The sequence below is a fragment of the Bacillus sp. FSL M8-0025 genome, assembly GCF_037975475.1.
In the GTDB taxonomy this organism is placed as follows: Bacteria; Bacillota; Bacilli; order Bacillales; family Bacillaceae; genus Bacillus; species Bacillus subtilis.
On sequence record NZ_CP150258.1, the window covers coordinates 2,286,680 to 2,398,904 of the forward strand.

The following is a 112,225-nucleotide window of genomic DNA, read 5'->3' on the forward strand; positions in this document are numbered from 1 at the left end:
ATGCACTGTCACGCGAAACCCGAGTGCCGCGCCGATGATGCCGATGCTTAAACCCAGATTTCCTGTCGAACCGACAGCAATCGAATAGCGGGAGAAAAACCCGGTAAACCGCTCTTCCTGTAAGATGCGGTAATCATCGGTTTCCCGAAGCATTCCTTCTTGAAGCGCGAGATTTTCAGCATGCTTTAACACTTCATAAATCCCGCCCCTCGCTTTAATCGATCCTGAAATCGGAAGCTCATGGTCGCACTTTAAAAGCCATCTTCCCGGAAATGGCTGCTGATATGCCGCTTCCAGCTTTTCCTTCATATGCTGAACCTCAAAAAGCGGAGACTCGATGATTCCTTTAGCGCCTTTCGTCTCAGGAAACACCTCGGCAATGTAAGGTGCAAACCGCCGCATTCTTTTTTCCGCTTCCGCTATCTCGGTTGTCCACTCATCTGCACGGGGTAATGGCCCCTCTTTCTTGCCTGAATTTGCCCAGAATACAGGCTCTGCATCAATCAGTTTCTGAATAAACGGATCTTTAAGCAGAGCATGAAGGACTTCTGAATGAACTGACATTCAACAATCTCTCCCTTCCACTATCAAAAACTGCCCCGTGAGAAACAAGCCACTCCACTACAGGCAGTTCCATCATTATTTTTTCATGAGCGCGCGTCCTGCCAGCTTTTCTACAAGAGCTGGAAACAGCTGATACAGCTTAGTGCCGGCATTCATTAAACGCGGAAGATTGATCTCCCGCTTGTTCGTAAAAATTGCAGCTGTAATTTGAGCTGCTACGTCATCAGGATCAAGCATCCAGCGGCCGACATTTTTGGCGTAGTCCCCGCCTTTATCAGCAATGGAAAAAAAGTCCGTCTGAATCGGTCCCGGGTTGACTGTTGTCACATAAATGCCGGTTCCCGAAAGCTCCATCCGCAAAGCGTTTGAGTAACCTAACACGGCATGCTTGGTCGCGGAATACAGGCTCGACTTCGGTGTTGCGATTTTCCCCGCTTGAGAGGCGATATTGATGATATGGCCCTTTTTTTGCTCAAGCATTTGCGGAAGCACCGCTTTTGTACAGGCGATCAGGCCGAAGACATTCACATCAAACATCGCTTTCATGTCATCCAATGTAGAGTCTAAAACCGTTTCAAATATACCGAAGCCTGCATTGTTAATCAGTACATCAATCGAGCCGATCTGATCGCGGACCCGGGCGATATCCTCTAGGCGGCCGACATCCAGAGGAAAAATCTCACACTGTCCGCTCCATTCCTCGGTTATTTTCCTTTTGATTTCTATCAAACGATCCTCGCGTCTAGCAGACAGCAGGACATGGGCTCCTTCAGCCGCGCATAAGTATGCGATTCTTTCTCCAAGCCCTCCTGAAGCGCCGGTTATCCAAATCCTTTTTCCCGCTATATGTTTCACCCATTTCACCTCTTCATTGTTTTAAAGTATGCGGTATTTCCTTCCCAATATGACGTGATGGCTTCTTCAGCCTCCAACACATCAAGGTGACCTGCCGTTTCTGACATCGTTAAAAACAATTCCTTTTCATATACAGCAGGAAAAAGCTGCTGACAGACCTGAAAAGCGGTCATCGGCTTTTCATCCAGCATGCGACGCACATCCTCCGTCCTGTTCCTCTGCTTGTCAAAACGCTTCTCAATCAGCGCTTGTACACTGGTGATAGGCTCGCCGTGACCAGGAAATACGATTGTTGGATCAAGTTGAGACAGCCTTCGCAATGACCGCTGATAATCCACTAAAGGCTTTGACCTGACGTCACCCGCTTTCGGTGCTTCCAAAATCGGATTAGACGAGCTGTTTGCCAGCAGTAGATCGCCGCCAAGCATCCTTCCGCTTTTTTCATGGAACAGAACGATATGCGATTCAGCATGTCCAGGCATCTCCAACACAGACCAGCCCTCAAGCCCATCTATGCCCATACCTTCTCTGATTGATTTTGTCAGAGATCTCGTACAGGAAAATGCGTACGCTGATCGAATCAGCTTTTCTACCTTCCCCTTATCAAATGGAACGCCTAATTCAGGCAGCAGCTTTTGAAAAAAACGTTTTTGCCAATCCATAAAGGCTTGATTTCGGCTGATATAAGGTTCGTTGAATGTATGCCCAATCACTTCGATTTCATCTGAAAAGACATCAAGCAAGCCTGCATGATCAGCATGATGGTGAGTCAGTACAACCTGCTCGATATCTGACATTTTCACATTTACAGCGGCAAGCTGCTCTTGTAGGGCTCTGGCAGCCTCTTTTGTATTCGGCCCGGCATCGATAAGTGTCAGTGCATCACCTTTTACGAGGTAAACGATAACATCGCCGACAGCAAACGGCGTCGGGACGCGGATCGCAATTACATCTTCAGTTGTCATCCTTTCGCTCCTTGTCTTCATTCATTATTCATATTTTAGCTTTTTCTCGGTCTTGTGTCATTATTGCAGAATGAGAACAAACCTTTTTGAAAAAGCTATTGACATTAGCTTATCCGCCATTGCATAATGAACAACAAACTAAAACGAGAACCATTGGAACGCTATGACGAGGAATAGTATACAAGGCAATGGCCTAAGAGAGCGATACCCCCGGCTGAAAGGTGTTGCGGCCCGCTTGTTTGTAGAACCTGCCCTCAAGTCGCGGTTAGGAAAACCTAAACGTTTCCCGCGTTACGGGGATTTGAGCTGAGCACAATTTGTGCTAATGAGGGTGGTACCGCGAACCTTTTCGTCCTTTACGTGATGAAAAGGTTTTTTGTTGTTCTGATAGAAGGAGGATATCAATGAAAAAGATAGGATTTGTCGGCGCCGGGTCAATGGCAGAAGCAATGATCAACGGCATTTTGCAAAGCGGCATCACAAAACCAGAACATATCTATATTACAAATCGCTCAAATGACGAGCGTCTGATTGAATTAAAGGAAACGTACGGCGTGCGTCCATGCAGAGATAAAAATGAGTTTTTCACTCACACCGATATCATTATCCTCGCTTTCAAACCGAAAGACGCGGCGGAAAGCATCGACAGCATCCGGCCGTATATCAAGGACCAGCTTGTCATTTCAGTACTTGCAGGCCTTACCATCGAAACCATTCAGCATTATTTTGGCAGAAAGCTCGCGGTCATTCGCGTCATGCCTAATACATCAGCGGCAATCAGAAAATCAGCAACCGGATTTTCCGTAAGCACGGAAGCAAGCAAGAATGATATTATTGCCGCAAAAGCTCTATTGGAAACAATCGGTGATGCAACACTGGTTGAGGAGCGGCATCTTGACGCTGTCACTGCAATCGCAGGCAGCGGCCCGGCCTATGTGTATCGTTATATTGAGGCGATGGAAAAAGCAGCACAAAAAGTAGGATTAGATAAAGAAACGGCAAAAGCACTCATTTTGCAGACAATGGCAGGGGCAACAGATATGCTCCTCCAAAGCGGCAAACAGCCGGAAAAGCTGCGTAAAGAAATCACCAGTCCTGGGGGCACTACAGAGGCGGGTCTTCGCGCTTTACAGGACTCCCGCTTTGAAGAAGCAATTATTCACTGTATTGAAGAAACAGCTAAACGGAGCGCAGAAATCAAAGAACAGTTTGCCGGTGCCGCCTTAGAGAGACATTCTTAGATGTAAGGACAAAAACAGAAGGCACAGTGCCTTCTGTTTTTTATTTTTCCCGCAGCAGCTGGCCGGCAGATTCTGATTGCTTTAATAGCGCGGAGATCGTAAATGAAAGCAAATCGGGAAGCACTTCAAAGGAATAAGGCATATACAATCTTTCCGTCCATTTATGCGGGTCTTTACCAGTCGGACCGACATTTAAAACCGGGACATATAAAGCCTGATTTTTACCGCTTGGCAATGAATATCCTCTGTTAAAGAGCGGCATATTGCTTGTGTATGCATCAACCTCCTGCTTTTCCAGCTGAAGATAACTCAAGTCCGAAAGTCCAGGGAAGTACTGAACCTCCCGTAATGCAATGCCGTATCGCTCAGCCGCATAATGCTTTAACTGATCTGCTGTATTTCTGATCAATTGATCATCCTTTGAAGAAACAGCTGGATAAAGCGGCGGACTATAAAACAGAACGATGAGCGGCGCATCCTCCTTACAAAGCGAAGCAAGCTCAGAAACAATTTTCGTCGAAAAATCCCTGTCTCCAAGCTCCCCCCTGTTAGCAAAGGCATAATTTAGAGCCCGCTCTGTTTCTGAGATCCCCGCACGCTTTTTTGCACGCGAGACCAGCTCATCAAATGTCAAAACAGTGACGTCCCGCTCAATCGGCTGAAATGGCTCAAATTGTTGAAAATCCTGTGTTTTCTTCCGAACGTTCGACATGATTTCCTCCGCCGCCTGTTCTGCTGTTTTAAGCAGCATCTGATGCAGCTCACTAGCTGAGCGTTTCATTGACAGCACATTAAATAATGTGACGGCTGTATGCGGTGTCTGGACTGAATATGCCTCTTTCAAGTCCTTTTGCATTAAGTTTACCGGTGGCGGAGTGACCTCGCCATCAACCTTTTCACAATAATCAGCATTCAGTTCAAGCAAACGGTTAATCTCAGATACCATTAAATTTGCGTTTAGGCCTGAAAACGGCTCTCCAACATGTGTCTCAATCCCCTTGCAGAAAAAACCCGCAAGCACCTTGCCAATGCTTCCTGTATAAAAATATTGCTGCTGATCGCCGGGAAATTTTTCAAACATCGGTTCGGCATTCAGGCAAGCGGTTAATGTGATATCATGCTTTTTCTCCACCTCCTTCAATGCAGGAACCGCTTCAATCATGCCTCTTGAATTCACTTCCTCGTCCGGAACCGTTATCAACAGCAGATTGCCCTCAAAATGCCCGTTCATTGCCCTCTCCAGCATCGACAGTTGAATACAAAGCCCCGCTTTCATATCCATCGTCCCTCTTCCGAACAGCCAGTCTCCGCTTTCGGCATCTCTTCTCACACGTTCCGGGAGCAGCTCTTTTTTCTCTAAAAAGGAGCTCAAAAGCTCAGCAGGCTTGCAAGCCATATGTTTAAATTCGCCGTAATCTTCTATGTCAACGACATCAAAATGACTCAGCAGAAGCACTGTCTTTTTGACATTCTTCTTTTTGACTAGAGCCGTAAGAAAAGATCTGCCATCGTCCATCGGATGAAGTGTTACATCATCAGGGTGCTTTTGAAAATAGGGCTTGTCCTTCAAAATAAAATAAAGATACTCTGCAAGCGCTGCCTCGCCCTTTGAACCGGTGATGCTTTCGTATTGCACAAGAGAAGTTAAAAGTGCCAGCAATTCGTCCTTCGTCTGCCAATTCATTGATTCCGCCCCTCCTATGAATAAAAATGCTTCTATACTGAAAAATAAACTGATTTCTCGTCTATTATACAGAAATGTTTGACAAAAGCGGTTCATTTGAGCAGTTTATATGACGGGAAAGAAATGACTTGATATAATCAATCTCTAAAAACCTTACGGGAGGCGAAAGAAATGGCCAGAAAATTATTTACACCTATTACAATTAAAGATATGACGTTAAAAAACCGCATTGTCATGTCGCCAATGTGCATGTATTCTTCTCATGAAAAGGACGGAAAATTAACACCGTTCCACATGGCACATTACATATCGCGCGCAATCGGCCAGGTCGGACTGATTATTGTAGAGGCGTCAGCGGTTAACCCTCAAGGACGAATCACTGACCAAGACTTAGGCATTTGGAGCGACGAGCATATTGAAGGCTTTGCAAAACTGACTGAGCAGGTCAAAGAACAAGGTTCAAAAATCGGCATTCAGCTTGCCCATGCCGGACGTAAAGCTGAGCTTGAAGGAGATATCTTCGCTCCATCGGCGATTGCGTTTGACGAACAATCAGCAACACCTGTAGAAATGTCAGCAGAAAAAGTAAAAGAAACGGTCCAGGAGTTCAAGCAAGCGGCTGCCCGCGCAAAAGAAGCCGGCTTTGATGTGATTGAAATTCATGCGGCGCACGGATATTTAATTCATGAATTTCTGTCTCCGCTTTCCAACCATCGCACAGATGAATATGGCGGCTCACCTGAAAACCGCTATCGTTTCTTGAGAGAGATCATTGATGAAGTCAAACAAGTATGGGACGGTCCTTTATTTGTCCGTGTATCTGCTTCTGACTACACTGATAAAGGCTTAGACATTGCCGATCACATCGGTTTTGCAAAATGGATGAAGGAGCAGGGTGTTGACTTAATTGACTGCAGCTCAGGCGCCCTTGTTCACGCAGACATTAACGTATTCCCTGGCTATCAGGTCAGCTTCGCTGAGAAAATCCGTGAACAGGCGGACATGGCTACTGGTGCCGTCGGCATGATTACAGACGGTTCAATGGCTGAAGAAATTCTGCAAAACGAACGTGCCGACCTCATCTTTATCGGCAGAGAGCTTTTGCGGGATCCATTCTTTGCAAGAACTGCTGCGAAACAGCTCAATACAGAGATTCCGGCCCCTGTTCAATACGAAAGAGGCTGGTAATGCCCATAAGAGATATCCTGTAGAGGATATCTCTTTTTTTATTTTTAGAGAAACGATCGGCTAAGGTTCTCCGTCTCCCTAGTAGAACCAATTAGAGGAGATGACTCCAATGAAATCAGCTTGGATGGAAAAGACATATATAATTGACGGATGTGCGTTTCATACACAGCACCGGAAAGGATCAAGCGGTGTAACGATTGTCTTTGAGGCCGGCTATGGTACTTCTTCTGAGACGTGGAAACCATTAATGGCGGACATTGATGATGAATTTGGCATTTTCACATATGATCGGGCAGGCATAGGAAAAAGCGGGCAAAGCAGAGCTAAACGAACAGCTGATCAACAAGTGAAAGAATTGGAGAGTTTGCTTAAAGCAGCTGATGTAAAACCTCCTTATTTGGCTGTTTCACACTCATACGGAGCTGTCATCACCGGTTTATGGGCCTGCAAAAACAAGCATGATATTATCGGCATGGTCCTTCTTGACCCAGCTTTAGGCGATTGCGCCAGCTTTACCTTTATACCCGAAGAAATGCACAAATCACATACGAGAAAGATGATGCTTGAGGGCACACATGCAGAGTTTTCAAAAAGTCTGCAGGAGCTCAAAAAGCGGCAAGTCCACTTAGGAAACATGCCTCTTCTTGTGTTGTCATCAGGAGAACGGACTGAGAAATTCGCTGCTGAACAGGAGTGGCAAAACTTGCACAGCAGCATATTGTCTCTATCTAACCAAAGCGGCTGGATTCAAGCTAAAAACAGCTCCCACAACATCCATCATGATGAACCTCATATCGTTCACTTGGCTATTTATGACGTATGGTGCGCAGCGTGCCAGCAGGCCGCTCCTCTTTACCAGGCAGTCAATTAACGTAAAAAAAGACCGGGCCGTAAGGGATTCCCGGTCTTTTATATTATTTTGTTTCACGGTGAAGGGTATATTTCTTTAAACGCGGTGAATATTTTTTCAGCTCCAAACGGTCTGGATTGGTGCGTTTATTTTTTGTTGTGATGTAATTTCGGTCTCCCGTTTCAGTGCAGGCTAAAGTAACATTTACTCTCATAATTAACATCTCCTTATAAAGCGTAATGATTACGTTTTATTATACAACGTCATCACAAATTGTCAAATAAGAGCTCCGCCTTCAGCCTCGCGGGACGTTTACCTCTAAGAAATCATATGCCGCCACGCTATTGGGGAAAACGTCAACCGCTTCTTTTTGAAGCTCCAAAGAAGCATCTCCCTGATATCTTGCGCTGATATGGGTTAAAATGAGCTGCTTCGCTCTTGCTTCTTTCGCTGTTACAGCCGCTTGTTCCGTTGTACTGTGATAATAATCATAAGCAAGTTTACGGTCTTCCTTAGCAAAGGTTGCTTCATGAACAAGCACATCACAATCCCTCGCAAGCTCTTTTAGTTTGTCACTTACTCTCGTATCACCGGAGAACACAACAGATCTTCCCTTTTTAGGAGGCTCCAGAAAATCATTCCCATTGATGATTCGTCCGTCTTCAAGCGTTACCGTTTCGCCTTTTTTGATTTTCTGATATACAGGTCCGGGCGGGATGTTCATTTCTTTTAATACGTCAGCCTTCAAGGAACCCGGTACGTCTTTTTCCTGCACACGGTACCCGAAGGCTTCCACTCCATGAATAACAGATACCGCTGTGACAATAAACTGATCGTCCTCAAACACGATTCCTTCTTCAATTTCCTGGATCGCAAGCGGATATGTCAAATGGGTTTTCGTGACGGCAAGGCTTGTTTCAATAAACGCCTTGATCCCTTTAGGTCCGTACACTGTCAGCTCGTCCTCTCCGCCTTGAAAGGAACGGCTCCCCAGAAGCCCCGGAAGTCCGTATACATGATCGCCGTGCATGTGTGTAATAAAGATTTTCTCTATTTTACGAGGTTTAATCGTTGTATGTAAAATTTGATGCTGTGTGGCTTCCCCGCAGTCAAAAAGCCATACCGAACGCCTTTCTTCAAGCAATTTTAATGCCACCGACGTTACATTTCTCGCCTTGGCGGGAATGCCGGCTCCCGTCCCTAAAAAAAGTAATTCCACGTTTCCTTCCTCCTACTAGAACCAGATACCTACAAGAATACAGGATCAAGCTCAAAATGTGAATCTTGCCTCTGAAAAGAACAATCCTTTCGTGCTAGAAACATTTTTTCAGCATTCTGCTTAAAAAAGGGCTTAAATGTTTGCTTTCGTTGAATTTTAGATTTAAAATGAAGGAAATATACGGGGTGTACTAAAATAAAGCTTCGAATAAAGTGAGGTACTTTTAGTGAAAACAAACCAACAACCAAAAGCAGTAATTGTCATATTCGGTGCAACTGGAGATTTAGCAAAACGAAAATTGTATCCGTCTATTCACCGTTTATATCAAAACGGACAAATCGGAGAAGAGTTTGCAGTGGTAGGAGTTGGAAGAAGACCTTGGTCTAATGAGGATCTTCGCCAAACTGTTAAAACATCCATTTCCTCATCTGCAGATAAGCATATAGATGATTTCACGTCTCATTTTTACTATCACCCGTTTGACGTGACAAACCCTGGTTCTTATCAAGAGCTAAACGTATTGCTTAACCAGCTGGAAGATACATATCAAATTCCTAACAACAGAATGTTCTACTTGGCAATGGCTCCTGAATTCTTCGGAACGATTGCAAAAACATTAAAATCAGAGGGTGTAACAGCTACAACCGGCTGGTCCCGCCTTGTCATCGAAAAACCGTTCGGCCATGATCTGCCAAGCGCACAGGCATTGAATAAAGAAATCCGCGAAGCATTTACGGAAGATCAAATTTACAGAATCGACCATTATCTAGGCAAACAAATGGTTCAGAACATTGAAGTGATTCGATTTGCCAATGCGATTTTCGAACCGCTTTGGACAAACCGCTACATTTCAAACATTCAAATCACATCTAGCGAATCACTAGGCGTTGAAGACCGCGCAAGATATTACGAAAAATCAGGCGCCCTTCGCGACATGGTGCAAAACCATATTATGCAGATGGTTGCCCTTCTTGCAATGGAGCCGCCTATCAAATTGAACACAGAAGAAATCCGCAGCGAAAAAGTGAAGGTGCTGAGAGCACTGCGTCCTATTGCAAAAGACGAAGTGGATGAATACTTTGTGCGCGGACAATATCAAGCTGGTGAAATTGACGGTGTACCGGTTCCTGCTTATACAGATGAAGATAATGTCGCTCCTGACTCCAATACAGAAACCTTTGTTGCCGGCAAGCTCCTGATCGACAACTTCAGATGGGCTGGTGTTCCATTCTACATCAGAACCGGAAAACGAATGAAAGAAAAGTCCACAAAAATTGTCGTTCAATTTAAGGACATTCCGATGAACCTGTACTACGGTAATGAAAACAACATGAATCCGAACTTGCTTGTCATTCATATTCAGCCTGACGAAGGCATTACGCTTTACTTAAATGCTAAAAAGCTTGGCGGAGCAGCACACGCACAGCCAATCAAACTCGATTATTGCAGCAATTGCAATGACGAGTTGAACACCCCTGAAGCATATGAAAAACTAATTCACGACTGTCTTCTTGGCGATGCAACAAACTTTGCACACTGGGATGAAGTTGCCCTTTCTTGGAGCTTTGTCGACTCTATTTCTGAAACATGGGCAGCAAACAAAACCTTATCTCCTAACTACGAATCAGGCTCAATGGGACCGAAAGTATCTGATGATCTTTTGGCGAAAGACGGCTTACACTGGTGGAATATATAATAAGAAGAAAAAAGCCGAAAATGTTTACAAACATTTTCGGCTTTTTTGCAGCTGTCACAGAGGTATAGCACTCTCATTAATAACAAAACCCCCGAAGCTCTATAGCTTTGGGGGTTTCTATTGATTACTTCATCCATTCAGTATGGAAGATGCCTTCTTTGTCAGTACGCTCATAAGTATGAGCGCCAAAGTAGTCGCGCTGTGCTTGGATTAAGTTTGCAGGCAGTACGGCTGTGCGGTAGCTGTCATAGTAGGCTAATGCGCTTGAGAATGATGGCACCGGCACACCTTGGGCAACTGCAAGTGAAATCACTTGGCGAAGCGCTCCTTGATAGCTTTCTACAATATTCTTGAAATAGCTGTCAAGAAGCAGGTTGTCAAGCTCAGGCTCGCGATCGTAAGCTTCTTTGATCTTCTGAAGGAATGCCGCGCGAATGATGCAACCACCGCGGAAGATCATAGCGATTTCACCATATTTCAGATCCCAGTTGTATTCTTCAGAAGCAGCTTTCATTTGGGCAAATCCTTGCGCGTATGAACAGATTTTACTCATGAACAACGCTTTTCTGACCGCTTCAATCAGCTCTTCTTTATTTTCTGTAACAGGCTTCACTTCTGGTCCTGAAAGAAGTCCGCTCGCTTTTACACGCTCTTCCTTCATAGCTGAGATAAAGCGTGCGAATACAGATTCAGTAATAATCGGAAGCGGAACGCCTAAGTCAAGTGCGCTTTGGCTTGTCCATTTTCCTGTTCCTTTTTGGCCTGCTTTATCAAGAATCACATCAACAAGCGGTTTGCCTGTCTCTTCGTCTTTTTTTGTGAAGATGTCAGCCGTAATCTCAATCAGGTAGCTATCAAGCTCACCTTTATTCCATTCAGCGAAAACTTCATGAAGCTCATCAGCAGAAAGGCCCAGCACCTGTTTCAGAATGAAATATGATTCAGAGATCAGCTGCATATCTCCGTATTCAATTCCGTTGTGCACCATTTTTACGTAATGGCCGGCGCCGTCCGGACCGATATATGTCGTACAAGGTTCTCCGTCAACTTTTGCAGAAATGGCTTCAAGAATCGGTTTTACAAGCTCATGTGCTTCTTTTTGTCCGCCAGGCATGATAGAAGGTCCTTTAAGCGCCCCTTCTTCTCCGCCGGAAACGCCTGTTCCGATAAAATGAATGCCGCTTTCAGCGAGTTCTTTGTTACGGCGCTGTGTATCTTTATAGTATGTATTACCGCCGTCAATTAAAATATCATCCTTCTCTAGATGAGGAAGAAGAGATTGAATTGTCGCATCTGTTGCAGTTCCCGCTTTAACCATTAATAAGATTTTGCGCGGTGTTTCCAAGGATTGGACAAATTCTTCAATGCTGTATGTGCCAACAACATTTTTTCCTTTTGCCTCCTGTAAAAACTCCTCAGTTTTACTGCTTGATCTGTTGTAAACAGAAACAGAAAATCCCCGGCTTTCGATATTTAAAGCCAGATTTTTACCCATGACCGCAAGTCCGATAACGCCGATTTGTTGTTTTGACATATTCTAACGTCCCTTCTGCAAACGTTTAATCATTTTAAAATTTAAATTAAAATAAAATGATATTTATAATAAAGAAATTACCATACATTCACCCTTTTTTTCAAGCGATTCAGCTTTTCTTTTCATCATGAAAAAAATCTTTATTAAAGCTTGTTCCCTTTGTTTTGCTCTCCTCTTTTTTTAACGTTGCCCCTTTTCTGATCAGTTTGGTACCGTACTTTTTATTCAGCTTTTCCATCATCTGCTGAATAGGCTCATCCTTCGCATCTTCATTAAAGCTGAACAAATCGAGCTGTTTATAGGCCTGCTCTTTTTCTACTAAATCCGTTCCGGTAATGCCAAGCAGCCTGACAGGATTTTTATTCCAATGTTTAAAAAAGAGGTGCTCCGCTTCTTTCAAAATGTCATTTTTTTGATCAATCGGGTTTCTCAGCGTGGTGCTTCTTGTGATGGTTTTCCAATCCGCATATCTAATCATAATAAAAAGCTTCGAAGCCATGACTTCCTTGCGCTGTAAACGGTCACTCACAGAAGCGGCAAGCTTTCTAAAGACGCCTAACAGCTCTTCTTCATCACTGGAATCATGGGAAAGTGTCGATGAGTTGCCGACGCTTTTAAATTCGTAAATGCGCTCCGGGTCAACCGGCGCATGGTGAATGCCATTTGCTTTATTTTTAAGGCGCGTACCGTTGATGCCAAGCAGGCGCTTCAGCGAGTGTTCATCAGCTGCAGCTAGCTCTCCGATTGTATGGATGCCGAGTCCCTTCAGTTTTTCCGCTGTCTTTTTGCCGACTCCGTGCATCTCTCCAACAGGAAGCGGCCACAGGATATCAGGCACTTGCCTCTTTCTTAAGATCGTAATTCCAAGCGGTTTTTTCATATCAGACGCCATCTTAGCGAGAAATTTATTCGGCGCAATCCCTATGCTTGACGGGAGCAGCAGCTCTTTTTGCAGCCTGCTTTGGATTTCTTTTGCCGTCTCTAGAGCGCGGCTGCTGTATGGTGTATCGGTCATGTCCATATAGCCTTCGTCGATAGAGACAGGCTCCACCAGGTCAGTATATTCACGAAGAATGGTAAACATCGCTCGTGAAGAGTTTCTATAGCGGTCAAAGTTCGGCGGAAGAACGATGAGCTCAGGACAATGGCGCTTCGCTTGCCAAACCGGCATCGTTGTTTTGACGCCGCGCGCTCTTGCTTCATAGCTGCATGTTACCACAATGCCCTTTCGCTCTTTTACGTTTCCGGCAACTGCGACCGGCTTTCCCCGGAGAGCCGGATCATATGCCATTTCAACCGACGCATAAAAGCTATTCATATCAATATGGAAAATAATTCGGCTCTTTCCCGGCATAAACAAATCTCCTTTTCGGTCATTAGACAACAGCTTGTACATATAGTAAAATGAAGCTATTGAATGGATGTGATGACAATGTTTGTGGAATCGATAAATGACGTTTTATTCTTAGTCGATTTTTTCACAATTATTCTTCCTGCTCTAACGGCAATCGGGATTGCATTTCTCTTACGGGAGTGCCGTGTGGGCGAGCAATGGAAATCAAAACGAACAGATGAACATCAGACGGTCTTTCACATTAACCGAACAGACTTTCTTATTATTATATATCATCGCATTACAACTTGGATACGTAAAGTCTTCCGCATGAATTCGCCTGTGAACGATGAGGAAGACGCCGGTTCTCTTCTTTTATAAACCGCATTTATAAAAAGGAGGAGAACAAAATTGTTAAAAACATATCAAAAACTTTTGGCTATGGGTATCTTTTTGATCGTATTATGCTCGGGCAATGCTGCATTTGCAGCGACTAATCAGGTGGGAGGCCTCAGCAACGTAGGTTTTTTCCACGATTATTTAATCGAACCGTTTTCCGCTCTGCTTAAGGGTGTTGCCGGGCTGTTTCACGGAGAATACGGACTCTCTATTATCCTCGTAACCATTATTGTGCGTATAGTTGTATTGCCTTTGTTTGTCAATCAGTTCAAAAAACAGCGCATCTTCCAAGAGAAAATGGCCGTTATTAAACCTCAGGTTGACAGTATCCAGGTTAAGTTGAAAAAGACGAAGGACCCGGAAAAGCAAAAAGAGCTGCAAATGGAAATGATGAAGCTGTATCAGGAGCATAATATCAACCCGCTTGCGATGGGCTGTCTTCCAATGCTGATTCAGTCTCCGATTATGATTGGGCTTTATTACGCGATTCGCTCAACACCTGAAATTGCGTCACACTCGTTTCTATGGTTCAGTTTAGGGCAATCTGATATTCTCATGTCCCTTAGTGCAGGGATTATGTATTTTGTCCAAGCCTATATCGCTCAAAAACTGAGCGCGAAATATTCCGCTGTCCCGCAAAACCCTGCGGCACAGCAATCCGCAAAATTGATGGTGTTCATCTTCCCTGTGATGATGACGATTTTCTCGCTTAATGTTCCGGCAGCCCTTCCGCTGTACTGGTTTACAAGCGGACTGTTTTTGACAGTGCAAAACATCGTCCTTCAGATGACGCATCATAAAAGCAAAAAAACAGCCGCTCTTACTGAGTCGGTGAAATAAAAAAGCAACCCCGTGCGAAAAGCCGGGGTTGTTTTTTGTTACTTGCAAAGCATACCGCGCCAAACAGTCTTGTTTATCATGGCTGAAGCAGAAATGGCCATCCTAAAAAATAGCCGTATCGTTTAAAAAGAAGGAAATCGGGAATACCTTTACTCACCTCCAACCGAAAGGAGCATATACGTTGACGGAACGCTTTCAGCAAAAAAATATTTCTGTACCTGATGGAATCTGGATCATGAGACAAACCTGGAATGATGTCTTATTTGCCCACTGGCCTGTTGATGTTTCTATCCTTCGCGCTTTGGTACCGTCCGTTTTAGAATTAGATACATATAACGGGCAAGCTTGGATCAGCATGCTTCCCTTTATGCTCACGAACCTGAGGGCGCGTTATCTTCCTGCCATTCCCGGTGCGCGTGCATTTCCTGAGCTTAACCTCCGCACCTATGTCACGTATAAAGGCAAGCCCGGCATTTATTTTTTTAGCTTAGATGCCGATCATCGTCTGGCGGTCCTTGGCGCTCGCACATTCTTTCATCTGCCTTATTTTTACGCGGATATGAAGTCCGAAAAAAACGGTGATGCCATTGACTATGTCAGCAAGCGGAAAAATGACAAAGAAGCAGCATTCCACGCCGCATACCGGCCCATTTCAGCGCCTTTTACAGCAGAAAAGGATTCGCTCGATTACTGGCTGACAGAACGATACAGGCTCTACACCACTTATCGCAATAAGCTCTATTACGAAGACATCCATCATCATCCGTGGCTGCTGCAAAACGCCGAAGCAGAAATTTCAGTCAATACGGTGACTGATGCTCACGGTATTACATTGCCGGAGTCAGACCCCTTGCTTCATTATGCTAAAAAACAGGATGTGTTATTTTGGCCGCTTAGGAAATGGAGCTAAAAAAACCCGATGCGGGAAATCGCACTCGGGTTTTCTTTTTTTATTTTGCCGCCTCTTCAATAATGGCAACAACCATTTCTGCCGTTTTAACGAGCTCTTCGATCGGCATTTTTTCATTTTTTGTATGGATTTGCTCATAACCGACAGCAAGATTGACCGTCGGGATGCCATGACCAGCGATTACGTTCGCGTCGCTTCCGCCGCCGCTCGTTTGCAGCTCGCTTGGACGTCCGATTTTAGCAGCCGCTTTTTTCGCGATTTCAACAACTTGGTCGCCGTCTTGATATTTAAAGCCCGGATACATAACCTCAATTTCGACTTCTGCGCGTCCGCCCATATCAGCAGCTGCCTCTTCAAAAGCAGCTTTCATTTTTTGAACCTGAGCTTCCATTTTCTCAGGAACTAAAGAGCGCGCTTCAGCAAGAATATGAACTTCGTCGCACACAATGTTTGTTTGTGTGCCGCCTTCAAACCGGCCGATATTAGCTGTTGTTTCTTCATCGATACGGCCCAATGGCATTTTTGAAATGGCTTTGCTAGCGATTGTAATCGCTGAAATGCCTTTTTCAGGTTCAACCCCGGCGTGAGCGGTTTTCCCGAAAATTGCCGCTCTTACCTTCGCCTGTGTCGGCGCGGCCACAATGATATTTCCGACTTTTCCGTCTGAATCAAGGGCATAGCCGTAGGATGCAGTGATCATAGAACGGTCAAGAGCCTTCGCTCCGATCAGACCCGATTCTTCCCCTACTGTGATGATGAATTCAATCGTGCCGTGTTCAATGTTTTCTTCTTTCAGCACCTTAATCGCCTCAAACATTGCAGCCAATCCCGCTTTATCATCAGCGCCTAAAATCGTCGTGCCGTCAGTTTTGACGTAACCGTTCTCTACAACTGGTTTTACGCCGTTTCCAGGTACAACTGTGTCCATATGAGATGTAAAATAGATCGTATCTGTTTGTTTTGTCCCTCTTAGCGTGCAAATCAGGTTACCGGCTCCGTGGCCCGTGATATCCATTGTATCGTCTTCTTTAACGTCCACACCTAAATCAGAAAATTTTCGTTTCAGCACTTTGCAGATTTCAGCTTCGTGCTTTGTTTCTGAGTCAATTTGGACAAGCTCTAAAAATTCTTCCAGCAGGCGTTTTTCATTCACCATTTGTAAGTCCCTCCATATTAAAGCGGTATGTTACCGTGCTTTTTTTTCGGTCTCTCTTCTGTCTTATGTGCAAGCATATGAAAAGCTTGAATCAGTTTTCCCCTTGATTCTTCCGGCAAAATGATGTCATCGACCATTCCACAAGCGGCCGCTTTGTATGGGCCGGCGTTTTGCTTTTTGTATTCAGCTGTTTTTTCGCGTTTCGTCTTTTGCGGGTCAGCTGAAGCTTTGATTTCCTTTTCATACAAAATCGATGCCGCACCTTCTGGACCCATCACTGCGATTTCAGCATTCGGCCATGCAAACACAAGGTCCGCTCCGATCGCTTTGCTGTTCATGGCCACATAGGCGCCGCCGTACGCTTTTCTAATGATGAGTGTGACTTTTGGGACAGTCGCTTCAGCATAAGCAAACAATAATTTTGCTCCATGCCTGATGATTCCGTTGTGCTCTTGCTGAATACCCGGCAGAAACCCCGGGACATCTTCGACAGTCAACAGCGGGATATCAAATGCGTCACAAAAACGGATGAACCTTGCTGCTTTATCAGCAGCGTCAATCGTCAGGCTTCCCGCCAGATGCTTCGGCTGGCTCGCCACGATGCCGATTGCTTTTTCACCCAGCCTTGCAAACCCAATGACAATGTTCTTCGCAAAAAATGGCTGAATCTCAAAAAAAGATTGCGGGTCAGCCAGCTCCCTAATCACCTTCCGAACATCATAAGGCTTTGTCGTATCAGCAGGGACAAGACGGTTTAATAACGGTCTGGACGCCTCTTTCTCTGGCTTCGGCTCTGTTGTCCGGCCATTCAGCGGCAAATAAGACAGCAGTTTTCTCACCCCTGTCAGAACCTCCTTCTCCGTATGCCCGGAAAAGTGGGCGTTTCCGCTGACGGCATTATGTATCCCCGCTCCGCCTAAGCTCTCCGCATCAACCTGTTCCCCTGTCACTTTTTCAATCACCTTCGGGCCGGTAATAAACATCCGGCCGGTCTGTTCAGCCATAAATATAAAATCTGTGAGTGCCGGAGAATATACAGCGCCTCCAGCGCACGGCCCTAAAATAACCGATATTTGCGGAATGACTCCGGAATATAAGACGTTTCGGTAAAATATGTGACCGTATCCATCTAATGATAACACACCCTCTTGAATTCTCGCACCACCTGAGTCATTCAGCCCGATAATCGGCGCCTTATTTTTTGCTGCCAGATCCATCAAAGCGCAGATTTTCCTGGCATGGGTTTCGCCAAGCGCCCCTCCGTACACTGTGAAGTCTTGCGCAAATACATAAACTGAGCGACCGTCAATTGTGCCGTACCCTGTCACGACCCCATCCCCTAACATGCGCTGTTCTCTTGTTAACACTTGACTTTCCATGAAGGGGTGTAATTCGATAAAGCTGTCCTGATCTAGAAGAAATATGATCCTTTCCCGAGCAGTGAGCTTGCCCTTTTGCCGCTGCTGAGCCAGCTTTTCCCGTCCTCCGCCTTCTTCTGCCTGCTTGCGTTTCGTGTATAAATGATCCATGTGCTCATTCATGCTCATTGTGTTGGTCTCCTTTCGGTTCACAAAGCTCTACAAGAACACCGTTTGTTTCCCGAGGGGAAATAAACGCGATCTTTTTCCCGTTCGCTCCCTGTCTTGGAAACCTGTCAATCAATTGAACATGCTGATCAGACAATGCTTGAAGCTGTTCAGATAGGCAGATGCACAAAAACGCAATATGATGCAGTCCCTGCCCTTTCTTCTCCAAAAATAAATGGACGGGGCTGTCAGCTGTCAACGGCTCTATCAGCTCAAGTTTGACGCTACCAGCTTGAAAAAAAGCAACATTCACCTTTTGCTCTTCAACCGTTTCTTGATGAAGAAATGCAAGCCCCAATACATTTTCATAAAAGCTTCTTGCATCTTTTATCGAAAAAACGGCTATCCCGATATGGTCAAGCCTGTTCATTTTCATCCCTGCTTTCGCTAATAGATATCGCTTGTCCGCCCATTCAAAACACGCTAAAATATAGACAGATTGTTTAAGGAGTGAAAATCATGTCTCAAAAACTGATGAAAAGCGTTTTGATCGTGATTTTGGGAGTTTTTATTCTTTCAACTGTACTCTCAGGAATCGTCATGTTTCTATAACGATAAAAAAGCAGGCGCCTTATTCAATGGGAATATCCTGCTTTTTTATCAGAGCTTTATGCTCGATGGCAATCTCCTCAAAAGAGCGGTTGTCGTCCGTGATCAGTACTCTCGTTCCTATTGGTATCGTTTGAAACAAATGAACGACCTCATCGTTATGCATACGTATACAGCCGTTAGACACAAATTTTCCTACTGATTCCTCTCGGTTTGTCCCATGAATTCCATAAATCCGCCCGTCCGTTCCTTTCGCGTCAAATCCGATCCATCTTGCCCCAAGCGGGTTATCAGGAGATCCCCCTTCAATATTTTTCTTTCTGTAGTAAGGATTTTCCGCTTTTACCGTTACCGAAAACTCTCCTTCAGGCGTCAAATCATCTGTTTTTCCAGTCGCCACACTATACACGCCTTCTACTTTGTTGTCGAGGATAACAGCAAGTTCATTTGTTCGCTTGTTGACAATAACATACGGATCACCCGGCAGCGGATTTTCGCCGAGCGGCCAAATCGGTGAAATCATCATGAAAATCGAACATAAGAAAAAACGCATAAGCTCCTCCTTTTTCATTAGGTTGACCAATGAAGGAAGAGCTCATGCGAATCATCCGAGTGATTTTTGCGCTTTTATTCCTTTAAAATAACTTTTAATCACTAAATATTGTTCCATTTCGCCGAGAAGGTGGAAGAGAGCGGCCCTCGCTTCAAATTCCTCTCTAGTCGCCGGAAGCGGCATCTCCTCAAATTCTTTTCTCATGTCAGCAAGTCTTTTCAGAAATTTGTACGCTGTATTCCCAGGGTGTATCGCCTCCCGCAAATCATGAATAAATTCAGCGATCATTTTTCCCTGATCTACCGTGATGGAGATCGATGTCACTTTAGGGAGAAGGCGTTCGATAATTTCAAATTGCTTTTCTCTCATTTTAAAATAATGATAATGCAGATTTTCGTAACGCAAAATGTGGTTTTGCACATCTCGATATGCCAGGTTTTTAGCCTCCGTAATAAGCTGGTGCGTTTCCGGAATTTCTTTTCCTGACCAATCTTGCTCACCAGTTAACAAATACCGTTCGATTTCTGCAAAAATGACAGCAAAGTTATCCTCTATCTTTTTACGGTAAGCAATCAGCTTCCGATCAAGACTCGGCATATACAAGTTCATCAATAGAGCGACGCCGATGCCGACCGTAATTAGCTGAACTTCATTCCAGATGAAAGTAGGCGTAATGCCGCCGGACATGTATAAATGAAGGATAATAACAGAACTGGTGACGATACCCTCGTTAATTTTTAACAGAACCGTTATCGGAATGAATATCAAAAGAAGCGCTCCGATCACAAACGGGTGGTAGCCAATAAGCTCGAAAAAGAGATAAGAAAAAACAATTGCCAGACAGCATGCCGCAAAGCGAGCCCATGAGGCCTGAAGCGACCGTTTTTGTGTGATTTGTATACACAAAATGGTGATGATTCCTGCTGATGCGAAGTTTTGCAAATGCAATAACTGGCTTATATAAATAGCCAAAGCTGTTCCAAGCGCGGTCTTTGTTGTGCGGTAACCAATTTTAAACATGTCGGACTCCATTTCTATTTGTTTCTTCAATAAAAAAGAAGAGGCGGCCAGCCTTCTTCTTTTTTATATTCTATAATATTTTCTTTAAAAAGTCCTGCGCTCTTTTGGATTTTGGCGACATAAAAAATTCCTTCGGATTGCCGTCTTCGACAATCATTCCTTGGTCCATAAACAGCACACGGTCTGCCACTTCTTTTGCGAAGCCCATTTCATGTGTGACAATCACCATGGTCATGCCGGTTTCGACCAGCTCTTTCATCACCTGTAGCACTTCTTTGACCATCTCTGGATCAAGGGCGGAGGTCGGCTCGTCAAACAACATGATGTCCGGATTCATCGCAAGAGCCCTGGCAATCGCGACACGCTGTTTTTGTCCGCCAGACAAACGGTTTGGATAGTCATTTCGCTTTTCAAACAAACCGACTTTGCGGAGCAGGTCCTCAGCTTTCTCCTGTGCAGCCTGTTTTGATTCTTTTTTTACATTGACAGGCGCGTACATGATGTTTTCGAGAACCGTTTTGTGCGGAAAGAGATGAAAATGCTGAAAAACCATCCCGATGTTTTCCCGGACCTTTAATGTGTTGGTTTTCGGCTTCGTAATCTCTGTGTCTTTTATTGTAATGGTTCCGCCGTTAGGCTTTTCCAACAGGTTTAAACAGCGTAAGAACGTTGATTTGCCTGAGCCTGAAGGACCGATCACGGCAACAACCTCACCCTCAGCGATTGTTGTTGAAATGTTTTTTAATACTTCGTGTTTCCCAAATGATTTTGACAGCTTTTCAACCTTAATCATTGGATTTCAGCTTCCTTTCTACAGCCTTGCCGATAAACGTTAAAATCAGGACAAGCACATAATAAATCAATCCCGCGATAATGAGCGGCTCAAGGTAATTGTAAGTGGCGGCGCCAGCTTGATATGCGCGTCTCATGACATCACCAAGCCCGATGACGGTGACGATTGCCGATTCTTTTGTTAACGTAATTAATTCATTCACAATTGCAGGTGATATATTTTTGAAGGCCTGCGGCAGCAGCAGATCCTTCATCATTTTTCCATACGGGACACCGAGTGCAACAGCAGCTTCTTTTTGCCCTTTATCAATGGCATTGATTCCGGCTCTGATAATTTCCGATACATAAGCGGCGGAATTCAAAGACAATGCGACAACCGCAGCCCAAAACTGGTCAATTTGAAATCCGAGCAGCTGAGGAAGGCCAAAATAGACAATCATAAGCTGCAGCACTAAAGGCGTGCCTCGGAACACTGATGTATAAAAATCAGCGATCCAGATAAACGGGCGGAATGTGCTGATCTTGCATAAGCTTAGCACAATACCGAGTATAAGTCCGATAATAGCAGATACAACAACAATTTTTAATGTAATTGCCAAGCCTTCTAATATAAAAGGAATTTGGGGGATCGTTGCTGAAAAATCCAAATTCATAGCCTTTGTCTCCTTTTCTTACAGGAAAAAAGTTTCCTATTCAATAAAAAGGCTCAACGAAAAAGTTGAGCCGCTTTTTTTTACTTCTCGCCAGTGAACCATTTTTTCTTCAATTTCTCAAGCTCTCCGTTATCTTCCATTTCCTTGAGCGCTTTATTGAATTTGTCTGTCAGTTCACTGTCCTTTCTGAAAGCAATTGCTGAACCGGCTTCTTCCGCTTTCGCATCAGGAATCACAAAGCCTTGCAGGTCATCATTTGATTTGAAATACCCTTCTGCAACAATGTCTTCAATAATCGCGGCATCGAAACGGTCAGATTTGATTTCCTGCACCAAATCAGAAATTCTGTTGCGGTCTTCTGTTTTAAAACCATATTCCGGAGAAAGCTCTTTCCCCTTCTCTTCCTGAATAGAGCCAAGCTGAACGCCAACTGTTTTTCCTTTCAGGTCTTTCAAAGATTGAATGCCGCTGTCTTTTTTGCTGACAATCATATGGTTCGCTGTGTAATACACATCGGAAAAATCAACTTGTTTTTTACGCTCAGGCGTTGGTGTCATTCCTGACAGAACGAGATCCACCTGTTTTGATTTAAGCGCTGTAATTAAGCTGTTGAAGTCCATATCCTGCACTTCAATTTCATAGCCTGCCTTCTTTGCCAGAGCTTTTGCCAGCTCTACATCAAAGCCGACAATATTATCTCCTTCTTTATATTCAAACGGTTTGTAATCCGCCGAAGTACCCATAATTAATTTTTTCTTTCCGCTTTCTGAACCTGAATTGCTTGAGCCGCACGCAGTTAATGCAAAGGTGATGCAAGCAGCTACAAGTAATAAGAGCCATTTTTTCATGATCCATTTCCCCCGTATTCATTACTTTTGGTGTATTTGAATATTTATTCGTTAATTTGTATTTTAAACAGTTTCTCATTTTTATGCAATACTATTTTTAAAAATTATCTTTAAGCTTATCTTTCCAGTGATCTCTTCTGATATTACTAGATAAAAATTAAATCGCTATACAATCCGATTGAATAACCCCTTAATATTTATTCATATATCCTTGGAAATTTATGCACAAAAAAACCCGGGCTGCTTTGAGCATCCGGGTTGTTCGTCTTATACTTCTTCACAATATTCTTCAAAGGCTTCCTGCAGCTTTGCCACTACGGCCATCGGCTCATGGCCTTCAATTTCATGGCGCTCTACCATTTTCATGATCTTTCCGTCTTTCAAAATCGCAAAGGACGGAGAAGATGGCGGATAACCTTCAAAATAGTCACGCGCACGCGCTGTCGCTTCTTTATCCTGTCCGGCAAAAACGGTGACGAGCTGATCAGGTCTTTTATCATAGTGAACGGAATGGTAGGCTGCCGGTCTTGCAATTCCTCCGGCGCATCCGCAAACAGAGTTTACCATGACGAGCGTCGTTCCTTTTTTCGTAAGTGCCTCATCCACCTCTTCGGCTGTTTTAAGCTCGGTGTATCCGGCAGCTGTTATTTCTTGTCTCGCTTGGCGAACAATATCATTCATAAATAAATTAAAGTCCATGTTCAATGAAGACCTCTCCTTTTTCATCATCTGTTCTTATGATAGCAAGGAAACGTCCATATCGGCAAATGACTTTGCTTCGCCGTGCACTTTTTTTGCTCTTCGTTTACTGCTTACAGAAAAAGGGGATTATATAACTAGAAGTAAAATAAAGGAGCAGTTGTATATGAGCCACAGGAAAGCGTTACTGATTCATAACGGAAATGCCGGTAACAAAAATATAGAAAAAGCACTTGGTGCTGTGGTGCCGGTTTTATCTCACCATTTAGATGAGGTGATTATTAAGCAGACAAAGAAAAAGGATGATGCGTATCATTTTTGCCAATCCATTGATGATTCTGTCGACACCGTCTTCATTCTCGGCGGCGACGGCACGATCCATCAATGCATAAATGCTATCAGCGCTCTAGAAAGAAAACCCGCTGTCGGAATTTTGCCCGGCGGCACGTGCAATGACTTTTCAAGAGTGCTTGGCATCCCTCAAAATCTTGCAAAGGCCGCGGAAGCACTTATGGCAGGAAAAAAAACCAGCGTAGACGTATGTCAGATGAATGACCGTTATTTTTTGAATTTCTGGGGGATCGGCTTAATTGCAGAAACGTCGAATCAAATCAACGAAACGGAAAAAGCATTATTGGGAAAAATCAGCTATTTTACAAGTGCCTTGCGAACCGTCTCATCCGCTGCATCGTTTCCGATGACATTAAAAATTGATGGAGAAGAAATTAAAGAAGAAGCCGTTATGCTGCTTGTGATGAATGGCCAATACATTGGAACGAATCGAATTCCTCTGCCCGATGCCAGTATTGAAGACGGCTTACTTGATGTTCTCATATGCCGCAACACCAACCTCACCGCGCTGCGGGAGCTGATGAGCATGGAACAGGGCTCAATTGATCGTTTTACCGGAGAGCTGTCCTATGTCCAGGCCTCCCGTATCGAGATTGAAACAGACACTGCCAAAAAGGCGGATATGGATGGAGAAGTTTATACACATACACCCGCAGTCATTCAGGTCCTGCCGCAGCATATCGACATGCTTGTTCCCGCAAATGAATAACTGTCATAAGGCTTTAGAAAGATTTTGCAAATCCGTTGACTCTCCCCTAGGAGGAGGTCTTACAGTATAAGGGATACACACTTGAAAAAGGGGAAGTCATATGGAGAAGAAAAATATTACCTTAACGATATTATTAACCAATTTATTTATTGCTTTTTTGGGGATCGGGCTTGTGATTCCAGTAACGCCGACCATTATGAATGAATTGCATTTATCAGGGACCGCGGTCGGCTATATGGTTGCCTGCTTCGCTATTACACAGCTCATTGTCTCACCAATAGCCGGACGATGGGTTGATCGCTTCGGGCGCAAGATCATGATCGTGATCGGCCTATTGTTCTTTAGTGTGTCGGAGTTTTTATTCGGCATTGGAAAAACAGTTGAGATGTTATTTATCTCCCGTATGCTGGGCGGTATCAGCGCAGCCTTCATTATGCCTGGGGTCACGGCTTTTATCGCAGATATCACGACCATTAAAACACGGCCGAAAGCGCTCGGTTATATGTCAGCCGCTATTTCAACAGGATTTATTATCGGCCCCGGCATCGGGGGATTTTTAGCAGAAGTCCATTCCCGGCTGCCTTTTTTCTTTGCGGCAGCTTTTGCACTGTTAGCAGCCATTTTATCAATCCTCACGCTGCGCGAGCCGGAACGAAACCCTGAAAATCAGGAAATAAAAGGGCAGAAGACAGGCTTTAAACGAATTTTTGCCCCCATGTATTTCATAGCTTTTCTCATTATCTTAATTTCGTCTTTTGGTTTAGCATCATTTGAATCTTTATTTGCATTATTCGTAGATCATAAATTCGGATTTACGGCCAGCGACATTGCCATTATGATTACAGGAGGAGCGATTGTTGGCGCCATTACGCAAGTCGTCTTATTCGACCGCTTCACAAGATGGTTTGGCGAAATCCATTTAATTCGGTACAGCTTAATTATCTCTACGAGTCTGGTATTCTTGCTGACAACAGTACATTCATATGTTGCGATTCTGTTGGTGACAGTCACCGTATTTGTCGGATTTGATCTCATGCGGCCTGCGGTAACGACTTACCTGTCAAAGATTGCGGGAAATGAACAAGGATTTGCCGGCGGTATGAATTCAATGTTTACAAGTATCGGCAATGTATTCGGGCCAATTATCGGCGGAATGCTGTTCGATATTGATGTAAACTATCCTTTCTACTTTGCAACGGTCACCTTAGCCATAGGGATTGCACTGACCATTGCTTGGAAATCGCCTGCACATCTTAAAGCCAGCACGTGATAAGAAGCGCATTCTTTGTGTACTGCAAAGAATGCGCTTCTTCTTTATACTGATGATAGAAGGAGTGATGGCATGAAGGAATCGTATTACTCAATTGGGGAAGTATCAAAACTGGCAAACGTGTCGATAAAAGCGCTCCGTTATTACGATAAAATTGATTTATTTAAACCCGCCTACGTCGACCCGGATACCAGCTACCGCTATTATACAGATTCTCAGCTCATTCATCTGGATTTGATCAAATCATTGAAATATATCGGCACACCTTTAGAAGAGATGAAAAAAGCACAGGACTTAGAGATGGAAGAACTGTTTGCTTTTTATACCGAGCAGGAGAGGCAAATCAGGGAGAAATTAGACTTTTTATCAGCACTGGAGCAAACCATTTCATTGGTGAAAAAGCGGATGAAACGGCAGATGGAATATCCCGCGCTCGGTGAGGTGTTTGTTTTAGATGAAGAAGAAATACGGATCATTCAGACAGAGGCAGAAGGAATCGGGCCTGAAAACGTGCTCAACGCCTCCTACAGCAAATTAAAAAAATTTATCGAGTCAGCAGATGGATTTACGAACAATAGCTACGGCGCTACTTTCTCTTTTCAGCCCTACACCAGCATTGCTGAAATGACTTACCGTCATATTTTCACGCCTGTATTGACGAATAAACAGATTTCATCAATTACGCCGGATATGAAAATCACAACGATCCCTAAAGGGAGGTATGCGTGTATCGCGTATAATTTTTCGCCTGAACATTATTTTCTCAACTTACAGAAGCTTATCAAGTATATCGCAGACCGCCAATTAACAGTTGTCAGTGATGTATACGAGTTAATCATACCGATTCATTACTCCCCGAAAAAACAAGAAGAATATCGTGTCGAAATGAAAATACGAATCGCTGAATAATAGAAAAAGAGCATTTTTTGAAACAAAACTTCAAAAAATGCTCTTTTTTCTTATTTAGTAAACAGATGTCTTCTCGTCAATCGATTCTAAAATTTGTTTCACTCGTCCGAGGAATCGTCCGCACACGAGACCGTCAAGCACTCTGTGATCTAATGACAGGCACAGATTAACCATGTCTCTGACAGCAATCATGCCATTGTCCATGACAACCGGGCGTTTGACGATGGATTCTACTTGAAGAATCGCAGCCTGAGGGTAGTTGATAATGCCCATTGACTGAACAGAGCCGAACGAACCTGTGTTGTTGACGGTAAACGTGCCTCCCTGCATGTCATCTGCAGTGAGTTTTCCGTCTCTTACTTTTTTGGCAAGACCGGTAATTTCTTTCGCAATGCCTTTAATTGTTTTTTCATCAGCGTTTTTAATCACCGGAACAAATAAAGAATCCTCTGTGGCAACTGCAATTGAAATATTGATATCCTTTTTCTGAATAATTTTGTCGCCCGCCCACATGCTATTCATTTGCGGGAATTCTTTTAACGCCTGAGCGACCGCTTTTACAAAAAAGGCGAAGAACGTTAAATTAAAGCCCTCTGTCTTCTTAAAGGAATCTTTTATACTGTTGCGATATGCAACCATATTTGTGACGTCGACTTCCATCATCGTCCAAGCATGCGGAATTTCTGTTTTGCTTCGCTTCATATTGGAAGCAATTGCTTTTCTTACACCTGTGACAGGGATTTCTTTATCACCGGCTGCAGACGCAGGATATGACGTCTCTTCTTTTGGCTCAGGTTTTGATGCAGACTTCGGTGCAGGAGCTGCTGTTTTCAGCTCCTCAGGATTCTGTTCTTGCACGCCGCCTGTTTCAATTAAGCGCTGAATATCTTTTCGTGTGATGCGCCCGCCTGCACCTGTTCCTGTTACTTGTTCAAGATCAATGCTGTGCTCTCCGGCCAAACGGAGTACAGCTGGCGAGTAGCGCTTTTTATTGGGCTGATCAGCTGCTTCGGTACTTTTTGCAGCAGGAGTCTCAGCGGCTTTTGAAGCAGCTGGCTGTTCTTGTTTTTGTTCAGCCGGATTCGCGCCTTCTGTTTCAATTTTGCAAATCACTTCTCCGACTTGCAGGGTTTGGCCTTCTTCTCCCACAAGCTCTGTTATCGTACCAGTAAAAGAAGACGGAACCTCTGCATTTACCTTATCTGTCATGACTTCCGCGATCGGATCGTATTTGTTCACTTTATCACCGGGGGCGACAAGCCATTTGCTGATCGTCCCCTCTGTTACGCTTTCTCCAAGCTGCGGCATCGTCATTTGTTCAATTGCCATGATTGTATCCTCCCTTACGTCTTTAAAACTCCGCTAATTCTCTCATCGCCGCTTCCACTTTATCAGGGTTGACCATAAAGTATTTTTCCATTGTCGGCGCATAAGGCATAGCCGGAATATCAGGACCTGCAAGCCGTTTGATCGGCGCGTCTAAGTCGAACAGACAATGCTCGGATATAATTGCGGCTACTTCGCTCATGATGCTGCCTTCTTTTGTATCTTCTGTGACCAAAAGAACCTTTCCAGTTTTGGACGCAGCTTCGATAATCGCTTCTTTATCAAGCGGATAAACTGTTCTTAAATCCACCACATGCGCTGAAATGCCATCTTTTTCGAGACGTTCTGCAGCTTGTAAGGCAAAGTGGACACACAGACCGTATGTGATCACTGTGATGTCGTCGCCTTCCCGTTTTACGTCAGCCTTGCCGATTGGCAGGACATAATCATCAGCCGGAACCTCTCCCTTTATCAGACGGTACGCCCGCTTGTGCTCAAAAAACAGCACTGGGTCTTCGTCACGAACTGCGGCTTTTAAGAGCCCTTTCGCGTCATATGGTGTTGATGGCATGACAATTTTCAGTCCGGGCTGGTTGGCGAAAATTGCTTCGACTGATTGAGAATGATACAAGGCTCCGTGCACGCCTCCGCCGTATGGCGCTCTGACGACAATCGGACAGCTCCAGTCATTGTTGCTGCGGTAGCGGATTTTAGCCGCTTCAGAAATAATTTGGTTGACTGCCGGCATAATGAAATCAGCAAACTGCATTTCAGCAATCGGTCTCATTCCGTACATTGCCGCTCCGATACCGACTCCTGCGATCGCAGATTCAGCAAGCGGCGTATCCATAACGCGCTCTTCCCCAAATTGTTCATAGAGTCCGGCTGTCGCTTTAAACACACCGCCTTTTCTTCCTACATCTTCCCCAAGGACGAAAACGCGAGAATCTCGTTCCATTTCTTCTTTCATCGCCAAATTGATTGCATCAATATATGACATTACTGACATTTGTTCTTCCTCCCTACTTCGCATACACATAATCAAGCGCTGACTCAGGAGCTGCATATGGGGCGTTCTCCGCTTCATCCGTCGCTTCATTTACGATTGCCATAATTTCATCCAGCATGGTTTGTTCTATCTCATCGGACAGCAGGCCTGTTTCCTTTAAGTAAGCTTGATAAGTAAGCAGGGGATCACTTTTTTTCGCTTCCGCTACTTCTTCACGACCTCTGTAGCTGCTGTCATCGTCATCACTGGAATGTGGTGTAAGGCGGTAAGAAATCGTTTCAATTAATGTTGGGCCTTCTCCTCTGCGTGCCCTTTCGCGTGCTTCTTTGACCGCTTGATAAACTTCAAGCGGATCATTTCCATTCACAGTTACGCCAGGCATCCCATAGCCTACGGCACGGTCGGAAATGTTCTCACATGCGACTTGCTTATCGTAAGGCACTGAGATTGCGTATTTGTTGTTTTCACACATGAAAATAACCGGCAGCTTATGGACAGCGGCAAAGTTCGCCCCTTCATGGAAATCGCCTTGGTTTGAAGACCCTTCCCCAAATGTAACAAAGGCTGCGATATCCTTTTTCTCCATACGTCCCGCAAGCGCAATACCGACTGCGTGCGGCACTTGCGTTGTAACCGGAGATGATCCCGTCACAATGCGGTTTTTCTTTTGTCCGAAATGTCCCGGCATCTGGCGGCCTCCTGAGTTCGGATCTGCTGCTTTTGCAAACCCGGACATCATTAAGTCCTTTGCTGTCATGCCAAACGCGAGAACGACACCCATGTCTCTGTAGTACGGCAATACATAATCCATTTCACGGTCAAGTGCGAAAGCCGCTCCTACCTGTGCTGCTTCCTGTCCTTGACAAGAGATTACAAATGGAATTTTACCAGAACGGTTTAACAGCCACATTCTTTCATCGATTTTTCTTGCTAACAGCATGGTTCTATACATATCAACGGCTTCCTGATCAGTCAGCCCTAGTGCTTGATGTCGGTTTTTACTCATTCAAGCCCCTCCTTTATGCTTTTAAAAATGAATGGCTTTGCCATCTGCGGCAAGCGCTGCTTCTCCAATTGCTTCAGAAAGCGTTGGATGCGGGTGAATCGTTTGCCCGACCTCCCACGGCGTTGCGTCCAGCACTTTGGCAAGACCCGCTTCAGAAATCATGTCGGTGACATGCGGGCCGATCATATGAACGCCGAGAATATCATCTGTATCTCGGTCCGCCACGATTTTGACAAAACCGTCGCTTTCACCGTATACAAGCGCTTTTCCAATCGCCATAAATGGGAACTTGCCGATTTTGACATTATGCCCGTTCGCCTTTGCTTCGTCTTCGGTTAAGCCGACACTGGCAGCTTCAGGGCTTGAGTAAATGCACTTCGGCACAAGCGTCGGATCAAGCGGATGCGGATTGAGACCTGCAAAATGCTCAACAGCAATAATTCCCTCATGTGAAGCAACGTGAGCTAACTGCAGGCCACCGATTACGTCTCCGATTGCATAAATATGAGATTCCTTCGTTTGGCAGCTTTCATTGACTGAAATCATGCCATTTTCAGTAACAATATCGGTGTTCTCTAGGCCGATGCCTTCGATATTTGCCTGTCTGCCGATGGAAACAAGCATTTTCTCAGCAGAATAGGTAACGGTTTCTCCGTCTTTTTCCGCTTGTATGCTGATATCGTCTGATGTTTTTGTCATTGTGTCAGGCAGCACTTTTGCCCCTGTTATGAACTGGATGCCTTTTTTCTTAAGAAGACTTTCCATTTCTTTTGAAATCTCTAGATCTTCAGTCGGCAATATGCGATCCGCGTATTCAATAACCGTTACCTTCACACCAAAATCATGAAGCATAGACGCCCATTCGATACCGATAACCCCTCCGCCGACAATGATGATTGACTGTGGCAGCTCCTCCATTTGGAGCGCCTCATCTGAAGTCAGTACAGACTTACCGTCCGCTTCAAGACCCGGAAGCATTCTCGGTCTTGATCCTGTTGCAATGATCACTTGTTTCGGGATCAGCATGTCATTTTCTTCGCCATTTCCCCGCTCAACAGAAATTGTTCCCGGCAGCGGAGAGAAGATTGACGGTCCAAGAATACGTCCATATCCGGTGTACACGTCAATTTTTCCTTTTTTCATTAAATGATTTACACCCGCTGCAAGCTTATCAACAACGGATTGCTTACGCTGCTGCACTTTTTCAAAGTTGAGGGACACGCCAGCCGTTTCCACCCCGAATTGATCGGCTTCACGAGCTGTCCGGTATACCTCTGCGCTTCTAAGCAGCGCTTTACTCGGGATACAGCCTTTATGCAGACATGTTCCTCCGAGTTTTTCCTTTTCCACAACGGCTGTTTTTAAGCCGAGCTGAGCGGCTCTGATGGCCGCAACATAACCGCCGGTACCGCCGCCCAGAATGACTACGTCATACTCAGTTGCCATGGTGACTCACTCCTGTCTGTCTATTCAATACGATATTGTTTGGATTGCTCTTCGCCCTGCAATACTCTGAGCGCCCCTTGGGCAAGAGACTGCAGTTCATTTTCACCCGGATAGACTAAAACGTCTGAAATCCAATCTATGTATGATCTGATAGCAGAAACAAAGCTTTTGCCGTACGCAAGGCCTCCCGTCAGCACAATCGCTTCAACTTCGCCTTTTAACGCCGCGCTGGCTGCCCCGATTTCCTTTGCTACCTGATATGCCATGGCATCATAAATGAAGCGGGCTTTTTCATCGCCCCCTTGAATCATCTGTTCCACTTTTACTGCATCATTAGTACCGAGATAGCCTAAAAGTCCGCCGGTGCCAACAAGCTTTTTCATGATTTCTTCTTTTGTATATTCCCCTGAAAAACATAGATCAACAAGATCTCCCGCAGGCACTGTTCCTGCTCGTTCAGGACTGAATGGTCCCTCGCCGTGCAGGCCGTTATTGACATCTACCACTCGCCCGCGGTCATGGACGCCAATTGTAATACCTCCGCCCATATGGGTAATAATCATTTTCATGTTCTCATATCGTTTGCCAAGAGAGGCTGCCGCTTTACGAGCGATAGCTTTTTGGTTTAACGCATGGAAAATGCTTTTCCGTTCAATTTCAGGCATGCCTGACACTTTCGCAAGCACTGACATTTCGTCTACGACAACAGGGTCGACGATATACGAAGGGATATTCAGGCCGTCAGCGATTTCCCGCGCGATAATGCCGCCGAGATTAGAAGCATGCTGACCGGCGTAACCGCTTTTCAAGTCCTCAATCATGTCATCATTCACTACGTAGGTCCCGCCTTCAATTGGCCGGAGAAGGCCGCCTCTTGCGCAGACTGCATCAAACTTCGAGATATTGATTCCCTGTTCATGAAGCGTTTCGAGAATATGGTTTTTACGAAATTCATACTGATCAATAATTCGGTCAAATCGCTGCAGCTCTTCTATGTTGTGTCTCAATGTTTTTTCAAAAATGCTTCTTTCATTATGAAAAACACCGATTTTCGTTGAAGTTGAGCCTGGATTAATTGTGAGAATGCGTTTTTCGTCATGTAGCACTTTCATAACCTCCAGATCAATTTCTTAACGTCTGCTTAATACACTGTGGCCGTTTTGCAAAAACTGGCTTCTTGAGCGGCGCATGCGTTCAATCCGTTCCTCTGCTAAGCGGTCAGCCGCTAAATATGCAGGAATGCCGTCACGCTGAGAAATCTCAAGTACACGCTCGATATTGCCGTAAATGCCTTCAACTTTTTTCAATGCACGTTCTGCATTATAGCCGTAAAGCTCATCTGCCACGTTGATAACACCGCCCGCGTTAATCACGTAATCCGGTGCATAAACAATGCCCATTTCGTGAATTTGATCACCATGGCGTGTCTCTTTTAATTGGTTGTTAGCCGCACCTGCAATCACTTTCGCCTTCAGCTGTTTAATGGTGTCGTCGTTAATAGTCGCACCAAGGGCACACGGCGCATAAATATCGCAGTCTTGTGAATAAATGTCATCAGGATCTACAGCACGGGCGCCAAAATCTTCAACTGCACGCTGTACAGATTGTTTGTTGATATCCGTAACGATTAAGTTTGCTCCTTCTTCATGCAGGTGGCGGCAAAGGTTATAGGCTACGTTCCCAACACCCTGTACAGCAATGGTTTTTCCTTCAAGAGAGTCGGTTCCGAAAGCAGCTTTAGCTGCTGCCTTCATTCCTCTGTACACCCCGTACGCTGTGACTGGGGACGGATTTCCAGAAGAGCCGAAAGCAGGAGAAATCCCTGTGACATAGTCTGTCTCATCATGAATGATATCCATATCCTCGACCGTTGTACCCACATCTTCAGCCGTGATGTATCTGCCATTCAGCCCTTGAATATAGCGGCCAAACGCGCGGAACATTTCTTCATTTTTGTCTTTGCGCGGATCGCCGATAATGACTGTTTTTCCGCCGCCAAGGTTTAAGCCTGCCGCCGCGTTCTTATAGGTCATGCCTCTAGCCAATCTGAGCGCATCTTCAATTGCCGCTTCTTCATTTTCATATGTCCACATTCTCGTTCCGCCAAGCGCCGGACCAAGCGTTGTATCATGAATCGCGATAATCGCTTTTAATCCAGATTGTTCATCCTGGCAGAATACCAATTGTTCGTAATCGTATTTCTCCATATATTTAAAAAGTTCCATGTTCGTTCCTCCTAATGTGTGTATTCTTCGGATGCGCATATTGCCAGCGCAATGGAATACAGTTTATTTTCAGCAGAGTCCGCTCTGCTTGTTAAGGCAATCGGTGCTTTGGCTCCTGTTATGACAGCCGCCACGCTGGCTTTGGCAAAATAAATCAGTGATTTATATAAAATATTGCCGGCCTCAATTGTTGGGACGAGAAGGATATCTGCGTTGCCCGCTACGTCTCCCGAAATTTTTTTCTGAGCCGCGGCAATTTGTGAAACTGCGTTATCCAAAGCAAGCGGTCCATCAACAATGCAGCCTTTGATCTGGCCCCTTTTGTACATTTGAGCTAGAGCAGCTGCATTCACGGTTGCTTCCATTTTTGGGTTCACCGTTTCGACCGCTGCAAGGGCAGCTGCTTTTGGCATATTTTTCCCCACTGCATGGGCCACATGAACGGCATTTTGCAAAATCTGCCGGAGCTCTTCCAGCGAAGGAGCAATATTCATTGCCGAATCTGTCACAAACATCAGCCGGTCAAAATCCGGTATATCGAATACAGCCACGTGAGAAAGGACACTTGCTGACCGAAGCCCCTCCTGTCTGTTCAATACCGCTTTAAGCAAAACAGAAGTCGGCACATTGCCTTTCATTAAAACGTCCGCTGTTTTATGATGCACAGCACGAACCGCTAATTTCGCCGATTCCTCAGGAGTATCGGCATGGACGATTTCCACTTGATGCCCTTGCATGGATGATGTCAGCTCGTTCAGTTTTGTGCTGTCGCCCGTTAACAAGAAACGGGCAGATAGGTGCTCGGCTGCCAGCTTTACAGCCCGGATCACTTCCTCATCCTCAGCATGAGCAACCGCAATGGTCTTATTTTTGTGTATCGACGCTTTGCCGATTAAATCTTTCAGCTTCATCTGTTACCACCTTTCTTGTTTCGACTCCGCCTTTTATTATGCAAGTTCCATGCCAGCTCTTAAGGGTGCTGTCATACCAGGTATATTGAAACATTCGTGCAGATGTTTGCGTTTATTCTGCAAATTATTGCATGCCTTCATTTGCAAGGCCATATTTATCCATTTTGTAATATAAGTTCCGAATGCTGACACCGAGAGCTTTTGCTGTTTTTGTCCGGTTAAAATGATGCTTTTCGAGCGTTTGCTGGATCAAATGTGCTTCAAATTTTTCTACTGCGACAGACAGCTTTTCGCCTTCAATATCCGGAAAATCAAAACCTGTTCCCTGATCTGTGTCATTTTCTTTTTGCTCAAGTTCGAATACAGGCAAGTGATCTTTTTCAATCCATTCCATATGCGGATTCAGAAAAATCATGGCTCGTCCAAGGACATTTTCAAGCTCCCGGACATTCCCAGGCCAATGGTAGGCAGATAAGGCGCGCAAGGCTTGTTGTGAGAGCCCTTTTACATTCCTGCCGTAATCCCGGTTGATCTTTTGGATAAGTCTGACGCTCAATGCTTCAATGTCCTCCAACCGCTGCCGCAAAGGCGGGATGGAGATCGGATAGCGATTGATCCGGTAATACAGGTCTTCCCGGAATGTTCCGTCCGCCATCGCCTTTTCAATATTTACATTTGTCGCCGCGATCACTCTGACGTTGACAGGTATCGCTTTCGTGCCGCCCACTCTGACGATTTCCTTTTCTTGAAGGACGCGTAGCAATTTGGCCTGCATATTTTGTGTCAGCTCACCGATTTCATCTAAGAAAATACTGCCGTTATTTGCTTCCTCAAATAAACCCTTTTTACCGCCGCGCTTCGCTCCTGAAAACGCACCATCCTCATAGCCGAACAATTCTGATTCGAGCAGGTTTTCAGAAAGGGCTGCACAATTCACGCGAATAAATTTATTGTATTTCCGGTCACTTTCGTTATGGATGGCATGGGCGAACAGTTCTTTTCCTGTTCCTGATTCCCCGCGCAGCAAGATGGTTGCCGGTGTTTTCGCACCGAGCTTCGCCTGCTCAAGCGCAACCAGCATTTGCTCGCTTTTGCCGATAATGTCGTCAAACGTGTATTTCGCTTCAAGCGTGCGAATAATTTGTCTGGCGCGATTAAGCTCCGCTGTCAGCATTTTAATTTCGGAAACATCGTGAATCACGCCGACGCTGCCTTTCAAAATCCCGTCCACAATCACCGGTGCTACATTAACGATCACTTCTTTTTCATTCGGGCCGACCTTCATTCTGACACCGCGGACAGGACGTCTTGTTTCAAGCACCTTTAAATGCATGCTTTCGCCTTCGGAAATATCAGTGTTTGCAGGCTTGCCGATGACTTCTTTTTCAGAAAGCCCCGTCATTTTCGTATACGCTTTATTGATTAGCAGGCCGATGCCGTTTTCATCAACGACAGAAATCGCCTCATCGGAGGATTGAATAATTGCCTCCAGCATCGTACGGACCTGCTTTAAGTTGGTCACTTCCTCTGCCAGCTCGACCGCATCAGTGATATCTTTAAAAACACAAAGAGCCCCGAGCAGACGTCCGCCTTCATCAATAATCGGCAGCCTTGTGGTCACAATTTGCAAATGATCGCCTAACAGCTGCTTCTGGTTGTATTCAGGCACTCTTGTTTTTAAAATCCGCGGCATCTTCGTGCTCGGAATCACTTCTTTTATTGGGCGCCCAATGACTTCCTCACGTTTTTTCCCGACCATTTTTTCGGCCATATGGTTAAAGAGAATGATTTCTTCATTGATATCAATAAAAATCATTCCATCATGGGTGGAATTAAAAATTCTGTCATATTTATAGGTTTGCTCTTTTAGCATTTGAATCAGGTGCTGCTTTTCTTCCATCAACTGAAAAACGATGTATGCCATTTTTCCCGGCATGACAATGGTATCTTCATGCTTTTTTTGAAGGAGCTCGTCAAACACGGCTTGATCGCCGGTGGTATGAATGACGATATCCGGTTTTTGTTGTATGTAAGATTTCCAATCAGATGATACGGCAATCCCATACTGTTCTGCTTCTTTCAATCCCGGCGCCTCGGGGTCTTTGTCAACTACGGCAATGATATCTATGATGGCTGTTTTAATCAGAATATGTAATAACGCCGTTCCCCTTTTGCCGGCACCTACTATCAGTACCTTTTGCATCCCGATACCCCTTTGTATGAAAAAATTTGCACACCTATTTATTCCGTTGCAATAATTTGCACAACCCTATGTTACCACGTTTTCTTCTCTTGACAAAATATTTTTTCCGCTGGACAATAAAGGAAATGAAAAGATAAAGGGGTTTTCTGAAGATATGAGCCGACTTCTTGCGCTTTTAATATTAGTCATCCCCGGGGCTATTTCTGCTTTAGGCATTAAACTGATGAGAGATACACTTTTCGGCCATACAATCAAGCCATTTTCAGCTCTTTGGCTCCAAGGGTTGTCAGGATTCATCTTTTTTGCGATCGGCCTCTATGTGCTGGCCGGGTTCATTTTATACAGAGACAGAAAACGCAATCAAGTCAGCCCGCGATTCAGAAAACGATAGCTGAAAAAAAGCCGGAGAATGCTCCGGCTTTTTTTGTTGCATTATTCGTCAGGCAAAACGGTCTTGGCAATCGTTTTGTCTAACGCTTCATAGTCATAATAAGAAATCGTATCGTACAGTTCTTTTCGTGTCTGCATATCATGAAGTCCTTCTTTTTGTGAGCCGTGCTTCTTCATCAAACCAAACATCCGCTCACAAGCTTTTGCCGCCGCTCGAAGCGAGGTGACAGGATATATCACCATGTGAAACCCCATATCTTCGAATTCATCGGCACGATAATATGGGGTTTTCCCAAATTCAGTCATATTCGCAAGGAGCGGAACGGGGATACGCTCAGCAAACTGGCGGAATTCATTCTCCGCCTGTAGCGCTTCCGGGAAAATTGCGTCCGCTCCCGCCTCAATGTAAGCCTCTGAACGTTTTATTGCGGCAGCAAGCCCTTCCTGCGCCCTGGCATCAGTACGGGCAACAACAATAAGGGAGGGTGCCGCTTGTTTAATGGCTTTTATTTTTTGCGCCATTTCCTTTATCGGAACTAGCTGTTTGCCATTTAAATGTCCGCATTTTTTTGGAAGCTGCTGGTCTTCTATTTGAACGGCTGCTACCCTTGCTTCAAGCATCTCCCGGGCTGTTCGGGCGGCATTTAAGACACCGCCAAATCCCGTATCGATATCCACAAGCAGAGGCAGATCAGCTGCACGTACAAGATCTTTGGCCCGTTCAGCTATCTCTGCCGATGTGATGATCCCTAAATCAGGCAGCCCCCTGCTGGCTGTATAGGCAGCACCGGACAAATAAATAGCAGAAAAACCGGCTTCTTTCGCAAGCAAAGCGGCCATCCCGTCATGGGCGCCGGGAATTTGAAGAATGTCCGGTGCTGACATCAGCTTGCGGAAACGCCCGGCAAGCTCCTCTTGTGACGATTGCTTATTGACGATCCACGACATGAAACAAATCCCCCTTTTACATGCAGAACATGTCTACGAATTCATTTACGCGCATCGTTTGTAATGTCTCATAGCTGGTACAGCGCTCATAAATGTGTTTGTGCTGTTTATCAGGAAAATGGGTTTTGAGATTGTCAGAAAACTTTTCCAGCAGTTTCGGCACTGCTTCCTCTCTTCGAAAACGATGGCCGAGGGGAAACTCACATTCCACCATTTCCGTGCTCGTTCCGTCTTTAAAATGAACCTGAACGGCATTTGAGATGGAACGTTTATCAGGTTTCAAATAATCCTCGGTATATGTTTTATTTTCAGTCACTTCCATTTTATCACGAAGTTTATCTATTCTCGGATCACTCGCTGTTTCAGCTTCATAATGCTGTGCGGTGATATCACCAAAAAGCAAACCGATTGCTGTAATGTATTGGAGGCAGTGATCACGGTCTGCCGGATTGTGGAGCGGGCCTTTTTTATCAATGATTCGGATAGCGGATTCATGCGTTCTGATGACAACTCGGTCAATCTCATCAATCCGGTTCTTTACCTGCGGGTGAAGAATGACGGCGCACTCCGCCGCTGTCTGGGCGTGAAATTCCGCAGGATAAGACACTTTAAATAACACATTTTCCATGACATAAGCGTCGAGCGGACGGGCAAGCTTGATCTCTTTCTTATTGAATAAAACGTCTTGGAACCCCCAACCCGGTGCACTCAAGGCTGTCGGATAACCCATTTCCCCTTTTAACGACATCAGCGCCAAATGAACACCTCTGCTCGTTGCATCTCCTGCCGCCCATGATTTACGCGAGCCTGTATTTGGTGAATGGCGGTATGTCCTCAATGCTGCATTGTCAATCCATGCATTCGAAAGCGCATTTTTGATTTCTTCTCTTCCGCCGCCCAAAAGCTTTGCTGCAACAGCAGTTGTCGCAACTTTGACAAACAGCACATGGTCAAGGCCAACTCGATTTAAGCTGTTTTCTAACGCCAGCACACCTTGGATCTCGTGTGCTTTGATCATCATCTCAAGTACGTCGCGTACCGTTAACGGCTCTTTTCCTTCAGACAGCCTCACTCTTGATACATAATCAGCAGCGGCAAGGATTCCTCCCAAGTTATCGGATGGATGCCCCCACTCCGCCGCCAGCCACGTATCGTTGTAATCGAGCCAGCGAATCATGCAGCCAATATTAAACGCTGCCCTCACAGGATCGAGAACATATGACGTTCCCGGCACTTTGCTTCCATTCGGCACAGTCGTTCCTGGAACAATCGGGCCAAGCAGCTTTGTGCATTCCGGATACCGTAGCGCCAAGATCCCGCAGCCCAGGGTATCCAGCAATACATGCCCCGCTGTTGTATACGCTTCGGCACTAGTAATCTCTTTCTCAAGCACATAGTCTGTGATTTCTTCGATAACACGATCCGTTTTCGGCATTCTACCAGCTCCTTTCATGATTTTGTTTGATATCGCGGGCCCATGTAACTGACACGGGGACGGAAGAGCCGATTATTGGCATGCTGTTCGATCACATGGGCGCATAAACCGGACGTTCTCGCGCTGAAAAAGATCGGCGTATATAAAGGAATCGGTATGCCGAGCATCCAATACACTGGGGCAGCATAGTAATCCAAATTCGGGTAAAGCCCTTTTTCCTTCTCCATCAGCCGCTCACCCGCTTCGCACATCTCATATAAACGATGGTCACCGGCTTTATCGCATAATTGCTGCAGCGCCTCTTTCATCATGAGTGCTCTCGGGTCCATTTTTTTCATATACACCCGGTGGCCGAAGCCCATGATTTTTTCTTTTCTTTTCAGTTTTGTTTGCAAAAGCTGCTCAAAATCAGATGTCGTTTTTGCCTCCAAAAGCAAATACATCACAGCTTCGTTTGCTCCTCCGTGAAGATTCCCTTTCAGGGAAGCGACAGCCCCAGTCAAAGCCCCATAAAGATCTGAATGTGTAGATGCAATGACCCTGGCCGCAAAGGTTGAATTCGGCATCTCATGCTCACTGTACAGGACGAGCGACCGGTCAAAAATCTGTTCTTCCAATGAAGACGGCAATTTCCCTGTCATCATGTAGAGAAAATTCGCACTGTAGGATAGGGTTTGAAGCGGAAGAATCGGTTCTTTCTTATTAATGATCCTGTAGCTGGCAGCAGTGAGGGCAGGCATTTTCCCAAGAAGCTGATAGGCGCGTTCTTTGTTTGCGGAAGGAGACCGATCATCAATTTGCCGATCATAGCCAGCAAGTGCCGACAGGCCGGTACGCAGACCATCCATTGGATGAGTGTCCTCAGGGAGCAGCTCAAGCAGACGGAGATGATCAGCAGGCAGGCTTGAGGCACTGTTTATTTTACGTTCCAGCGTTTCCATTTCACTTTCTTCTGGCAGCCTGCCCTCCAGCAATAAATGGACAAGCTCCAGATAGCTTTTTGTTTCAGAAAGTTCTATTAAATCATAGCCTCTTATCAAAATCTGGCTGGACTGCGTGTCAAGATAAGAAATATGAGTTTCTGCCGCAATCACACCGTCCAACCCTGGAGAATAATGCTGTTTCTCCTCCATATCCTCAACCTCCGTTTTTGCGTTTTTTGTCTATCAGGTTCCGCCAAGCAAATACTTGGAAATAATCAGTCTTTGAATCTCGTTCGTCCCTTCATAAATTTGCGTCACCTTTGCATCGCGAAGCAGGCGCTCAACTGGATAATCCTTCATATAGCCATATCCCCCATAAATTTGAACGGCGTCTAACGCCGCCTTTACGGCTGCATCGGAAGCAAATTGTTTAGCCATAGACGCTTCTTTTCCACAGTTTAGGCCGCGGTTATGAAGGTCTGCAGCGTGGTAGACAAGATGTCTTGCCGCCTCAGCTCTAGTCGCCATATCAGCCAGCTTAAATGATATGCCTTGATTGGCTGCAATCGGCCTTCCAAATTGCACTCGCTGCTTCGCATAATCAACGGCATGCTCAAGAGCCGCCTCTGCAATTCCGAGGGCCTGTGCCGCAATGCCGATCCGGCCGACATTTAAATTCGCCATGGCAATGTGAAAGCCATCCCCCTCTTTGCCAAGCAAATTGGCTTCAGGCACTTCTGCATTATCAAAAATCAGTTCCGTAGTATTGGAGCCATAAAGCCCCAGCTTTCTTTCTTTTTTTCCAACGGTAAAACCGGGTGTGTTTTTTTCAACAATAAAAGCCGAAATCCCGTGCCTGCCTTGATCTGGAGCTGTTAAAGCAAATGTGATATAGATATCAGCTGCTCCGCCATTCGTTATGAATATTTTCGATCCGTTTAATAGGTATTTGCCGTTCTTTTTGATTGCTGTTGTGCGGAGGCTCCCGGCATCCGACCCCGAGTGAGGCTCCGTTAGTGCAAATGCGCCCAAATGGTCTCCTGACGCGAGATTTGGTATATATTTCATCTTCTGTTCTTCGTTGCCGAAATACAGAATCGGATTCGTGCCGACTGAGGTATGAACGGAGAGAATCACGCCGACAGCCGCGCTGATTCTAGAAATCTCATGAATTGCCAAAATATAAGAAACAACGTCCGCTCCAGCACCGCCGTATTGTTCCGGCACCGGTATTCCCATCAGTCCGTGTTTACCCATTTTTTTGATCAGCTGAAAGGGAAATTCGTCCGTTTTCTCCATGATTTCCGCAGCGGGAGCAATTTCTTTTCGTGCAAAATCACGCACCATTTTTCGCATCATGACTTGCTCTTGGGTTACATGCAACTCGGCCACCCCCGGATGGAATAGACTTCAGGAAGTCTTCTCCTCATAGTCATAAAAACCGCGTCCGCTCTTTTTGCCAAGCCAGCCTGCTTTGACATACTTGCGGAGCAGCGGGCAAGGACGGTATTTGGAATCGCCAAGGCCTGAGTGAAGGACTTCCATAATTGATAAACACGTATCCAGTCCGATAAAATCCGCTAATGCAAGCGGACCCATCGGATGATTCATGCCCAGCTTCATCACTTCATCTATTGCCTCCGGCTTCGCCACTCCCTCATACACGCAATAGATGGCTTCATTAATCATTGGAAGAAGCACACGGTTGGAAACAAACCCAGGAAAATCATTGACTTCTACCGCTGTTTTCCCCATCTTTTCCGCTAATGCCATAACATCTAAGGCCGTTTCTTCTGATGTAGCCAAGCCGCGAATCACTTCAACCAGCTTCATTACAGGGACGGGATTCATAAAATGCATGCCAATAACCCGTTGAGGCCGGTTTGTTACAGCAGCGATTTCTGTAATAGGCAAGGAAGATGTATTGCTGGCCAAAATCGTATGAGGCGGGCAAATGCGATCAAGTGTTTTAAACATCTCAGTTTTTGCCGCCATGTTTTCTGCGATAGCCTCAATCACAATGTCCGCATGCTCTGCCTCCTCAAGCGTTTGAGAAATCGAAATGCGGCTGATTACGCTCTTCACTTCCGTCTCGGTCCTTTTTCCTTTCTCAGCATCACGGGCCAGCTGTTTCTTCAGCCGTTTCAATCCTGCCTCCGCGGCCTCTGGATTCACATCATACATCCGCACATAAAAGCCTGCGTCGGCAGCTGTTTGAGCAATTCCGCTTCCCATCTGACCTGCGCCAGCTACCATGATTTGTTTGATTTCCATTGAAATCCCCTTTTTCATCATGTTTTAATGAACCTGCACTAAGACGGCGTCTCCCTGTGCTGCCCCGCTGCAAATAGCGGCAACGCCCAGACCCCCTCCCCGTCGCTTTAATTCATAAACAAGCGTCATGAGAATTCTCGCACCGCTCGCGCCGATCGGGTGTCCGAGCGCGATCGCACCGCCATTTACATTTACTTTTTCAAGATCGAAACCTACGATTTTTTCACATGTCAAAACAACTGAAGCAAAAGCTTCATTTACTTCAAACAAGTCAATATCTTGGACAGTTAAACCGTTCTTTTTCAGGAGCTTGTTAATGGCAAACCCCGGCGCTGCCGCCAGCTCGTGCGCTGGCATTCCCGTAGTTGAAAAACCAAGAATTGTAGCCAGAGGCCGTTTGCCAAGCTCAGCAGCTTTTTCCTCAGACATCAGCACGAACGCGCCGGCTCCGTCATTGACTCCAGGAGCATTGCCGGCTGTGATAGAACCGTCACTTGCATAAATCGGAGCAAGTTTCGCGAGCTGATCCAGACTTGTGTCACGGCGAATCGCTTCATCTTTATCAACAACGTTTGGTTTTCCTTTTCGACCGATCCAGTTGACGGGAACAATTTCATCCTGAAACTTCCCTTCATCGGCGGCCTTAGCTGCCCTTGCATGACTTCTCAACGCCCATTCGTCCTGCTCTCTTCGTGAGATTGCATATTCCTTGGCAGCTGTATTTCCGTGAACAGCCATGTGCACCTCGTCAAATGCGCACGTTAATCCGTCATACACCATTAAGTCCCTAAGCTCGCCGTCCCCCATCCGTGCTCCCCAGCGCCCGGCGGGAACGGCATACGGAATATTGCTCATGCTTTCCATCCCCCCCGCAACAAGTATGTCCGCATCCTGCGCCCGAATCATTTGATCACATAAAGTGACAGCGCGAAGGCCGGAAGCACAGACTTTATTTAGTGTTTCTGACGGCACACTCCAAGGCATTCCCGCCAGACGGGCAGCTTGACGGGAAGGTATCTGCCCTGAGCCGGCCTGGACAACCATGCCCATGACGTTTCCTTCTACATCATCTCCAGAGACTCCAGCCTGTTGCAGCGCCTCCTTCATCACAATGCCCCCAAGCTCAGCAGCTTTCACCTCTTTCAAAACTCCGCCGAATTTGCCAAATGGAGTTCTTGCAGCACTTACAATGACTGTTTTCCTCATGGTTTCACCTCATTCAGAAGATAGACAGCGCTTACAATTTCTAGTTGTCTTCTATGAATGTATGCTTTGAAACGGGCATGAATGAATGAAAAAAGAAGGCTGCGTCAAACAGCCTCCTTCTAACAACTATTCATTTTTCAGCAATGCCGAAGCCTTTTCTGGAAAGTCGGTAAACATGCCGTCTGCTCCCGCTTCAATGAGACGCTTCATATCTTCCGGACGATTGACTGTATACGGCCTTACCTTAATCAAACCGTTCCTCATTTTCTTCAGTACTTCATCTGTGACCCCTGGGCTGTTTAACTTCGGGTGATAGCCGGAAGCCGGAATAGACGCGATATATCGATCTGCCTGATAAAGCACATCTGAAGTTAATACTGCCCGTTCGATATGCGGTGCAAGCCGGGCGCACAGCGCCAAGCTGTCATGATTAAACGTGGATAGGATGACTCTGTCCTCTACATTAAATCGCTTCACTGCCTCCAGCACTTTTTCTTCCATTCCCTCATAGCGGATCACGCTGTTTTTTAATTCAATGTTGATGAGAAAATCCTTTTTTACCGCCCACGAGAGCACATCTTCTAGCAGCGGCACTTTTATATCGCTGTACGCTTGATCGTGACCAGCGGCCGCATTCGCAGTCTTTACCTCATCATAGGCTGTATCCTTCACGAATCCTTTAAGTGATGTCGTGCGATTAAGTCTTTCATCATGAATCACAACAATGCGTCCGTCTTTCGTCAGCTGTACATCAAGCTCTATCCCATCCGCTCCGGCTTCAATTCCTTTTTCAAATGCAAGCATTGTATTTTCGGGAAATTGACCTGAGGCCCCCCGGTGGGCAAAAATCTTTGTCATCGTTTCACCTCAAACCCTAAAGTTTTCTCCATTATACTTATTTTGTCGGCTCCACTCTAGGATTAAGGCTGTATCAATCTACTGATCATAATAAGAATCAATGCCGTTGACAATCGCATCTGCGGCCTTTTGCTGGTATTCTTCACTTCCCAGCTTGTCCGCATCAGAGCTGTTCGTGATAAACCCAAGCTCCGCCAACACACTTGGCATTTGTGAATATGTAATGACGTAAAAGTCTGATTCTTTCACGCCCCTGTCTCTCGTTTGTAAGGAAGAAACGAGCTCTGACTGAATATCGGATGCTAGACGCCGGCTGCTCTCCCCTTCATAATCAGATTGAAAATACGTTTCTGTTCCTGAAGCTGAAGCAACCCCTGAATTCACATGGATGCTGACAAAAAGGTCAGCCTGTTTGGCACTTGCCTTAGCCACTCTTTCCTCCAAGGTCAGAAAATGATCGTCAGACCGGGATGCAACAGGATTGGCTCCCTCCTCTTTTAGTTTGTCTGTCACATGCTCTGAGACAGACAAATTAATATCCTTTTCAAAGAGCCCGTTTCCGACCGCTCCACTATCTTCACCGCCGTGTCCGGCATCAATATACACTGTTTTCCCTTCTATCGGCTCTGCTGCCTGTGCACAAGGCGCGAGCGTCAAAGCCAATCCGCACAGCGCCAAGCTCCTCCATAACATTCTCAACTTACTCCCTCCGGTCTTTTTATGACGAGTTCTTTCGCAGCTGAATATCTTCCAGCTGTAAAGTTCCATTATCCTTCTTTGTATATTTCACCAGGACATGTGTCTGATCTGGCAGTAATTCACATTCATCACGTTTATCCTTCGGAACTTGTATCATGGTTTCTTCTCCATTAAGAGAAACCGCAATCGTATGAGGATCAGCCGAGCCAATGTATTTTCCCTCTTCGGTAAACCTTGGCACTGAGTCATCCGCACTTGCAACACTGCACCCCGAAAGAAAGAGCGCAGTAAACAGCAAAAGAACCGTTTGTTTCACATGACCACCTCTTCCTGATGTTTGGCTTTTATCTTTGACCAGAATGGCGAATTTGTAAAGACAACGCGAATGCAGGCGAGCAAGTTCCATGATTTTCAAAAGGGTTATACGACCCGATCATTTCCTGTTGTTAGAAAGATAACGAGCAGATTTGTCTATGAGGATGGCTCTAATTGAGGTGCCAATTAGAAAAAATTAGCGGAAAGAAGCAACTTTTTATTCATTTTAAAAAATTTGAGAATAGGGTGAGCAAATCGTTTGACGGGTGGGTCAGCCAAGCGTAACCTTTTAAAGGATATTTACTTTATTGAAAGAAGTTAAAGCCATGAAAAAATTCGTTCTGCTGCTGGCGGCAGCTGTCATCACATGCTCCATCGGCCACCAAATCAGCGGCGGCTACAAAGGCCCCGAAAAAGAGCGGCGAAAACATCACTCTGCACTCAAGATATTCAGTCGGTAAAGCAGATCAATTGCATTAATTTTTACATATAGGCTAGAATATGTGCGAATCCAAACGAAAGAAGATGATCAAATGAATCCTAAGTATAAGCCACTTTTTGAACCATTTACGTTTAAAAGCGGCGTTACAATCAACAACCGGATCGCAGTAGCACCGATGACTCATTACGCTTCTAATGAAGACGGTACAATATCTGAAGCGGAGCTCGACTACATCATCCCCCGTTCAAAAGAGATGGGAATGGTGATTACAGCCTGCGCAAATGTTACACCGGACGGAAAAGCATTCCCCGGGCAGCCGGCCATCCATGACGATTCCAACATTCCAGGTTTAAAAAAGTTAGCACAAGCCATTCAGGCACAAGGCGCTAAAGCTGTTGTACAAATTCATCACGGCGGTATTGAGTGCCCGTCTGAGCTCGTTCCTCAACAGGATGTTGTGGGGCCAAGTGACGTGTTTGATAACGGCAAACAAATTGCTCGCGCATTAAAAGAAGAAGAAGTGGAAAACATTGTGAAGGCGTTTGGAGAAGCGACAAGACGCGCCATTGAAGCCGGCTTTGACGGTGTCGAAATTCACGGTGCAAACGGCTACTTAATTCAGCAGTTTTATTCTCCGAAAACCAACCAGCGCACGGATCGCTGGGGAGGAAGCGATGAAAAACGATTAGCCTTCCCGCTCGCTATTGTCGATGAAGTGAAAAAAGCCGCTTCAGAACATGCGAAGGGTGCGTTCTTAGTCGGATACCGCCTGTCTCCGGAAGAACCTGAGACACCGGGATTGACAATGACTGAAACTTATACGCTTGTTGATGCTTTAGGAGATAAAGAATTGGATTATCTTCATGTCTCACTGATGGACGTGAACTCAAAAGCGCGCCGCGGTGCAGATCCGACTCGCACACGCATGGACTTATTGAATGAACGTGTCGGAAACAAAGTGCCGCTGATCGCCGTCGGTTCCATCCATTCCGCTGATGACGCGCTTGCCGTCATCGAAAACGGTATTCCGCTGGTCGCTATGGGACGCGAAATTCTAGTTGACCCTGACTGGACGGTAAAAGTAAAAGAAGGCCGTGAAAAGCAAATCGAAACAGTGATCAAAGGCACAGATAAAGAAAAATATCATTTGCCTGAACCGCTATGGCAAGCAATTGTGAACACGCCAGGCTGGGTGCCTTATAAAGATTAATGTGCAAAGACTGCCGAAACGATTCGGCAGTCTTTTTTCCCTTTATATAAATAGTTTGTGTACACATCTAAACAGCAAAAGAAAGAGCTCCCCGCCAACTTCGAAAAGAAAATCCAGGAAAAACCCCTCACGCTTTCTTGCTTTTTTCTTTTTCATTCGTACGTCTCCTTTTTACATGAATACGCCTTACTTACGATTTTGCAGGAGAAAGGTTTCATTTTATAACGGACACATCTAGGGTCGATCATGCTCGTGATCCTATAAGATGTATGAATGGACCAAGAGTGCAGGTAATACCGCCATTTGCTTTCCTTGCTTTTCAAACCCATCCTTTACTATATGCGGGTACTTAATATTCTTCTCCCATACTAACAAATGTCCCCAAAACAAAACGCCTCCTATTTATCAGCGCAAACTAATAAATAAAAGACGTTTGATTTAATGACCACTTAATAAGCTCATGTTTAAGAAGCCTTATGCTCTAACCTCAGCTTATCCGCAACCATTGCAATGAACTCCGAATTTGTCGGTTTAGCTTTTGTCATGCTGACAGTATAACCGAACAACGAGGAAATGGAATCAATGTTTCCTCTGCTCCATGCCACTTCAATTGCATGACGGATCGCTCTTTCTACACGGCTTGCGGTTGTGTTAAATTTTTTGGCGATGTCCGGATAGAGGACTTTTGTAATGCTGCCGAGCAATTCGATGTCATTGTATACCATTGAGATTGCTTCGCGCAGATAGAGATAGCCTTTAATATGGGCTGGGACGCCGATTTCATGGATAATGCTTGTGATGCTCGCGTCGAGATTTTTCTTCTTTGGTTCAGGCTGGCTGCTGCGTATAATACTGCTTTGCGATGATGGCGCACGATGCGTCACACTGCTGGCATTTCCGCTGACCTGGCGGATATGGCCGACAAGGTTTTCCATATCAAACGGTTTGAGAATAAAGTAGGACGCGCCTAAATCGACGGCCTTTTTCGTGACATCTTCCTGCCCAAAGGCTGTCAGCATAATGACATTCGGCTGTTTTTTCAGATCTGATTCCCTCAGCCTCTCTAAAACCGCAAGTCCGTCTAGATGCGGCATAATAATATCTAATACGAGCACATCGGGATCTTTTTCTTTAAACAGCGACAGGCATTCCTGTCCGTTATAAGCAACGCCGATCACTTCCATGTCTTCCTGTCCTTCTATATATTCACTTAACAGGCTTACCAGCTCTCGATTATCATCAGCAACACAAACTTTAATTTTCTCCACGTTTCTTCCTCCCCAAATGTAGTTAACAGGATTCACCCTTGCTACATGTTTACATTCGACAAAACCGCTATATACCCTCTAAAAAAATCATAATCACCAATATTAGTGGCATATCTTTGTTATTCTATGTTTTTCTCTGTTTTTCGACTAAAAATGAAATTTGACAAACAAGGAAACGTGAATTTGTCGAAAAATCTTCTTTTGTATATTTTACCGTATGTATTCTGAGAAGTGAAGAGGGATCAAAATAAAAAAACTGCCGGAAACTCCGGCAGTCAGCTTGCTTTTTCTTTTCCATAAATATCGATTCCTGCTTCTGACAGCATCCATTCAATATGAACACCGTAGCCGCTTGTCGGGTCATTTACAAATACATGGGTGACAGCACCGATCACTTTTCCATTTTGAATGATCGGGCTTCCGCTCATCCCCTGTACGATGCCTCCTGTTTCTTTCAACAGTCTTGGATCGGTAATTTTCAACACCATTCCTTTTGTCGCAGGGAATTTTTGCGGCGTTGTGCTGACGATTTCAATATCGAATTTTTCTACTTTGTCATCATCAATAACCGTTAAAATTTCAGCCGGCCCTTTTTTGACTTCGGTAGAAAACGCAACCGGCAATGCTTGATCTGATATGTTGTTTTGAATCGGCTGATGCAGTGTGCCGAAAATCCCAAACGGGCTGTTTCTGTTAATATCCCCGATCGTTTTGCGTTCTGAGGAAAATCGCGCCAGTTTTTCTCCCGGATTACCGCCTGTCCCTTTTTCAATTGATGTTACAGTGGATTTAACAATTTCTCCATTCTCCACTACAATTGGTTTCTTTGTGTCCATATCGGAAATCACGTGGCCAAGTGCTCCGTATTTTTTTGTTTTCGGTTCATAAAAGGTCATAGTGCCGATGCCGGCAGCAGAATCTCTGATATATAACCCGATTCTGTATTTGCCTTCTCCTTCATCCTTTTCTGGGATCAGCTTCGTTTTGATTTTCTGTTTATCACGTTTGATCAGTAAATCTAAAGATTCACCAGTTTTCCCAGCCTTTTGAATAAATGGGGCTACATCATTCATTTTTTCAATTTTCTGTCCATTCATCTCAATAATGATGTCGCCCGCTTCAATTCCTGCCGTTTCTCCCGGAGATTTTTTGCCTTCACTTGTATTGATTTGATGAAATCCGACGACAAGAACACCGACGGAATGAAGTTTTACACCGATTGATTGTCCGCCAGGTATAACTTTTAAATCAGGAAGAACATGCACTTTTGTTTTTTTAATTGGAAATCCGGCAAGATCATATACCAATTCTGACTCACCTGATTTTTTGCCCGTCACCTTGATTTCATGCGGATCTTTCTTTACTGTAAACGCTTCTGAGGATTCTGATGTCTGAGCGTTTACCGATAAACTCGTTTCAATCGCTTGTGTTTGGGTTTCAAATACTCTCATTTGCGTTGGAATCAGTAAATATTCTTTTAGCGGTTTGCATAAACCTACACTTAATAACGAAACAAGGAGAATTAAACCTACTGCTTTTCTGATGTTATCGGGCATTCACTACTTCACTCTCCTCGCTCCTATCCCACACCTTCTTTATGACTTGCTGCTACATCATTTAATTTTGCCTTCTGACGGCTTATTTATAACTGTCATATGAAGAAAAACATTGGATATACTGATGAACGAATGGATGTGCACGAAAAAAATAAGCTGCGCTTCTCGCGCAGCTTACCCAGTTGTTTTGACTTGATCCGCTTGTTTTAAAAGTTCTTTCGCATGGCGTTTCGTTAAATCGGTTACCTCGACACCTGCAATCATGCGCCCGATTTCCGCTACCTTTTCCTGCTTAGACAGCGGCTTGACACGTGTCGTCGTTCTACCGTCTTTTAACTCCTTCGCAATATAAAGATGCGTATCGGCCATGGCAGCCACCTGAGGCAGGTGTGTAATGCACAGCACTTGTGATCCTATTGACACCTTATGGATCTTCTCAGCAATTGCCTGTGCGACCCTGCCGCTTACACCGGTATCAACCTCGTCAAAAATGATCGATGTCACATCCTGTTGTGAGGAAAAAATGCTTTTTATGGCAAGCATCACCCGTGACAGCTCTCCACCTGAAGCGACTTTCGAAAGGGATTTCAGCGGCTCGCCTGTATTGGTTGAAATTAAAAACTTCACCAGGTCAATCCCTTGTTCAGTCAGCTGAACGGGCTGGCCGTTTACAAGCGGCGCCTCTTCATTGCGTGACGCTGTTCTGACCTTAAATTCCGTATCAAAAGTTGATTTTTCCATGTACAGGCTTTTTAATTCCCGATGAATCTCATCAGCCAGCTTTTTCGCCCATGTTTTTCGGATTTGTGACACATTTGCCGCTTCCACTGCGACATCTTTGCCGACGGAGTCAAGCTCCTTTTTCAAGCTTTGAAGGTGGCTGTCCCTGTTTTCAATTTGGTCAATCTCTTCTTCAATTTTAGAAGCATATTCCAAAATGTCTTCAACAGTGGCACCGTATTTTCGTTTCAGCTGTTTGATTTCATTAAGTCGCGTCTCAATATAGTTCAGGCGTTCCGGATCAAATTCAAGCTCATCCAGCATATTTCTCATCTGAAATGTGGCATCCTCAAGCAAATAGTAGGAGTTCGAAACACTTTCAGACATTTTTTTCAGCGGTTCGTTTATATCAGATATATCTTCAAGCTGCGCTGATGCCATTCCAACCCAGTCCAATCCGCCCTGCTCACTGCGAAGCGCGTTATATGCATTTTGCAGCGACTCATATATCTTCTCAAAGTTTGAAATTTGCTGGCGCTCTTCTTGGAGCTGTTCATCTTCGTTAAGCTCAAGCTTTGCCGATTCGATTTCTTCGAGCTGAAATTGAATAAGATCAAGACGATGGGCCATTTCCTGTTCGCTTTCAGAAAGCTGCTTAAGCTTTTTGAGCAGCTTCACATACCGCTGGTACCCTTCCTGATACGTTTTGAGCGCGCTTTCCACTTCGGCCCCGGCAAACTTGTCCAAAAGCTGGAGATGATTTTCGTCTTCCATTAACAGCTGGTTATCGTGCTGCCCGTGAATATCTAATAAAAGCCTGCCGATCTCTCTTAGTGAAGCAATCGTGACAAGCTTGCCATTGACACGGCAAACGCTTTTCCCGCTCGTGCTGATATCCCTTCTCATGACGATCATTTCGTCTGAAACGTCGATTCCCTGCTCAGCGCATACGCCTAAAACAGGATGGCCGCTCTCCAACAGAAACAGCCCTTCAAGTTCGGCTTTTGCTTCCCCATATCTAACAAATTCAGATGATCCGCGGCCTCCGACTAAAAGAGAAATGGCATCTATGATGATGGATTTGCCGGCTCCGGTTTCTCCTGTTAAAACCGTAAGCCCGCGTTCAAAAGAAACCGTCAGTTCCTCAATAATGGCAAAGTTTTTAATCGATAGTTCAGCTAACAAACAGCATTACACCTCTTATCTTTGTTAGATTTTCTGTTACAGCAGTTCAAGGAGCCTGTTTTTTACGCCTTCTGTATCTTCAGGAGTCCGGCAAATAATTAAAATCGTATCATCTCCGCAAATGGTCCCCATCATTTCATCCCAGTCCAAATTGTCCATCAGCGCCCCGATTGCCTGGGCATTGCCCGGCATCGTTTTCAGCACAATCATATGGCTTGCTGAGTCTATTTTCACAAATGCGTCCATCAATGCCCGCTTTAGCTTTGACAGCGGATTGAAACGCTGGTCCGCCGGAAGACTGTATTTGTAAGAACCATTATTTGTAGGCACTTTTACAAGGTGAAGTTCTTTAATATCCCGTGATACCGTGGCCTGCGTTACTTTGTATCCATCCTGCTTTAGCATGTCGACCAATTCATCCTGCGTTTCGATTTCATTGCTTGTAATGATCTCTCTGATTTTAATATGCCTCTGGCCTTTGTTCATGTAAGCACCTCTATTTCCAAGCTTATCTGTTCTTTTATGTTATATGATTCTCTGCACATTGTACATGAATGCAGAAAAAAGGAATAATAGCGCCCTATTATTCCGGTACATCTGCTTTTTTTTCTTTTAACGTCTTATGTGCTTCTTCTACAACGCGCATGATCTCTTCTTCCGGCAGTTCCTGGCCTTCCTGTCCCTCTCCCGGCCAATGCAAATGAAGGAGAAACTCAATATTTCCGTCTCCTCCCGTGATTGGAGAAAATGACAAGCCTTTACAGATATAGCCTTCAGCGGCAGAAAAACTGATCATTCGCTTGAGCACATCAGCATGCACTTTAGGATCTCTAACAATCCCTTTTTTGCCGACGGATTCCCGTCCCGCTTCAAACTGAGGCTTAACTAAAGCCATGCAGTCGCTGCCCGGTACGAGCAAAGTCCTTAGGACAGGCAGGATGAGCCGCAGTGAAATAAAGGACACATCAATTGTGGCAAACTCCGGCATGCCCTTTGTAAAGTCTGCCGGTGTTGCATAACGAAAGTTCGTCCGTTCCATCACGACGACCCGTTCATCCTGTCTAAGCTTCCATGCAAGCTGATTATAGCCTACATCCACAGCGTATGACTGTTTAGCTCCATTTTGCAAAGCGCAGTCCGTAAAACCGCCGGTGGAGGAGCCAATATCAATCATAATTTTATCTTTGACAGAGACGGGAAATTCCTTCAACGCTTTTTCGAGCTTTAAGCCGCCCCTGCTCACATACCTCAGCGGGTTTCCTTTGACAGTTAACGGAAGGTCGCGGTCAATTTTTTCTCCAGGCTTGTCCAAGCGGTTTTCGTTTGAATAGACGATCCCCGCCATAATGGCTCTTTTGGCTTTTTCACGCGTTTCCGCCAGCCCTCTTTCCACTAATAATACATCTAATCGTTCTTTCTTTGACGTCATGATCCAATTCCTTTGTGTGTCTTTGGCGGCATCAGTAATCTAATACGATTTGCCACCTGCTGTTTTGTCAGTCCAATTTCCTCAAGAAGCGCTGTTACACTTCCGTGTTCAATAAACCGATCAGGTATACCCATTCTGTCAATCGGAGTATGATATTCACCTTGATCATGAGCGAATTCTAAAATCGAGCTTCCGAAACCGCCTTCTAAGACCGCTTCTTCAATTGTTAAAATTGGCAAGCCTTCTTTTAGGATACTCTTCATCATCTTTTCATCAATCGGCTTAATAAAACGCGCATTCACAACGCGCACGGAAAGGCCTTCTTTCTGCAGCTCTTCGGCTGCTTCAATCGCCATTTCGATTGTTGTGCCGAATGTTAAGATGACAGCATCGTTCCCTGGACGCAGCACCTCCCACGTACCGATCGGAATCGTTTTCAACTGTTCATCCATTTTTACGCCGAGTCCGTTTCCGCGCGGAAAACGCATTGCTATCGGGCCTTCGTCATAGCTAAGTGCTGTATGAACCATGTGCTGGCCTTCATTTTCGTCTTTCGGCATCATTAAGACCATGTTTGGAATGTGGCGCATAAACGCAATATCAAACACGCCTTGATGTGTCTCTCCATCAGCGCCAACGAGTCCTGCACGGTCAATTCCAATAAACACATTAGCGTTTTGGCGGCAGATGTCATGAACAACTTGGTCATATGCCCTTTGCAGGAAGGTTGAGTAAATCGCCAAAAACGGCTTCATACCCTGCATTGCCATAGCTGCAGCCATTGTTGCGGCATGCTGTTCTGCGATTCCTACGTCGAACATCCGGTCAGGGAATTCCTTTGCGAAGCCTTCAAGCTTTGAACCGACAGGCATAGCCGGCGTAATGGCTACAATGCGTCCGTCCTCGCGCGCCATTCGCTGCACAGTTCCGCTGACAAGACCGCTCCACGAAGGAGCTGCGGCTTTCGGCTTTACAAAGTCACCGGTATTAATTTTATATGGTCCGGTACCATGCCATGTCCCAATCGTATCGGTCTCAGCCGGTTTGTACCCCTTCCCTTTTTTCGTAATGACGTGCAGAAGAACAGGGCCTTTCGTTTTTTTGGCGTATTGAAGATTCTCAATCAGCTCATGATAAGAATGTCCGTCCACTGGGCCCAAATACGTAAAACCGAGCTCCTCGAAAAACATTCCGGAGACGAGCATGTATTTCAGGCTGTCTTTGACCCGTTCCGCCGTGGCGGCAAGCTTGCCCCCAACTGCCGGAATCTTTTTAAATAAGTATTCAAGCTCATCTTTGACCCACTGGTATTTCCCCGCAGTGCGGAGCCGTCCGAGCATAGAGTGAATGGCACCGACGTTTGGCGCAATACTCATTTCATTATCATTAAGGATGACAATCATGTCTTTTTTCTCGTCGCCGATGTGGTTAAGGGCTTCGAGCGCCATACCGCCGGTCAGCGCGCCGTCACCAATGATCGGAATAATATATTCATCCGTTCCTTTAATATCACGGGCAGCTGCCATTCCCATCGCGCCTGACAGAGAAGTCGAGCTGTGCCCGGTTTCCCAAACATCGTGCTCGCTTTCACTCCGCTTTGGAAATCCGCAAAGCCCTTTGTACTGGCGAAGCGTCGCAAATTCTTTTCCGCGTCCTGTCAGCAGCTTATGGACATACGACTGATGGCCTACATCCCATAAAAATTTGTCTTTCGGGCTGTTAAATTCCTTATGCAGGGCAACAGTAAGCTCTACGACACCTAAGTTTGGGCCGATGTGGCCGCCGGAAGCGGATAAACTTGTAATTAAAAACTGACGGATTTCATCACTTAATTTCTCTAATTCATCAATGGACATGTTTTTTAAAAACGACGGGTCCTGTATTGATAAAAGATCCAAAGCGGATCAACTCACTTTCAGCATGAATTTCTGCAATGATACATGTCTTTTGCATGCCGAGCTGACAATAATCTCAGACATAAAAAAAGACAAACGCGCTTTTCCTTTTCATTTTTCATATAAACTGCTTACATTTTACCATACCTCGTGCAGCCGCTTCAAATTAGGATCGTTTTAGTGATCTCTTGCCGCAATTAAATCACAAAGCTCATATAAAAGGTCTTTTTGAAGAGAGAGTCCGCCGATCAATCGCTTCGCCTCTTTTATATGAACATCCAATTTATGTTTGGCCCCTTCCAATGAAAGAAGCGACGGGTATGTCGATTTGTCATTTGTGGTATCCGAGCCGACACGTTTGCCGATTTTCTCTTCACTGCCTTCTAAATCTAAAATATCGTCTCTGATTTGAAATCCGATTCCAATGTGGCTGCTGAAGGTACGCAGTGTTTCAATGTCTTCCTCAGGCGCATCAGCCAAAATAGCACCGGCGATTACACAAAAGCCAAGGAGCTTGGCAGTTTTCCGTTCATGAATGGATTCGAGCTCTTCAAGCGTGACTTGTCGGTTTTCCGCTTCCATATCAGCTACTTGCCCACCGACCATGCCTTCGGTGCCTGCCGCTGAAATCAGTTCATTCACAAGCCGCAGGCGCTTTTCTGCTGACACCTCGTCTGACACGTGGGAGGTAATCAGCTTAAAGCTTTCTGTGAGCAGCCCGTCACCCGCTAATACTGCCGTCGCTTCACCAAACACTTTATGGTTTGTCGGCTTCCCGCGGCGCAAATCGTCATCATCCATGCATGGAAGATCATCATGAATTAACGAATACGTGTGAATCATTTCGACAGCACAGCCCACCGGAATGCCGTCTTTTTCGCTTTTTCCATATGCATTTAAAACAGCCAGTACAATCAGAGGCCGCAACCGCTTTCCGCCGGCCTGTAGAGAATATAGCATAGATTTCTTTAATGAGTCCGGCATATCAAGCTTTTCTGTATAGACAGAAAGCTGATTTTCAATTGTTTTTTTCCGGTCCGCCAGAAAGCTCGTTAATTTATTTGTCACCTTCGTCTTCCTCCTGAACACTGAAAGGTGCCACTTCGCCGTCTTCTTTTAAAATGAAGTCCATTTGCTTTTCGACTTTTTGCAGCTTTTCATGGCACATTTTTGACAGAGCCATGCCTTCTTGGAAATAGTTAATGGCTTGCTCTAGAGGCACATCTCCCTCTTCAAGCTTTGATACAATGCTCTCAAGCCCTTTCATCGCTTCTTCAAATGTCATGTTTTCATTTTTTTTCACGTCTGTCATTTTTCTTCCCCTCTCTTTTCTAATACTTCACAGGTCAGCACGCCATCCTTCAGCTTGACTTCAAGCCGGTCCTGCTCTTCTATTTGACTGACACTTTTAATGAGTTTATCTTCTTTATAAGCCAAGCTGTATCCTCTTTCCATCACTTGAAGAGGACTTAGTGCATTCAGCTTGCCAAGAACGGTTTGAAATTGGGAATGCAGCTGCTTCATTTGGATATTCATATTTTTTCTCAGCTGATTTGTTTGTTCCTGGTATCGTGTTCTCGCTTGTTTCAGCTGTTCATGAGGATGCAATGCCTCTAATCTGTACGTTTCACGCTCCAGCTGTCTGCTTTTCCGATCTAAAAGAGCGGTCAGCTGTGCTTGAAACTGCTGGTACGCGAGGTCAAACTGCTGCTCTTTTTGCGCATACAAACGCTTTGGAAAACGAAAGGCATAGGACGATTGCAGCGTTTGTATCCGTTCTTTTTTCTGGCCGAGATGCTGCTGCATTGCTCTTGTCATTCTGACTTCCGCTGTTTTTGTCCGTTCGATTAAATCAGTGGTATGAGGCACAGCAATCTCAGCTGCTCCTGTCGGCGTCGCAGCTCTGATATCGGCGACAAAATCACTAATCGTAAAATCCGTCTCATGTCCGACTGCCGATATAATCGGAATATTGGAAGCAAAGATGGCGCGTGCTACAATTTCTTCATTGAATGCCCACAGTTCTTCTATCGAACCGCCGCCTCTCCCGACAATTAATACGTCGCAAATCTCTTTTTCATTTGCCTCTTCAATGCGCGTAACGATGGATCTGCTCGCATTTTCACCTTGTACGAGCGCTGGAAGAACAATGACTTTTACAAGGGGATATCTTCTTTTTAGAGTTGTAATAACGTCTCTGACAGCGGCACCCGTTGGAGATGTCACAACCCCGATTGTGGCTGGAAATGCGGGGATTTGTTTTTTGTAGCGGTCGTCAAATAAACCTTCTCCGGCAAGCTTCTTTTTTAATTCTTCGTACGCTAAATAAAGCGCTCCAACCCCGTCAGGCTGCATTTCTTTGGCATATAATTGATAGTTTCCGCTCGGTTCATATACGGAAATTCCGCCTCTTACCAGCACTTTCATTCCGTTTTCAGGTTTAAAAGGCAGACGCTCGCTTTGTCTCGCGAACATCACCGACTGCATTCTTGCGTTTTCGTCTTTTAAAGTGAAATAAATATGCCCTCGTGTGTGTATCTTTACATTCGACAATTCGCCTTTAATCCAAATATTTTCAAGGTGAGGATCTACATCGAATTTTCGTTTTATATACTTTGTCAGCGCTGAGACGGTCACATACGCTGCTTCACCCATGTCTAAAAACTCCTCTCCTAAGCATTCCTGCACCATAACTAAAGAAAACCCGCCCTGGCTTTAGGAGCCTGAAGAAGCGGGTATCGTGCTCATATTCAAGGCGGGTAAACATTTCGCCTGTGAATATCTCCAATTATCTATGATAACGTACGTTTCGCAGATTTAACAGTATTATGCGCAAGCATCGTGATGGTCATCGGGCCTACTCCGCCCGGAACCGGCGTGATGAAGGACGCTTTTTCCTTTGCCCCTTCAAATTCAACGTCTCCGCAAAGCTTTCCGTTTTCCAGACGGTTAACGCCGACGTCAATGACAACAGCGCCCTCTTTGATCTGGTCTGCACTGATGAAGTTGGCTCTGCCGACTGCCACCACCAGGATGTCCGCTTTTTTCGTATGTTCAGTAATATTTTCTGTTCTTGAATGACAGTAAGTAACCGTCGCGTTTTCATTTAATAAAAGCTGGCCGACAGGTTTGCCGACAATGTTGCTTCGGCCGACTACAACAACCTCTTTACCGGAAAGGTCAATATTGGTTTTCTTCAAAAGCTCAACAATTCCATGAGGCGTGCAAGGAAGAAACGTATCTTCGCCAAGCAGCATTTTCCCTACGTTTAACGGATGAAAACCGTCTACATCTTTATCAGGAGAGATACGTTCGATCACCGCTTTTTCAGAAATATGGTCTGGGAGCGGAAGCTGAACGAGAATGCCATGAAACTCAGGGTCTTGGTTATATTGATCAATAATGGAAAGCAGTTCAGCTTCTGTGAGGCTGCTGTCAAATTGATCGAGCTTGAAATTCATTCCCATTGTTTCTGCCGCTTTTTTCTTTCCTCGCACGTAAGAGTGAGAAGCAGGATCATCTCCAATCAAAATAACCGCCAGTCCGGGAGTGACGCCTTGCTTTTTAAGCTCTTCTACCTCTTTTGCCAATTGTTCGCGTTTTTCTCTAGCCGTTTCTTTTCCGTCGATGATTGTTGCAGTCATTTTCTTTCCTCCTATGATTGTTCAATATCAGATTTAATGTTAGAAAGAACCCCGTTTACAAACTTTGTCGCTTTGTCATCACCAAACCGTTTTGCCAGCTCAATCGCTTCGTTCATGGAGACATTAACCGGAATGTCTTCGGCATATGCCATTTCATATGCTGCCAGGCGCAAAATCGCACGGTCAACATTGGCAATCCGATCGAGCTTCCAATTCACCAGATGCTTGGAGATCATTTCATCCAGCTGGTCTTGGTGTTCCAATACCCCGTGTACAAGCTGTTCAAAGAAAGGATCTGTTTTTTCTTCATCCAGTGCGTGTTCTATGGCTTCATTCACTGCAATATCGCTGACATCAATTTGAAATAGTGCCTGCAAAGCTTTTTCTCTTGCTGTTCTTCTTTTCATTTTCTTTCTCCTTTGATCCTCTTTATCCGCTTGTCGTTAAGCCACAAAGAGATCATAACATATTTTTTTCGTATCCGCATATTGAAATCAAGGTTTTTTTACCCTATTACCGAATATTTTCACACACCTTAATATGATTATTCGGATTTCACGTTCATGAAGAAACTCGGCTATGTAAGCCGGCTTTCTTCATGCTTTGAAATAAAGGGTAACGTGTAAAAAAACCAAAGGGCCGCCCTCCCCTTGGTTTCGTGTTAAGCCATTTACATTTCTTCGTCGATTTGGACTTCTTGGGCTTTTGTGTCAAATTGAATGCCGACGATGTGAATATTGATCTCGTTAATCGAAAGAGACGTCATATTTAATAAGGTTTGACGAATGTTTTCCTGAACGGATGCTGCAACTTTCGGAATCGAAACGCCAAATGTAACGACACAGTATACATCGATCGTAATTCCGTCATCCGCCAGGTCGACTTTGACACCTTTGCCATGATTCACTTTGCCAAAGCGCTCAACGACGCCTGTCGCAAAGTTTCCGCGCATTTCGGCAACCCCATCAACTTCTGATGCTGCAATGCCGGCAATGACCTCAATGACTTCCGGTGCAATCTCAACCTTACCCAAATGCGTATCTTCGTGATCCATTTTAAGCAAGCTGTTGTCTTTCATTCAATTCACCTCCGTAAAAATTATGAGCCCATTACATCATATGTTTCTAAAAATTTCGTATTAAACTCTCCGCTCACAAATGTTTCGTGTTCAAGCAGTTTTAAATGGAAAGGGATTGTTGTCTCAATGCCTTCGATGACGAATTCGCTCAATGCGCGCTTCATGCGGGCAATCGCTTCATCCCTCGTTTTTCCGTATGTGATTACCTTTGCAATCATGCTGTCATAGTACGGTGGGATGGAATAGCCAGGGTACGCAGCTGAATCGACACGGACACCAAGACCGCCAGGAGGCAGGTACATTTTAATTTCACCAGGTGACGGCATGAAATTTTTGCTTGGGTTTTCTGCGTTGATTCGGCATTCGATGGCCCAGCCTTCAAATTCAACATCTTCTTGCTTGAGGCTCAGTTCCATTCCTGAAGCCACTTTGATTTGTTCCTTGATCAGGTCAGTTCCCGTCACCATTTCTGTGACTGGGTGCTCCACCTGGATTCTCGTGTTCATTTCCATGAAGTAATAGCGCTGTTCATTGTAGTCATAGATAAATTCAACTGTTCCAGCACCTGTATAGCCAACCGCTTTTGCAGCCTTTACCGCTGCATCTCCCATTTGCTCCCTGATTTCTGAATCAAGGGCAGGAGATGGTGATTCTTCCAAAAGCTTTTGCAGGCGTCTTTGGATCGAGCAGTCGCGTTCGCCCAAATGGATCGTATTTCCGTAGTTATCAGCAAGCACTTGGATCTCAACGTGGCGAAAATCTTCTATGTATTTTTCGATGTATACACCTGGATTTCCGAATGCAGTTGCCGCTTCCTGCTGTGTAATCTTAATGCCATTAATCAGTTCCTCTTCAGTGCGGGCAACCCTAATTCCTTTTCCGCCTCCGCCTGCGGTGGCTTTTATAATTACAGGATACCCAATTTCATTAGCAAGCGAAACCGCTTCTTCCACATTTTCTATAATTCCCTGTGAACCCGGTACGATTGGCACGCCGGCCTGTTTCATCGTTTCCCGCGCAACGTCTTTTGTTCCCATTTTTGAAATGGCGTCAGCGCTCGGGCCGACAAACGTGACATTCACTTCTTCACATAATTCAGCGAAATCAGCATTTTCAGCTAAAAATCCGTATCCCGGATGAATGGCGTCCGTGCCAGTCAGCTTTGCAACACTCACAATATTTGTAACGTTTAAATAGCTGTCTTTTGATGCTTTCGGTCCGATACAAAAAGCTTCATCGGCCATTTGAACATGAAGGGCATCTTTATCAGCTTCTGAATAAACAGCGACAGTCTCAATTCCGAGCTCTCTGCAGGCTCTGATGATTCTGACAGCAATTTCTCCTCTGTTGGCGATCAATAGCTTTTTAATCATGTTCAGTCTCCTTACTCCGCTTTTACAAGAAATAGAGGTTGTCCGTATTCGACCAGCTGGCCGTTTTCTACTAATACTTCAACGATTTCGCCTTTCACTTCTGCTTCGATTTCGTTGAAAAGCTTCATCGCTTCTACAATGCAGACAACTGTGTTTTCATTTACTTTTGAACCGGCTGTTACATACGGGCCAGCTTCCGGTGATGAAGAAGCATAAAATGTTCCTACCATTGGTGAAGTGATTTTATGCAGATTCTCATCTTGCTTTGGTGCTTCTTGGGCAGGTGCCGCTGCTTGCTGCGCTTGCGGCTGAACTGCCTGCGGAGCCTGTGCTTGTACAGGTGCTGCCGGTGCCTGCTGCATGACTTGAACCGTGCCTGCTTCGTGTTTTTTCAGTTTTAAGGATACACCTTCATTTTCATATACGAATTCGTCAATTGTAGACTCGTCAATTGCTTTAATCAGCTCGTGGATTTCTTTGATATTTAACATTCAATCGCACTCCTATGTATGAAATTTCTTTTTTATAGGTTACTACTAAAAGTACATACTATGTTCATCTTACAGGAGCGGACTTTTGAATTCAACTCTAATATGAGAGCAACGCAAAAAGCCCGCTTGTTTAGCGGGCTTCTTTTTCCTCTTTCTTACTTGGATGGTTCAAATGTGACAGCGACATCTTTCATTGTTTTGATTTCTTTTGCCACAAGGTCTATAATGGCTGTCGCCTTCGATTTGGAGTGTTTGTCTGATTTGACTGTAATATTGATTTTATCTCCTTCAGCATTAACGAGCGCATCCTCGTAACCTTGTGTTTTAATCAGCGTTTCCAGCTGTTTTTCTGTTCCTTCCACTTCACTGAGAGCCGTCATTTTATCGTATGCTTCGCTTTTCTCCTTGGCTGTTGCATCATCGCTTGATACAATGGCATTCAGCTCTTCTCTTTCTTTGCTTCTGGCATCTTCTAAATCAAGACGGTACGTTGTAAACAAATCATCATCGGCTGTTTCCGTAACAACAGTTCCTTTTTCACTGGCTTCAGCGGATGTTTCCTTGTCTGCTGATGAATCTTTCGTTCCCTTTGTTCCATCTTCTTTTCCTTTTTCAGTTTCTGTACCGCTTTTTTCCTTCGTGTCTTGCTTGGCAGGCGCTTTTTCAGTTGCGACCTCTCCGCTGTCAGACGCGCTTTTTTCACTTTGCATCTGCACGGCGTTTTTGCTTTCCGGCGACATGATATAGTAGACGCTTAACACCACGACAAGACTGAGCATTGTTAATAGCCAAACGGTTTGTTTTTTAAGCATTTATGAATCCTCCTTTATTTTTTTAGGGGCAACCGCAACCCGGTGGCTTGGAACATCCAGGACCCGTGTCACCGCTTCGATAATGGTTTGTTTTATTTGAACGTTGTCCACTCCTTGAGCAACAACGAGTACACCGCGTATATCAGGTTTTTTCGTTTGGACGACGACAGGTGTTTCTTTATCGCCGTTTTTGATCATGACGATTTCTTCCTCCGATGTTTGGTCTGTAACGCTTCTTGTTCCGCCTTCTTTGTCAGTTTCTTCGGTGGTTGTATTTTTGTTTGATTTGTTTTTTTCGTATACTTTCAGCGACGTTGCATCTACATTCACGACAACCGAGACATCGTCCACACCAATGATTGTTTCAAGAATTTCTTTCAGCTGATTTTCGTATTCTTTTTCATAGTCATCGATCGAGTCTTTAGGTTTATCAGATTTTGAGGCTTTAAACACTTCAGCTGTTTTCTCTTTGCTGCCCGCAGAATGTTGCGATGATACGGCCGTTATCGTTTTGGCGTTTTCTGTTTTCTCAGGTGAAGAAAACAGCTGGCTGACAAGCATAAAGGAAACTCCGAGAACAAAAACGAATAGAAAGTAATGATATTTGGTCAGCTTCGGCTTTTCGCCGTCCTTCATTTGTCCCGGAAGAAACTGCTTTTTCAATACATTCCATAATCCGTTTTTATTCATTGCCGACACTCTCCCCGCCTTCCATATGAACCGTAATTTTCTCACTTCCGATTTCCCAAATGTCCGCGAGCTGCGTTTTTATCTGTTTGGCTTCTTTTTGTTCGGCTGCTTCTTTCGTTACGTATGCATGATCTGTATCAATGTGGACCGGCGCGACCGTTTGGACCGTTTTTTCAGAAGACGGGGCCATATACACGCTGATTGTTTTAATATCCTCTTCTGAATCTACCTTTTTTCCTGCCGTGAGTTTGATGCGGCCTACTTTATATTCATCATGACTGAATCTCTCCTCCGCTTTCTTTTTTAGTTGGACAGCCATTTCTTCTAGAATATATGCGCGCTGGGAAGCTTGTATTTCTATTTTTTTTGAATTGATTTGATTTTTTATGTCGGAAGACTCTGACTGCCCGTTTTTTGTGAGATATTCAAAGATGACTTCGGGGTCTGTCTTGAAAAGTTTAAAAATCGGCGTAAGCATGACGACAATCAAGAGCAGGCTGACTACCATTTTTGCGTACTTTTGCATGCTGGAGCTCGGCAGCAGCATATCAATCACAATTGCAAATAGGATAAACAACACGATGGTGGTAAGCCATTCCGTTAAAAAACTCATTCGCCTGCCTCCTTCATTTCATCATCATCGTGAGGTTTCCGGCTGTGATTATGACAGTAAGGCTTAAAAAAAACATGAGAGACACAATAGCGAGAGCTGCAAAAATATAAATGACGCTTTTGCTGATGACGTCGAGGCAGGTGATGACGGGCCCGCCTCCAAGCGGCTGAAGAATCGCGGCTGCCAGCTTATAAATAAAAGCGAGGGAAAGCACTTTGATTGCCGGAAATGCCGCGATACAGATCAAAATAGCGACACCGAGAATCCCTACCGTATTTTTCAGCAGTAAAGAGGCGCTGATTACTGTATCTGTTGCGTCTGTAAACATTCGGCCAAGCACAGGAATAAAATTTCCGGTTATAAATTTAGCCGTCCTGAGCGTAATGCCGTCTGTCACTGCAGCCGAGGCTCCCTGAACAGAGATGACGCCGAGAAAGATGGTAAGAAAAACAGCCAGCGCTCCGATGGCAATATTTCTGAGCAGGTTGGCCAGCTGCGTTACTTTGTATTGTTCGGTCATGGTGCTGACAATGCTCAGAATCGCTGATAAGAAAATCAGCGGCATGACGATATTCTGAATCAAGAGACCGCTCGTGTTCATCAGGAAGAGGATAACAGGATGAAAGAAGGCAGCAGATACAGCTCCGCCTGAGGAAGCCAAAAGCGCCAAGAGGAGCGGAATGAGCGCCAGGATAAAGCTGGTCATCGTCTGAATCGCCTCAGTTGCATAGTTAATTGCCACATGAAAGCTATTAAGCGCAAGGATAATCAGCACCATGTACACAATTGAGTAAGCGACCTTACTGACGGTGCTTTGCTGAAAAGCATTTTGCAAAAGCTGCAGAATGACGCAAAAAATCGTGAGCAAAATCAATGTGCCCAGCAGCTTTCCGTTGGCAAGCACTTCATGAAACAAATAAGAAAAGAGAGCTTTCAGCCATTCTTGCGGTGAGAATGATTTATCGCCATTGATAAACTCCATTAAGCTGCCTTTTTGGCTTTCCGGCAGCAGTCCGCCGTATTCTGTCATAATGTCATTCCAAAATTCCCCGATCTTATCTGTTTCAAGCGAGGCTGCTGTCCTTTCCGCTAATTGCTCAGCTGTTTCAGCATGGTCTTCCGTTTGTTCTGCATTACCAGCTGCTTGTACAATTTCTGCACGGCCTGCTATGATCAGCACGGCCAAAAGCAAAACCCATTGAAAGCGCTTCAATCTACCGCCTCCTTTCGGTTATGACATAGAAGGTATAAGTCCGAGAATCGTTTCGATAATGACGGTTAAAATAGGCACAGCCATAACGAGAATTAAAATTTTTCCCGCCAATTCTATTTTCGAGGCGATGGCCCCTTGGCCGGCATCTTTTGTGAGCTGCGCCCCGAATTCAGCAATATAGGCGATTCCGATAATCTTTAAAATGGTTTCAACATAGACCATGTTGACATTTGCATTAATCGCAATTTTTTCTATCATTCGAATAATGTCGTAGATTTGGTCTACTAAATAAAGAAAAATGGCACATCCGGCAAAAACGACGATTAAAAACGCAAAAGTCGGCTTTTGTTCTTTTACGATTAAAGAAAGGAAGGTGGCGATCAGCCCTAAACCTACAATTTGAACAATGTCAATCTGCAAGCCCCCCTATCCTTGGAATAAAAACACAGCTTTTATCTTTTTAAATAGGTCATCTACAATCGTGGCGACCATAAATAAAATATAGATAAAACCTAACAGCGTCACCCACTGAGCGTATTCTTTCTTGCCCATCTGATCCAATATCGTGTGTAAAAAAGCGACCACGATTCCCACTCCGGCGATTTGAAATATGACATTCACGTCTACTCCCATTTTATTTTTGCTCCCCTCACGTTTACATCAATAGAAGAATGAGTAACAAGCCCGCTAAAAAGCCCAAACTTTTTATCATCTTTTCATTTTTCGCTCGCGCCTGCTCAGCATCCGCTTCAGAGGCTTCCAAATGTGTCAGCGCCAGCTTGATGTGCTTTTGCTGAGAGATTCGATCATGAATCCCGAGCGTCTCGCCAAACTGCTTCAGCACTTCGTATTCGCTTTTTTTCAAAGACAGGGTGTCCCATACCTTCTTTAAGCTTTGCTCCCACGCCGTTTTCGCGGAATCACTTCCCTTGTCCAGCTGATCACTGAATGCGGAAAAAAGAGCTGAAACAGGCTGTGCGAGCTGTTTGGCAATCTGCTGTGAAGCAGTATGAAGCGGTGTATGGCCGTACATGATTTCAGCCTCGAGGGATTGAAGCGCCGCACGCAGCTGGCGGATTTGCCGCGGCCGTTCTGTATAAATCTTCGCCATCTCAAAACCTGTCCATGTTGTCGCTACCACAATGAATACAGCGCCCAGCAGCTTCAGCATGTTTTCACGCCCGTCGTCCTAGACAGCACATTTCCGTCTTTGTCATAAATTTGGCTCACTGTGCCCGGCCCTTTTGCTCTTGATAATTCCAAATAGCGGTCAAAGGCTCTTTCTTCCCACAAACGCTTCAATGAAGGCCGCTTCATCAGGTCGGATATGCTCCAGCCATGCGCCGATACGATTACTGAAACACCGGCATGCAGTGCCTCCAGAAGTGCATCTGTATCTTCCATACGCCCGATTTCATCGACAATCATCAACTCAGGGCTCATGGATCGAATCATCATCATCAGCCCTTCAGCTTTTGGACAGGCGTCTAACACGTCAATTCTCTGACCAAATTGATGCTGCGGAATGCCGCGAAGACATCCGGCAATTTCTGACCGTTCATCGACGATTCCTGTCTTAACGGGCAGCATGGGTTTTTTGCCGGTGCTTGAGAGCCTCGCAAGGTCCCGGAGAAGTGTTGTTTTGCCGGTTTGGGGCGGTCCGATAATCAGCGTATTCAGCCAGCTGCTTTGATATAAGTATGGAAGCAGCGGCTCCGCAATCCCCAGCTTTTGCCGGGCAATTCGTATATTAAAAGATGCGATGTCACGGAGGCCTTTCACACCTCCGTTTTCCGTAATGACTCTGCCCGCCAGTCCGACTCTGTGGCCGCCTCTGATCGTGACATACCCTTTCTTCAGCTCTTCTTCAAGAGTATACATACTATAGTTGCTAAGCCGGCTCAGGATCAGATGGGCATCCTCGGCCGTGCCCGCATAGGACAAATAAACAGGTTGTCCTCTTCGAATCAATTCAACAGGGCGGTTGATCCGAATTCTGACTTCTTCGATTTCCAGCCATTGTTGTTCCGGTATTTCAGAAAGGGCGTTTTTCATGGATTCGGGGAGAACCTCAGCGATTTCATTCAACAGAGCCTCCTCCTTTCTACCGATTGGCTTCTTTAAAATGTATGATGTGAGGCAGACTTTATGACAAGCCTCTCTTTATTTATGAACACCCGCCAAAATCAAAACAACACCCGTAAAAATCAGAATCAGCTTTGCATACGAAAGCTGCCCGGCAATTTGGTAGATTCCGACAGTCATCGTAATGATAAAAATCAACGGACCGACAATAGCGAGAATGCTGTTAACCACAACCGCCTTCCGGACATCGTTGGTCACAAGCATGACAATTGCTGCCGTCAGCTCAATCATAGAGGATAAAACTCGTAATCCCGCCATTGTTAAAACAGTAGAATTGATATTTCCAAGTAAAAATTTCATAGCACTCTCCCAACCTCCCATTTTTTTATATGATATGCTCTAGCTTGCTGAAGTAGTCTTGTCATTTTCGTATAAAAGAAAGATTCTGTTTTTGGGCACAAAAAAAGCCTGCTCCCATTTGGGAACAGACTTCTTTTTTTCTTTCTATGCTCTTGAAACGTAAGAACCGTCTGATGTATTGACAACAAGTGTGTCGCCTTCATTCACAAAGAACGGCACGTTTACAACAAGCCCGGTTTCAGTTTTCGCAGGTTTTGTACCGCCTGACGCTGTATCACCTTTAATACCAGGTTCAGTTTCAACAACTTTCAGCTCAACTGTGTTTGGAAGTTCGATACCAAGTGTTTCATCCTGGTACATCATGATATGCACAGACATGTTTTCTAGCAGGTATTTTAATTCTTCTTCGATTTGAGTTGCGCTCAGTTCAAGCTGCTCATAAGAAGAAGTATCCATAAATACGTGCTGATCTCCGTTTGCATATAGATATTGCATTGTTTTGGTTTCGATTTGCGCTTTCGCTACTTTTTCACCAGCGCGGAATGTTTTTTCCTGAATCGCGCCAGTGCGAAGGTTGCGGAGTTTAGAGCGGACAAATGCCGCACCTTTTCCAGGTTTTACGTGCTGGAAGTCAACGACGCGCCAAATGCCGCCATCTACTTCAATTGTTAATCCTGTACGGAAATCGTTAACTGAAATCATGTTTAATGTCCTCCTATATTCCAATCACAAAATAATAAGTTCTTTTGGGGAATGGGTGATTGTCCGGTTGCCGTTTTCTGTAATCACGATGTCATCTTCAATGCGGACACCGCCTGTTTCTGGTATGTAAATGCCCGGCTCCACTGTGACCACCATACCCGGTTCAAGGATAGCTGAAGATCTGACGGATAATCCCGGCGATTCATGAACTTCCATGCCGAGCCCGTGCCCGGTTGAATGGCCGAAATAGTCACCGTAGCCTTTTGCAGCAATATGATCCCTTGTGAGGGCGTCAGCCTCTTTTCCTGTCATTCCCGGCTTAATATGTGCGACGCCAAGCGCCTGAGCATCAAATACAACCTGATAGATCTCCTTCAATTGATCACTGGGCTGACCTACAGCGACCGTCCGGGTAATATCAGAACAATATCCTTTATAATAAGCGCCAAAATCAAGCGTAACAAGGTCTCCGCTTTCAATCAGTTTGTCACTGGCCACACCGTGCGGAAGGCTTGAACGAAGGCCTGAGGCGACAATCATATCAAAAGAAGAGCTGTCTGCTCCCTGGCTTCTCATATAAAACTCCAGCTCATTGGCAACAGCGATTTCAGAAATACCGGGTTTCATAAACGTCAAGATATGTCTGAAGGCATCATCTGCAATCTTCGCAGCTTCCTCTAATATCTTAATCTCTTCACTAGACTTAATCAAGCGCAACTTTTCCACGGATTCAGCCACGGGCACTAATTCGGCATCACTGATAACGGCGCTGTATGAAGCGTAAGTGCCATATGTCATGCTGTTCTGTTCAAAGCCGAGACGCTTGATGCCAAACGATTCAACAGTGTCGGCAGTGGTCTGAATCAAGCTGCCGCCATGTTCAATGATCTCAAAACCCTTTACCTGAACCTTCGCCTGCTCAGTATAACGAAAATCCGTAATAAACGCTGCTTTGTCACCCGATATAACAGCCAAACCCGCCGAACCTGTAAACCCTGTCATATAGCGTACATTCGTGCTGCTTGTAATCAGCATGCCGTCAATTCCTAGCTGTCCAAACAGGTTTCTTAATTTCTCTAGCTTCATCTTGATTCTCCCCCTTGCTGGCTTAATAAGTAGCGAACAGCAAGCTTGTAGCCTTCAGCTCCAAGACCGACAATCTGCCCTTTCGCAACAGGAGCGATAACCGACTGATGCCTGAATTCTTCCCTGGCGTATAAGTTTGATAAATGCACCTCTACCACAGGAAGACTGATGCTTGAAACAGCATCCCTGATCGCATAGCTGTAATGACTCAGGGCGCCGGGGTTCAGAACAATCCCGCTGTATTGCTCCTCAGCCTCATGTATCGCATCTATCAAATCACCTTCGTGATTAGACTGGAAGAAAGTGAGCTGGATATGTAAGGCTTCAGCAAACTGAAAAAGATCTGTTTCAATATCGGTCAGTGTCTGGCGGCCGAATACTTCAGGCTCACGACTCCCAAGCCGGTTAACATTCGGTCCGTTCAAAATCAAAAAATGAGGCACATAATCTCTCCTTTTCGCGAGGGTTTCTCATGTAAAAAATGTTCACTTCTCGTGAACATTTTATCATACTGGAAAAGGATTATACACTATTCTCTATGCATTCCCAGCGCACGTGCAAGCTTTTCCGAATTCAGCTCATTGTATTCAAATGAAATAGAATACCCGACAAACAGCCCGTAAAGCAAATAAATGCAAATGGTCGTAATAATTGTATCTGATGTCAGTTCGGTCACCGTGCGCACATCTGGAAAAATCGGATTAAAAACAAAAAACACGAGCAGCCAAAGCACCAAGCCGTATAAAATACCCGGCCACATTGTTTTTAAACGTTTCAATAGAAGAAAATAAAGAAATGCTGCGCCAATTGAAATTACTCCAATCAAAATGATGCTGATTACCGTTCCCAGCCCATGTTTTTTCCACTCTCCGAGCACAAACGGCTGCAATATCATATTCGGGCTAATTTCGGAAAAATGAAACAAATATGCGATATAAGCAACGAAACTCCAAAGTACGCCTCCGCAAAAACCTGTTGCCGCCACCCTGCCGGCCATTGAAACAGGCGGCTTTTGCTTCTCATTCAATTCTTCATTTTGTTCTGTATCTTTTTCGCTTGTCATCATGGCACCTCCAGTTAAAGTGTGCCCAAAAAAAGAAATGTCAATAAAAAAGCTCACACTTTTTGACAGCTGCGAGTAAAATTTGAAAATAACGGGTATAATGCATGTAGAAAAAGCAAGGCTATGGCAATTTTTTCAGCCTGTCAATCTAGAGGTTTAGCGCTGTTTCCTGTACAATAGAGTGAAAGGAAATGGTTAGCAATCCTAAAGAAATAGGCAGGTTGATAATATGTCAAAACATAAAGTTCCGCCCGCTTACGGCGGGCAGGCTGTTGTGGAAGGCGTTATGTTTGGCGGAAAGCATCATTACGTTACAGCCATCAGAAGAACGGATGGAAGCATTGACTTTTTTAAGCTTCCACGCAAACACAACCCGAAACTGAACATCGTGAAAAAGATCCCGTTTTTACGGGGGATCGCGGCCATTATCGAAGCGAGTGCAAACGGCACAAAGCATTTGAATTTTTCAAGCGAACGTTACGGGCTCGATCCATCTGAAGACGAGACACTTGAGCAGGAAGAAAAAAAATCCTCCGGGCTGTCTATGTATCTCAGCCTCGCAGTTATAGGCGTCCTATCATTTTTGTTCAGTAAATTCGTATTTACATTGGTTCCAGTTTTCTTAGCTGAACTGACAAGGCCGATTTTTTCCTCGGACACGGCGCAAATCGCGGTTGAAAGCCTGTTTAAGTTGATTTTGCTGCTCGGTTACATCTATTTTTTGTCCATGACACCGCTTATTAAAAGAGTGTTTCAATATCATGGAGCCGAACATAAAGTCATAAACTGTTATGAACAGAATTTGCCAATTACTGTGGAGAACGTCCAAAACCAATCTCGGCTTCATTACCGCTGCGGATCAAGCTTTATTTTATTTACGATTATTGTCGGCATGTTTGTTTATTTACTCGTTCCGACAGATCCGCTTTGGCTGCGTGTTATAGATCGTGTCGCACTGATACCGGTCGTGCTTGGTATATCCTTTGAAGTTCTGCAGCTGACAAACAAAGTGCGTGACATTCCCGGTCTGAAATTACTTGGGTACCCGGGACTTTGGCTTCAGCTGTTAACCACAAAGGAACCTAAGGATGAACAGGTTGAAGTTGCCATCGAAAGCTTTAACGAACTTCTCAGACTCGAAGCATTGTCTGAGCAAAATCAGAAGCCTTCTCACAACGTCATCTAAAATCCGTTGCCCTGCTATTACTTTCGGAGGTGGACAGTTATGAATCATCGTGTACAACCTATTATTGCTGTATTAATTGCGCTGGGAGCGTTCGGTTTCCTCTATGTGCTGGTAACCAATCCCGGAGAAATGGCAAAAATGGCGGTAACCGTCATCGTGGCAGGTATCATTATTTATTTTATTGTGAAATATGTAATGAATCGAAATGCGGGCAGCGAAGGAGCAGCCTTCAAAAAAGCGGCGAAACAATCGCGGCGCCGGATGAAAGAACAAAAAGCAAAACACCGCGCCGGACATAAGGGACGTGTCAGCCACCTGCGAAGCGTTCCGAGCGCCAGCAAGCCTAAGCCGATGATTCTCAAGAAAAAAAGCCAGACTCAGCTGACTGTTATAGAAGGGAAAAAAAATAAAAAGAAAAACAGGGCGCTTTTTTAATAGGTCCACTGCTTTAAAAACAGCTCTGTCCGTCTTTTACCTAGCTCAATCAGGGCTAGTTTTTTTTGTTGTGTTAAATGAAAATCAGTTGCCATTACGCCATCAACCGGGAGAAAAATGATATTTTGTTCATAGCGTGATGCAATGTGCCTTGCGTCATGGGCATCCTTCATCGTTTCAAACAGGGCGCCGAACAGTTCAAAAGCGTTGCGGATATTTTTTTTCGGACGCTCTCTTTCACGCGGCGCAAGCGTCACACCGATCACAGGGCGCTTTCTTTCCTTTGAAAACAGCCAGATGGGGAAATTGCTTAACACACCTCCGTCGACAACCGTGGCGGTGCCTGTGTCCGTTTTTAATTTTATCGGTTCAAAAAAATACGGAATGCTGCAGCTCATTCTGACCGCTCTGGCAACCGGGAACATATCGGGATTTAACCCGTAACGGGCCAAATCGTCCGGCAAAACAATCATGGTGCCGTTTGTCAGATCAGAAGCAATAAGGCGCAGAGACCCTTTCTGTAAATCGCCGAAAACCCTTATGCCTTTCGCTCTTAACAGATCAGCAATCCATTTTTCTATCGTATCGCCTTTGTATAATCCAAGACGCCAGTAGATGGACACCCACTGGAGCATTTTTAAGGGGAGAAAAGAGTACCTCTGATCCAGCAATTTCTCTCCGTCCACTTCTTCAATTAAAGCGTGGATTTCCTTACTGGTGTAACCTGACGCAATGAAAGCGGCAATAATGGCGCCCGCGCTTGTACCCGCAACCCTTTTAAAGCGGAAGCCTTTTTCCTCAAGCGCTTCATAAGCGCCTGCAAGCGCAATGCCTTTTACTCCTCCGCCGGAAAACACACCGTCAATATACATCTCATTCCCTCCCCCTCCATCCGATCGTTTATTACCATTTTAAGAAAACACGCGAAGAAATAGACCAATGAATGACGGGCGGCGTCAGCGTATCAAAAAAGACGGCCTCCTTCGAGACCGCCTTTTTACTGATTATGATGTTCTGTTTTCTTTTGGATTGATTTCAGATCTTTTTTACGGGCATCATCTTCTTCAAAATATTGAACAAGATCCCCGATGCGATCAATGCTGTTCCAGCTTAAATGATGTTCGATTCCTTCGACATCGTTATATATTTTCTCTTCATCAACACCAATGATTCTTAAAAACTGCTCAAGCAATTCATGTCTGTATACCAGCCGTTTGCCTATTTTTTTCCCTTTAGACGTTAACACGAGACCGCGATATTTTTCATAAATTAAATATTCGTCTTTATCTAGTTTTTGAACCATTTTTGTTACAGAGGAGGGATGGACTGCCAATGCTTCCGCGATATCGGAAACTCGTGCATATCCTTTTTCTTCAATCAGCATATAAATCTGTTCAATATAATCTTCCATACTTGGTGTTGTCATCGAAACCCTCCCAAAAAGCACCTTAACTTTATAAACCATTACAAGTTTACACTAATGAACTTGAAAAAACAAGGATGCTCCGCGGGTCAAAAGCCCTGTTTACCGCTTATAATTCCATTCATCTGAAGCGTACTTTGTTTCAGCCAAGTGATGAACAAAATCAAGCTCTTCCTGAGAAAGTTCATATGGCTCCAAATGAATGTTAAGACCTGTTTCAAATCCTTCTTTAAAGGCTTTACGAGCCTCATCCATCGTCACCCGCTTTTCGGTGAGTTCATTAATGGCAACCGCTTTATTTTTGAAATTGCGCTGCATCCGCTCTCTTACTCTTTCACTTGGATATAAGAACAGATCGAACAGCTTGTCCTCATCTAAATCAAGAAGAATGGAGCCATGCTGAAGAATCACGCCTTTTTGTCTCGTTTGCGCGCTTCCCGCCACCTTGCGCCCCTCAACCACTAGTTCATACCACGAAGGCGCGTCAAAACAAACAGATGACCGCGGATTTTTTAAGCTTTCTTTTTCTTTTTCAGTTCTCGGGATGGCAAAGTAAGCGTCCAGACCGAGATTTCTAAAGCCTTGAAGTATGCCTTCTGAAATAACCCGGTAAGCCTCAGTAACAGTTGCCGGCATCTCGGGGTGCTCTTCCGAAACAATTACGCTGTATGTCAGTTCCTGATCGTGCAGCACACCTCTCCCGCCGGTCGGGCGTCTGACGAATCCGAGATTATATTTATGTACTGCTTCAAAATTGATTTCCTTTTTAATATTTTGAAAATACCCTACAGAAAGTGTCGCCGGATTCCAGCCGTAAAAACGGATAACCGGGGGGATTTTCTTTTCGCTATGCCAATATAAAAGCGCTTCATCAAGCGCCATATTGAATGCAGGACTTGCATTGCCTGAGTCTATAAACCGCCAAGTTTCTTTTTGCATTTTAAGACCTTCCTTACCGTTTTAATAGAATCAGTTTATCAAACTGTCGGGAAAATGAAAAATATTTTAGTTCCATTATAGATGACAATCACGCTGTGCTTTACTATAATAGTATTTGTCGAAAACGGCTCTATGACCTTGTTTTATGAAGCAGGGTTTTGATTTTATATGCTAAAGGAGTAGAATCACATTGTCTAATATGATCGTTTTGATTATTTTTGCTGCGTTTATCATCTATATGATTGCTTCATATGTCTATCAGCAGCGAATTATGAAAACACTTACCGAAGAAGAATTCCGCGCGGGTTACCGCAAAGCGCAGCTTATTGACGTTCGTGAGCCAAATGAGTTTGAGGGCGGACATATTTTAGGCGCCCGCAACATCCCGCTTTCCCAGCTGAAACAGAGAAAAAATGAGATCCGTACGGACAAGCCTGTTTACCTGTACTGCCAAAACAGTGTCCGCAGCGGACGCGCGGCACAAACCCTGCGCAAAAACGGCTGCACTGAGATTTACAACCTAAAAGGCGGCTTTAAAAAATGGGGCGGAAAGATTAAAGCGAAGAAATAAAGCAAACAGCTGTCTGGTAGACAGCTGTTTTTATTTATCTTTCTACCGCCTCGTATCTGAGCACCGGGTGTCTCGCCGCTTTTGTTTCATCCATTCTTTTTACAATCGTTGTATGCGGGGCCTCCTGAACAAGTTCCGGATTCTCCTCCGCTTCTTTTGCGATTTGAATCATAGCATCAATAAACGCGTCCAGTGTTTCCTTTGATTCGGTCTCTGTCGGCTCGATCATGATGCATTCTTCAACATTAAGCGGGAAATAAATCGTCGGCGGATGATAGCCGAAATCAAGCAGCCGTTTTGCTATATCAAGCGTACGCACTCCCAGCTTTTTCTGCCGCTTCCCTGATAATACAAATTCATGCTTGCAATGGCGGTCAAACGGAAGATCGTAATAAGGCGCGAGCTTTCTCATCATATAGTTGGCGTTTAACACTGCGTTCTCAGTAACAGCCTTTAATCCGTCAGGCCCCATGGAGCGAATATACGTATACGCTCTCACATTAATGCCAAAGTTGCCGTAATACGGCTTCACACGGCCAATCGCATGAGGGCGGTCATAATCAAACGTAAAGCGCCCTTCTTTTTTGACTAAAACTGGCTTTGGCAAATAAGGAATCAGATCTTTTTTTACGCCGACAGGGCCTGAGCCGGGGCCTCCGCCGCCATGAGGGCCTGTGAATGTTTTATGCAGGTTGAGGTGCACCACGTCAAATCCCATATCACCAGGTCTCGCCTTGCTTAAAACGGCATTTAAATTAGCGCCGTCATAATACAGTTTCCCCCCCGCTTGGTGTACAATTTCCGCCATCTCTGTAATCTGCTCCTCAAACAAGCCGAGCGTGTTCGGATTCGTCAGCATAAGCGCTGCAGTTTCTTCATTCACTGCTCTTTTTAAATCCTCTAAATCAACAAGCCCTTTTTCATTCGATTTCACCGTAACGGTTTCAAAGCCTGCTACTGTCGCTGATGCAGGATTCGTCCCATGCGCGGAATCAGGGACAATGACCTTCGTCCGCTTGAAATCCCCGCGAGCTTCATGATAGGCACGGATCATCATCAGCCCCGTCCATTCGCCGTGCGCTCCGGCAGCAGGCTGAAGCGTAACCTCATCCATTCCCGTTATTTCTTCAAGGTGCTTGCTTAAATCATATAAAAGCTCTAATGCGCCTTGCACCGTGTCTTCATCCTGAAGGGGATGAATCGCAGCAAAACCAGGTATACGCGCGATTTTTTCATTGATTTTCGGATTGTATTTCATCGTGCAAGAACCGAGAGGATAAAAACCGGAATCCACCCCGTGATTGCGTTTGGACAGCGCTGTATAATGGCGCATGATGTCCAGCTCTGAAACCTCCGGCAGCGCTGCGTCTTCGTCACGAATATAGGTGTCTGACAAGAGGTCCTCCAATTCGATTTCCGGTACATCGAGCTCCGGCAGACTGTAGCCGATTCGGCCTTCTCTTGAAAGTTCAAAAATAAGTGCCTGGTCCTGATTACTCATGGCGATCCCCCAATTCCTGAATGAGTGCGTCAATTTCTTCTTTTGTTCTCAGCTCCGTTACAGCAATCAGCATATGGCAGTCCAGCTCCGGATACGTCAACCCAAGATCATATCCGCCAATCATGCCTTTTGCCAGCAAACGCTTGTTCACAGCTCTCACCGGCTCATCCAGTTTGATGACAAATTCATTAAACATCGGCCCATCAAACATAACGGTAAGGCCTGCTTTTTTTGCTTCTTGCTTTGCATAGTTGGCTTTTAAGAGATTTTGGCGGGCTATATCTTTTACGCCGTTTTTTCCGAGAGCAGTCATGGCCACTGATGCTGCCAGCGCATTTAAAGCTTGGTTCGAGCATATATTTGATGTTGCTTTATCCCGGCGGATATGCTGCTCCCTGGCTTGCAGGGTAAGCACAAAGCCTCTTTTTCCGTTTTCGTCTTCCGTTTGTCCGACGAGACGGCCCGGCACCTTTCTCATTAATTTTTTAGTAACGGCAAAAAAGCCGCAATGCGGGCCGCCGTATGCTGAAGGAATGCCGAAAGGCTGCGCATCACCGACGACGATATCAGACTGAAACTTGCCCGGCGGAGTGAGAAGACCAAGCGCCAGCGGGTTGGCTGAAACAATAAACATGGATTTCCCTTGATGAGCGATAGGCTCAATATCCTTTAGCGGCTCGATCCGGCCGAAAAAATTCGGGTATTGAACGATCACTGCGGCTGTGTTCTCGCAAACGGTTTGACGCAATGCATCAAGATCCGTAACGCCATCCGCAGCGGGTACTTCAACAACATCAATATACTGACCTTTTGCGTACGTTTTCAGCACCTCTCGCGATTCAGGATGCACGGTTTTTGACACAACAATTTTTTTCTTTTTCGTGTGGCCTGAAGCAAGCATTGCTGCTTCTGCCAAGGCTGTTCCGCCGTCATACATCGAGGAGTTGGCGATATCCATGCCTGTCAGTTCACAGATCATCGTTTGGAATTCAAAAATAGCCTGGAGCTCTCCTTGTGAAATCTCTGGCTGATAAGGCGTATATGCGGTATAAAACTCAGAGCGTGAAATGACATGATCCACAATGACAGGCTGATAGTGGTCATATACACCCGCTCCTAAGAAAGAAGCGTATTGTACGGTATCACGATTTTTAGAGGCCAGCTTTGTCAGTTCTCTTGTTAATTCTGTTTCTGATTTCGCTTTTTTGATTTGATACTCTTTTTTATATTTGACGTTTTCCGGTATATCAGCAAATAAATCATCGATGCTGCTTACGCCGATAGTAGCAAGCATCTCCTGTTTATCCTTTTCTGTTGCGGGCAAATAACGGTGCTTCATGTGTTGTCTCCTCTCTCCAAGAAAAAATATTAGCGTTTATAAAATGGTGTTTTGACAACCTTTGCTTTCACTAATTTTTTGCGAATCTCTACATCTACAACAGTCCCGATCTCACTCGTTTCCGAATCAATTAAGGCAAGGCCGACGTTTTTCCCTAATGTCGGTGACTGCGTGCCGGTTGTCACCTTTCCGACAGACCTGCCATTTTGGAAAACCTCATATCCGTGCCGCGGTATCCCTTTTTCAATCATTTCGAGACCGACAAGTTTGCGCTTCGCTCCGTTTTCTTTTTGTTCACTCAATACTGACTTACCGAAAAAGTCAGACTCCTTTTTGTGCTTTACAGCAAAGCCTATACCTGCTTCAATCGGTGTAATATCCCGGGTCAGCTCCTGACCGTAGAGCGGGAGCTTCGCTTCAAACCGGAGTGTATCACGTGCACCGAGACCGCATGGAATCAATCCGTATGCATCCCCTGCATCGATGATTTTTTTCCAAATATGCATAGCATCATCACTGCGGCAGTAAATTTCATACCCGTCTTCTCCCGTATAGCCAGTGCGTGAAATAAGTGCTTTGCGGCCGCTGATATCGGCTTCATCAATAAACGCAAACGGCTTTAATGCAGACACATCCGCATCTGTCAGATTTTTTAAGATCGCTTCTGCTTTCGGTCCCTGTACAGCCAAGAGCGCGATTTGATCTGACTGATTGTCAATCTGCACATCACCTGCTGCATGTTCTTTCATCCAAGCCAAGTCTTTATCTATATTAGAAGCATTAATGACAAGCAGATAGCGGTTCTCTCCTTTTTGATAGATAAGCAAATCATCGACGGTTCCGCCATCCGGGTAACACATCGCTGTATATTGAGCACGGCCTGGCGTTAACGCGGAAACATCATTTGTCATCAATCTTTGCAAAAAAGACAGACTGTCGTTCCCTGACACTTCGACTTCTCCCATATGAGATACATCAAACAAACCGGCTGCAGTTCGGACAGCCTCGTGTTCTTTTTTTATAGAAGAAAATTGAACAGGAAGCTCCCAGCCTCCGAAATCAATCGTTTTTCCTCCATATTCCTTATACAGGTCAAATAACGGCGTTCTTTTCAGCATCTAATTCCTCCCCTTTATCAACGGCGCAGCTAAAAAACATACAAAAAAGGACAGAGAAACACCTCATGTAAAATGAAGGTTCTCTGTCCTGGCACCTGAAAGTTTACTTTGCATACGCAAAGACGTCCCCTTTGGTGGTTTGCGCATCCGCACAAACACTCTCCAGAGTTGCGTCGAGCAAGAGTTCTTTTGCCTGAGAGATTCACTCCGCAGTTTGCTCCTTCGGCGCCTGTATCCCGAGGTTTTCGGTCAGGTCTCTCCCCTTGCTGTCATTCGCTCATATTTTCATGCTGTTATGGACATACTATAGCAATATCTTACATCAAATACATACTCATATCCTACCATCATCACTATATGCTGGGCAACAGCAATTTGGGCAGATTTTTCTTATATTATTCATCTTAAGAATCGAAGAATAAGAAAGGCGGTTTCAAAGCAATGAATACAGAAATGATCTACGATGCAAAATGGCCTGAAGAATTTGCTGAAAGACTGAAAAACGATGGCCCTTGGGCAAACTGGGAACTGTACAAGCTCTCTGCAGAAATCCAGAAAACATTAGCAATTCCAGAGTTTGAAGGCTTACGGGCTCCTTTATATCTGCCTTCCTTTACGCCGCTCCCCCACCAGCTTGAAGTGGCGCAAAAAGTGGTTGAAAAAATGAACGGGAAAGCGATTTTAGCAGATGAGGTTGGTCTCGGAAAAACGGTTGAAGCTGGACTGATTCTAAAAGAATATATGATTCGCGGGTTAGCAAAAAAAATTTTGATCCTTGTGCCCGCTTCCCTTGTGTCACAGTGGGTCAAAGAGCTTCAGGAAAAATTTTTGATTCCGGCTGTTGAACAAAAGAAAAGCTATGTGTGGGAGCAATGCGATATTGTCGTCTCATCAATAGACACCGCGAAGCGCTCGCCCCATCGAGAAATCGTTCTGTCTATCCCATATGATCTTGTCATTATTGATGAGGCACACAAACTGAAAAATAGCAAAACGAAGAACTATGAATTTGTCCGGAATCTCGTAAAAAAATATTGCCTGCTTCTTACCGCGACGCCAATCCAGAACCGTATCGAAGAGATTTTCAATTTGGTGTCCTTATTAAAACCCGGCCATTTAGGCAGTCAGAATCACTTTCAGGAGGAGTTCGCCAAGAAGAAATCCAGTTTAGAAGCGCATGAACATTTAAAAGATCTTGTGAATAAAGTCATGATCCGTAACAGGCGGCATGATACAGGGCTGAATTGGAAACAGCGCCATGTTGAAACAGTGCCGATTCAATTTTCTCCATCAGAGCAGGCGCTTTATGATGAAATTTCTCGTTTGAAGGACAGTATCAATAAACCAGCCAGCATGTTCTCGATTATGACCTTGCAAAGAGAATGCTGTTCGAGCAGAGAAGCGGTATATATGACGCTGAAAAAGATGCTTGATCAAAAAGAGAAACAAGCACCTGCCATTGATGAGGATACGATTTCAGTTTTGATAGATCGCATCAATCAAGTGACACAAAACTCTAAAGCGCTTCAAGTTGTTGACTTGATCAAAAAGATCGACGATAAGGTCATCATTTTTACAGAATACCGTGCAACCCAGATTTATCTGCAGTGGTTTCTTCAGCAAAACGGCATCAGTTCTGTGCCGTTTAGAGGCGGATTTAAACGTGGAAAAAAAGACTGGATGAAGGATCTTTTCCGCGGAAAAATCCAAGTCCTTATTGCAACTGAAGCAGGCGGTGAGGGAATTAACCTGCAATTTTGCAATCACATGATCAACTATGACCTGCCATGGAACCCGATGCGGCTTGAGCAAAGAATCGGAAGAATTCACAGACTCGGGCAGGAGCGTGACGTGCATATTTATAACATGGCGACAAAACATACGGTGGAAGAGCATATTCTAAAGCTTTTATATGAAAAAATTCATTTGTTTGAAAAAGTGGTCGGTGAACTTGATGATATTTTAACGAAAATTCAAGTGAACAATTTTGAAGAGCACCTTCATGACATTTTGTATCACTCAGCAACAGAAGAAGAAATGAAAATAAAAATGGATAACTTAACCTCATTTTTGTCTTATAAAAAACAGCTGCCTGCTGAAAAAAGAGGATCTTAGCCTGTAAGGAGGTTTTATTAGTGAGACAGCAAGAGGTTCACGATTTTCTGCTGCGTTTTTTTCAAGCAAACAGCTGCCAAATCGTCGATCAAGGCTTAGGCTATATGACAGTGCAGCTTACAGTTGAAATGGACAAACAAATCATGAACCGCCCTTTCTACTGGCATTGGCGCGAGAAGACAGGCGGTGATCCGAATCCAATGAAAATCACTTTTATTACAGATAAAGAAAATGCGCCAAAAGACCTAGATGGTGAATTTATATATTTTGGGGCCCCGCGTCTTTTTCAAATATTTAAAGCTGTTAAACAAAATGGGAGATTTACCAGAATGTATGAGAAAATTGAATCAGCCGGAGCTAAAGTCCCACTTCAGCCTTGGCTTGGTATAAATGTCACGATTTCATACCAGTCCGACATGAAAAAGGATAAGTTATTGTCACTAGGTCTTCACCTAGTCTCTGGAACGATAATTGAAGATTTTCAAAGCAAGCTGACCCAGTTTTCACTGACGTCTCAAATATGTGACTATTGCTTCACCATTTCACCTATGATCAAACCAGAAAGCGGACTTAAGCGTATGGAAAACTATATTTCCAAATCCGCTATGCAGGAGCCGTCCGACTGGGCGGAACAGGCGGTTAACAGGTGGAAGAATGATATGACATTGCTTGATAAGTTTTACGAGCATATAGAAGAAAAACCAGAAGAATACCATCTAGAAAAACAGGCGCTGAAAACCTTGTATCAACCAAAGATATCAGTTGAAATTGAAAATGGCGGATTGTTTTATCTGCAAAATAATATTTCAAGCTAACTTTTTTACCATTCGACATCATTCTCGTTTTTTTTGAGAAAATACGATTATAATAAAGGTATATTGGAAAAAAATTCTGGTGATTTAATGGCAAATGACTTCCAGAGACTAATGAAGCATACAATAAGTCATGGCCGGACTGGCTGAAATACATAAACAAGTATTTTAGGAGGAGAAACTGCATGAAGAATGCAAAACAAGAGCACTTTGAATTGGATCAAGAATGGGTTGAATTAATGGTGGAAGCCAAAGAGGCAAATATCAGCCCGGAAGAAATACGAAAATATTTACTTTTAAACAAAAAGTCTGCTCATCCTGGTCCGGCAGCCAGAAGTCATACCGTAAATCCTTTCTGAATGTGCTATAATATCACAAGGAAGGTGATGACATTGATTGGCCAGCGTATTAAACAATACCGTAAAGAAAAAGGCTACTCACTATCAGAACTAGCTGAAAAAGCTGGGGTAGCGAAGTCTTATTTAAGCTCAATAGAACGAAATCTACAAACGAACCCCTCCATTCAATTTCTCGAAAAAGTCTCCGCTGTTCTGGACGTCTCGGTTCATACTTTGCTCGATGAGAAACATGAAACCGAATACGATGGTCAATTAGATAGTGAATGGGAGAAATTGGTTCGCGATGCGATGACATCCGGGGTATCGAAAAAACAATTTCGTGAATTTTTAGATTATCAAAAATGGAGAAAATCCCAAAAAGAGGAGTAGTGCCTGAGCAGAGGCACTAACTCCTCTTTTGTCAATAACCATCGAGACGGCCCAGTATATGAATACTGGGCCGTCTCTTTTTATGGCTGTTATTAATTTTTATCCTCGCTATGCGCTTTTTCATTTTCTTTCACATAACCGTCTTTATCAGTATGGTCCTTTTTGATTGTCAAGCCGTTCCACTGTGTAGCTTCGAACGAGAATTGAAGCTTAATGGAGTTGCCTTGATATTTATTTTGAACCATAAGCCCGTTTTCATCTTTTGTTTTATCATCTTTGAATTGGATTTCCATTTGAACCTGATCGAAGTCAGTTGGTGTTTTTGGAACACCATCATATTCAGGAGCGGTTTTACCGTCAATTGTTGCTACATTGACTTTACCGCTTGCATGTAAGAATTTAGGGTCTATTTGTTTTTTGATTTTTTCAGCAGCCGCTGCATCATTTTTAGCAGACATCAAATACAAGTCTTTAAGGTTCGCATCATCTAAAATAATGTTTTTCGGGTAACCATTGCCGCCCTCTTTTCCAACTGTCAACAATGTCACTTCAAACTGGCTGAGGAAATCTTCTGGAGATGTATTGCTGCCGCCGTTTGCTTTAAAATCTCCATAATTAAGCGCCATTAAAACTTCTTTGATCGCAAGTGATCCGTTATTTTCAAATTGGAAATCCTTTGTCAACTTATCTCCCGGCTTTAGATTTGATAAGTTCACACTCGCTGAATTCTCTTTAGCAGATAAATCAAGCGTACCTGATGCAAAAGTAGCATCCTTTGATTTAATGTCGTTAAATGCTGCCCATGTTCCTCCTCCAACTAAAGCTAATCCTAGTGCTGCAGAAGCAACTCCTAAACTCAATTTCTTTTTCATACCCATGGTAAACTCCCCTTTTATTGAATGATTTTATATCGAAACCTGTTGCCAGGTTTACAACTGAAGTTAAGTAGACATGGTGCTGTCCTTTGTATCTGTTTCCAAGGCTTTTGTCTTTCTTTCAATTTCTCTAATGGCGCTGCTGATCGTCACAAAAGCGTACACTAACAGCATCACGCCGGGAACAATCAATAATACAGCCGTTCCAATCGGCTGGCTGGCAAAATGAAGCATATAGCCGGCATATGGAAGCTGAAAACCTGTGTATTGTGCGCGAACATTTTCGTCCGATACAGGCGCTGAATCAGCTGCTGCATTATTATCACCTTTTGTTTTAAATAACAAATGGTCTCCTTGCTTTGTTATGTCAACAATTCTGTGGGTGACCGCCGTATTTGCATCCTGCATAAATGTAATAACGTCACCTTTTTGGAGCTCTTTCACATCAGTGATTTCTTTGACCAATATTAAGGAACCTGTATTGAACTCCGGCTCCATCGAACCTGACAGAACTGATTTCAATGTATACCCAAACACTGCCGGCTCTCCCCCGGATGAACGTGTTGAAATCACGACAAGTGTCAGCACAATAATAAGAGTAAAGATGATCACGTATAAAATATTACTGATCAGCTTCATTGCTTTTTTCATCCTCTTCCCCGCTTTCCTTCTGGTCTGATTGAGTTTCATTTTCTTTGGTTACAGCTTCTTGAGATGTTTCTTCTTTCATTGTTTTTTCCTGTATATCCTTTTGTGTTGTTTCATTCTCCTTTTTGACGTCCGACTTTGTTTCTTTTTTAGGGACAGTCGGTTTTTCATCGCATTTTGCAAGCGTCATAGGCTCCGACCACTCAAATGTACTGCCGTTTGCCGGGTAGCCTGCCGGTTTATATACTTTAAATGCATAAATGCCGGGTTTCATTTTTTTCTTGGTCTCAATTTTATAAAGTGAATCGCCGATTTGATTGGAGACAAATCCTTTTTCGATCACGTTCCCATCCTTTAACGGTTTGCGGGCATTTTCAAGCTTATGAAGCTCCCACTTCCACTTTGATTTCTTAAGTTTCTCACCTGTATTTTCGAGCACAGCAAATAAGGCGAAAGGTGAGCATACAGTGCCTTTCGTATCCGTTTGATCTGATATGTGCAAATCACTTTGATCCCAGCGTTTATCATAATGGCAGTTTTTATCTGTATGCTGAAAGTCTTTACACGTTTGAAGTGAGACATCAAATGTTTCAATATCATGAAAAGCAGCGCTTGTATCATCGGAAAATTGTAAGCATATTGCGGCAGTCAGACTGAAAATGACTGAAAGCTGAAAGATAAGCAGAACTTTCAGTTTCGTCTTCGCCTTTTGCTGATTGTGAAACAGTCGAAACATATCTTACCTCCTGTAAAACACTGTAACTTGATATGACAATCGTTCTCTTTAAAGAACTACACAAATAGAGTATAATCAAAGATTTATAGATTTAAAAACACCGAAATCGCTCATTTCGTTCGTTTAAAAGAATGTTTTCATCATATTACAAAGTCTTGCTCAGTATTGCTCATTTTTTCAATTTTTTTGAAATTTTTGGGATTGTTATGTGAGAATTTAAATGCATATCCCATTATTATTTGGTAATAATAAACAAAGAAAGGGTGACAGCATGATGATCAAACAATGTGTGATTTGTCTATCTCTTCTCGTCTTTGGCACCACAGCCGCTCACGCAGAAGAAACACCGCTTGTAACCGCCCGCCACATGTCCAAATGGGAAGAGATTGCTGTAAAAGAAGCAAAAAAAAGGTACCCGCTTGCACAGGTACTGTTCAAACAAAAAGTATGGGACCGTAAAAGAAAAGATGAAGCAGTGAAGCAATACCATTTAACTCTGAGGGAAGGGTCAAAAGAATTCGGCGTTTTTGTGACGATTTCATTTGATCCTTATAGCCAAAAGGTCAATAAAATCGCCATATTAGAAGAATATCAATAAGGTCCTCCATTTTTTGAAGGACCTTATTCGTTTATTTGCGGTTATTTTTTCCGTTTCAGCCAAAGTCTGAAGCCATAGGGTAAAATACCGAACAACTGCTGGGAAACAGGCGTTTTTGTTTCTTTCCGCACCTCTTTTCGTTCTTTTCGCTCATCTCTCGGAGTATCTATATATTTGACAAATTGCTGCGTCATATATTTAACATAGTCATTCGTTTTCACGTGATCACCTCATCATTCAATTATTATGAAGTGTTGTCTCACATGACTTTTTTTATACCCTTTACACTGTTTTATTCTGTCCATCTCAGCAGTTTTTTCTGTTTTTGATCAAACACGATCTGTGCAGTTCTTTCTGTTCCCGACTCCGTTGACACTCTTAAGTTGATTTCTTTTTGTTCTTTTATCGATGTATCATGAATGTAATAAGAAACCCGTCCATATGGAAATTGCTGCGTACCCTCCTGGCCTTTCCGTTCCTCTAGAACATGCCGAATCGAAAGAAGCACCCCATTTTGAAGCAAATTCTCTCCTATGTATAACTCTTTTGTTTCCTTCTCAAACATGCAGCGTGAAATATATTGAGCAGCAGCAAAGTTCACGATTAACAGCACAAGCGCTGACACAAAAAGAACAGCTGGATAAATAAACCCTCTTGTACGATACATTCACCTCCCTCCTAAATACGAATAGACTGGAAAAGCAGTTTGATACACTTTTTGGTTCTCACTCTGAATTTTCAGCAAAACAACACCATTTTCAATATCAGCTTTCATGGCAGTAATATGATCTAAAATCGGAACATGCCCTTTGCCATCCACTCTTTTTCTTATCATTGAATGATAAATTTCGAAACGGATGTCCTGCCCGGAAAGATTGGTGCAGGTTAACACGCTCCCATGCTCGGCTGTCTTAACTGCCTGTGACTCCTTGCATTCATTCATCATCTGTTCTATCGAAATCATCCATTCTTGCTGTGTGAAACCGTCATGTTCCTGCTGTCGAGACAAAAACAGATGGAAAATCGCAGCTAACGATCCTGATATGAGCAAAAAGACTGAGAGCGAAAATAATACGTTAAGAAGCGTGTAGCCATTCTGTCTGCAGGATGCTGAGGCAAAATGATTTTTCCTTATAAGCTGCGGCTTTGATACATACGTTTTGATATTCGCCCTCCTCCTCCCACTTCATTGCATAGATATGATTGTTCTTTGTAAACGTTTTTGACGCGGCTCCTTCACCACTCATGACATATTTGCTAATGCTCTCATTCATCATCTGATAGCCGATTTCTCGTGATTCCGCCATTTTTTCATCAGCTATCAGCTTGTCCCACAAGGGGACGACTGTCAGCAGCACAAACAGCCACAGGCTTAGCGCAGACATTGTTTCTATTGTAGAAAAACCTTTATTTTCTCTCCACATTGACTCTCCCGCTCCCTAGATAAACTGTTATGTCATAAACGGCATGCCCTTTTACTCGTATTTTTCCGCCTGCATTCGGGTGCCCTTTCTCATTAAATTCCAAACGGTCTTTTAATGTCAGCAGTTCTATAGAAAATCCCGTTGCATACGGACGTTCAATGACCGTATCACCAATGACTAATTGATATTCTTTTTTATGAAAGAGAATTTTTGTTCTTTGTTGACGGGAAATAGCAGTCTGCTGTGTGAGCATAATATCACTTTTCAGCTGCCTTGCTGCCTGTCGGACAGCTGTATTGTCATAAGCAGGGGGAAGTGTAGTGAAGACGGCCACCAGGAGGATAGAGGCAAGGCTTAACACAAGCAAACTTTCTAAAAGGGTAAACCCCTCCTCCTCGTTTAATTTAATGTTCAACCTTAACTTCTCCGCCGGTGATGATAATGCGCTTCCCATTTGGACAGACAGCATCCTTTTTCACATAGCCCTCTGACTGTAAATCGGCAAGGCTCGGAGTTTGTCCTTCATGATCAAGCTCAAAGGCAGTCATTTGTGCCTTAACCATGTTTTGTAGGCCTTCACAGCCCTTTTTTTGAATGGTTTGATTATGTTTCGTGACGTTCGGTATCGTAATTAAAAGCAAGATCGAAATAATAAAGAGCACGATTAACATTTCAACAAGTGTAAATCCTTTCTCATTCATCTGCCTCTTCCTTTCACATTTGATTCATCATCTGATACATAGGTACAAGCATAGATAAATACACAAGTAAGATCATCGCAGCAACAAATCCATAAATCATCGGCTGAAGGATGCCTGTCCATTTTTGCGCCTTGTGTTCCAGCCGCTGCAATATGAACTGGCTGTATGTGAAAAGCTCTCGATCCAATCGGCCGCTCAGCTGGCCGTGAGATATGACTTTTGAAAAATCAGTTTCATAAAAAGGGCTTCCACAAATAGCGGCTTCAATTGACTCACCGGCTTTTAGCCGTTCAATCAATTGTTCAGCCTCGCAGCGGTAGAAAGGGAGAAACGTTTGATATTTAAATGCATTAAGGCTGTCATAAATTGAGAGGCCTGATTTTAAAAGGCTGCTCAGCTGCAAAGAAAAAAAGTAACTGTTAAACAGCTTGACAAGCTTTCCAACCAAAGGAATCCTGACACAAATCAGCATTTGCCGGGCAGGTGATTTTTTCTTAAACACAAGCCAATAATAAATCCCGATACCTGCTGTAAAAAGAACCAGCAAAATGATCACAAGATCAATATGCTGGAAAAAAGCAAAAAGCATATCGGTTGAACGTGAGGTTTCCATATTCATCGATTGATAGATACCGGAAAACTGAGGAATGATGATGGACTGTAACATATAAAACATGACAGCGACCGTAAATATGAGGAAAAGCGGATAGCGCAGCACTCTTTTCAGCTGGTCTACCTGTGCAATTTTTCGTTCCAGCAGCTCTCCGCTCTGGATCATGGAAGCAGGCAGTTCACCATGTGTTTCAGCAAAATAACAAATACCTACGGCTTCCTTATGAAATGACAAACTCTTTAGTACTTGATAAAACGGAGCCCCTTCCCTCAAAAAAGTGACCGTATCAGTCAAGTCAGCCGCCTGCCTCTTATTCATCTGAAGTTCCATCAGGCGTAATCCATCCAGAAGCGTATATCCGCCCGCAGTCATTTCACCGAGCCGCTTTAATAACCTGGCTTGATCCTTTAATGACCAGACTTTTCTAATCTTTTTCATGATAAACCCACCGGTCATAGTTGTTTGTCGTTAAATAGCCGAGCGCAATTCCTTTTCTGATAATTTGACGAAGCGTTTGATATTGGTAATTTGCATGATTTCCTTTTGCCTCCTGGATACATTGCTGAAGATTTTTCCCGTATAGAAGCTCATAAACACTAGCTCTCCTGGTATTTCGTGACTGTCGGCAATACACTGATGAACATCCGTTTTCACAAAACGGGCAAGCCAAATCAACCAAGCGCTGAGCCGCTATTGCAATGACAGTCTGTTCGATTTCATTCATATTGATACCGAATTCAAGCAGTCTGTAAATTGCGCCCTTTGCGTCTCTCGTATGAAGGCTCGTTAGTACCAGATGTCCCGTCATCGCTGCCCGCACCGCAATTTCAGCTGTTTCCGCGTCTCTGATCTCACCTAAAATAATCATATCGGGGTCATGGCGCAAAATTGCTTTCAGACCTGCGGAATAAGTTACACCGGCTTTTTCATTCACCTGAACCTGAAGAACATCTTCGTCCCTTGTTTCAACAGGGTCCTCTAATGTGACAATATTTCGATTAAAGTGTTTTTTTGCATATTGAACGAGAGAGTATAGTGTGGTAGTCTTCCCTGAACCAGTTGGCCCGGTAAAAATGAGCATGCCATGGGAATGTTTTAAAAACGAGAGTAATGTGGCTCCTGTCTTCGGAAATAGCGACAATTTATCAATCGAAGGGATATTGTATTGGGGCATCACTCTGATCACGAGGCTTTCTTCATTAATTGTGGGCAGCGTTGACATTCTTAAATGAACATTTCCCTCTTTCAGCTTTAACGTAAGCGAACCGTTTTGCGGCTTTCGCCTTTCACCTATATCCATTGCTGAAAGAAATTTAAAATGTGAAATCAGCCTTACGCACTCTTCTTTTTTCATGTCCCTTTTTTTCAGCAAGGCATGATCGACCCGAAAATGAATGATAGCGTCCCGCTCCCTCGGCACAATGTGAATATCAGAAGCCTTTGTTAGATATGCTTCTTCAATCAAGTTTTTGCTTACCTTTTCTATTGAATCCAATTTGATTCCCTCTCCTTTCAATGCGTATTGTAGAAAAAGAAGGAGCGGTAATCAAACAGGGAAAACGTGATTTTGTGAGACGTTATATGCTGAAAAATCCCTTCTTTCTGGCAAGAAAAAGACTTTCAACTGAATGTACCCCTGTCATTATAATTTTCCCTATAAATAAAAAAGCAGACATGGTCACCATGCCTGCTAGATTCCATTTTCATTATGCTGTTTTCGCTTTTTGACCAGTATCTTTCTCAACGGAAAGGTCGCCTAATGCAACAATACCGGCAATTTGGCCATATTCAAGAATCGGTAAACGGCGGATTTGATGCTCTGCCATAAGCGCCTTGACATCGTATCCGGTCACCCTGATATGACTGGTGAAAAAACGGGGCACGCTGTACAAAATATGAAACATCCTATAGAGTCCGCCTTTTTCGAGGTTTCTTTTTCTTCTTCCGCTCCTGCAGCATATCTCCCGTCCAGCCTTTTTTCCTCAAATAGAGATAGATCAGAACTGTAGATGTGACAATCAATAAGAGAGAAAAGAGATATCCGTATTTCCAATTCAGTTCCGGCATCACTGAAAAGTTCATCCCCCATAAGGCCCCCAGAGCTGTAATCGGCGTAAAAAGCGTCGTGAAAATGGTCAGCGCTTTTACAATTTCATTCCCCCTATGTGAGGTAATGACTTCCTCTGAATGCAGCAGATTGTTAAGCTCCCCTTCAAATTCGCTGATGTATGTAAATCCCCTGTCAATCTTCAGTTGTGTCCGCTGATAATCCTTTTTCTCTTCATTTTGAGGTAAAAAGGTTTCTTTCAACGCCATTTCAATTTTTTTAGCGCTTAATATCAAATTTTTCCAAATCATCAGTTCATGGCGCAGGAGATGGACGCGGTTTAAAATGCTTTTGCTATTGTCGTCTTTAATCTGCCATCTAAGCTTTCTCAGCTTTACTTCAAATTCATCAACACCGATTAAATACGCATTCATTAGTTCGCCGAGAAGAATTAAAAACCCCTCTATCGCATTGTCCGCTCTTTCCATTTGCCGGACAACTTCTTTGCCTTTAATCTCTCTCAAAATCGAAAAGTCAAAATTGATTGTGAAAAAATATTGTCTGGTGATATAAAAGTGAAAAACAGTATGGTCTTTTTCTTCACCAAGCCCCTGATCATAAACAATCGACCCAAATACCGCTTCATTTTCCGTTTCAGTTGTATCTACTCGCAAAAAATTAACGTGGTGGTTATTTTCAAACCACTTTTCACACTGAGGCCAGTGAGAAAAATGGATTAGATCTCTTGCCTTACTTCTTTCTTGAGGCCCCATTTGGTACCAAAACCAATCCTTTCCCGTATGTGCCTTCATGTCAAGCTCCTCCAAACTTTTGTTCTTTATTCTTTAATTGCCCAATAACCGCGTCACTAAACCAGTCTGCCGCTTCAACACATGTTTTATGAGCATTTTCAGGTGGTATGGAATGTAGAAAGACATCGGAAAAGGGAGGTGCATGCCTTCCTTGGAGAAGGCAGTTGTTTTGGAATTTATCAATTTACTAGCAGTCGCTATTCTCATTTTGTTAACAGGATTTTTCGTTGCCGTAGAATTTTCAATCGTAAAAGTGCGGCGATCCAAAATTGATCAGCTTGTCGCAAAAGGAAAGAAAGGTGCTAAAGCGGCAAAGCATGTCATCACTCACCTTGATGAATATTTATCAGCCTGTCAGCTGGGCATCACAGTCGCAGCTTTAGGACTGGGATGGCTTGGGGAACCGACTGTGCAAACTCTGCTTCGACCGCTTTTTCATAAAGCGGGCTTAAATGAATCGCTTACCCACCTACTTTCACTCGTCATCGCATTTTTAGCGGTTACGTATTTAAATGTCGTTATTGGGGAGCTGGCGCCAAAGAGTTTCGCCATTCAAAAAGCAGAAAGCATTACCTTGTTGTTCGCTAAACCGCTTATTTGGTTTTATAAGATCATGTTTCCATTCATTTGGCTGTTGAACCACTCTGCCCGATTGATTACAGGAGTGTTTGGACTGAAGCCGGCATCAGAGCACGAGCTGGCATATACAGAGGAAGAACTTCGGGTCCTATTGGCTGAAAGCTATAAAAGCGGCGAGATTAGAAAAAGTGAATTAAAGTACATGAATAATATCTTCACCTTTGATAAACGAATGGCAAAGGAAATTATGGTGCCGCGAAATGAAATGGTCAGTTTGTCACTAGATGAAGACTCCATTTCAAATCTTCAGGAAACAGTCAAGCAAACAAAATATACACGGTACCCAGTTGTAAGAGAGGATAAAGATAACGTTATTGGCGTGATTAATATGAAAGAAGTGCTGTTTTCCATGCTGACGAAAGATTTTTCAATCAAGAAGCATCAAATTGAACCTTTCGTACAGCCCGTTATCCATGTCATTGAGACGATTCCTATTTATAAACTATTGCTGAAAATGCAAAAGGAACGCACTCATATGGCGATCCTCATAGATGAATATGGCGGGACGTCCGGTTTGGTCACTGTCGAGGATATTATCGAAGAAATTGTAGGAGAAATCCGTGATGAATTTGATGCGGATGAAGTGCCTCATATCCGCGAACTTGGAAAGGATCATTACTTGTTAAATGCAAAATTATTAATCAGCGATGTTAACAGCCTGCTTGGAACCGATTTATCAGAGGCTGAAGTAGACACCTTGGGCGGCTGGTTTTTGACACAAAACATAGATGCTGAGCCTGAAAGTACCATAGAATATGATGGCTACTCTTTTAAGGTAAAAGACATCAACAGCCATCACATTTTATTTATAGAAGTTAAAAAAGCTGAATAGCCCGTGAAAGGCTGTTCAGCTGCTATCTTTCAAGATTAACATGGCAAAGGCATCAACACTCTTTTATTTTAAACCCTTTATTGGCCAGGGCTTTAGCAAGACTTTGCTCGGTTTTCACATTCGAAAAATCCAGACCCAGCTTCACGACAGTTTGGGCAATTTCCGGCCTGATTCCTGAAATAATCGTCTCAATGCCGAGCAATTTGGTGCTGTCAATCACTTTAAAAATTTGATAGGCTACCATGGTATCAACGATAGGAACGCCCGAAATATCTAAAAATAAATACGAGAGCTTTAACGCTGAGCACTGCTCCAGCACAGACTCCAAAATCGTCCTCGCTCTGTGCGTATCAATTTCACCGACAAGCGGAAGAATCCCAATCCCATCAGTAATCGGCATAATCGGCGCACTCAATTCATTAATCATTTCTTTTTGCGCGTTTAATTGTATCATGGTCACCTGGTGATATTCTTCCGTAAACACTTCGATGATCTCATCAATGTTTTGATTCAAGATCCGGCTCCACTCATAAAATTCCTGAATGCTGATGTCTTGAGAAGAAGCTTCGCTGAATTTCTGAATCCATTCAAACATGATGTGCCTGAAAGTGTTAAACTGGCCGACACTTTGTGTAACCGTCACTTCATGAACGGCACGGTCTCTGGCGCATTGAAGAGACCACCGGTTGAGCTCATCCTCTACGTCTTCTTTTCTAAGGGATTTTGCTACGATGGTCACCAATAATTCATGCTGGTCTTTTAACTTTTGTTCTAGTTTTTGCTGATCTTTCGCTGAATACAGCCAGCTGCCGTTTGACGTACAAACTTCCAGCCATTGTTGCGTGATATCTTCTTTGTGCTCTGTTAAGTGCTGATCAAGAGCTATCATCTTAATGAGCTCCCTCCTGTTTTTGAAAAATGTACGCTATATATGTATAACGCGTCTGCCTTTACACATACTATGTTTAGATTCAATGGGCTATAGCCAAGCGGTAAGGCAATGGACTTTGACTCCGTGATCGTTGGTTCGAATCCAGCTAGCCCAGTTTCTGAACAGGTGAAAAACCGAAGATAAGCTGATTCGAATAAATCAGCGGATCTTCGGTTTTTCATCATGCAGATTGATGAACCGTTTTCTTCTTCGATAACTTCAACAATTCTCCCGGGTTATAACCAATCACCAGCTTTTTGTTGTCTACTAGAATCGGGCGTCGCAAAAGCTTCGGCTTCTCGATTAAAAGTTCCAGCACCTCATTTACCGTCATTTCTTCAATGTTTAAATTTAAATTTTTGAAAGTCTGGCTTCTTGTCGCCAAAATTTCATCAATTCCTTCTGTCGTTAACGATAAAATGTACTTTAATTCTTCTCTTGTCGGGGTTTCTCTGAATAAGTGCCGTTCGTTAAATTCAATTTGATGTGCTTTAAGCCAATGTTTTGTTTTTCGGCATGACGTGCAGCTTGGATATGAGTAAAAAGTTAATTGTTGTTCCATTCGTTTTTTCCTCCTCAGTTAACCATCTCTTTGTAGAATAACTACCCGGATCATTTTTCATTTAAACCATTTACAGAACTTTTTTCGGATTATTTTTTAAAAAGCATTCATACAATAGAAAACACAATCAAAGGGACAAATTCCATTTGTATATTAATAATGAAAATGTTTACATTTCTAGGTGTGATCCATTATAATAACAGTCAGAGGGACTCTCGGGAGGGGATAAAAATGAATCGCATGTTCCGGGTGTTAGGATTTTGGACGGGGATTTTTGCAGTCATGTTTTATTTAGGTGATATGAAAGATGCTTCCCTTTTATTTTTTGGACAGACGATCTTATTTGTGTTTCTATCGTATTTGAACTTAACCGAACGCATGTATATTTATATTTTTGGCGCTTATTTAACGATTTTCTTCGCCGGCTTTACATATTACTCAATTTTTATTATGGTGCCCGGCGGCGGAGGCCATTAAATGCAGAAAGAGACAAACCTTATCGGTTTGTCTCTTTTTTTACAATGAAAACCCATTTAAAAACGGATTTTGGTCCTGCTCAGTCAGTACGTCTGTTTCAGGTCCATGGCCGCTTAACACCAGCGTGTGTTCCGGAAGCGTAAGCAGTTTTTCATGAATGGACGTCAGCAGCGTCTCTTGATTGCCGCCTATTAAATCCGTACGTCCTATACCGCCTTGGAACAAGACATCTCCGGAGATAACCAAGTCTGCATCTTTCACGTAGTAAGACACACTGCCTGGTGAATGTCCCGGCGTAAATAATGTTTCCAAATGAAACGGCCCGATATTCAACTCACCGTCGCCTTCAATTAGATGATCTGCAGGCTTAGCTGTTACTTCTATCCCTCGCAGCATGCCGGAGCCGTTTAAAGAAGCATCCGTAAGCCAATTTTTTTCATTTTGATGCAGGTAAACAGGAATATCCCATTTTTCTCTCACTTCATCAAGCGCCCCAATATGGTCAAAATGGGCATGTGTAAGCAAAATGGCTAAAGGCGTCAGCCCTTTTTCTTTTATGTATTGATTGATTTTATGTCCCTCGCCGCCCGGATCAAAAATCAGGCATTGATCATCACTGATGAGAAAATATGCGTTCGCTTGAATCGGCCCTACTGGCATTCGTCTCCATTTCACTATTATCACCTCTTTCTTTTTTATGCTCTTATTATGAGGGTTTTTTAAAAAAGATTCAAACAATCGCAATGAAAACGCTATCGACAAACCTATAAAAAACAGGTAGAATAAAACTGGAAAGAATTGCAGGTTTTTCAATGTAAAGGGGGCTGTGTTATGTTACTTGTCGTGATTTTCGGCCTTGTCGCTCTTTTCGCTTTATGGGGAGTCTTGCGTTCTGTTAGAAATAAAAATATACTCGGGTTTTTATTAGCCGGTGCCACCTTATTTGTCTTTGGATGGTTTACCGTGATGACCGTAATAAACAGCGGGTATCCAACCGCACATTAAAACCTGTATCCGATCGGATACAGGTTTATTTTTATGGCTGTAAATGTTTATTGACACTTTCTATTTTGCTCTCAAGCGTCGTTTTTTTGTCACGCCTGTCATCGATGCGGATATTCGTTGCCACTCTGTGCAATCCTTTTTGAAATGGCGCTTCGTGAATTGCCTGAATGACTGCAAAAAGGTCACTGAGTTCTCCCTCGATCAGCGTATTCATCGGTGTCAGCTGATATTTGATTTTCCCTTCTGCTTGATATCCTTCTAATATCTTTTGCACATCGGCTACGTAAGCACTGACACTGGGTGTTTCCGTACCGATTGGGATAATGGTTACATCTGCGATAGCCATCGTTATTCCATCTCCTTTTGATCAATGATGAGTTGCTTCGTTTCATGTGATTTCAATAAAATAATTTGCTCAAAATGAAAGCCGTATAACGCATATTTCCCGTTCGGAGATATTTGAATCGGCTCCATTTCCCGCAGAGACACAAGATCTTTTGTCTCTCCCGATGCTACATTGACTGCTGCGAGCTTATATGCATCGCCGCTTTGTTTGAATGTATAAAACAGGCCTCCTGCTTCATCATAGTCATACTCCATTGGAGCCAAACTTGTATATTTCGCTTGGAGCGGCCATTTCGCTGTAACAGGTGATGTTGATTGCGGCGTTTTAAACTGATACGTCCCTTTTCCTCCGGAAGCTGATTTGACAGTAAAACTCATTTGATGGAAAGAATCGAAGAATAGAACGTCATCCTCAAGCTTCTGTTCCGTCTTAGAAGCTGTATCGAACGTATATAAAGGCCCTGTTTTATCGTCTCTTCCCTCTTTTACATAATCAAATGTATTTTTGGATGTCCAATGAATGAACGGAACCTGTACTGGGCTTAAGAAAGATTCGTCTTTTTTAGCATTCACCTGATATGTATGGAAATCCCAGTTTTCATTGAATTCCGTCACCATCATTTGATAAGGATCATACTGATTCCAAGCAGCTTCAAGCTCATACGTTTCGTAATCTTTTTCGTAAAGCGTCTCTCCTTCTGCATTAAGCAAAACCACTGCCGTCTTTTGGCTATGTGTGATTTGCAGCAGAATCATCTGCTCCCTCGCATTGATTTGAACATCAACGATTTGACCATCCGTTTGATAGAGCTTTTTCGCTTTGCCTGTAAAGATGCGGTACGCAAAAAGCTCTGTTTTCGTCGGATTAGACGCAGTATATAATATTGTGCTGTTATTCAGCCAGCCTTCCACCCCATCCGCTTTTTCCGCGGAAAGCGGTATGATGTCTTTTTTCTCATCTTTTGCCGCCGATGCCTGTTTTTGCTGCTGATGAGATGGTTCGCATGCCGATAAACTAAACAGCAATACCGCCAGCAGAATAAAACAAACTGATCTCATCAGCATTCCCCTCCGATCATCTTTATTCTCTCATATTTGCTTCGGCAGAAAAAAGAAAAAGTTTCAGTTACTCATGAAAAAATAACGCCCTCCACAAGATACCGCTTGTGGCGTTATATATGTGTGAAAACTGCTGAAACGGCAAAGGATTTTGGCCTTTTCCAAGTTCCACCGTATACCCTTCCTTAAAATAATGGTGAATAAACCAATCACGAAATCCAGCATAGCTATCTATATCCCTTACTCCCTTATAAATGTTCCCGCTTAACTCCTCAAAATCCTTTATGACGGCAGCAGATTCCTCAGGCTCAAGGCCTTTATAGCCCCAATAAATTTCTTCTCCTTGAGTATGAAGAGCCAGCAGTCTGTCAGGCGGATTCTCCGTGATCAGCCGGTACATCGCAATAGATTCCGGCTCCGTAAGCGGAGAGATTCCCGGAAAATCGCGGTAGCTGGGTGCTGTCGGTTTTCGGTATTTTTCAATTTCCCATAATGATGGAAATTGTTTATTTAAATCAACCCCGTTTATATTCGCCTTCCATTCATTAAAATTTGGACGATGTTCATTTAGCCTTTCGAGTTCATCTCTTCTGGCTCCCATGACTTCTGATCCGTTTAAAACAAGATCAACGCCATCCGGATTGACAAGAGGAACGAGGGATAAGGATGTGCTGTTAAACAGCTTTATGGGAGAAAAGCCAAAGAAAGGCGAATTGCAGCATAATGACATACAGTATTCCTTAAACCATTTTAGCAGGACAGACGTTGTAATCCACTCATTCGCATGAAATGACGCGTTCATATGGACCTTTTTTACGGCATGCTCCCCACCAGCCTTCAGCTCCCAGATAGGCCTGCCGAGTACAGAACGGCCAATTTCCCGGCATGAGACAAACGGAAAAACATCAATAATCTTCTTTATTTCCTTTTCAACAGCTGAATCATCATAGATTTTCTCTTGCTCAATCCAGCTATCAGAAAGTTTCAGCTGCCGAGGCTGTAAAAAGCCCTTTATGTCCTGAATGGTTTGAAGCTCTTTGCCGCTATGCTCCTCTATCACATAACCAGGGCAATACAATTGATGTTTTTGTGCGGAGCGATTTGCACTTTTAAGCAATTCCTCGTCTATCTTCAGTTCTTTCGCCACTCTGGCCAAATTGTTCTTGATCTCAGGTTTCACCGTAATAAACGCCATCATCATCCCCCTTTTTTGTTACTATATGACAGCGTATTTAAAAAAAGAAAGCCTCCCGCTCACTTTGACGCGGGAGACATTGTGATTACGATGCCTGATCAAGCATTTGTTTTTCTTTCCGTTTTGACGAATTGTCCAGCCTTTTCTGGTCATAAAATCGCAACAAATCCCCATAAATGATTTCATCAGAAAGTGATAGCTCCTGTTTTGCTTTATCAGCAAATGCTTCACATTGTTTTGTCTCTTCTAACGGTTTTCCCGTCTCTTTGTCATAACACGCACCGTCTGTATAAACAACCTGATCTGTGATAAAGCTCCCGTCCCGGAGCACCGTGAAGTCCAGTTTTTCGTCTGAAAGCAGATCGTTGCCGAATTGAATTTGATCTTTCGTATCAATCCCTAAAAGATTCATCAGCGTCGGCCTGATATCAATCTGCCCGCCTACTGTTTCAATGGTTTGCGGCTTTTTATCAGTAATACCCGGAATATGAATGACCAGCGGCACTTTTTGGAGCTGTACCTCTTCAAATGGGGTTATTTCTTTTCCTAAAAACTGCCCCATCGCTTCATTATGGTTTTCTGATATACCATAATGGTCACCATATAATACAATAACAGAGTTGTCGTATAACCCGTCTTCCTTCAGCTTTTCGATAAACCGTTTCAGCGCCTCATCCTGATAACGCACTGTCGGAAAATATTTATTTAGCGTCTGGCTGCTTGAATCATATTCATCAATCAATTGGTCCTCTTCATCAAGATCAAACGGGAAGTGGTTCGTCAGTGTAATCAGCCTCGAGTAAAACGGCTGAGGCAGATTTTTCATCAGCTCTGAAGACTGCTCAAAAAATTCTTTATCCTTAAGTCCCCAGCCGACTGAATTTTCGTCAGTTACATCATACGAGTTAATATCAAAAAACGAATCATATCCAAATGAGTCGTACATTAAATCACGATTCCAAAAGCTCTTATTATTAGCGTGGAGCACCGCTGAATAGTATCCACTGTTTTTCAAAATTTCAGGAGCGGCCATATATTGATTGCCCGCATTCGTAAAAAATACGGCACCTCGTCCAAGCGGATACAGTGAATTGTCCACGATAAATTCAGAATCCGAGGTTTTCCCCTGGCCTGTTTGGTGGTAAACATTATTAAAGTTGTAGCTCTGTTTTATAAAGTCATTCAGAAAAGGCGTGATTTCTTCTCCATTCAATTTTTCATTAATCACGAAGCTTTGCGTCGACTCTAAGGATACGAGAATGACGTTCCTTCCTTTTGCAGCGCCGAATAAGCGTTTGTTGGCATCCTTCGCATTAGCGGTTACGTAGTTTTCAATCTCCGTCAGGCTGTTGCTGTCTGCCAACGCTCTCTGTGCGGATTGCTTTGACTGAAGAACGCCATCGTAAATATGAAAATTAAACAGGCTAATGTTTTTAACAAGCATTTCTCTGTCAAATGAGCGTGTCAATAGCTGAGGTCTTTCCGCCTCAGACAAGCCCAGGTTGAAGAAATAAACAGAAGCAACGAACAAAAAATAAGCCGCCCGTTCATTTTTCGTTGAGGGAATGTCCGATTGAAAAGCTTTTTGCCGGATGTGAAGCCATATTAAAACCGCAATATCTACAGCTAATAGGAGGTCTGTCGGCTCAAGAAGTGTTCCGATGCTGCTTCCGAGATCACCCATATTGCTCGTTTGAAAAAGAACAGGGATTGTTAAGAAATCATTGTAAAAACGGTAAAAAACCATATTTGCCAGCAATACAAACGTGACAAGACAGCTCATCGCGATAATGTAGCGATTTCTGTTTTTGCCTTTTAAAAACAGGCTGAGGCCAAAAATAAGCAACAAAAAACTCAATGGGTTGATAAACAGAATAAATTCCTGTGTTAGATTGTCGATTTTAATATGAAAACTGGTTTTGTAAACAGCATACGTTTTCAGCCACATCAATAAAATGGCAATCAGCATAAATGAAATCTTCGAAAAAAACGTTTTTCGCATTTCAACCTCCTATGCAGCACGCTCAAAAAAATCAGTCTATTCCCAACATTCTCATTAACACATCAAATTAAATCTTAACCTGAGCACAACAAAAAATCAATTTCATTTACACAATTTTAACAATTTTGATGTTTCAGCCATTCATTTTTAGCGATCCAAGCGCCTCCGATAACGCCGGCATCATTTCCAAGTGCTGCGATTGAAATATCAGCAGCTTGGGCTGCCCGCGGAAACGCGCATTTGCGGAATGTTTTCTCGACTTTTGATCTCAGCAGTTCTCCGGCTCTCGATACGCCGCCGCCAAGAACGATTTTGGATGGATTAAGCGAGCTTGCCAAATTTCCGAGCACCAAACCAAGATGCTTGGCTACATAATCAACCACCTCAAGGGCAATTTCATCATTTTCACCCGCCGCTTCAAACACATCCCGCGCTGACAATTGTTCGGTTGCTTTTAAACGTGTCGTCTTTTTAGCATTTGCTATTTTTTCTTTTGCAATTCTTACAATTCCGGTTGCTGACGCAATTGTTTCGATACAGCCCGTTTTGCCGCAGTTGCAGGGCGCTCCGCCTTCAGGGATGCTGCAAATATGGCCGATTTCTCCGCCGGCGCCATTTATACCATGTACAATTTCACCATTTGCAATGATGCCGCCGCCAACTCCTGTGCCAAGCGTCACGAGAATGACGTCTTTTGCGCCATCACCCGCTCCCTTCCACATTTCCCCGAGCGCAGCAATATTCGCGTCATTTTCTATAACAGCTGGGATGCCGGTTTCTGTCTCCAGATGGTTTTTCAAAGCATAATTTTTCCACCCTAGATTTACTGTTTCATAAACCACTCCTGCCGCCATATCTACAGGGCCTGGTGCACCCATTCCGATGTATTTGATGATGTGCTTCGGTTTTTGCAGCTCATCCAGCTTGCTGTCGATTGTTTTTGCAATTGTGACAGTAATCGTGTCGCCGGTTTTATCAGTCGGAACTTCCCACTTATGCTGAATTTCGCCATATTGATTAATAAAAGCGAGTTTAATCGTCGTTCCTCCCAGGTCAATGCCCGCAAACCATATCTCGTCCATTTTTATCACCTTAGCCTTTATAAAAATCTCTTCCGTTTTTTGTTTGTTCCAATTCTTTTCGAAGGACAGCTGCCGCTCTGGCCCACTGCTCCTTTTCAATCATGTGGTTCATGTATAATTCCTTTAATTCATCCAGCATAAACTCAATTTCAAGCTCTCTGTCTCCAAAATAAACAATGTGGCCAAACGTTTTTAACAGCTGCTGCACATCATAAAATGTATTCATTTTCCTCACCATTTCTTGAACTTAACTATCATAAGCGTATTCATAAGGAAGCGGTCAGTCAAGAAGAAAACGCTGACAAAAAAGCCAGCTTCCTTTCCATATTCCACCTCTATGATTCTTTATTGTTTTCAATTTGCCGCTGCAGCTCCTTGTAGCGCTGCTCCTTCGGCTTCAGTTTCACAGCCGTCTGGATGGCCTTTTCTGCTTGTGCAAGCTCATTTTTTTCCGCATACAATAACGCTAAATTGTAATAGGAAGCATGGTCTTTAGGTTCTTTTTTCACTGCTCGTTCCAAAAGGGAAACCGCCTGATCATATTCGCCGATTTGAATATCAGAAACAGCAAGAATTTTCAAAAGATCGGCAGAGGCATCTTTTTGCGCTGCTTCTCCGTTCAGCAATTCTGTTACTTCTTCATACTTTCCTTCCTGATACAGCTCGCTTGCCTGCTGAATCAGCGCTGACTCCTGGTGTGAAGGCGAATGCAATCCGTAATATAAAAATCCAACAGCCAAAGCAATCAGCAAAACCGCTGACAACAATCTTTTTCCAAAGGCTCCGGCTTTAGGCAACCCCAGTGCCGCTGCAGCGAAAAAGCCGCCAATCAAGCCGCCGATATGTCCTGAATTATCAATATTCGAAACCGCAAAACCAAAGCCCAGATTGATGATAATAATGACAATAATATTGGTTCCTATGGTTCTTAAAAACATTTTTCGATTAGACAAAGCAACATACAGTAATGCACCTAAGCATCCGAATATGGCTCCTGATGCCCCTGCCGAAGGATACGGGCTGAACACAAAACTCGCAATCGAACCCGTAATGCCAGCAGCCAGATAAATCAGCAAAAACCGGCCCGATCCATACATCCGCTCAACCGCTGTACCAACCGACCATAAAGCCAGCGTATTAAAAGCTAAATGCGCTATGCCGATGTGAAGCACGATCGGTGTCAGAAGCCGCCACCATTCTCCTTGTGCAATCAGGCTGTTTTCTTTTGCTCCAAAAGCCACCAGCGTCTCCGTATTAGTGCTGCCTCCGTTTATTTCGAGCAAGAAAAACATCAGGATCTGAAGCGCAATAAATAAATATGTAAAAATCGGTTTTCCGTTTTGAAAAACCGCCGCTTCAGTTTTTCTCTGTTCTTCTTGTTTCAGCACTAGCGAAAGGAAGCGTTCTCGCGCCATTTGCGCGTTTTCAAACGAAGCGTGTTCCTCTGAACAATCTTCTGTACGAAATGATGGAAAAACCGCTTGAAGATCATCTCGAAGCATCGTTCCTCTAACGATCGCCGGCTCAACTGACACAGTTCCCTTCTCAAAAGTTTTTTTTGCAATCTCTTCCCAGTCATCAACAGGGGCTTCCGTTGAAAAAAACACATTCAGCAGCTTCATCCTTCGTCTGCCCAATTGATGTCTGACTCGTTCTACTCGTTCGGCCTGCTCTTCGATGTCTCTAACCATTTCTTGACGGAAATCAAGATCGTGCTTATAAAGACGAACTAGATCATGAGAGGACTTGTCCGGAGCTTCCAGCCATATCTCATCTGACTCACCGGCTTGTATGACGCCATACCCGCTATTCACCAGGTGCGCCGCAATTTTCCAATATGTATACTCCAGCAAAAACATGTTTACCGCTCCAATAGTTTTTTTTCATTATAACAGCTGGCGCTCCGAAACGCCTACTGAAAGCAAAAAATCCCGTTTTTCACGGGATTTTAGAAAGCTTGCTGTATAAACTTATTGCGGATAAATGGAATTCTTAAAAACAAATGGATAAAAGACCGCCTGATTCCTGGCTGGCTGAGTACAGTATTCATAAGACGGTAGCGATTTTGATAAAACATGACGGCAGAAACCGCGAAAATGGCATAAATCAAAAGTTTTTTCATGATATCCCTCCTGCCAATAGGGTTTGTTATTCTGCCTTATTTATTCTCGAATAAGGGACAGGAAAGTTATGAAAAACAAGAAATAATCCGATCCTCTGTTATCAGCTTATGTACCGGGATGTCATGTGGCAGACTGGGTACGTGCGCATACAACTGGCACTCCAAAAGCAATGAGACTGTCTTCCCTTCATATTCACTTAAATAGCGATCATAATAGCCGCCTCCAAAGCCGACCCTAAACCCGTTAACATCAAAACAAACACCTGGAACGATCATCAAGTCAATTTGTGATGGGTTTACTTCTTTTGTTTTTTCAATTACCGGCTCGAGCAGTCCGGCGTACACGGTTTCGAGCTGATCATCAGTCTGATATGTGCGAAATTGCATTTTCTTCGTGTCCGGATGGCATTTTGGGATGCAAACTTGTTTCCCTTCTTCCCAAGCCTGCTCAATGACAGGACGCGTCGGTATCTCTAATCCTCTGGAAATAGTGACGGCAATGGTGCCGGCATTTTGCCACTCCGGCAGAGAAAACAAGTACTTATACGTACGTTCCGTTTTTTGAAGAATATCTTCATTTGATAAAGCAGACAGTGCCTCCAGCGTCTTTTTTCTTAATTGTGATTTCATCTCTCATCCCCCTCGGAATAGAAAAAAAGCCAGAACCTTTTTCAAAGCTCTGGCTTTTTTCTTACACCTCAAACAGCAAAGCTGTTATTTTGTTTCACGGTGTAACGTAGATTTTTTATCACGTGGGCAATATTTTTTAAATTCAACGCGGTCTGGATTGTTGCGTTTGTTCTTTTTAGAAATATAGTTACGCTCACCACATTCAGTGCAAGCCAAAGTAATATTAACGCGCATTATTTTCCCTCCAAACTAAAATCATTTACTTATTCAGACTTATATATAATACCACTATAATGGACGGAATGCTAGGCTGTTTTTCAATGAATTGCTGAATTATTGAAGATACGCTCATAAAGCTGCAAATATGATGACATAATGAGTCGGGGGTGGTGGAGCTTGAACACTTGTTGTCTGCCAGCTTCTTTTATCCGGCGGGCTTTTTCCCGGTCTTTTAAAAAGCTGTCCAGCAGATCAGCCGCTTCCTGTACGAGCGTAAAATTAGCGATGATTGCCGTTTTGTCATGAACGGCATAATCACAAAAACCACCCGACTGAGAAACGACAGTCAGCACACCTTGTTCCATGCTTTCTTGCGCGGCAAGCCCAAACGGTTCATAAGAACTAGGGAAAACAGCCATTTCACATTGAGACAGTAACGTTCTGATGTCTTTCCTATTGAGAAACGGCAGGAACATGACGCGATCCTTCAGGTTATATGCCGCAGCTAATTTCTCATAGCAGGACAGAGACGGCCCCTCCCCAGCCAGCACTAGATAGAGGTCTGGCTGACGCTGCTTCAAGATGGCAAACACCTTTAACAGCTGCGAAAATCCTTTTTCCGGAACGAACCTTCCATATGAAAAGAGAAATCTTCTATTTATGCTTCTTTGGATTTTCCCCTTCTCTTCCTCCATAGATGCAGGGCTTGGGATAACGGTTATTTTTTTATGTGCTGCCTTATTAAGAGACCGCTTCATAAATGTGCTTAATACGATCAATGCATCAGCGGATTCTATAAGGAGCCGTTCGGTCTTGAGCCTGTATGGGTGTGGGGCTTCTCGGCACACCTTCTTCCTTTCTCTTTCAAGACCGTGGATTGTCGCAGTAAGCGGAAGGCCAAGCCGTTGTTTCAAATACTGGGCAGCAGGGGCAGTTGTGTCATCATGGGCATGAATCAGATCAAAGCGTTTATTGTGTGATAACACATGGCGAACCATTGTAAAGTTAGCATCAGCTATGTAATCTTCAAACTTCGCATACGAAAACAGCTGCCCGCTCGGAGTAAAAACCGTAATGTTGATATGAGGGTTTAAATAGGAAATGAGGCGGTTTAAATGGACACCTAGCCCGCTTTTCGGCTCATCGGGATGTTCGGGTGAAAGCATGAGAATGTTCACCGTTCTCTCTCCCCTCTCCCATAACAGGTGTATGCAGAAAATTGCTCCTCCCACCTGGTGTGCGCTTCCTCAATCTGAAAGCTGTTTATATGACGAATCCCATTTTCATCAAGATAGATGTCGTCTGTATCGGCAAGCTTGAGAGAGACATTCATTGAATTCACAATACTGTATTCAGCCCGATATACAGCATCACCAGCCGTCTGTCTAATCGTCCATTCGCCTTTATCATACGTTGTGCGTTTTGTCCTGACAGCTTCAATGTCTTTTCTTTTGATGACAATCCGCAATTCTTTTATCATATCCTGCGTTTTTTCGAAAAGGACAGCTTCAGCCAGCCGCATTGTTTCTTCTGAGATTTCCCAGCTTACGGTCAAGGTGTGAGCGTTTTGAATGATTATGTCGAATGTGTCCCTAAAAAAGGAAAGCTTATGTCGTATATTATAGGGAAATGGGTGTTTATCCATGGACTCTTAACATTCTCCTTTCCAATCGTTCACTTCGTGTTCCTATTAAACCATTACATAAAGAAGAAGCAAAGAAAGATTTCTCGACAAAATCTCGTTTTTTTCGCGAATTCCTTTAGAAACTACTGGTTTTATGGTATAAAAAAGAAGGATAAAAAAAGAATAGAAGGTGATGAAACGTGGAAATTGCTATTATTGCGTTGTTTATCGTCAGTATAGCGCTAATTGCATTCTCATATTCTCAAAGAGACCCGATGAAAGATGTAGAACAGGAGCTCGAAACACTGCAGCTTTCTGCGATGCAGGAAATTTACAAGCTCAAAAAGAAAATGACAGTGCTTGAGGAAGAATTACTGGAAACAAACCTTGTCATTCGCAAATCAAAGCAGAACGACATCAATCAAAAAATCGCTAAACAAATACTTTCTAAATATAATAACGGTATGTCAGCTGAAGCGATTGCTAAAGCTGAGCATGTATCAGTGGAAGACGTGAATACGATTATCAAAGATAATGAGAAGGTGCTCGTATGACAAAACGGGGCATTCAGGCATTTGCTGGCGGCATCATTTTAGCGACAGCCGTTCTTGCAGCTGTTTTTTATCTGACTGACGAAGATCAGGCCGCTGCTGTAAAAGATAATAAAACAGTAACTGAACAAGACGTGAACAATTACCTTGATTCTAAAAAAATGGTTTCTGTGAACCGTGATGAATATCAAAAACTTCTTGATTCAAAAGAGAAATCGTTGACCGATGACAGCAGCTCAGACACGAAAACAGACAAAGTCAAAACGTACAAACTCAAAATTAAAGATGGCATGAGCACTGCGGATGTATCTGCTATTCTTGAAAAAGAGGGCATTATCTCTTCGGCTCAAGACTTTAATGACTATGTCATTGATGCCGGCTATCACAAAGAAATTCGTGCCGGCGAGTTTAAAGTAAAATCAGACATGAGTTTCAAAAAGATCGTAAAAACGTTAACACGATAAAAAAACAGGCTGACTCAGCCTGTTTTTTTTCATCCAAACTTTCCTGAAATGTAATCGAGAGTTCTTTGGTCCTTCGGGTTAGAGAACATTTTATTCGTATTGTCGCATTCAACAAGCTCGCCCATGTAGAAAAAGGCGGTTTGATCAGAAACCCTTGCTGCCTGCTGCATGTTATGCGTGACAATGACAATTGTATATTTATTTTTCAGCTCTAGAATGAGTTCTTCAATTTTTCTCGTTGAGATTGGATCTAGTGCAGATGTCGGTTCATCCATCAGCAAAATATCAGGATTGGTCGCAAGTGCTCTGGCGATGCAAAGACGCTGCTGCTGGCCCCCTGACAGCGAAAGAGCGGACGTATGCAATCGATCCTTCACCTCATCCCATAACGCCACGTCTTTTAATGACTTTTCCACAATTTCCTGAAGCTTCTTCTTATTTTTGGTGCCGTGGACTCTCGGTCCGTAAGCCACATTATCAAAAATAGATTGCGGAAACGGGTTCCCTTTTTGGAATACCATGCCGATATTTTTCCGTAAATCCACGATGTCCACTTTATCCTTTAAAATATTGCTGCCATTATAGTTCAGCTCACCTGCAAGCTTTACATTTGGCGTCATTTGAATCATTAAATTCAATGTCTTGACAAAGGTCGATTTCCCGCATCCGGATGGACCGATAATCGCCGTAACCTCATTTTCATAAATGCTCAAATTGATATTTTTTAAAGCATGATGCTGTCCATACCATAAGTTCATTCCATTGACTTGATAGACTTCCTGTTTCATTACAGCTTCGGTAGCAATACTCATTGCCGCCCTCCTATCCGAATTTCCCGTTAATATAATCCTCTGTCTTTTGCTTTTTCGGACTCGTGAAAATCTGTTCGGTCTGTCCGTATTCTACAAGCTCGCCGTTTAAAAAGAATGCCGTCCGGTCAGAAACCCGCAGAGCCTGCTGCATATTGTGCGTGACAATAATAATTGAGTATTCTCTTTTCAATCCTGTAATTAATTCCTCTATTTTCGCATTTGAAATCGGATCAAGCGCTGAAGCTGGTTCATCAAGCAGAAGAACAGCCGGCTTCATCGCAAGCGTTCTCGCGATGCATAAACGCTGCTGCTGGCCGCCGGATAACGAGAGTGCGGATGAATGTAAACGATCCTTCACCTCATCCCAGAGGGCCGCTTTTGTTAAACTTTCTTCCACAATTTCATCTAAAACAGCTTTATTCCGCTCTCCGGCATATTTCAATGCATGTGTGATATTCGCATAGATCGATTTCGGAAATGGATTTGGTTTTTGAAAAACCATTCCGATTTCTCTTCTCAAGCTGACAACGTTAATATTGCCGCCCAATATATTTAATCCTTCATAAAGGATTTCACCTTCCGCTCTTGCAGATGGAATTAAATCGTTCATTCGGTTAATATTTCTCAAAAAAGTAGATTTTCCGCATCCCGACGGCCCAATTAAAGCAGTCACCGCATTTTTTTCAATATCCATGTTTACATGATGAACGGCTTGTTTATTTCCGTAAAAAATAGACAGATCTTTGACCTCAAGCACGTGATTCTGCTTCGGAACAATAACAGCTCGCTCAGGTTTTTCTTTTACCATTTGTTCAGACATGTTTTTCGCCTCTTTCCGTTCTAATTTGCCGTAAGCTTTTTGTAGATCATCGTGCCAAGCCATCTCGCCGCGAGATTAAACACAAGAACAGAAATCACCAGCACGGCAGAACCACCGTTGGCAATCGCTTCAGCATCCGGAATCATTCCTTGTGTATTGACGTTCCAAATGTGGACCGCAAGTGTTTCAGCGGGCCTGAAAATATTAAGCGGTGATGTTTCCGAAAACGGGTTCCACTCCGTAAAATTAAGACGCGGTGTTGTCAGGCCTGCCGTAAATAATAATGCGGCCGCTTCCCCGAACACCCTTCCTGACGCTAAAATTGCTCCTGTGATGATAGAAGGAATCGCACTTGGAATTAAAACTGTTTTTACGGTATGCCAGCGTGATACACCTAAAGCGAGAGAGGCTTCCTTCAGATCTTTAGGGACTGAACGGATCGCGTCTTCTGTCACACGCACCATGACAGGAAGGTTAAAAACAGTTAACGCAAGCGCCCCGCCTATGATCGTATATCCCCAGCCTGTTAAGTTGACAAACATCAATAATCCAAACATCCCAATGACAATAGACGGAAGAGATGAAAGCACCTCTATACATGTTCTGATGAAGTCAGTTACTTTGTTATTAGGCGCGTATTCAGCCATGAAGACTCCGCCGCCCACACCGAGCGGGATTGTAATCAGCATTGTAATAAACAAAATATAAAAGGAGTTAAACAGCTGATCTCGTATGCCTCCTCCAGCTGCAATGGCGCTCGATTTTGTTGTAATAAATTGCAAACTGAGCTGAGAAACACCGTTTATAATAATATAGGAAAACAAACCTACTAAAATGGCAGCGATAATGGCTGCACACAAACCAAACATTCCGGTCGCCAGTTTATCTGTTATTTTGCGGTTCATTACACTTTCCTCCTAGATGACAAGTAGCGAATAAGCAGGATGAACAAGAATGACATCACCAGAAGCACAAGCCCCATTGACCACAGCGTATTGTTTTCAACACTTCCGTATGTGGTGTGGCCCATATTCAGCGTGATGATCGTTGTCAGCGTTCCCGCAGTGTCAAACAGGCTTTCCGGCAATACTCTTGTATTTCCAATGACCATCTGAACAGCCAAAGCTTCACCGAACGCCCGAGCCATGCCTAACACAACAGCTGTCATCAATGTTGGAAAAGCTGCAGGCACAAGTACTTTTCTGATTGTCTGCCATCTTGTCGCACCGAGCGCGTAAGAACCCTCTCGTAAACTCTTCGGAAGAGAAGCCATTGCATCAGCAGAAATCGATGTGATCGTCGGCAGAATCATGACGGAAAGGACAATCGTTCCCGCCAATAAACTGTGCCCTGTTCCGCTCGATTTGAACTGGGCGATAAACGGCACCAATACTGTAAGACCTATGAATCCATAAACAACAGATGGAATACCGACTAAAAGCTCAATCACCGGCTGCAGCACTTTCTTTCCCCAATTCGGGGCAATCTCTGTCATAAAAATCGCACCTGCAATGCCAAGCGGCGCAGCGATTAGAGCAGAAAGAATCGTTACTGCAAATGAGCCAAAAATAAATGGCAGCACTCCGTATTTCGGATCACTATCTGTAGGATTCCAATTTAAGCTCGTTAAGAATTCAATTGGGCTTACACCATTTACAAGAAAAGATTGCAGCCCCTTCACGCCGAGGAAAATGGTGATTGCAACAGATGCCGCAATCATAATCAGCGCACATGCTGTCACAATCATTCTTCCCCGAACTTCATCCAATTGCCGATTTTGCCTTGAGCTGATTAAACGCTCGCTCACAGACATATTTTCTCTATTGTTTATCATTGTTTTACACTCCTATGAATGTGTTAAGAGGAGAAACGGTTGTCCCCGCACTCCTCTTTTTATTAAGATCAGCTTTGCTTCCCGTTGGCATCGCGTGTCACTTTCATATCAGTAACCGGAATGTAGCCTTGGTCAGTAACAATGCTTTTTTGAATGTCTTCACTCTTTAGATAATCAAGAAATTCTTTAGCTAAACCTGTCGCTTCACCTTTTGTATAAGAATGCTGATAAGCCCAGATCGGATACTCGCCAGTTGCTACATTTTTCGCTTCAGGTTTAACACCGTCAATAGATAGAGGAGTTACTTTGTCATCTGTTAAATATGAGAATGCAAGATATCCAATCGCTCCCGGAGTATCAGCAATGATTTTTTTCACCGTGTTGGAGGAATCTTCAGTAATGCCTTCTGCAGGCTCCGCACCGTCAAGCGCATATTTCACAAATGTAGCACGTGTGCCAGAAGAATCAGGACGGTTTACAAGTGTAATCTTTTGGTCTTTGCCGCCGAGCTCTTTCCAGTTTTTGATTTTGCCAGTGAAGATTTTTTTCAATTCATCTTTTGAAATATCCTTTACACCAGCATCAGGGTTTACAGCTGCTGCCATACCAACTACAGCGACTTGATGATCGACAAGCGCTTTTGCATCGATGCCTTCTTTTTCTTCAGCAAAAACGTCTGAATTCCCGATCTGAACAGCTCCTTCAGAGACTTGAGAAAGCCCTGTTCCAGAACCGCCAGCTTGTACCTGTATATCAGCATCAGGGTTTTCTTCCATAAATTTTTCCGCGGCTGCAAGTACTAGTGGCTGCATTGCCGATGAACCAGAAATGGTTAAAGAACCTGATGCCTTTTCTTCTCCTTTTGCAGAATCGCTATTCGATTTTTTACTTTCTCCTGCATTTCCGCATGCAGCTGCAATCATCATAAAAGCAGCCATCAGAAGCATAAGCATCAATTTGTTTTTTTTCATTTCCTGAATTCCCCCTGCGTATAATGTGTAATTTGTCCTACACGTATAGAGTAAAGGTTCTATGTAAAAAGGGTTTGAACCGAATGTTAAGGTTTTGTAAATCAGTGCGTTTTTTTGTATAAAAAAAACGCCCACATTATGTGAGCGTTTCTTTTTAGTTATCAGAAGACGTTGTGTTTTCTGCATTTTCTTCAATTTTGTCTTTATTCTTTTGCTGAGTATCTTCTTTGTCCTGCTTCGATTTCAGCTCAAAATATTTATCCATTACTTCCCTGCCGATTTCGTTTGTAATGGTATATTTAGCGCTGTAATCAATATAAGCCCAAGGGACTACTACAGAGATCGCAATCTCAGGATTATCAGCCGGTGCATAGGCAACAAGTGTCGTATTATAAGTCGCTGTTCCTGTTTTTGATTTATCAGGTCCATCATAGAACGATTGTGCTGTTCCTGTTTTGCCGGCAGGCTGATATGACGCTGAAGCAAATTGGCTGGCAGCTGTCCCTTTTGTCATCACCCGTCTGAATCCGGCCTGAACCTCTTTAATGTATTCACTCTTCATGTCGATTTTATTCAGCACTTCCGGCTGAACGGACTGTACGACAGCACCGATCCCTCTTTTAGCATCAGGTTCTCTGACTTCCTTTACAAGCTGAGGCTTTAAGCGATATCCGCCGTTTGCAATCGTTGATACGTATTGCGCAAGTTCCAGCGGTGTATATGTGTCGTATTGCCCGATCGCATAGTCAAGCAAGAATCCCGTCAATCTGTCTGTTCCTTTATAGCCTGTCATTTCATTCGGAAGATCAATTCCAGTTTTGACACCTAATCCAAATTGGCTGAAATAATTACGGAACGTATCAAAGGCCGTCGTATCAATCGGTAAAGCTTGGTGCGGTTTATATTCACCTTTTCCGAGCGCGATCGCTGTTTTAAACATAAATACGTTAGAAGACTGCTCTAAGG

Annotated in this window: 128 protein-coding genes, 1 tRNA gene and 1 riboswitch (2 of these 130 cut by a window edge); of the genes, 28 read left to right on the plus strand and 101 right to left on the minus strand. The window is 44.0% G+C overall.

Features of this window, described 5'->3' with window-relative positions; translation table 11 throughout:
* From dsdA to MKX38_RS11655, 3 genes are all read right to left on the minus strand, one after another.
* A protein-coding gene (gene dsdA / locus MKX38_RS11645; RefSeq protein ID WP_003230387.1) for a D-serine ammonia-lyase crosses the window boundary here: on the minus strand, positions 1-564 show its 5' portion. The gene continues 783 nt to the left of window position 1, outside the view; only the first 564 of its 1,347 coding nucleotides appear in the window; the start codon lies at positions 562-564; its stop codon lies off the left edge, out of view.
* 75 nt (positions 565-639) lie between these two features.
* Positions 640-1,419 (minus strand): SDR family oxidoreductase, encoded by a 780-nt coding sequence (locus tag MKX38_RS11650; protein ID WP_032722073.1) that lies wholly within the window; start codon positions 1,417-1,419, stop codon positions 640-642.
* Positions 1,420-1,424: 5 nt separating this feature from the next.
* Complete coding sequence (locus MKX38_RS11655) at positions 1,425-2,384, minus strand: MBL fold metallo-hydrolase (RefSeq protein ID WP_339187203.1); 960 nt, start codon at positions 2,382-2,384, stop codon at positions 1,425-1,427.
* A gap of 404 nt (positions 2,385-2,788) precedes the next feature.
* Between MKX38_RS11655 and proC the strand changes: the two genes are divergently transcribed.
* Positions 2,789-3,625 (plus strand): pyrroline-5-carboxylate reductase, encoded by an 837-nt coding sequence (gene proC, locus MKX38_RS11660; RefSeq protein WP_014477264.1) that lies wholly within the window; start codon positions 2,789-2,791, stop codon positions 3,623-3,625.
* 40 nt (positions 3,626-3,665) lie between these two features.
* On the opposite strand, the gene MKX38_RS11665 is transcribed toward proC, so the two are convergent.
* Positions 3,666-5,309, minus strand: a complete 1,644-nt coding sequence (locus MKX38_RS11665) for a M20/M25/M40 family metallo-hydrolase (protein WP_339187205.1) — start codon at positions 5,307-5,309, stop codon at positions 3,666-3,668.
* 171 nt (positions 5,310-5,480) lie between these two features.
* Between MKX38_RS11665 and namA the strand changes: the two genes are divergently transcribed.
* Together namA and MKX38_RS11675 are read left to right on the plus strand one after the other, a co-directional pair.
* The gene (gene namA, locus MKX38_RS11670; protein ID WP_339187208.1) at positions 5,481-6,497 is read left to right on the plus strand and encodes an NADPH dehydrogenase NamA; all 1,017 of its coding nucleotides are present in this window, start codon (positions 5,481-5,483) and stop codon (positions 6,495-6,497) included.
* 109 nt (positions 6,498-6,606) lie between these two features.
* On the plus strand, positions 6,607-7,368 hold the full coding sequence (locus MKX38_RS11675) for an alpha/beta hydrolase (RefSeq protein ID WP_015714222.1): 762 nt from the start codon (positions 6,607-6,609) through the stop codon (positions 7,366-7,368).
* Between the two features lie 43 nt (positions 7,369-7,411).
* On the opposite strand, the gene rpmG (MKX38_RS11680) is transcribed toward MKX38_RS11675, so the two are convergent.
* Complete coding sequence (rpmG, locus tag MKX38_RS11680; protein WP_003226511.1) at positions 7,412-7,561, minus strand: 50S ribosomal protein L33; 150 nt, start codon at positions 7,559-7,561, stop codon at positions 7,412-7,414.
* Positions 7,562-7,642: 81 nt separating this feature from the next.
* On the minus strand, positions 7,643-8,566 hold the full coding sequence (gene rnz / locus MKX38_RS11685; protein ID WP_004398681.1) for a ribonuclease Z: 924 nt from the start codon (positions 8,564-8,566) through the stop codon (positions 7,643-7,645).
* Positions 8,567-8,792: 226 nt separating this feature from the next.
* On the opposite strand from rnz, the gene zwf reads away from it, so the two are divergent.
* Positions 8,793-10,262 carry a glucose-6-phosphate dehydrogenase gene (gene zwf, locus MKX38_RS11690; RefSeq protein ID WP_014480196.1) on the plus strand — a complete coding sequence of 490 codons (1,470 nt, stop codon included), beginning with the start codon at positions 8,793-8,795 and terminating at the stop codon, positions 10,260-10,262.
* Positions 10,263-10,386: 124 nt separating this feature from the next.
* On the opposite strand, the gene gndA is transcribed toward zwf, so the two are convergent.
* Both gndA and MKX38_RS11700 read right to left on the minus strand, forming a co-directional pair.
* Positions 10,387-11,796, minus strand: a complete 1,410-nt coding sequence (gene gndA, locus MKX38_RS11695; protein WP_003230365.1) for an NADP-dependent phosphogluconate dehydrogenase — start codon at positions 11,794-11,796, stop codon at positions 10,387-10,389.
* 109 nt (positions 11,797-11,905) lie between these two features.
* Positions 11,906-13,150, minus strand: a complete 1,245-nt coding sequence (locus tag MKX38_RS11700) for a DNA polymerase IV (RefSeq protein ID WP_339187211.1) — start codon at positions 13,148-13,150, stop codon at positions 11,906-11,908.
* 72 nt (positions 13,151-13,222) lie between these two features.
* Between MKX38_RS11700 and mifM the strand changes: the two genes are divergently transcribed.
* The 3 genes from mifM (at position 13,223) to MKX38_RS11715 (ending at position 15,278) form a co-directional block, all read left to right on the plus strand.
* Entirely contained in the window at positions 13,223-13,510 is a 288-nt protein-coding gene (gene mifM / locus MKX38_RS11705; protein ID WP_072592604.1) for a membrane protein insertion/folding monitor MifM, read from the plus strand.
* 30 nt (positions 13,511-13,540) lie between these two features.
* Positions 13,541-14,368: a membrane protein insertase YidC gene (locus MKX38_RS11710; protein ID WP_003230359.1), complete on the plus strand. Its 828-nt coding sequence runs from the start codon at positions 13,541-13,543 to the stop codon at positions 14,366-14,368.
* Positions 14,369-14,549: 181 nt separating this feature from the next.
* Positions 14,550-15,278 (plus strand): DUF2071 domain-containing protein, encoded by a 729-nt coding sequence (locus MKX38_RS11715; RefSeq protein WP_338382625.1) that lies wholly within the window; start codon positions 14,550-14,552, stop codon positions 15,276-15,278.
* 40 nt (positions 15,279-15,318) lie between these two features.
* On the opposite strand, the gene MKX38_RS11720 is transcribed toward MKX38_RS11715, so the two are convergent.
* The 3 genes from MKX38_RS11720 to mce are packed head-to-tail and all read right to left on the minus strand — an operon-like array spanning position 15,319 to position 18,390.
* Positions 15,319-16,434 (minus strand): tripeptidase T, encoded by a 1,116-nt coding sequence (locus tag MKX38_RS11720; protein WP_029726746.1) that lies wholly within the window; start codon positions 16,432-16,434, stop codon positions 15,319-15,321.
* A 17-nt stretch (positions 16,435-16,451) separates the two neighbouring features.
* Positions 16,452-17,975 carry an acyl-CoA carboxylase subunit beta gene (locus MKX38_RS11725; protein WP_074794484.1) on the minus strand — a complete coding sequence of 508 codons (1,524 nt, stop codon included), beginning with the start codon at positions 17,973-17,975 and terminating at the stop codon, positions 16,452-16,454.
* Entirely contained in the window at positions 17,968-18,390 is a 423-nt protein-coding gene (gene mce / locus MKX38_RS11730; RefSeq protein ID WP_339187215.1) for a methylmalonyl-CoA epimerase, read from the minus strand. The genes MKX38_RS11725 and mce overlap by 8 nt, the downstream gene beginning before the upstream one ends.
* An 89-nt stretch (positions 18,391-18,479) precedes the next feature.
* On the opposite strand from mce, the gene prli42 reads away from it, so the two are divergent.
* Positions 18,480-18,572 (plus strand): stressosome-associated protein Prli42, encoded by a 93-nt coding sequence (gene prli42 / locus MKX38_RS11735; protein ID WP_003226489.1) that lies wholly within the window; start codon positions 18,480-18,482, stop codon positions 18,570-18,572.
* Positions 18,573-18,591: 19 nt separating this feature from the next.
* On the opposite strand, the gene MKX38_RS11740 is transcribed toward prli42, so the two are convergent.
* From MKX38_RS11740 to brxB, 6 genes are all read right to left on the minus strand, one after another.
* Positions 18,592-19,122, minus strand: coding sequence for a L,D-transpeptidase (locus MKX38_RS11740; RefSeq protein ID WP_017696449.1), 531 nt, complete (start codon positions 19,120-19,122; stop codon positions 18,592-18,594).
* A gap of 51 nt (positions 19,123-19,173) precedes the next feature.
* Complete coding sequence (locus tag MKX38_RS11745; RefSeq protein WP_167408273.1) at positions 19,174-20,142, minus strand: aromatic acid exporter family protein; 969 nt, start codon at positions 20,140-20,142, stop codon at positions 19,174-19,176.
* A 70-nt stretch (positions 20,143-20,212) separates the two neighbouring features.
* Positions 20,213-20,935, minus strand: coding sequence for an arginine ABC transporter ATP-binding protein ArtR (artR, locus tag MKX38_RS11750; RefSeq protein ID WP_032730384.1), 723 nt, complete (start codon positions 20,933-20,935; stop codon positions 20,213-20,215).
* On the minus strand, positions 20,928-21,587 hold the full coding sequence (gene artQ, locus MKX38_RS11755; protein WP_003230340.1) for an arginine ABC transporter permease ArtQ: 660 nt from the start codon (positions 21,585-21,587) through the stop codon (positions 20,928-20,930). The genes artR and artQ overlap by 8 nt, the downstream gene beginning before the upstream one ends.
* Positions 21,588-21,667: 80 nt before the next feature.
* Entirely contained in the window at positions 21,668-22,435 is a 768-nt protein-coding gene (gene artP / locus MKX38_RS11760) for an arginine ABC transporter substrate-binding protein ArtP (protein WP_004398706.1), read from the minus strand.
* Between the two features lie 267 nt (positions 22,436-22,702).
* On the minus strand, positions 22,703-23,140 hold the full coding sequence (gene brxB / locus MKX38_RS11765) for a bacilliredoxin BrxB (protein ID WP_003226477.1): 438 nt from the start codon (positions 23,138-23,140) through the stop codon (positions 22,703-22,705).
* Between the two features lie 160 nt (positions 23,141-23,300).
* Here brxB and MKX38_RS11770 point away from each other — a divergent pair, with 160 nt between their 5' ends.
* The 3 genes from MKX38_RS11770 (at position 23,301) to bmrR (ending at position 26,373) form a co-directional block, all read left to right on the plus strand.
* Positions 23,301-24,194 (plus strand): diacylglycerol kinase family lipid kinase, encoded by an 894-nt coding sequence (locus MKX38_RS11770; protein WP_029317938.1) that lies wholly within the window; start codon positions 23,301-23,303, stop codon positions 24,192-24,194.
* A gap of 100 nt (positions 24,195-24,294) precedes the next feature.
* The gene (gene bmr / locus MKX38_RS11775) at positions 24,295-25,464 is read left to right on the plus strand and encodes a multidrug efflux MFS transporter Bmr (RefSeq protein WP_339187219.1); all 1,170 of its coding nucleotides are present in this window, start codon (positions 24,295-24,297) and stop codon (positions 25,462-25,464) included.
* A 72-nt stretch (positions 25,465-25,536) separates the two neighbouring features.
* A complete protein-coding gene (gene bmrR, locus MKX38_RS11780; RefSeq protein WP_339187222.1) occupies positions 25,537-26,373 on the plus strand; it encodes a multidrug efflux transcriptional regulator BmrR in 837 nt (278 codons plus the stop codon).
* A 54-nt stretch (positions 26,374-26,427) separates the two neighbouring features.
* Here the strand turns inward: bmrR and bfmBB are convergent, their stop codons facing one another.
* The 8 genes from bfmBB to MKX38_RS11820 form a co-directional block, all read right to left on the minus strand.
* Entirely contained in the window at positions 26,428-27,702 is a 1,275-nt protein-coding gene (bfmBB, locus tag MKX38_RS11785; RefSeq protein ID WP_339187224.1) for a branched-chain alpha-keto dehydrogenase complex dihydrolipoyllysine-residue (2-methylpropanoyl)transferase, read from the minus strand.
* A 22-nt stretch (positions 27,703-27,724) separates the two neighbouring features.
* Positions 27,725-28,708, minus strand: coding sequence for a 3-methyl-2-oxobutanoate dehydrogenase subunit beta (gene bfmBAB / locus MKX38_RS11790; protein WP_004398638.1), 984 nt, complete (start codon positions 28,706-28,708; stop codon positions 27,725-27,727).
* 13 nt (positions 28,709-28,721) lie between these two features.
* Positions 28,722-29,714: a 3-methyl-2-oxobutanoate dehydrogenase subunit alpha gene (bfmBAA, locus tag MKX38_RS11795; RefSeq protein ID WP_339187227.1), complete on the minus strand. Its 993-nt coding sequence runs from the start codon at positions 29,712-29,714 to the stop codon at positions 28,722-28,724.
* Between the two features lie 21 nt (positions 29,715-29,735).
* Positions 29,736-31,160, minus strand: a complete 1,425-nt coding sequence (gene lpdA / locus MKX38_RS11800) for a dihydrolipoyl dehydrogenase (protein WP_167408276.1) — start codon at positions 31,158-31,160, stop codon at positions 29,736-29,738.
* Positions 31,161-31,180: 20 nt separating this feature from the next.
* On the minus strand, positions 31,181-32,272 hold the full coding sequence (buk, locus tag MKX38_RS11805; protein ID WP_339187229.1) for a butyrate kinase: 1,092 nt from the start codon (positions 32,270-32,272) through the stop codon (positions 31,181-31,183).
* Between the two features lie 18 nt (positions 32,273-32,290).
* Complete coding sequence (bcd, locus tag MKX38_RS11810; protein WP_003230309.1) at positions 32,291-33,385, minus strand: branched-chain amino acid dehydrogenase; 1,095 nt, start codon at positions 33,383-33,385, stop codon at positions 32,291-32,293.
* 11 nt (positions 33,386-33,396) lie between these two features.
* On the minus strand, positions 33,397-34,296 hold the full coding sequence (gene yqiS / locus MKX38_RS11815; protein WP_085186470.1) for a phosphate butyryltransferase: 900 nt from the start codon (positions 34,294-34,296) through the stop codon (positions 33,397-33,399).
* A gap of 124 nt (positions 34,297-34,420) precedes the next feature.
* Positions 34,421-36,499 (minus strand): sigma 54-interacting transcriptional regulator, encoded by a 2,079-nt coding sequence (locus tag MKX38_RS11820; protein ID WP_339187233.1) that lies wholly within the window; start codon positions 36,497-36,499, stop codon positions 34,421-34,423.
* Between the two features lie 154 nt (positions 36,500-36,653).
* Between MKX38_RS11820 and MKX38_RS11825 the strand changes: the two genes are divergently transcribed.
* Positions 36,654-36,890 (plus strand): DUF2627 domain-containing protein, encoded by a 237-nt coding sequence (locus MKX38_RS11825; RefSeq protein ID WP_003230304.1) that lies wholly within the window; start codon positions 36,654-36,656, stop codon positions 36,888-36,890.
* Positions 36,891-36,931: 41 nt separating this feature from the next.
* On the opposite strand, the gene prpB is transcribed toward MKX38_RS11825, so the two are convergent.
* The 9 genes from prpB to MKX38_RS11870 form a co-directional block, all read right to left on the minus strand.
* Positions 36,932-37,837 (minus strand): methylisocitrate lyase, encoded by a 906-nt coding sequence (gene prpB / locus MKX38_RS11830; RefSeq protein ID WP_339187235.1) that lies wholly within the window; start codon positions 37,835-37,837, stop codon positions 36,932-36,934.
* Between the two features lie 16 nt (positions 37,838-37,853).
* Positions 37,854-39,272: a bifunctional 2-methylcitrate dehydratase/aconitate hydratase gene (locus MKX38_RS11835; RefSeq protein WP_015251743.1), complete on the minus strand. Its 1,419-nt coding sequence runs from the start codon at positions 39,270-39,272 to the stop codon at positions 37,854-37,856.
* Between the two features lie 14 nt (positions 39,273-39,286).
* Positions 39,287-40,405, minus strand: a complete 1,119-nt coding sequence (gene mmgD, locus MKX38_RS11840; protein WP_003230298.1) for a citrate synthase — start codon at positions 40,403-40,405, stop codon at positions 39,287-39,289.
* A gap of 33 nt (positions 40,406-40,438) precedes the next feature.
* Positions 40,439-41,578: an Acyl-CoA dehydrogenase gene (locus tag MKX38_RS11845; RefSeq protein ID WP_003245999.1), complete on the minus strand. Its 1,140-nt coding sequence runs from the start codon at positions 41,576-41,578 to the stop codon at positions 40,439-40,441.
* A 27-nt stretch (positions 41,579-41,605) separates the two neighbouring features.
* Entirely contained in the window at positions 41,606-42,469 is an 864-nt protein-coding gene (locus MKX38_RS11850) for a 3-hydroxybutyryl-CoA dehydrogenase (protein ID WP_014480222.1), read from the minus strand.
* Between the two features lie 24 nt (positions 42,470-42,493).
* Positions 42,494-43,675 (minus strand): acetyl-CoA C-acetyltransferase, encoded by a 1,182-nt coding sequence (locus MKX38_RS11855; protein WP_003230291.1) that lies wholly within the window; start codon positions 43,673-43,675, stop codon positions 42,494-42,496.
* Between the two features lie 126 nt (positions 43,676-43,801).
* Positions 43,802-44,533 carry a glycerophosphodiester phosphodiesterase gene (locus MKX38_RS11860; RefSeq protein ID WP_015714234.1) on the minus strand — a complete coding sequence of 244 codons (732 nt, stop codon included), beginning with the start codon at positions 44,531-44,533 and terminating at the stop codon, positions 43,802-43,804.
* A gap of 78 nt (positions 44,534-44,611) precedes the next feature.
* Positions 44,612-45,232 (minus strand): N-acetylmuramoyl-L-alanine amidase, encoded by a 621-nt coding sequence (locus MKX38_RS11865; RefSeq protein WP_151262328.1) that lies wholly within the window; start codon positions 45,230-45,232, stop codon positions 44,612-44,614.
* A gap of 19 nt (positions 45,233-45,251) precedes the next feature.
* On the minus strand, positions 45,252-45,548 hold the full coding sequence (locus tag MKX38_RS11870) for a hypothetical protein (protein ID WP_029317929.1): 297 nt from the start codon (positions 45,546-45,548) through the stop codon (positions 45,252-45,254).
* A 307-nt stretch (positions 45,549-45,855) separates the two neighbouring features.
* On the opposite strand from MKX38_RS11870, the gene MKX38_RS11875 reads away from it, so the two are divergent.
* On the plus strand, positions 45,856-46,008 hold the full coding sequence (locus tag MKX38_RS11875) for a hypothetical protein (RefSeq protein WP_014480226.1): 153 nt from the start codon (positions 45,856-45,858) through the stop codon (positions 46,006-46,008).
* A 72-nt stretch (positions 46,009-46,080) separates the two neighbouring features.
* A complete protein-coding gene (locus MKX38_RS11880; protein WP_042976476.1) occupies positions 46,081-47,199 on the plus strand; it encodes an NADH-dependent flavin oxidoreductase in 1,119 nt (372 codons plus the stop codon).
* A gap of 464 nt (positions 47,200-47,663) precedes the next feature.
* Here MKX38_RS11880 and spo0A read toward each other — a convergent pair whose 3' ends face one another.
* The 27 genes from spo0A to MKX38_RS12015 all read right to left on the minus strand — a co-directional run bounded on the left by spo0A (position 47,664) and on the right by MKX38_RS12015 (position 70,465).
* Positions 47,664-48,467, minus strand: a complete 804-nt coding sequence (gene spo0A / locus MKX38_RS11885) for a sporulation transcription factor Spo0A (RefSeq protein ID WP_003226427.1) — start codon at positions 48,465-48,467, stop codon at positions 47,664-47,666.
* A 275-nt stretch (positions 48,468-48,742) separates the two neighbouring features.
* Positions 48,743-50,023 carry a SpoIVB peptidase gene (gene spoIVB, locus MKX38_RS11890; RefSeq protein WP_004398697.1) on the minus strand — a complete coding sequence of 427 codons (1,281 nt, stop codon included), beginning with the start codon at positions 50,021-50,023 and terminating at the stop codon, positions 48,743-48,745.
* A gap of 174 nt (positions 50,024-50,197) precedes the next feature.
* The gene (gene recN, locus MKX38_RS11895) at positions 50,198-51,928 is read right to left on the minus strand and encodes a DNA repair protein RecN (RefSeq protein WP_003230267.1); all 1,731 of its coding nucleotides are present in this window, start codon (positions 51,926-51,928) and stop codon (positions 50,198-50,200) included.
* A 36-nt stretch (positions 51,929-51,964) separates the two neighbouring features.
* The gene (gene argR, locus MKX38_RS11900) at positions 51,965-52,414 is read right to left on the minus strand and encodes an arginine repressor ArgR (RefSeq protein ID WP_003230265.1); all 450 of its coding nucleotides are present in this window, start codon (positions 52,412-52,414) and stop codon (positions 51,965-51,967) included.
* Positions 52,415-52,511: 97 nt separating this feature from the next.
* Positions 52,512-53,357: a TlyA family RNA methyltransferase gene (locus tag MKX38_RS11905; protein WP_003230264.1), complete on the minus strand. Its 846-nt coding sequence runs from the start codon at positions 53,355-53,357 to the stop codon at positions 52,512-52,514.
* A complete protein-coding gene (gene dxs / locus MKX38_RS11910) occupies positions 53,354-55,255 on the minus strand; it encodes a 1-deoxy-D-xylulose-5-phosphate synthase (RefSeq protein ID WP_003245985.1) in 1,902 nt (633 codons plus the stop codon). The genes MKX38_RS11905 and dxs overlap by 4 nt, the downstream gene beginning before the upstream one ends.
* 174 nt (positions 55,256-55,429) lie before the next feature.
* A complete protein-coding gene (locus MKX38_RS11915; RefSeq protein WP_003230262.1) occupies positions 55,430-56,320 on the minus strand; it encodes a polyprenyl synthetase family protein in 891 nt (296 codons plus the stop codon).
* Entirely contained in the window at positions 56,310-56,564 is a 255-nt protein-coding gene (locus MKX38_RS11920; protein WP_339187241.1) for an exodeoxyribonuclease VII small subunit, read from the minus strand. Before MKX38_RS11920 ends, MKX38_RS11915 begins: the two co-directional genes overlap by 11 nt.
* Positions 56,561-57,907 carry an exodeoxyribonuclease VII large subunit gene (xseA, locus tag MKX38_RS11925; RefSeq protein ID WP_015251733.1) on the minus strand — a complete coding sequence of 449 codons (1,347 nt, stop codon included), beginning with the start codon at positions 57,905-57,907 and terminating at the stop codon, positions 56,561-56,563. Before xseA ends, MKX38_RS11920 begins: the two co-directional genes overlap by 4 nt.
* 137 nt (positions 57,908-58,044) lie before the next feature.
* On the minus strand, positions 58,045-58,896 hold the full coding sequence (gene folD / locus MKX38_RS11930; protein WP_003230259.1) for a bifunctional methylenetetrahydrofolate dehydrogenase/methenyltetrahydrofolate cyclohydrolase FolD: 852 nt from the start codon (positions 58,894-58,896) through the stop codon (positions 58,045-58,047).
* 11 nt (positions 58,897-58,907) lie between these two features.
* Positions 58,908-59,303: a transcription antitermination factor NusB gene (gene nusB / locus MKX38_RS11935; protein ID WP_003230256.1), complete on the minus strand. Its 396-nt coding sequence runs from the start codon at positions 59,301-59,303 to the stop codon at positions 58,908-58,910.
* A 263-nt stretch (positions 59,304-59,566) separates the two neighbouring features.
* Complete coding sequence (gene yqhY, locus MKX38_RS11940) at positions 59,567-59,974, minus strand: fatty acid biosynthesis protein YqhY (RefSeq protein ID WP_003230254.1); 408 nt, start codon at positions 59,972-59,974, stop codon at positions 59,567-59,569.
* A gap of 20 nt (positions 59,975-59,994) precedes the next feature.
* Complete coding sequence (accC, locus tag MKX38_RS11945; protein ID WP_003230253.1) at positions 59,995-61,347, minus strand: acetyl-CoA carboxylase biotin carboxylase subunit; 1,353 nt, start codon at positions 61,345-61,347, stop codon at positions 59,995-59,997.
* An 11-nt stretch (positions 61,348-61,358) separates the two neighbouring features.
* Positions 61,359-61,838, minus strand: coding sequence for an acetyl-CoA carboxylase biotin carboxyl carrier protein (accB, locus tag MKX38_RS11950; protein ID WP_003230252.1), 480 nt, complete (start codon positions 61,836-61,838; stop codon positions 61,359-61,361).
* 155 nt (positions 61,839-61,993) lie between these two features.
* Entirely contained in the window at positions 61,994-62,650 is a 657-nt protein-coding gene (gene spoIIIAH / locus MKX38_RS11955) for a stage III sporulation ratchet engulfment protein SpoIIIAH (protein WP_003230250.1), read from the minus strand.
* Complete coding sequence (gene spoIIIAG / locus MKX38_RS11960; RefSeq protein WP_033885014.1) at positions 62,651-63,340, minus strand: stage III sporulation protein AG; 690 nt, start codon at positions 63,338-63,340, stop codon at positions 62,651-62,653. It lies immediately after the preceding gene.
* The gene (gene spoIIIAF, locus MKX38_RS11965; RefSeq protein ID WP_339187245.1) at positions 63,333-63,953 is read right to left on the minus strand and encodes a stage III sporulation protein AF; all 621 of its coding nucleotides are present in this window, start codon (positions 63,951-63,953) and stop codon (positions 63,333-63,335) included. The genes spoIIIAG and spoIIIAF overlap by 8 nt, the downstream gene beginning before the upstream one ends.
* 13 nt (positions 63,954-63,966) lie before the next feature.
* Positions 63,967-65,166 carry a stage III sporulation protein AE gene (gene spoIIIAE / locus MKX38_RS11970; protein ID WP_003230230.1) on the minus strand — a complete coding sequence of 400 codons (1,200 nt, stop codon included), beginning with the start codon at positions 65,164-65,166 and terminating at the stop codon, positions 63,967-63,969.
* 18 nt (positions 65,167-65,184) lie between these two features.
* On the minus strand, positions 65,185-65,586 hold the full coding sequence (gene spoIIIAD, locus MKX38_RS11975; RefSeq protein WP_003230228.1) for a stage III sporulation protein AD: 402 nt from the start codon (positions 65,584-65,586) through the stop codon (positions 65,185-65,187).
* A 6-nt stretch (positions 65,587-65,592) separates the two neighbouring features.
* Positions 65,593-65,799: a stage III sporulation protein AC gene (gene spoIIIAC, locus MKX38_RS11980; protein WP_003153142.1), complete on the minus strand. Its 207-nt coding sequence runs from the start codon at positions 65,797-65,799 to the stop codon at positions 65,593-65,595.
* Between the two features lie 22 nt (positions 65,800-65,821).
* The gene (spoIIIAB, locus tag MKX38_RS11985; RefSeq protein ID WP_116316550.1) at positions 65,822-66,337 is read right to left on the minus strand and encodes a stage III sporulation protein SpoIIIAB; all 516 of its coding nucleotides are present in this window, start codon (positions 66,335-66,337) and stop codon (positions 65,822-65,824) included.
* Complete coding sequence (gene spoIIIAA / locus MKX38_RS11990) at positions 66,331-67,254, minus strand: stage III sporulation protein AA (protein WP_032726140.1); 924 nt, start codon at positions 67,252-67,254, stop codon at positions 66,331-66,333. Before spoIIIAA ends, spoIIIAB begins: the two co-directional genes overlap by 7 nt.
* Before the next feature lie 75 nt (positions 67,255-67,329).
* Entirely contained in the window at positions 67,330-67,611 is a 282-nt protein-coding gene (locus tag MKX38_RS11995; protein WP_004398639.1) for a YqhV family protein, read from the minus strand.
* Between the two features lie 144 nt (positions 67,612-67,755).
* On the minus strand, positions 67,756-68,313 hold the full coding sequence (gene efp / locus MKX38_RS12000) for an elongation factor P (RefSeq protein ID WP_003226377.1): 558 nt from the start codon (positions 68,311-68,313) through the stop codon (positions 67,756-67,758).
* A 24-nt stretch (positions 68,314-68,337) separates the two neighbouring features.
* On the minus strand, positions 68,338-69,399 hold the full coding sequence (papA, locus tag MKX38_RS12005; RefSeq protein WP_015251726.1) for an aminopeptidase PapA: 1,062 nt from the start codon (positions 69,397-69,399) through the stop codon (positions 68,338-68,340).
* A complete protein-coding gene (aroQ, locus tag MKX38_RS12010) occupies positions 69,396-69,842 on the minus strand; it encodes a type II 3-dehydroquinate dehydratase (RefSeq protein WP_003230223.1) in 447 nt (148 codons plus the stop codon). Before aroQ ends, papA begins: the two co-directional genes overlap by 4 nt.
* Before the next feature lie 86 nt (positions 69,843-69,928).
* Positions 69,929-70,465, minus strand: coding sequence for a YqhR family membrane protein (locus tag MKX38_RS12015; protein ID WP_003230222.1), 537 nt, complete (start codon positions 70,463-70,465; stop codon positions 69,929-69,931).
* 226 nt (positions 70,466-70,691) lie between these two features.
* Between MKX38_RS12015 and MKX38_RS12020 the strand changes: the two genes are divergently transcribed.
* Positions 70,692-71,648: a DUF1385 domain-containing protein gene (locus tag MKX38_RS12020; RefSeq protein ID WP_015384077.1), complete on the plus strand. Its 957-nt coding sequence runs from the start codon at positions 70,692-70,694 to the stop codon at positions 71,646-71,648.
* Between the two features lie 39 nt (positions 71,649-71,687).
* Positions 71,688-72,083, plus strand: a complete 396-nt coding sequence (locus tag MKX38_RS12025; RefSeq protein ID WP_003226367.1) for an SA1362 family protein — start codon at positions 71,688-71,690, stop codon at positions 72,081-72,083.
* Here the strand turns inward: MKX38_RS12025 and MKX38_RS12030 are convergent.
* The 3 genes from MKX38_RS12030 to lipM all read right to left on the minus strand — a co-directional run bounded on the left by MKX38_RS12030 (position 72,080) and on the right by lipM (position 74,445).
* Positions 72,080-72,955, minus strand: a complete 876-nt coding sequence (locus tag MKX38_RS12030) for a patatin-like phospholipase family protein (RefSeq protein WP_015251724.1) — start codon at positions 72,953-72,955, stop codon at positions 72,080-72,082. The genes MKX38_RS12025 and MKX38_RS12030 overlap by 4 nt on opposite strands.
* Before the next feature lie 125 nt (positions 72,956-73,080).
* Positions 73,081-73,509: a transcriptional regulator MntR gene (gene mntR / locus MKX38_RS12035; RefSeq protein ID WP_003236923.1), complete on the minus strand. Its 429-nt coding sequence runs from the start codon at positions 73,507-73,509 to the stop codon at positions 73,081-73,083.
* A 99-nt stretch (positions 73,510-73,608) separates the two neighbouring features.
* Positions 73,609-74,445, minus strand: coding sequence for an octanoyltransferase LipM (lipM, locus tag MKX38_RS12040; RefSeq protein WP_014664579.1), 837 nt, complete (start codon positions 74,443-74,445; stop codon positions 73,609-73,611).
* Between the two features lie 190 nt (positions 74,446-74,635).
* Here lipM and MKX38_RS12045 point away from each other — a divergent pair, with 190 nt between their 5' ends.
* Entirely contained in the window at positions 74,636-75,016 is a 381-nt protein-coding gene (locus MKX38_RS12045) for a rhodanese-like domain-containing protein (RefSeq protein WP_004398485.1), read from the plus strand.
* Between the two features lie 34 nt (positions 75,017-75,050).
* Here MKX38_RS12045 and gcvPB read toward each other — a convergent pair whose 3' ends face one another.
* Genes gcvPB through gcvT form a run of 3 tightly spaced genes read right to left on the minus strand, consistent with a single transcriptional unit; the run spans position 75,051 to position 78,974 of the window.
* Positions 75,051-76,517 (minus strand): aminomethyl-transferring glycine dehydrogenase subunit GcvPB, encoded by a 1,467-nt coding sequence (gene gcvPB, locus MKX38_RS12050; protein WP_029726727.1) that lies wholly within the window; start codon positions 76,515-76,517, stop codon positions 75,051-75,053.
* Positions 76,510-77,856, minus strand: a complete 1,347-nt coding sequence (gene gcvPA / locus MKX38_RS12055; protein WP_029317920.1) for an aminomethyl-transferring glycine dehydrogenase subunit GcvPA — start codon at positions 77,854-77,856, stop codon at positions 76,510-76,512. The genes gcvPB and gcvPA overlap by 8 nt, the downstream gene beginning before the upstream one ends.
* Positions 77,857-77,885: 29 nt before the next feature.
* Positions 77,886-78,974, minus strand: coding sequence for a glycine cleavage system aminomethyltransferase GcvT (gcvT, locus tag MKX38_RS12060; protein WP_015251720.1), 1,089 nt, complete (start codon positions 78,972-78,974; stop codon positions 77,886-77,888).
* A gap of 171 nt (positions 78,975-79,145) precedes the next feature.
* Positions 79,146-79,247, minus strand: a riboswitch (glycine riboswitch).
* 168 nt (positions 79,248-79,415) lie between these two features.
* Here gcvT and MKX38_RS12065 point away from each other — a divergent pair.
* From MKX38_RS12065 to sinR, 4 genes are all read left to right on the plus strand, one after another.
* Positions 79,416-81,089, plus strand: coding sequence for an SNF2-related protein (locus MKX38_RS12065; RefSeq protein ID WP_004398544.1), 1,674 nt, complete (start codon positions 79,416-79,418; stop codon positions 81,087-81,089).
* 20 nt (positions 81,090-81,109) lie between these two features.
* Positions 81,110-81,904: a YqhG family protein gene (locus tag MKX38_RS12070; protein ID WP_003230200.1), complete on the plus strand. Its 795-nt coding sequence runs from the start codon at positions 81,110-81,112 to the stop codon at positions 81,902-81,904.
* Positions 81,905-82,086: 182 nt separating this feature from the next.
* Positions 82,087-82,260, plus strand: coding sequence for an anti-repressor SinI family protein (locus tag MKX38_RS12075; RefSeq protein WP_003230187.1), 174 nt, complete (start codon positions 82,087-82,089; stop codon positions 82,258-82,260).
* Positions 82,261-82,293: 33 nt separating this feature from the next.
* On the plus strand, positions 82,294-82,629 hold the full coding sequence (gene sinR / locus MKX38_RS12080) for a transcriptional regulator SinR (protein ID WP_003226345.1): 336 nt from the start codon (positions 82,294-82,296) through the stop codon (positions 82,627-82,629).
* A gap of 92 nt (positions 82,630-82,721) precedes the next feature.
* Here the strand turns inward: sinR and tasA are convergent, their stop codons facing one another.
* The 3 genes from tasA to tapA all read right to left on the minus strand — a co-directional run bounded on the left by tasA (position 82,722) and on the right by tapA (position 84,888).
* A complete protein-coding gene (tasA, locus tag MKX38_RS12085) occupies positions 82,722-83,507 on the minus strand; it encodes a biofilm matrix protein TasA (protein WP_014664586.1) in 786 nt (261 codons plus the stop codon).
* A gap of 63 nt (positions 83,508-83,570) precedes the next feature.
* Complete coding sequence (locus MKX38_RS12090; RefSeq protein ID WP_003246088.1) at positions 83,571-84,143, minus strand: signal peptidase I; 573 nt, start codon at positions 84,141-84,143, stop codon at positions 83,571-83,573.
* Positions 84,127-84,888 (minus strand): amyloid fiber anchoring/assembly protein TapA, encoded by a 762-nt coding sequence (gene tapA, locus MKX38_RS12095; protein WP_029726724.1) that lies wholly within the window; start codon positions 84,886-84,888, stop codon positions 84,127-84,129. Before tapA ends, MKX38_RS12090 begins: the two co-directional genes overlap by 17 nt.
* Positions 84,889-85,159: 271 nt before the next feature.
* On the opposite strand from tapA, the gene MKX38_RS12100 reads away from it, so the two are divergent.
* A complete protein-coding gene (locus MKX38_RS12100; protein WP_003246051.1) occupies positions 85,160-85,486 on the plus strand; it encodes a YqzG/YhdC family protein in 327 nt (108 codons plus the stop codon).
* Positions 85,487-85,527: 41 nt separating this feature from the next.
* Here the strand turns inward: MKX38_RS12100 and MKX38_RS12105 are convergent, their stop codons facing one another.
* From MKX38_RS12105 to corA, 10 genes are all read right to left on the minus strand, one after another.
* Positions 85,528-85,707 carry a YqzE family protein gene (locus MKX38_RS12105; protein ID WP_029726723.1) on the minus strand — a complete coding sequence of 60 codons (180 nt, stop codon included), beginning with the start codon at positions 85,705-85,707 and terminating at the stop codon, positions 85,528-85,530.
* A 71-nt stretch (positions 85,708-85,778) separates the two neighbouring features.
* Positions 85,779-86,153, minus strand: a complete 375-nt coding sequence (comGG, locus tag MKX38_RS12110) for a ComG operon protein ComGG (protein ID WP_014480253.1) — start codon at positions 86,151-86,153, stop codon at positions 85,779-85,781.
* Complete coding sequence (comGF, locus tag MKX38_RS12115; RefSeq protein WP_327847410.1) at positions 86,154-86,537, minus strand: ComG operon protein ComGF; 384 nt, start codon at positions 86,535-86,537, stop codon at positions 86,154-86,156. It abuts the gene before it with no gap.
* 25 nt (positions 86,538-86,562) lie between these two features.
* Positions 86,563-86,910 (minus strand): ComG operon protein 5, encoded by a 348-nt coding sequence (gene comGE, locus MKX38_RS12120; RefSeq protein WP_086344081.1) that lies wholly within the window; start codon positions 86,908-86,910, stop codon positions 86,563-86,565.
* A complete protein-coding gene (comGD, locus tag MKX38_RS12125; protein WP_086344082.1) occupies positions 86,894-87,325 on the minus strand; it encodes a comG operon protein ComGD in 432 nt (143 codons plus the stop codon). Before comGD ends, comGE begins: the two co-directional genes overlap by 17 nt.
* On the minus strand, positions 87,315-87,611 hold the full coding sequence (comGC, locus tag MKX38_RS12130) for a comG operon protein ComGC (protein WP_003230162.1): 297 nt from the start codon (positions 87,609-87,611) through the stop codon (positions 87,315-87,317). Before comGC ends, comGD begins: the two co-directional genes overlap by 11 nt.
* Positions 87,612-87,624: 13 nt before the next feature.
* Complete coding sequence (comGB, locus tag MKX38_RS12135) at positions 87,625-88,662, minus strand: comG operon protein ComGB (RefSeq protein ID WP_339187254.1); 1,038 nt, start codon at positions 88,660-88,662, stop codon at positions 87,625-87,627.
* A complete protein-coding gene (gene comGA / locus MKX38_RS12140) occupies positions 88,649-89,719 on the minus strand; it encodes a competence protein ComGA (RefSeq protein WP_004399124.1) in 1,071 nt (356 codons plus the stop codon). The genes comGB and comGA overlap by 14 nt, the downstream gene beginning before the upstream one ends.
* A gap of 211 nt (positions 89,720-89,930) precedes the next feature.
* On the minus strand, positions 89,931-90,128 hold the full coding sequence (locus tag MKX38_RS12145; protein ID WP_014480259.1) for a CBS domain-containing protein: 198 nt from the start codon (positions 90,126-90,128) through the stop codon (positions 89,931-89,933).
* A gap of 1 nt (position 90,129) precedes the next feature.
* Entirely contained in the window at positions 90,130-91,083 is a 954-nt protein-coding gene (corA, locus tag MKX38_RS12150; RefSeq protein WP_015483432.1) for a magnesium transporter CorA, read from the minus strand.
* Positions 91,084-91,225: 142 nt separating this feature from the next.
* Here corA and MKX38_RS12155 point away from each other — a divergent pair, with 142 nt between their 5' ends.
* Positions 91,226-92,554 (plus strand): hemolysin family protein, encoded by a 1,329-nt coding sequence (locus tag MKX38_RS12155; protein ID WP_041850018.1) that lies wholly within the window; start codon positions 91,226-91,228, stop codon positions 92,552-92,554.
* Between the two features lie 52 nt (positions 92,555-92,606).
* Here the strand turns inward: MKX38_RS12155 and rsbRD are convergent, their stop codons facing one another.
* Positions 92,607-93,443, minus strand: coding sequence for an RsbT co-antagonist protein RsbRD (gene rsbRD, locus MKX38_RS12160; RefSeq protein WP_041850019.1), 837 nt, complete (start codon positions 93,441-93,443; stop codon positions 92,607-92,609).
* Between the two features lie 86 nt (positions 93,444-93,529).
* Here rsbRD and MKX38_RS12165 point away from each other — a divergent pair.
* Positions 93,530-93,600: transfer RNA gene (locus MKX38_RS12165), tRNA-Gln, on the plus strand.
* 66 nt (positions 93,601-93,666) lie between these two features.
* On the opposite strand, the gene mgsR is transcribed toward MKX38_RS12165, so the two are convergent.
* Entirely contained in the window at positions 93,667-94,047 is a 381-nt protein-coding gene (mgsR, locus tag MKX38_RS12170; RefSeq protein WP_003230147.1) for a transcriptional regulator MgsR, read from the minus strand.
* Between the two features lie 231 nt (positions 94,048-94,278).
* Between mgsR and MKX38_RS12175 the strand changes: the two genes are divergently transcribed.
* Positions 94,279-94,524, plus strand: coding sequence for a DUF2626 domain-containing protein (locus MKX38_RS12175; protein WP_003226300.1), 246 nt, complete (start codon positions 94,279-94,281; stop codon positions 94,522-94,524).
* A 39-nt stretch (positions 94,525-94,563) separates the two neighbouring features.
* Here MKX38_RS12175 and MKX38_RS12180 read toward each other — a convergent pair whose 3' ends face one another.
* The gene (locus MKX38_RS12180; RefSeq protein ID WP_088467263.1) at positions 94,564-95,199 is read right to left on the minus strand and encodes an MBL fold metallo-hydrolase; all 636 of its coding nucleotides are present in this window, start codon (positions 95,197-95,199) and stop codon (positions 94,564-94,566) included.
* A gap of 156 nt (positions 95,200-95,355) precedes the next feature.
* Between MKX38_RS12180 and MKX38_RS12185 the strand changes: the two genes are divergently transcribed.
* Entirely contained in the window at positions 95,356-95,529 is a 174-nt protein-coding gene (locus MKX38_RS12185; RefSeq protein WP_003230141.1) for a DUF2759 family protein, read from the plus strand.
* 31 nt (positions 95,530-95,560) lie between these two features.
* On the opposite strand, the gene MKX38_RS12190 is transcribed toward MKX38_RS12185, so the two are convergent.
* From MKX38_RS12190 to MKX38_RS12245, 12 genes are all read right to left on the minus strand, one after another.
* On the minus strand, positions 95,561-95,875 hold the full coding sequence (locus tag MKX38_RS12190) for an MTH1187 family thiamine-binding protein (protein ID WP_003230139.1): 315 nt from the start codon (positions 95,873-95,875) through the stop codon (positions 95,561-95,563).
* A 2-nt stretch (positions 95,876-95,877) separates the two neighbouring features.
* Positions 95,878-96,939, minus strand: coding sequence for a hypothetical protein (locus tag MKX38_RS12195; protein ID WP_131227618.1), 1,062 nt, complete (start codon positions 96,937-96,939; stop codon positions 95,878-95,880).
* Positions 96,940-97,000: 61 nt separating this feature from the next.
* Positions 97,001-98,131, minus strand: coding sequence for a M14 family metallocarboxypeptidase (locus MKX38_RS12200; protein ID WP_144483385.1), 1,131 nt, complete (start codon positions 98,129-98,131; stop codon positions 97,001-97,003).
* 82 nt (positions 98,132-98,213) lie between these two features.
* The gene (locus tag MKX38_RS12205) at positions 98,214-100,130 is read right to left on the minus strand and encodes an LTA synthase family protein (protein WP_003230133.1); all 1,917 of its coding nucleotides are present in this window, start codon (positions 100,128-100,130) and stop codon (positions 98,214-98,216) included.
* Positions 100,131-100,246: 116 nt separating this feature from the next.
* The gene (gene glcK, locus MKX38_RS12210; RefSeq protein ID WP_003230132.1) at positions 100,247-101,212 is read right to left on the minus strand and encodes a glucose kinase GlcK; all 966 of its coding nucleotides are present in this window, start codon (positions 101,210-101,212) and stop codon (positions 100,247-100,249) included.
* Positions 101,213-101,222: 10 nt separating this feature from the next.
* Positions 101,223-101,438, minus strand: coding sequence for a YqgQ family protein (locus tag MKX38_RS12215; RefSeq protein WP_004399107.1), 216 nt, complete (start codon positions 101,436-101,438; stop codon positions 101,223-101,225).
* A 109-nt stretch (positions 101,439-101,547) separates the two neighbouring features.
* Positions 101,548-103,071 (minus strand): rhomboid protease YqgP, encoded by a 1,524-nt coding sequence (yqgP, locus tag MKX38_RS12220; protein WP_033884713.1) that lies wholly within the window; start codon positions 103,069-103,071, stop codon positions 101,548-101,550.
* Positions 103,072-103,160: 89 nt separating this feature from the next.
* Complete coding sequence (locus MKX38_RS12225) at positions 103,161-103,334, minus strand: hypothetical protein (protein ID WP_003230126.1); 174 nt, start codon at positions 103,332-103,334, stop codon at positions 103,161-103,163.
* A 66-nt stretch (positions 103,335-103,400) separates the two neighbouring features.
* A complete protein-coding gene (locus MKX38_RS12230; protein WP_015714266.1) occupies positions 103,401-103,964 on the minus strand; it encodes a 5-formyltetrahydrofolate cyclo-ligase in 564 nt (187 codons plus the stop codon).
* Positions 103,965-104,048: 84 nt separating this feature from the next.
* Positions 104,049-104,198: a 50S ribosomal protein L33 gene (gene rpmG, locus MKX38_RS12235; RefSeq protein WP_003153056.1), complete on the minus strand. Its 150-nt coding sequence runs from the start codon at positions 104,196-104,198 to the stop codon at positions 104,049-104,051.
* A gap of 83 nt (positions 104,199-104,281) precedes the next feature.
* Positions 104,282-105,361, minus strand: a complete 1,080-nt coding sequence (locus tag MKX38_RS12240) for a glycosyltransferase family 4 protein (RefSeq protein ID WP_033884715.1) — start codon at positions 105,359-105,361, stop codon at positions 104,282-104,284.
* Positions 105,358-105,828: a hypothetical protein gene (locus MKX38_RS12245; protein WP_033884716.1), complete on the minus strand. Its 471-nt coding sequence runs from the start codon at positions 105,826-105,828 to the stop codon at positions 105,358-105,360. The genes MKX38_RS12240 and MKX38_RS12245 overlap by 4 nt, the downstream gene beginning before the upstream one ends.
* A gap of 179 nt (positions 105,829-106,007) precedes the next feature.
* Between MKX38_RS12245 and MKX38_RS12250 the strand changes: the two genes are divergently transcribed.
* Positions 106,008-106,361 carry a hypothetical protein gene (locus MKX38_RS12250; RefSeq protein ID WP_003245993.1) on the plus strand — a complete coding sequence of 118 codons (354 nt, stop codon included), beginning with the start codon at positions 106,008-106,010 and terminating at the stop codon, positions 106,359-106,361.
* Positions 106,358-106,822, plus strand: a complete 465-nt coding sequence (locus tag MKX38_RS12255) for an endolytic transglycosylase MltG (RefSeq protein ID WP_014480272.1) — start codon at positions 106,358-106,360, stop codon at positions 106,820-106,822. The genes MKX38_RS12250 and MKX38_RS12255 overlap by 4 nt, the downstream gene beginning before the upstream one ends.
* Positions 106,823-106,851: 29 nt before the next feature.
* On the opposite strand, the gene pstB (MKX38_RS12260) is transcribed toward MKX38_RS12255, so the two are convergent.
* The 6 genes from pstB (MKX38_RS12260) to pbpA form a co-directional block, all read right to left on the minus strand.
* Entirely contained in the window at positions 106,852-107,634 is a 783-nt protein-coding gene (pstB, locus tag MKX38_RS12260) for a phosphate ABC transporter ATP-binding protein PstB (protein WP_339187263.1), read from the minus strand.
* Positions 107,635-107,644: 10 nt separating this feature from the next.
* Positions 107,645-108,454: a phosphate ABC transporter ATP-binding protein PstB gene (gene pstB / locus MKX38_RS12265; RefSeq protein ID WP_015384102.1), complete on the minus strand. Its 810-nt coding sequence runs from the start codon at positions 108,452-108,454 to the stop codon at positions 107,645-107,647.
* A gap of 20 nt (positions 108,455-108,474) precedes the next feature.
* Positions 108,475-109,359, minus strand: coding sequence for a phosphate ABC transporter permease PstA (gene pstA, locus MKX38_RS12270; RefSeq protein WP_029317900.1), 885 nt, complete (start codon positions 109,357-109,359; stop codon positions 108,475-108,477).
* The gene (gene pstC / locus MKX38_RS12275) at positions 109,359-110,288 is read right to left on the minus strand and encodes a phosphate ABC transporter permease subunit PstC (RefSeq protein WP_014477352.1); all 930 of its coding nucleotides are present in this window, start codon (positions 110,286-110,288) and stop codon (positions 109,359-109,361) included. Before pstC ends, pstA begins: the two co-directional genes overlap by 1 nt.
* Before the next feature lie 68 nt (positions 110,289-110,356).
* Positions 110,357-111,259 (minus strand): phosphate ABC transporter substrate-binding protein, encoded by a 903-nt coding sequence (locus MKX38_RS12280; RefSeq protein WP_033884719.1) that lies wholly within the window; start codon positions 111,257-111,259, stop codon positions 110,357-110,359.
* Between the two features lie 154 nt (positions 111,260-111,413).
* Positions 111,414-112,225, minus strand: partial view of a penicillin-binding protein 2A gene (gene pbpA, locus MKX38_RS12285; protein WP_017696170.1) — the final stretch only. 1,339 nt of this gene lie beyond the right edge of the window; the window shows 812 of its 2,151 coding nt (coding positions 1,340-2,151); its start codon lies beyond the right edge, outside the window; its stop codon occupies positions 111,414-111,416.

What these genes read in the sequence shown, in the direction of transcription:
- artP (WP_004398706.1), bottom strand. Translation starts at nt 22,435, where the DNA reads ATGAAAAAATGGCTCTTATTACTTGTAGCTGCTTGCATCACCTTTGCA.
- comGE (WP_086344081.1), bottom strand. Translation starts at nt 86,910, where the DNA reads ATGTGGAGAGAAAATAAAGGTTTTTCTACAATAGAAACAATGTCTGCG.
- yqhY (WP_003230254.1), bottom strand. Translation starts at nt 59,974, where the DNA reads ATGAAAGACAACAGCTTGCTTAAAATGGATCACGAAGATACGCATTTG.
- MKX38_RS11835 (WP_015251743.1), bottom strand. Translation starts at nt 39,272, where the DNA reads ATGCCGAAAACGGATCGTGTTATCGAAGAAATCACAGACTATGTGCTT.
- rpmG (WP_003153056.1), bottom strand. Translation starts at nt 104,198, where the DNA reads ATGCGCGTTAATATTACTTTGGCTTGCACTGAATGTGGTGAGCGTAAC.
- MKX38_RS12175 (WP_003226300.1), top strand. Translation starts at nt 94,279, where the DNA reads ATGAATCGCATGTTCCGGGTGTTAGGATTTTGGACGGGGATTTTTGCA.
- comGC (WP_003230162.1), bottom strand. Translation starts at nt 87,611, where the DNA reads ATGAATGAGAAAGGATTTACACTTGTTGAAATGTTAATCGTGCTCTTT.
- tapA (WP_029726724.1), bottom strand. Translation starts at nt 84,888, where the DNA reads ATGTTTCGACTGTTTCACAATCAGCAAAAGGCGAAGACGAAACTGAAA.
- artR (WP_032730384.1), bottom strand. Translation starts at nt 20,935, where the DNA reads ATGATTAAGGTTGAAAAGCTGTCAAAATCATTTGGGAAACACGAAGTA.
- bfmBB (WP_339187224.1), bottom strand. Translation starts at nt 27,702, where the DNA reads ATGGCAATTGAACAAATGACGATGCCGCAGCTTGGAGAAAGCGTAACA.
- MKX38_RS12225 (WP_003230126.1), bottom strand. Translation starts at nt 103,334, where the DNA reads ATGAAAAAACTTTTGATTTATGCCATTTTCGCGGTTTCTGCCGTCATG.
- MKX38_RS11920 (WP_339187241.1), bottom strand. Translation starts at nt 56,564, where the DNA reads ATGACAGACGTGAAAAAAAATGAAAACATGACATTTGAAGAAGCGATG.
- MKX38_RS11655 (WP_339187203.1), bottom strand. Translation starts at nt 2,384, where the DNA reads ATGACAACTGAAGATGTAATTGCGATCCGCGTCCCGACGCCGTTTGCT.
- mntR (WP_003236923.1), bottom strand. Translation starts at nt 73,509, where the DNA reads ATGACAACACCAAGTATGGAAGATTATATTGAACAGATTTATATGCTG.
- accB (WP_003230252.1), bottom strand. Translation starts at nt 61,838, where the DNA reads ATGTTAAATATCAAAGAAATCCACGAGCTGATTAAAGCAATTGACGAG.
- MKX38_RS11770 (WP_029317938.1), top strand. Translation starts at nt 23,301, where the DNA reads ATGAGCCACAGGAAAGCGTTACTGATTCATAACGGAAATGCCGGTAAC.
- rsbRD (WP_041850019.1), bottom strand. Translation starts at nt 93,443, where the DNA reads ATGATAGCTCTTGATCAGCACTTAACAGAGCACAAAGAAGATATCACG.
- comGB (WP_339187254.1), bottom strand. Translation starts at nt 88,662, where the DNA reads ATGAAAAAGATTAGAAAAGTCTGGTCATTAAAGGATCAAGCCAGGTTA.
- pstB (WP_015384102.1), bottom strand. Translation starts at nt 108,454, where the DNA reads ATGTCTGAACAAATGGTAAAAGAAAAACCTGAGCGAGCTGTTATTGTT.
- MKX38_RS12015 (WP_003230222.1), bottom strand. Translation starts at nt 70,465, where the DNA reads ATGATGACAAGCGAAAAAGATACAGAACAAAATGAAGAATTGAATGAG.
- prli42 (WP_003226489.1), top strand. Translation starts at nt 18,480, where the DNA reads ATGTCTCAAAAACTGATGAAAAGCGTTTTGATCGTGATTTTGGGAGTT.
- MKX38_RS12245 (WP_033884716.1), bottom strand. Translation starts at nt 105,828, where the DNA reads ATGGATAAACACCCATTTCCCTATAATATACGACATAAGCTTTCCTTT.
- papA (WP_015251726.1), bottom strand. Translation starts at nt 69,399, where the DNA reads ATGAAGCTAGAGAAATTAAGAAACCTGTTTGGACAGCTAGGAATTGAC.
- bfmBAA (WP_339187227.1), bottom strand. Translation starts at nt 29,714, where the DNA reads ATGAGTAAAAACCGACATCAAGCACTAGGGCTGACTGATCAGGAAGCC.
- lipM (WP_014664579.1), bottom strand. Translation starts at nt 74,445, where the DNA reads ATGCAAAAAGAAACTTGGCGGTTTATAGACTCAGGCAATGCAAGTCCT.
- mgsR (WP_003230147.1), bottom strand. Translation starts at nt 94,047, where the DNA reads ATGGAACAACAATTAACTTTTTACTCATATCCAAGCTGCACGTCATGC.
- nusB (WP_003230256.1), bottom strand. Translation starts at nt 59,303, where the DNA reads ATGAAAAGAAGAACAGCAAGAGAAAAAGCTTTGCAGGCACTATTTCAA.
- efp (WP_003226377.1), bottom strand. Translation starts at nt 68,313, where the DNA reads ATGATTTCAGTTAACGATTTCCGTACAGGATTAACAATTGAAGTAGAT.
- comGG (WP_014480253.1), bottom strand. Translation starts at nt 86,153, where the DNA reads ATGTATCGTACAAGAGGGTTTATTTATCCAGCTGTTCTTTTTGTGTCA.
- MKX38_RS11850 (WP_014480222.1), bottom strand. Translation starts at nt 42,469, where the DNA reads ATGGAAATCAAACAAATCATGGTAGCTGGCGCAGGTCAGATGGGAAGC.
- buk (WP_339187229.1), bottom strand. Translation starts at nt 32,272, where the DNA reads ATGAAAGTGCTACATGACGAAAAACGCATTCTCACAATTAATCCAGGC.
- MKX38_RS11675 (WP_015714222.1), top strand. Translation starts at nt 6,607, where the DNA reads ATGAAATCAGCTTGGATGGAAAAGACATATATAATTGACGGATGTGCG.
- gcvPA (WP_029317920.1), bottom strand. Translation starts at nt 77,856, where the DNA reads ATGAAGCACCGTTATTTGCCCGCAACAGAAAAGGATAAACAGGAGATG.
- bmrR (WP_339187222.1), top strand. Translation starts at nt 25,537, where the DNA reads ATGAAGGAATCGTATTACTCAATTGGGGAAGTATCAAAACTGGCAAAC.
- bcd (WP_003230309.1), bottom strand. Translation starts at nt 33,385, where the DNA reads ATGGAACTTTTTAAATATATGGAGAAATACGATTACGAACAATTGGTA.
- MKX38_RS12145 (WP_014480259.1), bottom strand. Translation starts at nt 90,128, where the DNA reads ATGTTTCATATTTTGTACAGCGTGCCCCGTTTTTTCACCAGTCATATC.
- corA (WP_015483432.1), bottom strand. Translation starts at nt 91,083, where the DNA reads ATGAAGGCACATACGGGAAAGGATTGGTTTTGGTACCAAATGGGGCCT.
- MKX38_RS12090 (WP_003246088.1), bottom strand. Translation starts at nt 84,143, where the DNA reads ATGAAGCTGATCAGTAATATTTTATACGTGATCATCTTTACTCTTATT.
- namA (WP_339187208.1), top strand. Translation starts at nt 5,481, where the DNA reads ATGGCCAGAAAATTATTTACACCTATTACAATTAAAGATATGACGTTA.
- MKX38_RS11855 (WP_003230291.1), bottom strand. Translation starts at nt 43,675, where the DNA reads ATGAGGAAAACAGTCATTGTAAGTGCTGCAAGAACTCCATTTGGCAAA.
- MKX38_RS11995 (WP_004398639.1), bottom strand. Translation starts at nt 67,611, where the DNA reads ATGAAATTTTTACTTGGAAATATCAATTCTACTGTTTTAACAATGGCG.
- MKX38_RS11665 (WP_339187205.1), bottom strand. Translation starts at nt 5,309, where the DNA reads ATGAATTGGCAGACGAAGGACGAATTGCTGGCACTTTTAACTTCTCTT.
- MKX38_RS12200 (WP_144483385.1), bottom strand. Translation starts at nt 98,131, where the DNA reads ATGATGGCGTTTATTACGGTGAAACCTGAGATCAAGAACAATTTGGCC.
- pstA (WP_029317900.1), bottom strand. Translation starts at nt 109,359, where the DNA reads ATGAACCGCAAAATAACAGATAAACTGGCGACCGGAATGTTTGGTTTG.
- MKX38_RS12255 (WP_014480272.1), top strand. Translation starts at nt 106,358, where the DNA reads ATGACAAAACGGGGCATTCAGGCATTTGCTGGCGGCATCATTTTAGCG.
- spoIVB (WP_004398697.1), bottom strand. Translation starts at nt 50,023, where the DNA reads ATGCCCGATAACATCAGAAAAGCAGTAGGTTTAATTCTCCTTGTTTCG.
- spoIIIAC (WP_003153142.1), bottom strand. Translation starts at nt 65,799, where the DNA reads ATGGGAGTAGACGTGAATGTCATATTTCAAATCGCCGGAGTGGGAATC.
- mce (WP_339187215.1), bottom strand. Translation starts at nt 18,390, where the DNA reads ATGAACAGGCTTGACCATATCGGGATAGCCGTTTTTTCGATAAAAGAT.
- MKX38_RS11740 (WP_017696449.1), bottom strand. Translation starts at nt 19,122, where the DNA reads ATGCGTTTTTTCTTATGTTCGATTTTCATGATGATTTCACCGATTTGG.
- MKX38_RS12100 (WP_003246051.1), top strand. Translation starts at nt 85,160, where the DNA reads ATGATGATCAAACAATGTGTGATTTGTCTATCTCTTCTCGTCTTTGGC.
- spoIIIAB (WP_116316550.1), bottom strand. Translation starts at nt 66,337, where the DNA reads ATGCTGAAGCTGCTGGGCGCTGTATTCATTGTGGTAGCGACAACATGG.
- MKX38_RS11720 (WP_029726746.1), bottom strand. Translation starts at nt 16,434, where the DNA reads ATGGTGAATGAAAAACGCCTGCTGGAAGAATTTTTAGAGCTTGTCCAA.
- spoIIIAH (WP_003230250.1), bottom strand. Translation starts at nt 62,650, where the DNA reads ATGCTTAAAAAACAAACCGTTTGGCTATTAACAATGCTCAGTCTTGTC.
- yqiS (WP_085186470.1), bottom strand. Translation starts at nt 34,296, where the DNA reads ATGAAGCTGAAAGATTTAATCGGCAAAGCGTCGATACACAAAAATAAG.
- MKX38_RS12280 (WP_033884719.1), bottom strand. Translation starts at nt 111,259, where the DNA reads ATGAAAAAAAACAAATTGATGCTTATGCTTCTGATGGCTGCTTTTATG.
- gndA (WP_003230365.1), bottom strand. Translation starts at nt 11,796, where the DNA reads ATGTCAAAACAACAAATCGGCGTTATCGGACTTGCGGTCATGGGTAAA.
- MKX38_RS11700 (WP_339187211.1), bottom strand. Translation starts at nt 13,150, where the DNA reads ATGCCGGGAAAGAGCCGAATTATTTTCCATATTGATATGAATAGCTTT.
- rpmG (WP_003226511.1), bottom strand. Translation starts at nt 7,561, where the DNA reads ATGAGAGTAAATGTTACTTTAGCCTGCACTGAAACGGGAGACCGAAAT.
- MKX38_RS12185 (WP_003230141.1), top strand. Translation starts at nt 95,356, where the DNA reads ATGTTACTTGTCGTGATTTTCGGCCTTGTCGCTCTTTTCGCTTTATGG.
- MKX38_RS11725 (WP_074794484.1), bottom strand. Translation starts at nt 17,975, where the DNA reads ATGAATGAGCACATGGATCATTTATACACGAAACGCAAGCAGGCAGAA.
- MKX38_RS12195 (WP_131227618.1), bottom strand. Translation starts at nt 96,939, where the DNA reads ATGCTGATGAGATCAGTTTGTTTTATTCTGCTGGCGGTATTGCTGTTT.
- yqgP (WP_033884713.1), bottom strand. Translation starts at nt 103,071, where the DNA reads ATGTTTTTGCTGGAGTATACATATTGGAAAATTGCGGCGCACCTGGTG.
- pstB (WP_339187263.1), bottom strand. Translation starts at nt 107,634, where the DNA reads ATGAGTATTGCTACCGAAGCTGTAATGAAACAGGAAGTCTATCAAGTC.
- MKX38_RS11880 (WP_042976476.1), top strand. Translation starts at nt 46,081, where the DNA reads ATGAATCCTAAGTATAAGCCACTTTTTGAACCATTTACGTTTAAAAGC.
- bfmBAB (WP_004398638.1), bottom strand. Translation starts at nt 28,708, where the DNA reads ATGTCAGTAATGTCATATATTGATGCAATCAATTTGGCGATGAAAGAA.
- gcvT (WP_015251720.1), bottom strand. Translation starts at nt 78,974, where the DNA reads ATGCTGAAAAGAACGCCGTTATTTGACCTGTATAAGGAATATGGAGGA.
- artQ (WP_003230340.1), bottom strand. Translation starts at nt 21,587, where the DNA reads ATGAATTTGGATTTTTCAGCAACGATCCCCCAAATTCCTTTTATATTA.
- pstC (WP_014477352.1), bottom strand. Translation starts at nt 110,288, where the DNA reads ATGATAAACAATAGAGAAAATATGTCTGTGAGCGAGCGTTTAATCAGC.
- bmr (WP_339187219.1), top strand. Translation starts at nt 24,295, where the DNA reads ATGGAGAAGAAAAATATTACCTTAACGATATTATTAACCAATTTATTT.
- spoIIIAF (WP_339187245.1), bottom strand. Translation starts at nt 63,953, where the DNA reads ATGAGTTTTTTAACGGAATGGCTTACCACCATCGTGTTGTTTATCCTA.
- lpdA (WP_167408276.1), bottom strand. Translation starts at nt 31,160, where the DNA reads ATGGCAACTGAGTATGACGTAGTCATTCTGGGCGGCGGTACCGGCGGT.
- MKX38_RS11860 (WP_015714234.1), bottom strand. Translation starts at nt 44,533, where the DNA reads ATGACAAAGATTTTTGCCCACCGGGGGGCCTCAGGTCAATTTCCCGAA.
- MKX38_RS12230 (WP_015714266.1), bottom strand. Translation starts at nt 103,964, where the DNA reads ATGAAATCACAATTAAGAAAAAAGACGCTGGAGGCACTGTCTGCTTTA.
- MKX38_RS12205 (WP_003230133.1), bottom strand. Translation starts at nt 100,130, where the DNA reads ATGCGAAAAACGTTTTTTTCGAAGATTTCATTTATGCTGATTGCCATT.
- MKX38_RS12025 (WP_003226367.1), top strand. Translation starts at nt 71,688, where the DNA reads ATGAATCATCGTGTACAACCTATTATTGCTGTATTAATTGCGCTGGGA.
- folD (WP_003230259.1), bottom strand. Translation starts at nt 58,896, where the DNA reads ATGACTGCAACAATCATCGACGGAAAAGAAACGGCTAGAGAAAAACGC.
- mmgD (WP_003230298.1), bottom strand. Translation starts at nt 40,405, where the DNA reads ATGGAGGAGAAACAGCATTATTCTCCAGGGTTGGACGGTGTGATTGCG.
- accC (WP_003230253.1), bottom strand. Translation starts at nt 61,347, where the DNA reads ATGATTAAAAAGCTATTGATCGCCAACAGAGGAGAAATTGCTGTCAGA.
- mifM (WP_072592604.1), top strand. Translation starts at nt 13,223, where the DNA reads ATGACAATGTTTGTGGAATCGATAAATGACGTTTTATTCTTAGTCGAT.
- MKX38_RS11825 (WP_003230304.1), top strand. Translation starts at nt 36,654, where the DNA reads ATGAGCCGACTTCTTGCGCTTTTAATATTAGTCATCCCCGGGGCTATT.
- glcK (WP_003230132.1), bottom strand. Translation starts at nt 101,212, where the DNA reads ATGGACGAGATATGGTTTGCGGGCATTGACCTGGGAGGAACGACGATT.
- MKX38_RS11745 (WP_167408273.1), bottom strand. Translation starts at nt 20,142, where the DNA reads ATGTTTAAAATTGGTTACCGCACAACAAAGACCGCGCTTGGAACAGCT.
- MKX38_RS12190 (WP_003230139.1), bottom strand. Translation starts at nt 95,875, where the DNA reads ATGGCTATCGCAGATGTAACCATTATCCCAATCGGTACGGAAACACCC.
- MKX38_RS12065 (WP_004398544.1), top strand. Translation starts at nt 79,416, where the DNA reads ATGAATACAGAAATGATCTACGATGCAAAATGGCCTGAAGAATTTGCT.
- gcvPB (WP_029726727.1), bottom strand. Translation starts at nt 76,517, where the DNA reads ATGAGTAATCAGGACCAGGCACTTATTTTTGAACTTTCAAGAGAAGGC.
- tasA (WP_014664586.1), bottom strand. Translation starts at nt 83,507, where the DNA reads ATGGGTATGAAAAAGAAATTGAGTTTAGGAGTTGCTTCTGCAGCACTA.
- prpB (WP_339187235.1), bottom strand. Translation starts at nt 37,837, where the DNA reads ATGTCGTGGATCGTCAATAAGCAATCGTCACAAGAGGAGCTTGCCGGG.
- xseA (WP_015251733.1), bottom strand. Translation starts at nt 57,907, where the DNA reads ATGGGTGAAGCAGCGTATGTGACCGTCTCAGCGCTGACAAAGTATATA.
- MKX38_RS12030 (WP_015251724.1), bottom strand. Translation starts at nt 72,955, where the DNA reads ATGTATATTGACGGTGTGTTTTCCGGCGGAGGAGTAAAAGGCATTGCG.
- proC (WP_014477264.1), top strand. Translation starts at nt 2,789, where the DNA reads ATGAAAAAGATAGGATTTGTCGGCGCCGGGTCAATGGCAGAAGCAATG.
- MKX38_RS12020 (WP_015384077.1), top strand. Translation starts at nt 70,692, where the DNA reads ATGTCAAAACATAAAGTTCCGCCCGCTTACGGCGGGCAGGCTGTTGTG.
- MKX38_RS11905 (WP_003230264.1), bottom strand. Translation starts at nt 53,357, where the DNA reads ATGACGTCAAAGAAAGAACGATTAGATGTATTATTAGTGGAAAGAGGG.
- MKX38_RS12075 (WP_003230187.1), top strand. Translation starts at nt 82,087, where the DNA reads ATGAAGAATGCAAAACAAGAGCACTTTGAATTGGATCAAGAATGGGTT.
- spoIIIAG (WP_033885014.1), bottom strand. Translation starts at nt 63,340, where the DNA reads ATGAATAAAAACGGATTATGGAATGTATTGAAAAAGCAGTTTCTTCCG.
- MKX38_RS12215 (WP_004399107.1), bottom strand. Translation starts at nt 101,438, where the DNA reads ATGAATACATTTTATGATGTGCAGCAGCTGTTAAAAACGTTTGGCCAC.
- argR (WP_003230265.1), bottom strand. Translation starts at nt 52,414, where the DNA reads ATGAACAAAGGCCAGAGGCATATTAAAATCAGAGAGATCATTACAAGC.
- MKX38_RS11820 (WP_339187233.1), bottom strand. Translation starts at nt 36,499, where the DNA reads ATGCAAAAGGTACTGATAGTAGGTGCCGGCAAAAGGGGAACGGCGTTA.
- MKX38_RS12155 (WP_041850018.1), top strand. Translation starts at nt 91,226, where the DNA reads ATGCCTTCCTTGGAGAAGGCAGTTGTTTTGGAATTTATCAATTTACTA.